The 114,646-nt window shown below is 69.2% G+C and carries 99 protein-coding genes and 1 pseudogene (2 of these 100 running past the window's edge); 48 read left to right on the forward strand and 52 right to left on the reverse strand.

The window, feature by feature from the left end:
* Together U9J39_RS15760 and U9J39_RS15765 are read left to right on the forward strand one after the other, a co-directional pair.
* Positions 1–775, forward strand: partial view of an adenylate/guanylate cyclase domain-containing protein gene (locus U9J39_RS15760; RefSeq protein WP_326347481.1) — the 3' end only. The gene continues 2,699 nt to the left of window position 1, outside the view; the window shows 775 of its 3,474 coding nt (coding positions 2,700–3,474); its start codon lies beyond the left edge, outside the window; it ends in the stop codon at positions 773–775.
* Positions 772–1,413, forward strand: coding sequence for an HD domain-containing protein (locus tag U9J39_RS15765; RefSeq protein WP_115700794.1), 642 nt, complete (start codon positions 772–774; stop codon positions 1,411–1,413). Before U9J39_RS15760 ends, U9J39_RS15765 begins: the two co-directional genes overlap by 4 nt.
* Here the strand turns inward: U9J39_RS15765 and U9J39_RS15770 are convergent.
* The 3 genes from U9J39_RS15770 to U9J39_RS15780 all read right to left on the reverse strand — a co-directional run bounded on the left by U9J39_RS15770 (position 1,394) and on the right by U9J39_RS15780 (position 5,212).
* The gene (locus tag U9J39_RS15770) at positions 1,394–2,425 is read right to left on the reverse strand and encodes a patatin-like phospholipase family protein (protein WP_115713185.1); all 1,032 of its coding nucleotides are present in this window, start codon (positions 2,423–2,425) and stop codon (positions 1,394–1,396) included. The genes U9J39_RS15765 and U9J39_RS15770 overlap by 20 nt on opposite strands.
* A gap of 160 nt (positions 2,426–2,585) precedes the next feature.
* Positions 2,586–4,730, reverse strand: coding sequence for a xanthine dehydrogenase family protein molybdopterin-binding subunit (locus U9J39_RS15775; protein WP_116314478.1), 2,145 nt, complete (start codon positions 4,728–4,730; stop codon positions 2,586–2,588).
* A complete protein-coding gene (locus tag U9J39_RS15780; protein ID WP_116314479.1) occupies positions 4,727–5,212 on the reverse strand; it encodes a (2Fe-2S)-binding protein in 486 nt (161 codons plus the stop codon). Before U9J39_RS15780 ends, U9J39_RS15775 begins: the two co-directional genes overlap by 4 nt.
* A 143-nt stretch (positions 5,213–5,355) precedes the next feature.
* On the opposite strand from U9J39_RS15780, the gene U9J39_RS15785 reads away from it, so the two are divergent.
* Positions 5,356–6,222, forward strand: a complete 867-nt coding sequence (locus U9J39_RS15785; RefSeq protein WP_240987835.1) for a LysR substrate-binding domain-containing protein — start codon at positions 5,356–5,358, stop codon at positions 6,220–6,222.
* 481 nt (positions 6,223–6,703) lie between these two features.
* Here the strand turns inward: U9J39_RS15785 and U9J39_RS15790 are convergent, their stop codons facing one another.
* From U9J39_RS15790 to U9J39_RS15820, 7 genes are all read right to left on the reverse strand, one after another.
* Entirely contained in the window at positions 6,704–8,194 is a 1,491-nt protein-coding gene (locus tag U9J39_RS15790) for a M81 family metallopeptidase (RefSeq protein WP_326347482.1), read from the reverse strand.
* A 19-nt stretch (positions 8,195–8,213) separates the two neighbouring features.
* The gene (locus U9J39_RS15795; protein ID WP_326347483.1) at positions 8,214–9,497 is read right to left on the reverse strand and encodes a Zn-dependent hydrolase; all 1,284 of its coding nucleotides are present in this window, start codon (positions 9,495–9,497) and stop codon (positions 8,214–8,216) included.
* 49 nt (positions 9,498–9,546) lie between these two features.
* On the reverse strand, positions 9,547–10,251 hold the full coding sequence (locus U9J39_RS15800; RefSeq protein ID WP_062803034.1) for an ABC transporter ATP-binding protein: 705 nt from the start codon (positions 10,249–10,251) through the stop codon (positions 9,547–9,549).
* The gene (locus tag U9J39_RS15805; protein WP_115713178.1) at positions 10,248–11,024 is read right to left on the reverse strand and encodes an ABC transporter ATP-binding protein; all 777 of its coding nucleotides are present in this window, start codon (positions 11,022–11,024) and stop codon (positions 10,248–10,250) included. Before U9J39_RS15805 ends, U9J39_RS15800 begins: the two co-directional genes overlap by 4 nt.
* The gene (locus tag U9J39_RS15810) at positions 11,021–12,016 is read right to left on the reverse strand and encodes a branched-chain amino acid ABC transporter permease (protein ID WP_116314483.1); all 996 of its coding nucleotides are present in this window, start codon (positions 12,014–12,016) and stop codon (positions 11,021–11,023) included. Before U9J39_RS15810 ends, U9J39_RS15805 begins: the two co-directional genes overlap by 4 nt.
* Complete coding sequence (locus tag U9J39_RS15815) at positions 12,016–12,873, reverse strand: branched-chain amino acid ABC transporter permease (protein ID WP_112776597.1); 858 nt, start codon at positions 12,871–12,873, stop codon at positions 12,016–12,018. The genes U9J39_RS15810 and U9J39_RS15815 overlap by 1 nt, the downstream gene beginning before the upstream one ends.
* Before the next feature lie 112 nt (positions 12,874–12,985).
* Complete coding sequence (locus U9J39_RS15820) at positions 12,986–14,188, reverse strand: ABC transporter substrate-binding protein (protein WP_326347484.1); 1,203 nt, start codon at positions 14,186–14,188, stop codon at positions 12,986–12,988.
* A gap of 428 nt (positions 14,189–14,616) precedes the next feature.
* On the opposite strand from U9J39_RS15820, the gene U9J39_RS15825 reads away from it, so the two are divergent.
* Positions 14,617–15,441 carry a FadR/GntR family transcriptional regulator gene (locus U9J39_RS15825; protein WP_025585039.1) on the forward strand — a complete coding sequence of 275 codons (825 nt, stop codon included), beginning with the start codon at positions 14,617–14,619 and terminating at the stop codon, positions 15,439–15,441.
* Between the two features lie 28 nt (positions 15,442–15,469).
* On the opposite strand, the gene U9J39_RS15830 is transcribed toward U9J39_RS15825, so the two are convergent.
* Genes U9J39_RS15830 through U9J39_RS15840 form a run of 3 tightly spaced genes read right to left on the reverse strand, consistent with a single transcriptional unit; the run spans position 15,470 to position 18,766 of the window.
* Entirely contained in the window at positions 15,470–16,684 is a 1,215-nt protein-coding gene (locus tag U9J39_RS15830) for an aminotransferase-like domain-containing protein (protein WP_326347485.1), read from the reverse strand.
* Between the two features lie 13 nt (positions 16,685–16,697).
* A complete protein-coding gene (locus tag U9J39_RS15835) occupies positions 16,698–17,720 on the reverse strand; it encodes a DUF1338 domain-containing protein (protein ID WP_326347486.1) in 1,023 nt (340 codons plus the stop codon).
* A gap of 53 nt (positions 17,721–17,773) precedes the next feature.
* Positions 17,774–18,766, reverse strand: coding sequence for a Bug family tripartite tricarboxylate transporter substrate binding protein (locus tag U9J39_RS15840; protein ID WP_326347487.1), 993 nt, complete (start codon positions 18,764–18,766; stop codon positions 17,774–17,776).
* Between the two features lie 162 nt (positions 18,767–18,928).
* On the opposite strand from U9J39_RS15840, the gene U9J39_RS15845 reads away from it, so the two are divergent.
* Positions 18,929–19,870: a LysR substrate-binding domain-containing protein gene (locus U9J39_RS15845; RefSeq protein ID WP_326347488.1), complete on the forward strand. Its 942-nt coding sequence runs from the start codon at positions 18,929–18,931 to the stop codon at positions 19,868–19,870.
* A gap of 20 nt (positions 19,871–19,890) precedes the next feature.
* On the opposite strand, the gene U9J39_RS15850 is transcribed toward U9J39_RS15845, so the two are convergent.
* A complete protein-coding gene (locus U9J39_RS15850) occupies positions 19,891–20,442 on the reverse strand; it encodes a MarR family winged helix-turn-helix transcriptional regulator (RefSeq protein ID WP_116314488.1) in 552 nt (183 codons plus the stop codon).
* A gap of 96 nt (positions 20,443–20,538) precedes the next feature.
* On the opposite strand from U9J39_RS15850, the gene U9J39_RS15855 reads away from it, so the two are divergent.
* The 4 genes from U9J39_RS15855 to U9J39_RS15870 all read left to right on the forward strand — a co-directional run bounded on the left by U9J39_RS15855 (position 20,539) and on the right by U9J39_RS15870 (position 24,265).
* A complete protein-coding gene (locus U9J39_RS15855) occupies positions 20,539–21,516 on the forward strand; it encodes a Bug family tripartite tricarboxylate transporter substrate binding protein (protein WP_326347489.1) in 978 nt (325 codons plus the stop codon).
* Between the two features lie 34 nt (positions 21,517–21,550).
* On the forward strand, positions 21,551–23,119 hold the full coding sequence (locus U9J39_RS15860; RefSeq protein ID WP_326347490.1) for a sulfatase-like hydrolase/transferase: 1,569 nt from the start codon (positions 21,551–21,553) through the stop codon (positions 23,117–23,119).
* A gap of 215 nt (positions 23,120–23,334) precedes the next feature.
* On the forward strand, positions 23,335–23,859 hold the full coding sequence (locus U9J39_RS15865) for a host attachment protein (protein WP_116314491.1): 525 nt from the start codon (positions 23,335–23,337) through the stop codon (positions 23,857–23,859).
* A gap of 64 nt (positions 23,860–23,923) precedes the next feature.
* On the forward strand, positions 23,924–24,265 hold the full coding sequence (locus tag U9J39_RS15870; RefSeq protein ID WP_326347491.1) for a hypothetical protein: 342 nt from the start codon (positions 23,924–23,926) through the stop codon (positions 24,263–24,265).
* A gap of 182 nt (positions 24,266–24,447) precedes the next feature.
* On the opposite strand, the gene U9J39_RS15875 is transcribed toward U9J39_RS15870, so the two are convergent.
* On the reverse strand, positions 24,448–25,158 hold the full coding sequence (locus U9J39_RS15875; RefSeq protein WP_115713168.1) for a GntR family transcriptional regulator: 711 nt from the start codon (positions 25,156–25,158) through the stop codon (positions 24,448–24,450).
* A 199-nt stretch (positions 25,159–25,357) separates the two neighbouring features.
* Here U9J39_RS15875 and U9J39_RS15880 point away from each other — a divergent pair, with 199 nt between their 5' ends.
* The 7 genes from U9J39_RS15880 to gabD all read left to right on the forward strand — a co-directional run bounded on the left by U9J39_RS15880 (position 25,358) and on the right by gabD (position 32,989).
* Positions 25,358–27,028 carry a GMC family oxidoreductase gene (locus U9J39_RS15880; RefSeq protein WP_326347492.1) on the forward strand — a complete coding sequence of 557 codons (1,671 nt, stop codon included), beginning with the start codon at positions 25,358–25,360 and terminating at the stop codon, positions 27,026–27,028.
* A 42-nt stretch (positions 27,029–27,070) separates the two neighbouring features.
* Positions 27,071–27,982, forward strand: a complete 912-nt coding sequence (locus tag U9J39_RS15885) for a TauD/TfdA dioxygenase family protein (protein WP_115713166.1) — start codon at positions 27,071–27,073, stop codon at positions 27,980–27,982.
* Between the two features lie 29 nt (positions 27,983–28,011).
* Positions 28,012–29,433 carry an aldehyde dehydrogenase family protein gene (locus tag U9J39_RS15890; protein WP_326347493.1) on the forward strand — a complete coding sequence of 474 codons (1,422 nt, stop codon included), beginning with the start codon at positions 28,012–28,014 and terminating at the stop codon, positions 29,431–29,433.
* A gap of 192 nt (positions 29,434–29,625) precedes the next feature.
* Positions 29,626–30,843 (forward strand): AI-2E family transporter, encoded by a 1,218-nt coding sequence (locus U9J39_RS15895; protein ID WP_326347494.1) that lies wholly within the window; start codon positions 29,626–29,628, stop codon positions 30,841–30,843.
* A 105-nt stretch (positions 30,844–30,948) separates the two neighbouring features.
* Entirely contained in the window at positions 30,949–31,164 is a 216-nt protein-coding gene (locus U9J39_RS15900) for a hypothetical protein (RefSeq protein ID WP_115682571.1), read from the forward strand.
* Positions 31,165–31,255: 91 nt separating this feature from the next.
* The gene (locus tag U9J39_RS15905) at positions 31,256–31,468 is read left to right on the forward strand and encodes a DUF3079 domain-containing protein (protein ID WP_115682572.1); all 213 of its coding nucleotides are present in this window, start codon (positions 31,256–31,258) and stop codon (positions 31,466–31,468) included.
* Between the two features lie 72 nt (positions 31,469–31,540).
* Positions 31,541–32,989: an NADP-dependent succinate-semialdehyde dehydrogenase gene (gabD, locus tag U9J39_RS15910; protein ID WP_326347495.1), complete on the forward strand. Its 1,449-nt coding sequence runs from the start codon at positions 31,541–31,543 to the stop codon at positions 32,987–32,989.
* A 13-nt stretch (positions 32,990–33,002) separates the two neighbouring features.
* On the opposite strand, the gene U9J39_RS15915 is transcribed toward gabD, so the two are convergent.
* Genes U9J39_RS15915 through U9J39_RS15925 form a run of 3 tightly spaced genes read right to left on the reverse strand, consistent with a single transcriptional unit; the run spans position 33,003 to position 35,013 of the window.
* Entirely contained in the window at positions 33,003–33,827 is an 825-nt protein-coding gene (locus U9J39_RS15915; RefSeq protein WP_326347496.1) for a hypothetical protein, read from the reverse strand.
* A gap of 27 nt (positions 33,828–33,854) precedes the next feature.
* Complete coding sequence (gene flhD / locus U9J39_RS15920; RefSeq protein WP_326347498.1) at positions 33,855–34,169, reverse strand: flagellar transcriptional regulator FlhD; 315 nt, start codon at positions 34,167–34,169, stop codon at positions 33,855–33,857.
* A gap of 40 nt (positions 34,170–34,209) precedes the next feature.
* Positions 34,210–35,013 (reverse strand): Crp/Fnr family transcriptional regulator, encoded by an 804-nt coding sequence (locus U9J39_RS15925; protein ID WP_240987836.1) that lies wholly within the window; start codon positions 35,011–35,013, stop codon positions 34,210–34,212.
* A 249-nt stretch (positions 35,014–35,262) separates the two neighbouring features.
* Here U9J39_RS15925 and U9J39_RS15930 point away from each other — a divergent pair, with 249 nt between their 5' ends.
* Both U9J39_RS15930 and U9J39_RS15935 read left to right on the forward strand, forming a co-directional pair.
* Positions 35,263–37,236, forward strand: a complete 1,974-nt coding sequence (locus U9J39_RS15930; RefSeq protein WP_115713161.1) for a PAS domain-containing hybrid sensor histidine kinase/response regulator — start codon at positions 35,263–35,265, stop codon at positions 37,234–37,236.
* Positions 37,237–37,349: 113 nt separating this feature from the next.
* Positions 37,350–38,330, forward strand: a complete 981-nt coding sequence (locus U9J39_RS15935; RefSeq protein ID WP_116314498.1) for a Bug family tripartite tricarboxylate transporter substrate binding protein — start codon at positions 37,350–37,352, stop codon at positions 38,328–38,330.
* Positions 38,331–38,340: 10 nt separating this feature from the next.
* On the opposite strand, the gene U9J39_RS15940 is transcribed toward U9J39_RS15935, so the two are convergent.
* Both U9J39_RS15940 and U9J39_RS15945 read right to left on the reverse strand, forming a co-directional pair.
* Complete coding sequence (locus tag U9J39_RS15940) at positions 38,341–39,171, reverse strand: IclR family transcriptional regulator (protein ID WP_116314499.1); 831 nt, start codon at positions 39,169–39,171, stop codon at positions 38,341–38,343.
* Positions 39,168–39,995: an IclR family transcriptional regulator gene (locus U9J39_RS15945; RefSeq protein WP_116380103.1), complete on the reverse strand. Its 828-nt coding sequence runs from the start codon at positions 39,993–39,995 to the stop codon at positions 39,168–39,170. The genes U9J39_RS15940 and U9J39_RS15945 overlap by 4 nt, the downstream gene beginning before the upstream one ends.
* A 311-nt stretch (positions 39,996–40,306) precedes the next feature.
* Here U9J39_RS15945 and U9J39_RS15950 point away from each other — a divergent pair, with 311 nt between their 5' ends.
* From U9J39_RS15950 to U9J39_RS15965, 4 genes are all read left to right on the forward strand, one after another.
* Positions 40,307–41,266, forward strand: coding sequence for an MBL fold metallo-hydrolase (locus U9J39_RS15950; protein WP_115700894.1), 960 nt, complete (start codon positions 40,307–40,309; stop codon positions 41,264–41,266).
* Positions 41,267–41,325: 59 nt separating this feature from the next.
* A complete protein-coding gene (locus U9J39_RS15955) occupies positions 41,326–43,068 on the forward strand; it encodes an FAD-dependent oxidoreductase (protein WP_326347499.1) in 1,743 nt (580 codons plus the stop codon).
* A gap of 36 nt (positions 43,069–43,104) precedes the next feature.
* Entirely contained in the window at positions 43,105–43,329 is a 225-nt protein-coding gene (locus tag U9J39_RS15960) for a DUF2783 domain-containing protein (protein WP_326347500.1), read from the forward strand.
* A 152-nt stretch (positions 43,330–43,481) separates the two neighbouring features.
* The gene (locus tag U9J39_RS15965; protein ID WP_326347501.1) at positions 43,482–44,849 is read left to right on the forward strand and encodes an MFS transporter; all 1,368 of its coding nucleotides are present in this window, start codon (positions 43,482–43,484) and stop codon (positions 44,847–44,849) included.
* 56 nt (positions 44,850–44,905) lie between these two features.
* On the opposite strand, the gene U9J39_RS15970 is transcribed toward U9J39_RS15965, so the two are convergent.
* Positions 44,906–45,214 carry a hypothetical protein gene (locus U9J39_RS15970; protein WP_010814535.1) on the reverse strand — a complete coding sequence of 103 codons (309 nt, stop codon included), beginning with the start codon at positions 45,212–45,214 and terminating at the stop codon, positions 44,906–44,908.
* A gap of 174 nt (positions 45,215–45,388) precedes the next feature.
* Here U9J39_RS15970 and U9J39_RS15975 point away from each other — a divergent pair, with 174 nt between their 5' ends.
* Complete coding sequence (locus U9J39_RS15975) at positions 45,389–45,610, forward strand: DUF2188 domain-containing protein (protein ID WP_018007233.1); 222 nt, start codon at positions 45,389–45,391, stop codon at positions 45,608–45,610.
* Between the two features lie 59 nt (positions 45,611–45,669).
* A complete protein-coding gene (locus tag U9J39_RS15980; protein ID WP_326347503.1) occupies positions 45,670–47,067 on the forward strand; it encodes an erythromycin esterase family protein in 1,398 nt (465 codons plus the stop codon).
* A gap of 34 nt (positions 47,068–47,101) precedes the next feature.
* On the opposite strand, the gene U9J39_RS15985 is transcribed toward U9J39_RS15980, so the two are convergent.
* The 4 genes from U9J39_RS15985 to U9J39_RS16000 form a co-directional block, all read right to left on the reverse strand.
* Positions 47,102–47,419 carry a hypothetical protein gene (locus U9J39_RS15985; RefSeq protein WP_115713154.1) on the reverse strand — a complete coding sequence of 106 codons (318 nt, stop codon included), beginning with the start codon at positions 47,417–47,419 and terminating at the stop codon, positions 47,102–47,104.
* 98 nt (positions 47,420–47,517) lie between these two features.
* Entirely contained in the window at positions 47,518–47,790 is a 273-nt protein-coding gene (locus U9J39_RS15990) for a BON domain-containing protein (RefSeq protein ID WP_115713153.1), read from the reverse strand.
* A 25-nt stretch (positions 47,791–47,815) separates the two neighbouring features.
* Positions 47,816–48,382 (reverse strand): BON domain-containing protein, encoded by a 567-nt coding sequence (locus U9J39_RS15995; protein ID WP_116314506.1) that lies wholly within the window; start codon positions 48,380–48,382, stop codon positions 47,816–47,818.
* 44 nt (positions 48,383–48,426) lie between these two features.
* Positions 48,427–49,590 carry a flavodoxin family protein gene (locus U9J39_RS16000; RefSeq protein ID WP_326347504.1) on the reverse strand — a complete coding sequence of 388 codons (1,164 nt, stop codon included), beginning with the start codon at positions 49,588–49,590 and terminating at the stop codon, positions 48,427–48,429.
* 314 nt (positions 49,591–49,904) lie between these two features.
* On the opposite strand from U9J39_RS16000, the gene U9J39_RS16005 reads away from it, so the two are divergent.
* Together U9J39_RS16005 and U9J39_RS16010 are read left to right on the forward strand one after the other, a co-directional pair.
* A complete protein-coding gene (locus U9J39_RS16005) occupies positions 49,905–50,471 on the forward strand; it encodes a CinA family protein (protein ID WP_115683694.1) in 567 nt (188 codons plus the stop codon).
* An 81-nt stretch (positions 50,472–50,552) separates the two neighbouring features.
* Complete coding sequence (locus U9J39_RS16010; RefSeq protein ID WP_115713151.1) at positions 50,553–50,897, forward strand: hypothetical protein; 345 nt, start codon at positions 50,553–50,555, stop codon at positions 50,895–50,897.
* Between the two features lie 103 nt (positions 50,898–51,000).
* On the opposite strand, the gene U9J39_RS16015 is transcribed toward U9J39_RS16010, so the two are convergent.
* From U9J39_RS16015 to U9J39_RS16025, 3 genes are read right to left on the reverse strand one after another with little or no spacing between them, the layout of a single operon-like run.
* Positions 51,001–51,618 (reverse strand): diguanylate cyclase, encoded by a 618-nt coding sequence (locus tag U9J39_RS16015; RefSeq protein WP_116314508.1) that lies wholly within the window; start codon positions 51,616–51,618, stop codon positions 51,001–51,003.
* 28 nt (positions 51,619–51,646) lie between these two features.
* Positions 51,647–52,081 carry a PA2169 family four-helix-bundle protein gene (locus U9J39_RS16020; RefSeq protein ID WP_116314509.1) on the reverse strand — a complete coding sequence of 145 codons (435 nt, stop codon included), beginning with the start codon at positions 52,079–52,081 and terminating at the stop codon, positions 51,647–51,649.
* A gap of 36 nt (positions 52,082–52,117) precedes the next feature.
* Positions 52,118–52,489 (reverse strand): hypothetical protein, encoded by a 372-nt coding sequence (locus U9J39_RS16025; protein ID WP_115713148.1) that lies wholly within the window; start codon positions 52,487–52,489, stop codon positions 52,118–52,120.
* A 338-nt stretch (positions 52,490–52,827) separates the two neighbouring features.
* Between U9J39_RS16025 and U9J39_RS16030 the strand changes: the two genes are divergently transcribed.
* The 8 genes from U9J39_RS16030 to treY all read left to right on the forward strand — a co-directional run bounded on the left by U9J39_RS16030 (position 52,828) and on the right by treY (position 73,931).
* Positions 52,828–56,271, forward strand: coding sequence for an alpha-1,4-glucan--maltose-1-phosphate maltosyltransferase (locus U9J39_RS16030; protein WP_326347505.1), 3,444 nt, complete (start codon positions 52,828–52,830; stop codon positions 56,269–56,271).
* A 21-nt stretch (positions 56,272–56,292) separates the two neighbouring features.
* Entirely contained in the window at positions 56,293–59,646 is a 3,354-nt protein-coding gene (treS, locus tag U9J39_RS16035; protein ID WP_115713146.1) for a maltose alpha-D-glucosyltransferase, read from the forward strand.
* Positions 59,643–61,952, forward strand: a complete 2,310-nt coding sequence (gene glgB, locus U9J39_RS16040) for a 1,4-alpha-glucan branching protein GlgB (protein ID WP_326347506.1) — start codon at positions 59,643–59,645, stop codon at positions 61,950–61,952. Before treS ends, glgB begins: the two co-directional genes overlap by 4 nt.
* Positions 61,949–64,144, forward strand: coding sequence for a glycogen debranching protein GlgX (gene glgX, locus U9J39_RS16045; RefSeq protein ID WP_116314511.1), 2,196 nt, complete (start codon positions 61,949–61,951; stop codon positions 64,142–64,144). The genes glgB and glgX overlap by 4 nt, the downstream gene beginning before the upstream one ends.
* On the forward strand, positions 64,141–66,399 hold the full coding sequence (gene malQ / locus U9J39_RS16050) for a 4-alpha-glucanotransferase (RefSeq protein WP_326347507.1): 2,259 nt from the start codon (positions 64,141–64,143) through the stop codon (positions 66,397–66,399). The genes glgX and malQ overlap by 4 nt, the downstream gene beginning before the upstream one ends.
* Positions 66,400–66,519: 120 nt before the next feature.
* The gene (locus U9J39_RS16055) at positions 66,520–69,063 is read left to right on the forward strand and encodes a glycogen/starch/alpha-glucan phosphorylase (protein ID WP_115713143.1); all 2,544 of its coding nucleotides are present in this window, start codon (positions 66,520–66,522) and stop codon (positions 69,061–69,063) included.
* A gap of 189 nt (positions 69,064–69,252) precedes the next feature.
* Entirely contained in the window at positions 69,253–71,265 is a 2,013-nt protein-coding gene (locus tag U9J39_RS16060; RefSeq protein WP_326347508.1) for an alpha-amylase family glycosyl hydrolase, read from the forward strand.
* Positions 71,262–73,931 (forward strand): malto-oligosyltrehalose synthase, encoded by a 2,670-nt coding sequence (treY, locus tag U9J39_RS16065; protein WP_326347509.1) that lies wholly within the window; start codon positions 71,262–71,264, stop codon positions 73,929–73,931. Before U9J39_RS16060 ends, treY begins: the two co-directional genes overlap by 4 nt.
* Before the next feature lie 10 nt (positions 73,932–73,941).
* On the opposite strand, the gene U9J39_RS16070 is transcribed toward treY, so the two are convergent.
* Complete coding sequence (locus U9J39_RS16070) at positions 73,942–74,508, reverse strand: malto-oligosyltrehalose synthase (RefSeq protein ID WP_115713140.1); 567 nt, start codon at positions 74,506–74,508, stop codon at positions 73,942–73,944.
* Between the two features lie 468 nt (positions 74,509–74,976).
* On the opposite strand from U9J39_RS16070, the gene U9J39_RS16075 reads away from it, so the two are divergent.
* Genes U9J39_RS16075 through U9J39_RS16085 form a run of 3 tightly spaced genes read left to right on the forward strand, consistent with a single transcriptional unit; the run spans position 74,977 to position 76,072 of the window.
* Positions 74,977–75,348 carry a BON domain-containing protein gene (locus U9J39_RS16075; RefSeq protein ID WP_115713139.1) on the forward strand — a complete coding sequence of 124 codons (372 nt, stop codon included), beginning with the start codon at positions 74,977–74,979 and terminating at the stop codon, positions 75,346–75,348.
* 49 nt (positions 75,349–75,397) lie between these two features.
* Positions 75,398–75,628: a hypothetical protein gene (locus tag U9J39_RS16080; protein WP_092315677.1), complete on the forward strand. Its 231-nt coding sequence runs from the start codon at positions 75,398–75,400 to the stop codon at positions 75,626–75,628.
* Between the two features lie 42 nt (positions 75,629–75,670).
* Positions 75,671–76,072, forward strand: a complete 402-nt coding sequence (locus tag U9J39_RS16085; protein WP_326347510.1) for a hypothetical protein — start codon at positions 75,671–75,673, stop codon at positions 76,070–76,072.
* Between the two features lie 58 nt (positions 76,073–76,130).
* On the opposite strand, the gene U9J39_RS16090 is transcribed toward U9J39_RS16085, so the two are convergent.
* The 7 genes from U9J39_RS16090 to U9J39_RS16120 form a co-directional block, all read right to left on the reverse strand.
* The gene (locus U9J39_RS16090) at positions 76,131–76,799 is read right to left on the reverse strand and encodes a BON domain-containing protein (protein ID WP_326347511.1); all 669 of its coding nucleotides are present in this window, start codon (positions 76,797–76,799) and stop codon (positions 76,131–76,133) included.
* The gene (locus U9J39_RS16095; RefSeq protein WP_326347512.1) at positions 76,786–77,673 is read right to left on the reverse strand and encodes an endonuclease/exonuclease/phosphatase family protein; all 888 of its coding nucleotides are present in this window, start codon (positions 77,671–77,673) and stop codon (positions 76,786–76,788) included. Before U9J39_RS16095 ends, U9J39_RS16090 begins: the two co-directional genes overlap by 14 nt.
* Positions 77,674–77,708: 35 nt before the next feature.
* Complete coding sequence (locus tag U9J39_RS16100; protein WP_115713135.1) at positions 77,709–78,077, reverse strand: endonuclease; 369 nt, start codon at positions 78,075–78,077, stop codon at positions 77,709–77,711.
* A gap of 102 nt (positions 78,078–78,179) precedes the next feature.
* Complete coding sequence (gene uvrA / locus U9J39_RS16105) at positions 78,180–84,041, reverse strand: excinuclease ABC subunit UvrA (RefSeq protein WP_326347513.1); 5,862 nt, start codon at positions 84,039–84,041, stop codon at positions 78,180–78,182.
* A gap of 625 nt (positions 84,042–84,666) precedes the next feature.
* Positions 84,667–85,164, reverse strand: a complete 498-nt coding sequence (locus tag U9J39_RS16110; protein ID WP_116314518.1) for a hypothetical protein — start codon at positions 85,162–85,164, stop codon at positions 84,667–84,669.
* A gap of 77 nt (positions 85,165–85,241) precedes the next feature.
* Entirely contained in the window at positions 85,242–86,066 is an 825-nt protein-coding gene (locus tag U9J39_RS16115) for an alpha/beta fold hydrolase (protein WP_326347514.1), read from the reverse strand.
* A gap of 84 nt (positions 86,067–86,150) precedes the next feature.
* On the reverse strand, positions 86,151–86,804 hold the full coding sequence (locus U9J39_RS16120) for a cysteine hydrolase family protein (protein ID WP_326347515.1): 654 nt from the start codon (positions 86,802–86,804) through the stop codon (positions 86,151–86,153).
* 129 nt (positions 86,805–86,933) lie between these two features.
* On the opposite strand from U9J39_RS16120, the gene U9J39_RS16125 reads away from it, so the two are divergent.
* The gene (locus U9J39_RS16125) at positions 86,934–87,875 is read left to right on the forward strand and encodes an AraC family transcriptional regulator (protein ID WP_115713130.1); all 942 of its coding nucleotides are present in this window, start codon (positions 86,934–86,936) and stop codon (positions 87,873–87,875) included.
* A gap of 26 nt (positions 87,876–87,901) precedes the next feature.
* Here U9J39_RS16125 and U9J39_RS16130 read toward each other — a convergent pair whose 3' ends face one another.
* From U9J39_RS16130 to U9J39_RS16150, 5 genes are all read right to left on the reverse strand, one after another.
* A complete protein-coding gene (locus U9J39_RS16130) occupies positions 87,902–89,644 on the reverse strand; it encodes an ABC transporter ATP-binding protein (RefSeq protein WP_326347547.1) in 1,743 nt (580 codons plus the stop codon).
* 16 nt (positions 89,645–89,660) lie between these two features.
* Positions 89,661–90,209, reverse strand: coding sequence for a carboxymuconolactone decarboxylase family protein (locus tag U9J39_RS16135; protein WP_116348298.1), 549 nt, complete (start codon positions 90,207–90,209; stop codon positions 89,661–89,663).
* Positions 90,210–90,258: 49 nt separating this feature from the next.
* Complete coding sequence (locus U9J39_RS16140) at positions 90,259–91,119, reverse strand: ABC transporter permease (RefSeq protein WP_326347548.1); 861 nt, start codon at positions 91,117–91,119, stop codon at positions 90,259–90,261.
* A gap of 105 nt (positions 91,120–91,224) precedes the next feature.
* Positions 91,225–92,256 (reverse strand): ABC transporter permease, encoded by a 1,032-nt coding sequence (locus U9J39_RS16145; protein WP_326347516.1) that lies wholly within the window; start codon positions 92,254–92,256, stop codon positions 91,225–91,227.
* 9 nt (positions 92,257–92,265) lie between these two features.
* On the reverse strand, positions 92,266–93,981 hold the full coding sequence (locus U9J39_RS16150) for an ABC transporter substrate-binding protein (protein WP_326347517.1): 1,716 nt from the start codon (positions 93,979–93,981) through the stop codon (positions 92,266–92,268).
* A 252-nt stretch (positions 93,982–94,233) separates the two neighbouring features.
* On the opposite strand from U9J39_RS16150, the gene msuE reads away from it, so the two are divergent.
* From msuE to U9J39_RS16190, 8 genes are all read left to right on the forward strand, one after another.
* Positions 94,234–94,797 carry an FMN reductase gene (msuE, locus tag U9J39_RS16155; RefSeq protein WP_115713122.1) on the forward strand — a complete coding sequence of 188 codons (564 nt, stop codon included), beginning with the start codon at positions 94,234–94,236 and terminating at the stop codon, positions 94,795–94,797.
* A 19-nt stretch (positions 94,798–94,816) separates the two neighbouring features.
* A complete protein-coding gene (locus U9J39_RS16160; protein ID WP_326347518.1) occupies positions 94,817–96,055 on the forward strand; it encodes an acyl-CoA dehydrogenase family protein in 1,239 nt (412 codons plus the stop codon).
* 227 nt (positions 96,056–96,282) lie between these two features.
* Positions 96,283–97,551, forward strand: a complete 1,269-nt coding sequence (locus U9J39_RS16165; RefSeq protein ID WP_326347519.1) for an SfnB family sulfur acquisition oxidoreductase — start codon at positions 96,283–96,285, stop codon at positions 97,549–97,551.
* Position 97,552: 1 nt separating this feature from the next.
* Positions 97,553–98,803 carry an SfnB family sulfur acquisition oxidoreductase gene (locus U9J39_RS16170; RefSeq protein ID WP_326347520.1) on the forward strand — a complete coding sequence of 417 codons (1,251 nt, stop codon included), beginning with the start codon at positions 97,553–97,555 and terminating at the stop codon, positions 98,801–98,803.
* Positions 98,803–100,170, forward strand: a complete 1,368-nt coding sequence (locus U9J39_RS16175; protein WP_326347521.1) for an LLM class flavin-dependent oxidoreductase — start codon at positions 98,803–98,805, stop codon at positions 100,168–100,170. The genes U9J39_RS16170 and U9J39_RS16175 overlap by 1 nt, the downstream gene beginning before the upstream one ends.
* Before the next feature lie 37 nt (positions 100,171–100,207).
* Positions 100,208–101,035, forward strand: a complete 828-nt coding sequence (locus U9J39_RS16180) for a MetQ/NlpA family ABC transporter substrate-binding protein (RefSeq protein ID WP_326347522.1) — start codon at positions 100,208–100,210, stop codon at positions 101,033–101,035.
* Positions 101,036–101,051: 16 nt separating this feature from the next.
* On the forward strand, positions 101,052–102,188 hold the full coding sequence (locus tag U9J39_RS16185) for a methionine ABC transporter ATP-binding protein (protein WP_326347523.1): 1,137 nt from the start codon (positions 101,052–101,054) through the stop codon (positions 102,186–102,188).
* Positions 102,169–102,822 (forward strand): methionine ABC transporter permease, encoded by a 654-nt coding sequence (locus U9J39_RS16190; protein ID WP_115682615.1) that lies wholly within the window; start codon positions 102,169–102,171, stop codon positions 102,820–102,822. The genes U9J39_RS16185 and U9J39_RS16190 overlap by 20 nt, the downstream gene beginning before the upstream one ends.
* Positions 102,823–102,897: 75 nt before the next feature.
* On the opposite strand, the pseudogene U9J39_RS16195 reads toward U9J39_RS16190, so the two are convergent.
* From U9J39_RS16195 to U9J39_RS16245, 11 genes and pseudogenes are all read right to left on the reverse strand, one after another.
* Positions 102,898–103,040: pseudogene (locus tag U9J39_RS16195) on the reverse strand (NAD(P)-dependent oxidoreductase); the annotation flags it as partial.
* A 99-nt stretch (positions 103,041–103,139) separates the two neighbouring features.
* Entirely contained in the window at positions 103,140–104,138 is a 999-nt protein-coding gene (locus U9J39_RS16200) for an alpha/beta fold hydrolase (RefSeq protein WP_326347524.1), read from the reverse strand.
* Between the two features lie 625 nt (positions 104,139–104,763).
* A complete protein-coding gene (locus tag U9J39_RS16205) occupies positions 104,764–105,795 on the reverse strand; it encodes a LacI family DNA-binding transcriptional regulator (protein WP_115713110.1) in 1,032 nt (343 codons plus the stop codon).
* Between the two features lie 84 nt (positions 105,796–105,879).
* A complete protein-coding gene (locus U9J39_RS16210; RefSeq protein ID WP_115713109.1) occupies positions 105,880–106,863 on the reverse strand; it encodes a tripartite tricarboxylate transporter substrate binding protein in 984 nt (327 codons plus the stop codon).
* 42 nt (positions 106,864–106,905) lie between these two features.
* Entirely contained in the window at positions 106,906–108,000 is a 1,095-nt protein-coding gene (locus tag U9J39_RS16215; protein WP_115713108.1) for a porin, read from the reverse strand.
* Positions 108,001–108,100: 100 nt separating this feature from the next.
* The gene (locus tag U9J39_RS16220) at positions 108,101–108,442 is read right to left on the reverse strand and encodes a cupin domain-containing protein (protein WP_115682623.1); all 342 of its coding nucleotides are present in this window, start codon (positions 108,440–108,442) and stop codon (positions 108,101–108,103) included.
* Positions 108,439–109,416 (reverse strand): quinone oxidoreductase family protein, encoded by a 978-nt coding sequence (locus tag U9J39_RS16225; protein ID WP_115713107.1) that lies wholly within the window; start codon positions 109,414–109,416, stop codon positions 108,439–108,441. The genes U9J39_RS16220 and U9J39_RS16225 overlap by 4 nt, the downstream gene beginning before the upstream one ends.
* A gap of 39 nt (positions 109,417–109,455) precedes the next feature.
* Positions 109,456–110,340 (reverse strand): 3-keto-5-aminohexanoate cleavage protein, encoded by an 885-nt coding sequence (locus tag U9J39_RS16230; protein WP_115713106.1) that lies wholly within the window; start codon positions 110,338–110,340, stop codon positions 109,456–109,458.
* A gap of 37 nt (positions 110,341–110,377) precedes the next feature.
* On the reverse strand, positions 110,378–111,127 hold the full coding sequence (locus U9J39_RS16235) for an SDR family NAD(P)-dependent oxidoreductase (protein WP_115713105.1): 750 nt from the start codon (positions 111,125–111,127) through the stop codon (positions 110,378–110,380).
* Positions 111,128–111,169: 42 nt separating this feature from the next.
* Complete coding sequence (locus U9J39_RS16240; protein ID WP_442784899.1) at positions 111,170–112,108, reverse strand: dioxygenase family protein; 939 nt, start codon at positions 112,106–112,108, stop codon at positions 111,170–111,172.
* Between the two features lie 214 nt (positions 112,109–112,322).
* Positions 112,323–113,246, reverse strand: a complete 924-nt coding sequence (locus tag U9J39_RS16245) for a LysR family transcriptional regulator (RefSeq protein WP_116314532.1) — start codon at positions 113,244–113,246, stop codon at positions 112,323–112,325.
* Positions 113,247–113,348: 102 nt separating this feature from the next.
* On the opposite strand from U9J39_RS16245, the gene U9J39_RS16250 reads away from it, so the two are divergent.
* Together U9J39_RS16250 and U9J39_RS16255 are read left to right on the forward strand one after the other, a co-directional pair.
* A complete protein-coding gene (locus tag U9J39_RS16250) occupies positions 113,349–114,287 on the forward strand; it encodes a 2-hydroxyacid dehydrogenase (RefSeq protein ID WP_326347525.1) in 939 nt (312 codons plus the stop codon).
* A gap of 81 nt (positions 114,288–114,368) precedes the next feature.
* Positions 114,369–114,646: the beginning of a Bug family tripartite tricarboxylate transporter substrate binding protein gene (locus U9J39_RS16255; RefSeq protein ID WP_116314534.1), read on the forward strand. It continues 727 nt past the right edge of the window; only the first 278 of its 1,005 coding nucleotides appear in the window; it begins with the start codon at positions 114,369–114,371; the stop codon falls past the right edge of the window.

Genomic DNA, 114,646 nt, shown 5'->3' on the forward strand with positions numbered 1-114,646 from the left:
GGGCTTAGCCGACCAGGCCCTGGCGCGCAGCCGCGAGGCGCTGGCACTGGCGCGCGCGCGCCCGGATGCCTACAACCTGGCGCTGTGCCTGGTGTTCGCGGCGGAACAGTACCGCTGGCGCCGCGATCCCGCGCAGGCCAGGGAATATGCCGAAGCCGCCATTGCCATTTCGTGCGAACAGGGCTTCCCGATCTACCTGGCCTGGGGCACCGTGCTGCAGGGCTGGGCGCTGTCCGAGCAGGGCAGCCACGAGGAAGGCATAGCGCAGATGCGACGCGGCCTGGCCGCCTACGAGGCCACCGGCGGCGAACTTGGCATGCCGAACCTGCTGGCGATGCTGGCCGAGGCCTGCGGCCGGGCGGGCCAGCCCGCCGCCGCGCTGGACGTGCTGACGCGCGCGCAGGCCATGATCGAAGAGACCGGCGAACGGCTCGATGAAGCCGCCGTCTATCGGCTGCGCGGCGACATGCTGCTGCAGCTGGCCGCGCCCGATGCCGGCGCCGCCGCCAGCCATGAAGCCGAGGCCTGCTTCCAGCGCGCGCTTGCGGTCGCGCACGGCCAGGGCGCCAGGCCGCTGGAACTGCAGGCCGCGCTCAGCCTGGCCCGGTTGTGGCAGCGCCAGGGCAAGGGCGACGCCGCGCGTGAAGCGCTGGCGCGCATCCACGGCAGCTTCAGCGAGGGCACCGATGGCGCCGACTGGCAGGAGGCGCGGGCCTTGCTGGCCGAGCTTGCCAACAACGAGGCGGCCCGCAAACCGGGTCCGGCGCGCGCATGAGCACCGCCGCCGCCAACCCGCTGCAAGAGCGCTTTGTCGCGCTCTGGACCCTGGCGGGCGGTACCCGCGCGGCGGACGCGTATGCCGACCTGGCGCGCTGCTACGGCGAGCCGACCCGGCATTACCACACCCTGGACCATGTGCGGCGCTGCCTGCGCGACCTCGACTGGGCGCGCAGCGCGATCCCGGATGCCGCCGACGTCGAACTGGCGCTGTGGTGCCATGACGTCATCTACGTGCCCGGCGCCGCCGACAACGAAGCGCGCAGCGCTGCGTGGCTGCAGCACTGGTCGGCCGGCACGGTGGGCACCGCCGCACGCGTGGCCGCCCTGATCCTGGAGACCACGCACGCCGACGTGCCCGCCAGCCTGGCCGGGCGCTTCACCGCCGACATCGACCTGGCCGCGCTGGGATACAGCCGCGCGCGCTTCGAAGACAACGGCGCGCGCCTGCGCGCCGAGCGCACCGACCTGGACGATGGCGCCTATGACGCCGCCGAACGCGCCTTCCTGCAGCGCCTGCTGGCCAGTCCCCGCATCTATGCCACCGACCTGTTCCGGTCGCGCTACGAGGCGCAGGCGCGAGCCAATCTGGCCTGGCGGCTGGCCCAGCCCGCGCCTACAGGAATTCGCCGGTGATATCGACGCTGGAGCGCTGGCCCACGCAGTCATAGTTGCGATCGAGCCAGAGCGTGGCGGCCTGCCGGCCCTGGTCGCGCAGCGTGCACAAGAAGGCCCAGTCGGCGTTGTACTTGGTCGAGACCCCGAGCGTGGCCATGGTCTCGTCCGAGCGGATCGAATGAATCCACATCTCCTTCATCTCGTTGCGGTCGATCTTGCCCTGCTGGATCAGCGTGGTGACGAAGCCGATCGCGCGCATCTCGCGCATCAATGACGAATTGAAGCTGACCTCGTTGACCCGGTTCAGGATTTCCGCCGCCGTGGTCGGCACGCCGCGGCGCACGATCGGGTTGATGTGGACGATCACGACATCGTGGGTCTCGCAGTGATAGATCAGCGGAAAGATCGCCGGGTTGCCGACATAGCCGCCGTCCCAGTAATGCTGGCCGTCAATGCTGACCGCCTGGAACAGCGTGGGCACGCAGGCCGAGGCCAGCACCGCGTCGACGCTCAGTTCTTCCTGCGCAAAGATGCGGATGCGGCTGGTCTCGATATTGGTCGCGCACAGGTACAGCCGGATCGGGCAATGCGCGCGCAGCGCCGCGAAATCCACCTGGCCGAGCAGCACGTCGCGCAGCGGATTGGCATTGCCCGGGTTGAACTGGTACGGCGACAGCAGCCGCAGCGTGATGTCGGCCATGGCGTACAGCGGCGAATGGTTCAGCCCCAGCGTATGGCTGCCCTTGAACCACGGCAGCCAGCGCAACGGGTTGAAGCGCTGCGCCGAATGCGCGATGGCCTGCCAGAAGTCGTGCAGGGCCTGGCGCGCGCCGTCGCTGCCGCCCTGCATCAGGCCATAGGCCAGCACCGTGCCGTTCATCGCCCCGGCGCTGGTGGCGCTGACGCCCTCGATCACCAGCCGCCCATCTTCCAGCAGGCGGTCCAGCACGCCCCAGGTAAATGCGCCGTGCATGCCGCCGCCCTGCAAGGCCAGCGCCACGGGCTTGGCTTGGACAGGCTCGGGCGGCATAGGTGTGCTCCCCTGGGCGGCGACAAGGCGCCATGCTCAAGTGTAGGGAAGAACCGCGGCGGCCGCGTAGGGCGCCGTGCGTGGTATGACACACAGCGTGGCGCCGCTACGTCATGATGGGCCCCGCGATCGTGGCAGCGGAGGACGTGCCCGCGCCCCGCTACGCCAGCTCGAACCCGTGCCGCGCCAGCGGCAGCGAGCGCAGGCGCTGCCCGGTCGCGGCGAACAGCGCATTGGCCAGCGCCGGTGCCAGCGTCGGCACCGCCGATTCCCCCACGCCGCCGATGCGCTCGCCACTGGGCGCCAGCACCGCCTCGAAGCGCGGCGTCTGCGCCAGCCGCAACAGTGGATAGTCGTGGAAGTTGGCTTGCTGCACGCGCCCGTCGGCAATGGTGATGGCGCCCGTCATGGCCGCGCTCAGGCCCCAGATGCTGGCGCCCTCCAGCTGGCGCTCGACCGTCGCCGGGTTGATCACGGTGCCGCAGTCGATGGCATTGACGATGCGGTGCAGCGTGACGCGCTGGCCCTGCACCGACAGCTCCACCACCGTCGCGCACAGCGAGCCCCACGCCTGCGACAGCGCCACGCCGTGGAAGCGCCCTGCCGGCGCGATGCCCCAGCCGACGTGCTGCGCCAGGCGCTGCAGCAAGCGCGCCGGGCGCGGGCGGTCGGCCAGCAGGTTCAGCCGGAACTGCAGCGGATCGGCTTTGGCGTGATGGGCCAGCTCGTCGATAAAGCTCTCGGCGAAGAAGGTGTTCTGCGTATAGCCCACGCCGCGCCAGAAGCCCACCGGCACGGCGGTATTGACCATGGCATGGCGCACGGCGACGTGGGGCAGCGCGTAAGGCAGATCCACCACCCCTTCGACCGATTTGGGGTCGACCCCGCCCTTGACCCGGTCCGGGAAATTGCGGACATAGATCGACGAGCAGGCCAGGCGCGCATCCAGCGCGCGGATGCCGGCCGCGTCGGGGGCCAGCACCGCGCTGAAGCGCGCCGCCGCCGCGGGGCGGTAGAAGTCGTGCTGGATGTCTTCCTCGCGCGACCAGATCAGCTTGACCGGCTGCCCCGCAGCCTTCGACGCCAGCGCGGCCTGGACGAAGACATCGAACTCCTCGCGCCGGCCGAAGCCGCCCCCGACGAAGGTTCCATGTACGACGATGCGGTCGGCGGGCAGCCCCAGCACGCCCGAGAGCCGCTGCGCGATCTCGCCGCAGACCTGGGTCGGGCCCCAGATCTCGGCCCGGTCGGCGCGCACATCGGCGGTGGCGTTCATCGGTTCCATGGTGGCGTGGGCGAGGTATGGCACTTCGTATTCGGCGGTGTAGGCCTGTGCGCCCTGCATCTGCGTGTCAGGATCGCCGTGGCGCAGCGCCATCGCCGAGGCGCTGCGTGCGGCCTCGCGGTAGCCGGCCATCAGCGCCGCGTCGCTGGCCGGCTCGCCTTGCGGCAACTGCCAGTCAGGCTGCAGCACGGCCAGGCCCTTGCGCGCGGTCCAGTAGCTGTCGGCCAGCACTACCACGGCATCGTCCAGCGGCACCACGCGCCGCACGCCGCGCAGCGCCAGCGCCGGCCGCGCATCGACCCGGCGCAGCGTGCCGCCGAAGACCGGGCATGCCATCACCGAGCCCACCAGCATGCGCGGCACCTTGACGTCGACGCCGAACACCGCGGCCCCGCGCGTCTTCAGCGGAATGTCGAGCCGGTCCGTCGGGCGGCCCAGCAGCTTCCAGTCGCGTGGGTCCTTCAGCGCCACGTTGGCCGGGCGCGGCAGCGTGGCGGCGCGCGCGGCTAGCGCACCGTAGCCGAGCGTGCGCCCGCTGGGCTCATGCAGCACCACGCCCTGCACCGCGCGGCACTGCGCCACCGGCACGCTCCAGCCCTGCGCGGCGGCCTCGCGCAGCATCTCGCGCGCGGTGGCCCCGATGCGGCGCAGCGGCTCGAACGACCAGCGTGCCGAGGTGCTGCTGGCGGTCGCCTGCACCTTGAACATGCGGTTGTTGTAGACCGGGTCGGTGGGTGCGAGCTCGGCACGCACCTGGCGCCAGTCGCACTCGAGCTCTTCGGCGATCAGCATGGGGGCGGAGGTCATCACGCCCTGCCCCAGTTCGGCCGACGGCACCATGATGGTCACGCTGCCGTCGGCATCGATGCGCAGCCAGGCATTGACGTCGTCCGGGTCGCGCGCGGGCGCGGCGGCGTCGGCCGCCTTCGCCAGTGGCAGGTGGAAGCCCAGCACCAGTGCGGCGGGGACGGCGCCGGCGGCTTGCAGGAAACGGCGGCGGCTTGCGTGGAGATGGCTCACGATGACGCCCTCCCCTTCGGGTCGCCGGCGTTCAGTGCCGTGGCGGCGCGCAGGATGGCGCGTTCCACGCGCGGATAGGTGCCGCAGCGGCACAGGTTGGTGATGCCGGCGCGGATCTCCTCCGGCCGCGGCGACGGGTTGTCCTGCAGCCACGCGCAGGCGGCCATGATCATGCCCGACTGGCAATAGCCGCACTGCGGCACCTGCTCGGCAATCCACGCGCGCTGGACCGGGTGCGAATTGTCGGCCGACAATCCTTCGATGGTGGTAATGTCGGCGCGCGCGACGGTGCCCACAGGCGTGATGCAGGCGCGCACCGCCTTGCCATCGACATGCACGGTGCAGGCCCCGCACAGGCCGGCACCGCAGCCGAACTTGGTGCCGGTATAGCCCAGGTAATCGCGCAGCACCCACAGCAGGGGCATGTCGCGTTCGGCCTCGACGGCGTGGCGCTTGCCGTTGATCTTCAGTTGCAGCTTCATGGGGGTCTCCTCGTTGCGCACCGGCTTCGCAGCGGCCGGTTCGGTGCGGCCCAGTATCGGCCGCGCGGCATGGCGGGACAATCGACTTGTTTTGCCATCACCTGTGAGGCAAGATCACAGCCATGATTCGCCGGCTCCCTTCGATGCAAGTGCTCCAGGCCTTTGCCGCCACCGCGCGCACGGGCAGCATGACGCGCGCCGCCGATGCGCTGTGCGTGACGCACGGCGCCGTCAGCCGGCATATCCGTGCACTGGAGTCACAGCTTGGCTGCACCTTGTTCCTGCGCGCCGGCCGGCAGCTGGAGCTGACCGCCACCGGGCGCGAACTGGCCGACGACCTCGAGCGCGCCCTGCGCGCGGTGGAACTATCGCTGGCCGGCGCGGCCGCTCGGCGCGCGCGCGAACGGCAGTCGCTGCATGTCAATGTCAGCCCCGAACTGGCCGGCGCGTGGCTGGTGCCCAAGCTGCCGCAACTGCGCGAGGCGCTGCCCGGCCTGGACCTGTCCATCGCCGCCAGCACCGAGGACCCCGACTTTGCCCGTTCCGACCTGGACGTCAGCCTGCGCTACGGCCCCGCGCCCTTCACCGGCTACCAGTGCCTGAAGCTGCTCGACGACGACATCATCGTGGTATGCAGTCCCGGCTTCGCCCAGCGGCATGCCGGCATGACCGCGGCTGACGCCGCGCACCTGCCACGGCTGCGGCACGCGCGCTTCCGCTGGTCGCAGTGGGGCGCCGCCGCGGGCGTGGTACTGGACGAGCCCGAAGACGGCATCGTCTTTGACTGCCGCGCGCTGCTGATCGAGGCTGCGGCCAGCGGCATGGGGCTGGCGCTTACGCGGGCCTTGCTGGCACGCGAGGCTATCGCTGCGGGGCGGTTGGTGCGGCCGTTGGTGGATAGTTTTCCGGCTAGTCATAACTGCTACATCGTGTGGCGTGGGGATAATCCTAAGCAGGGGTTGATTCGGGGGTTCGCGGAGTGGTTGCGGGAGGTGGCGCTGCGGGGGTGAGCGGTGATCACGTGGCGTTATCGTGCTTGGCGGGCGCGGCTGTTTCGCCGGCGTAGCCGGCGACCTACTTCTTGGCCGAGCGCCAAGAAGTAGGCAAGAAACGCGTCGCCTAAGCGGCTGGCTAAGGCGGTGTTGCTGGTTCCAGCGGCGGTGACTTGCGGCCCTGCGGTTGGTGGTCCGGCCCTGCTGACGCTACCTGGATGTGCCTGGCGTTCGAGGTCGGATGGACGAACCCGACTTTAGGTCGGTGGCCGCCCGCTAACGGCGTTGTTGGTGGGACGCCTTCGGCTGCGCTGCGCGCGCTCCCTATCTCAGGTCTACTGCCCGGGCACGGAGTGCGTCGCTGCGCTCGCACGCGTTGTCGCTGGGGATCTCTCTGGCTTTTATTGCCGGCTTGTTTGCTCCCCTCTCCCGCGTGCGGGAGAGGGGCGGGGGTGAGGGCCGGCGCATCAACGAAGTCAACCGCATCAGTCCGCGCAGACTATCCCGCCCAGTCAGCAGCAGCATCCAGCGGATAAACCGGCCTCTCAACCCGCCGGAACGGAAACCGCTCATAGCGCGAACTGGTAACCCCCTCCCCGTCGCACTCGACCACCGCCTTGGCAATCGGCACGAACACCGGCCGGCAGTACATGCGCGACTTCAGCAGCAGGAACCTGGCCCGGTGCGGATCGATGCCGATATGCGTGAAGATCCCCAGGTCCCAGTGCTCTTGCGGGGTCTCGGTCACGATCACCTGCGCCGCGCCGATGTCGAGCAGGGCGGTGCGCCCCATGCGGATGCGCTGCCCGGTGTAGGTCGGCCCGGTGATGGTGTACTCGCCGTCGCTGATCGCCGCGACCGTGCCGGTCAGCGGCCGGCTTTGGGGATAGACCTCCAGTTGGGGTAGCGCCACCTTGTCGCCGACCGGCAGCGTGATGCTGGCCCCGAGGCCGGCGTCGACCAGCGCGGCAACCGCCTCCGGGTCGCACACGGGTCCGACCGCGATGCCGGTCAGGCCCTGCGCCAGGGCCTCGTGCAGTACCGCCATGTTGTCGCAGGTGCCGCCGGACATGCAGTTGTCGCCATGGTCGAGCAGCAGCACCGGCCTTGCATCGGCACGGTCCGCGCTGTCGGCAAGCTGCGCGGCGCGCGCGATGGAGCTGGCGAGCGGCTCGGCCTGGTAGGCGAAGGCGTCGCGCTCGGCCCAGGCCTGCGCCGCGATCCGGCTCGCAACCTCGTCGGCCCTGGCCGGGTCGCCGTCGCCGACGACAATCACGCTCAGGCAGGGCGCGGCGATGTCGGACAGGCCGAAGCCGGCCAGCACCGACACCGCCAGCATGCCGTCCCGCTCGGCCTGGCGCGCCAGCGCGACGGCGCGCTGCATGGCGCCTTCGTCGGTGCGGCTGCGCAGGGTGTGGGTGATCAGCGGCGGGCGCCGCCACGCCATCACCGGGCGCACGCGCCCGGCAATCATGTCGAGGAGCAGCCGGCCGGCATGGGCGCCGGCTTCATACATGTCCACGTGCGGATAGGTCTTGAAGCTGACCGCGATGTCGGCGTGGTCGACCAGCGCCTGCGTAATGTTGCCGTGCAGGTCCAGCGCGACCGCGACCGGCGCATGCGGCAGCACGGCACGCAGGCGGCGCAGCAGGTCGCCTTCGCCGTCGTCGCTGTTTTCCGCCACCATCGCGCCGTGCAGGTCCAGCATGACCGCATCGCAGCCGTCGGCGGCGGCGATGATGGTGTCGCACAGATGGGTGTAGGCCTCGGCGGCGACGCGGCCGCTCGGGTTGGCGCCGGCGATCACGGGCACCACGATTTGCGCACCGGCGGCCTCGGCCAGGTCGATGAAGGCGGCGGCCGCGGTGCGGGTGCCTTTGGCGACGCGATAGGCGGCGTCGCCATAGGCCGGCGAGAAAGCAGCCAGCGGCGTCGGCACCGGCGAAAAGGTATTGGTCTCGTGATTGAGTCGGGCAATCAGGATTTTCATCGGGCAGTCCGTTCCGGGTTCAGGGCCGCGTGGCGGCATCGAGCATGGCGTGCAGCAGCACGTTGCAGCCGGCCTCCAGGTGCTCGGGCCGGGCATCTTCGATTTCGTTGTGGCTGATGCCGTCCTTGCACGGCACGAAGATCATCGCGGCCGGGGCGACGCGGGCCAGGTAGACCGCGTCATGGCCGGCGCCGCTGATCACGTCCATGGCGGAATGGCCGAGCCGTTGCGCGCCGTTGCGCACCGCCTCGACCAGCCGCGCATCGAACGGCTGCGGCGGAAAGTACACCACCTGCCGCAGATCGATGGCGATGCCGCTGCGCGCCGCCAGTGCGACAACCTGCCCGCGCAGCGCCGCGTCCATCGCCGACAGCACCGTGTCGTCGCCGGCGCGCAGGTCCACTGTCATCGTGACCTTGCCGGGGATGACGTTGCGCGAATCGGGATGCACGCCGAGGCAACCCACCGTGCCGCGGCCATGCGGGGGATGATCGAGCGCGATGCGGTTGACGATGCCGACCAGCTCCGACGCCGCCAGCAGCGCGTCCTTGCGCAGCGCCATCGGCGTGGGGCCGGCATGCGCTTCCATCCCGGTCAGCACCACGTCGTACCAGCGCTGGCCGAGCGCGCCCGTAACCACGCCGATGGTGGTGTCGTTGGCCTCCAGCACCGGGCCTTGTTCGATATGCGCTTCAAAGTAGGCGCCGACCGGTCGCGCACCAACCGGTTCCGGCCCGGCATAGCCGATGGCCTGCAGCGCGTGGCCGACGCTGATGCCGTCGCGGTCGCGCTGCTGCAGCATGTCCGCCAGCGCGAACTCGCCGATAAACGCGCCCGAGCCCATCATCACCGGCACGAAGCGCGAGCCTTCCTCGTTGGTCCAGACCGCGACCTCCAGCGGGGCGTCGGTGACGATGCCGGCGTCGGCCAGCGTGCGCAGCACTTCGATGCCGGCGAACACGCCGTAGTTGCCGTCGAACTTGCCGCCGGTCGGCTGGGTGTCGATATGGCTGCCGGTCATCACCGGCGGCAGGGTGTCGTCGCGCCCGGCTCGCCGCGCGAAGATATTGCCGATGGCATCGACGCGAATCGTGCATCCGGCCGCCTGGGCCTCGGCGACGAAGAAGTCGCGGCCCTGGCGGTCCAGGTCGGTCAGCGCCAGCCGGCACACGCCGCCCCTGGGCGTGGCGCCGATGGTGGCCAGGCGCATCAGGGTGTCCCACAGGCGCTGGCCGTCGATGCGCAGGTCGGCGCGCGCGCCGGCGCTCGCCGCGGCCGCGCGCGCTGCTTGCAATGTCGTCATGTCATTCCTCGTATCGGTCGGCCGGCGTTGCGGCCTCCATCATCGGGGTTCAAGCCGCCAGGCCGACGCCGAGATAGCGGTCCTTGACCGCCTCGTCGGCGCGGAACGCGTCGTTGCTGCCGGTGTAGACCACCCTGCCCTGCTCGATGATCACGTGGCGGTCGGCCAGCTGCGTGCAGACCTCCAGATTCTGCTCCACCAGCAGGATCGGCACGCCCGCGGCCTTGATGACCTTGAGCTGCGCCACGATCTCTTCCACGATCACCGGGGCCAGCCCTTCGACCGGCTCGTCGAGCATCAGCAGGCGCGGATGGTTCATCATGGCGCGCCCGATCGCGAGCATCTGCTGTTCGCCGCCGGACAGCTGCGCGCCGCCGTTGCCGCGCCGCTCGCGCAGGCGCGGGAAGATGCGGTAGATGTCCTGCAGCTGCCACGGCGAGTCGCGGCGCGCGGCCAGCTTGAGGTTCTCTTCCACCGTCAGCAGCTTGAAGATGCCGCGGTGCTCGGGCACCAGGCACAGGCCTTCGGCGGCAATACGGTGCGGCGGCATGCCGGCGACGTCCTTGCCGCGGAAAATGACGCGCCCGCCGCGCGGCTGGACCACGCCGGCGATGGCCTTGAGCGTGGTCGACTTGCCGGCGCCGTTGCGCCCCAGCAGCGTGACCAACTCGCCTTCGCCGACCGCCAGCGACACGCCCTGCAGCACATGGCTCTTGCCGTAGTAGCCATGGATCTCCTGAACATCGAGCATCATCCCTTGCCTCCGGTAATCATGTTGCCCAGATAGGCGGCGCGCACGCGCGGGTCGCCCCGCACGGCCGCGGGCGGCCCTTCCATCAGCACCTTGCCTTGCTGCATCACCGTGACGGTGTCCGAGATATCCATGACGATGTCCATGTTGTGTTCGATCAGCACGACGGTGTGGTCCTGCGCCAGCCCACGGATCAGCCGCTTCATCGCGCCGAGGTCGTCGACGCCCATGCCCGAGGTGGGCTCGTCCAGGAAGATCGCGCGCGGCCGCGCGGCCAGCGCCATGCCGACCTCCAGCCGCCGCTGCTGGCCGTGCGACAGCACGCCCGCAGCGCTGTCCGCAACGCGCGCCAGTTCCAGCCGTTCGAGCACCTGGTCGACCACCGCGCCACAGGCCAGCTCACCGACCGGCAGGCGCCATCCGCTCATGGCCTTGCGCGGCGACGTGCCCAGCGCGGCCAGGCGCAGGTTCTCGCGCACCGGCAGGCTCGGGAACAGGCTGGTGACCTGGAACGAACGCGCGATGCCGCGCTGCACGCGCTGGTAGTCGGCCTCGGCGGTGACGTCCTTGCCGTCGAAGACGATGCGGCCGGCGCTGACTTCCTTGGTGCCGGTCAGCATGTGGAACAGCGTGGTCTTGCCGGCGCCGTTGGGGCCGATCACCGAATGGATCGTGCCCGGCATCACGCGCAGGTCGACCCCGCCGAGCGCCATGAACTTGCCGTACTGCTTGACGATGCCGGTGGCTTCGAGGATGGGGGTGGTGTTGGTGGTCATGCGCGTTCCTCCTGCGTGACAGGCGCGCGGCGTGCGCCGCGCAGGCGATCCCATGCCGCGGCGCCCAGCCCCCACAGCCCGCGCTGCATGAACAGGCTGACCGCGATCAGCAGGAAGCCGAGCAGCATCAGCCAGCGCGGCCACAGCGTCGACAGCCAGTCCGCCAGCAGCACGTAGAAGGCGGCGCCCAGCACCGAGGCAAAGATATTGCCGGTGCCGCCGATCACGGTCATCACCAGGATCATCTCGCTGGCGTGGTAGTCGATATTGGTCAGCGGCGCGATGCCGGTCAGCATCGCGTGCAGCGCGCCGGCCAGCCCGGTGACCGCGCCGGAGACCATGAAGGCCAGCAGCTTGAACCTCTTGACGTTGTAGCCGACCGCCAGGGCGCGCTCTTCGTTGTCGCGGATCGCCAGCAGCGTGCGCCCCAGCACCGACTCGGTCACGCGCAGCACCGCAAGGAAGACCGCCAGGAACAGCACCGCGACGAAACCATAGAACTGCCACGGCGATGCCAGCGACACCAGCGCATTACCGGCGACGGACAAGGGCGGACGCGGGATGTCCAGCAGGCCGTTGTCGCCGCCGGTGATGCCGGGCGCCGTATAGGCGAGGAAGTAGAACATCTGCGCGAACGCGAGCGTCAGCATCACGAAGTAGGTACCGCGCTGGCGGATTGCGAACCAGCCGACCAGCGCCGCCGCGGCCGCGCCGATCACGATCGCCAGCAGCAGCGCCAGCGGCACCGGCAGGCTGGCGCGCGTCAATGCCAGCCCCACCGCATAGCTGCCCAGCCCGAAGAAGATGCCCTGGCCGAACGACAGCAGGCCGGTGTAGCCGAGCAGCAGGTTGCACGCCATCGCGGCCATCGCGTAGATCAGCACTTCGGTGGCGAGCGTGCCGGAGCGCATCGTCAGCGGCAGCAGCAGCGTGACGCCAAGTGCCAGCCACCAGAAGCGGTAGCGCAGGAGCCATTGTCTTTGCATCGCCATCATCCTCTCCCCAGCAAGCCATGCGGACGCAGCAGCAGCACCGCGGCCATGGCGACATAGATCATCAGCCGCGCGCCCTCGGGCCACAGCGTGCTCATCAGGCTCTGCACCACCCCCACCAGCAAGCCGCCCACCAGCGCGCCGGTGAAGCTGCCCATGCCGCCCACCACGACCACGATAAAGGCCACGCCCAGCGCCTCGACGCCCATGAACGGCTCGGCGCCGCGGATCGGCGCGGCCAGCACGCCGGCGATCGCCGCGGTGGCGGCACCCAGCGCGAACATCAGGCTGAACAGGCGGAACACGTTGATGCCGAGCAGCGACACCATTTCGGTCGATTCGCTGCCCGCGCGCACCGCGCTGCCCAGACGCGTGCCTTCCAGCAGCCACCACAGGCCGATGGCCAGCAGGCCGGTGAAGCCGATCACGAACAGGCGGTACTTGGGATAGACGAAGTCGCCCCACATCACCACGCCCTGCAGCGCATCCGGCGGCGGCACGTCGACGCCGAGCGGCCCCCAGCCGACGATGATGAGTTCCTGGATGGCCAGCGCCAGGCCCACCGTGACCAGGATGTGGAACTCGTGCGGCTGCGCATAGACGTGGCGCAGCATGACCTTTTCGGTCAGCCAGGCCAGCGCGCCGATGATGATCGGAGCGAATACCAGCGCCACCCAGAAGTTCATCCCGATCTGCAGCGCCTGGAAGCAGAGGTAGGCACCCAGCGCATAGAAAGCGCCATGCGCGAAATTGACGAAGCGCAACAGGCCGAACACGATCGACAGCCCTACCGCCAGCAGGAAGTAGAGCATGCCTATCCCAACGCCGTTGATCACCTGCAACAGATAGACGTTCATGAGTCGTACGGATGTAGGAAGCCTCCATGCCGCGCGGGACTGCGCGGCACGGTGCTTCGGTGTGCTTCGGTTGTGCGAATCGGCGGGGCGGCCGCCCCGCAGTGTCAGGGCATCAGGCCATCTTGCACTGGGTCTGCTCGACCGGCAGGAAGGCCTTGCCGACGCTGACGATCTCGGCGTAGTCGTCTTTATCCTTCATGCGCGACTTGGCCTTGCCCTTGAGCAGGTAGTAGTTCTTCAGCACCTGGTGGTCGGCGGCGCGGATTTCCTCCGGCCCGGTCAGGCCCTCGTACTTCATGCCCTCGAGCGCGGCGACCACCGCCTTCGGATCGGCGCTGCCGGCCTTGATCATGCCGTCCACCATGATCTTGGTGCAGATGTACGAGCCCGCCAGGCTGTAGTTGGGATTGGACTTGAACTTGGCCTGGGTGCGCTTGACCAGGTCGCGGTTCAGCGGTGTATCGACGCCGTGCCAGTACTGCGCGCCGAAGTAAACGCCCTCGCACAGGTCAGCACCGAGCGACTCGAATTGCTCCAGCCCCGAGGCCCACGCCAGCAGGATGGTGGTGTTCTTCTTCATGCCGAAGCTGATTGCCTGGCGCAGCGTGTCGGCGGACTGCGAGCCGAAGTTCAGGATCAGCAGCACGTCCGGCTTGGCGGCCAGCGCATTGGTCAGGTAGCCGCTGAACTCTTTCTCGGTCAGGGCGTGGTAGCTGTTGCCCACGTGCTCGATGCCCTTCTCCTTGAAGATCGCCTTCGCCGCCGAAAGCAACCCGTCGCCAAACACGTATTGCGGCGTGATGGTGTACCAGCGCTTCGCCTTGGGCATCGATTCGATCAGCGGCCGCACGGTGCGCTCGATCGCGCCGAAGGTCGGCACCGACCAGCGGAAAGTGGCGCGGTTGCAGTCCTTGCCGGTGATCTCGTCGGCCCCCGCGGTGGTCACGAACACGCCGCCGAACTTCTCCGCCTCCTTGCCCATGGCCAGCGATTCGGACGACAGGATGCCGCCCGCGAAATAGCGCGCCGCCTTCTGCTGCGCCAGCTCCTGCACCTTGCGCACCGCGGTGGCGGGCTTGCCTTCGGTATCGAGCACGCTGTAGCGCAGCGGCCGGCCCAGCACCTGGCCGTACTGGTCGATGGCGAGCCGCATGCCCAGGTCGGCGAATTTGCCGTTGGCGGCGAAGGCGCCCGACATCGGCACCGGGCAGCCGAATTCCAGTGCTTCGCCGGCGGCAAGGGCGCTGCGGCCATGGATCAGGGAGGTGGGAACGGCGGACAACGCCGCCAGTTTCAGCAGGTCACGACGATTCAAGGCTCACTCCTCGTTATGTGGGGATCGGGCTGCACGGGGGCGAAAGTCTGGCCAACGCCATGGCCTGGCGCTGCGCCGTCTCCCCGACATGCTGGTGACTTTCGCCCGGCGCGGAGACTGCCCGAGCAAGAATCGAACCTGTTTATTCTATTTATACGTATAAATAGAATAGAATCATCTTAGGAGTCGGCCGGAATCGTTGTCAACAAAGGAAAGGTCAGGGTTTACGCACCCTCGGCGCATGGCGCTGCGTGCGCCGCGCATGAGGCGACGGGACGACAGACAGGTGCGTGCGGAGCCCCGGCCATGCCAGTGAATCGGGCAGCATGCACGCGCCTGGGGCAAGCCGCGGCCCTGCGCCGGCGCGCTTGGCTAGAATGCAAGCGCCCGGGCCTCCATGGCTTGCGGCGCATGACAAGGAAAGAGCAATGGCGATGTTTCGGGAGGGCAAGACCGGCGCCATCGAGATCCGCAAGCAGAAGCGCGCGGACCTGGTGGCGGAAGAGCTCAAGCGGCTGATTACCCAGCGCAACCTGCGCCCGGGCGACAAGCTGCCGCACGAGGTCAAGCTGCAGCAGATGTTCTCGGTCAGCAAGAGCACCATCCGCGAGGCACTGAAGTCGCTGGAGGTACAGGGCCTGATCCGGGTCAGCACCGGGCCGGCGGGCGGCGGCACGATCGTCGAAGTGCCGCTGGACCGCACCTTCCAGCTGATGCAGAACTACCTGTTCTTCAAGGACGTCGGCATTGCCGACATCTACACCGTGCGCCGGCTGCTGGAGCCGGAGCTGGCCGCCGGCGCGGTGCCGCATCTGACCGATGACGATTTCAAGGCGCTGGAGCGCACCATCGACCTGTGCGACCCGGCCTCGGCCGCGGCGGCGACCCCATTGCTGGACCAGCGCCAGGAAGACCTGACCTTCCACGACATCCTGGCCGCCGCCAATCCCAACCCGATGCTGCGGTTCTCATGCGAGCTGATCAACGAGATGATTCGCCAGCTGGTGGTATTCGGCAACGACACCCCTGCGTGCGAGCACGAGAAATTCGGCGCGGCCAACGTCAAGTTCCACAAGCGCATTGTCGAGGCGGCACGCCAGCGCGACGCCGAGACGGTGCGCGCGCTGATGTCGGCGCATATGGAAGAGTGCACGCATTACGTCACGCGCATGAACGGGCGGGTCCACGGCCGCCTGGTGCTGGACTCCGAGATGCCGCGGCGCGGCCGGATGCTGCCGGCGGACGACGAATGAACCCCGGACCGGCGCACCCGCGCTCGCGTCAGCCAGCCGCGTCCAGGCGCGCCGCCGCACGCTTCAGCCGCGCCACGCCTTCGGCGATCTGCTCCGGCGCCGCGCCGGCGAACGACAGCCGGAACGCGGGCCGTGCGCGGCGCTGCGCGTAGAAGCCGGCCCCGGGTACGAACAACACCTTTTCGGCGATCGCATGCGGCAGCAGCGCGGCGGCATCGTCGACGCCCTCCAGCGCAGCCCACAGGAACATGCCGCCAGCCGGCAAGGCAAAGCGGATCCGCTCGCCGAAGGCCTGCCACAGCGCCTGGGCCAGCCGGTCGCGCTTGTCGCGGTAGAACGCGATCTCGCGCTCCACCTGCGCCGGCAGCCGCCCGTCCGCCAGGTATTGCGCGACCGCCAGCTGGATCCACGGCGGCGTGCAGAGATCCGACACCTGCTTGGCAATCACCGCGCGGCGGATGATTTCCGGCGCGGCCACCATCCAGCCGATGCGCAGGCCGGGCGCCAGCGTCTTCGACAGGCTGGCCAGGTGCACCAGCCACGGACGGGCGCAGGGCACCTGGTCGCACAGCGCCAGCAGCGACGGCGGCGCGGCGCCGTCGAAGCTCAGCGCGCCATAGGGATCGTCTTCGACCAGTACCACCTGGTGCCGCGCCGCCAGCTCCAGCAGCCGCAGCCGGCGCGCGGGCGACAGCGTGGCGCCGGTCGGGTTGGCGAAGGTCGGCACGGTGTAGATCAGCCGCGGGCGCGCCGCGCCGTCGGCCAGCATCGCCGCGAGCGCGTCGACGTCCATGCCGTGCTGGTCGGACGGCACGCCGCGCACGTCGGCGCCCGCCAGCCGCAGCGCCTGCAATGTCGCCGAATAGGTCGGCTCCTCGACCAGCACCACGCTGCCCGGCTCGACCAGCGCTCGTACCAGGAAATCGAAGCCCTGCTGCGAGCCGCTGGTGACCAGCAGCTGGTCCCGCGTCACGGCGGCACCGCGCCCGGCCATCAGCGTCACGAGGGCGTCGCGCAGCACGGGCGCGCCTTCGGTAGCGCCGTACTGCAGGCATTCGGCGGGCCGCTCGCGCAGCACCTGCGCGGATGCGGCGCCGATGCCGTCGGCATCGAACAGCGCGGCGGACGGATAGCCGCCCGCGAAGGAGATCATCTCCGGATCCGACAGGTACTTGAACAGCTCGCGGATCGGCGAGCCTTCCGGCTCGCGCAGCGCGGGAACGAACGGGTAGGCGACGGTCATGGTCGGCTCGGCGTCAGCATGCCGCGGCGGTCATCTTGAAGATGCCCTGCGCATTGCCCGCATCGAAGCCCAGGTCGGTGCGCGTGACCGCCTGCGCGTCATCGACGTAGCGGTCGCGGCTGATGAACTCGTAGAACGAGCCCGGCACCTCGCGCACCACCTCGGCGCCGTCCGCGCCGACAAAGGCGCGGCGCACCGGGTCGGCGCGGAACGCGGTCTGGCGCACGCGGCCGCTACGCGACACTTCGACCTTGTCCTTGATCGGCCGGCCCAGGCGCTTCTGCGCCTCGGCCAGGGCGAACACGTCTTCGACGCGGTCGGTGGCGTGGTTGAAGGCATTGCCCTCGGTGGCGATCCACGCCATCTCGGCCGATTCAGCCAGCAGGGCCTCGTAATCGGCCAGCCGCGGCGCTGCGTGATGGCGTTCGAAGCAGCGCGCCAGCGCACCGATCAGCTCGCCGGCATCCGCCAGCGGCAACGACCCTTCGCGCTCGAGCTCCCACAGCAGTGCCTGCGCGCGCGGCGTCAGCGGATCGACCGAAGTTTCCAGGACGCGGCTGACGGCCTGCTGGAAGCCTTCACTGAAACGCTCCGGGTGCAGTTCGCTGACAAAGAACTGCGCGATCTCTTCCGGCGCGTCTTCATGCGCGTACGAGCGCCCGGTCATGCCGATGCGGTCGAGCGGATAGGTGCCGTTGAGGCGGTAGCCCAGCGGCCGCAGGATACGCGTGAAGGCGGCCTCGCCGGCTGGCAGCGCGCCGTGGTCGGGCCAGCGCACGGTGCGCAGCGCGCCATGGTCGAAGTGGACCTTGCCGCCCGCTGCGGCCACGTCTTCGGTGTAGGCCTTGCCGGTCGGCACGCGCTCCAGGATGCCGGCGAACAGCACCAGGTTCAGCGCATGGGCAATCTCCGCGCGCGACGGGCGCCCGGCTGCGCCGGCCGGCAGCTGCGTGGGCGCGCTCACCAGCGCGGACAGGCGCTCGGCGCCGGCGGCGCCAAGGTGCAGGGAAACGAGTTGGTTGATGTTATTGCTCATGATGCAGGTAGGGCTCATCGGCCGGATAACGAGATGGAAATCAATGACGGCTTTCAGTCCACCGAAGCGCCGGACAGGCGCACGACCTCGCCCCACTTCTGGCGGTCCTTCTTCAGCACCTCGGCGAAGGCTTCGGGAGTGCTCGGCGCGGGTTCCGCGCCGAGGTCGCGCATGCGGGACTGCACGGCGGGATCGCCGAGCGCGCGCGCCAGGTCCTGGCTGATCTTCTGCGCCACCGCGCTGGATACGCCGCGCGGCGCCAGCAGGCCGAACCACGGGCTGGCGTCGAAGCCCGCCACCGGACCGGCGGCGGCCACGGTCGGCACGTTGGGCAGCGCGGACGAGCGCGCCGGCGTGGTCACCGCCAGCGCCTTGAGCTTGCCGGAGCGCACGAACGGCAGCGATGCCGGCAGGTTGTCGAACATCACGTCGACGCTGCCGCCCATCAGGTCGGCAATCGCCGGGCTGCTGCCCTTGTAGGCGACGTGGCTCATCTCGGTGCCGGTCATGCGCTGGAACAGCTCGCCGGCCAGGTGCGTCGAGGTGCCGTTGCCCGCCGACGCCATGTTGACGCGCTTCGGATTGGCCTTCAGGTAGGTAATGAACTCGGCCAGCGTCTGCACGTGCGCGCGCTCGGCAAAGGCGGGCGACAGCACCACCACGTTGGGCACGCGCGCCACCATCGTCACCGGCGCGAAATCGGCCACGGCGTCATAGGGCAGCTTCTTGTACAGGGTGGGATTGATGCCGAACTCGCCCACCGACCCCATCAGCAGCGTATAGCCGTCGGCGGTGGACTTGGCGGCGACGCCGGTGCCCACGATGCCGCCCGCACCGGGCCGGTTCTCCACCAGCACCGGTTGCTTCCATTGCAGCGCGAGCCGTTCGCCGACCAGCCGCGCCACCATGTCGGTGGTGCCGCCCGGCGGGTACGGCACGATGATGCGGACGGGCTTGGCGGGAAAATCCTCGGCGGCGACGATGCCGGATAGGGTCATGCCAAAGGCGAAAGTGCCGGCGGCCAGCGCGCTGAACAAGCGTTTCATTGTTGTTTTCCTGTCTACCTGATGGTTGTCGTTATGGCGGTGCCGCGATGGTGGGGGCCGCGGCACCAGGGCTGAATCATTTCTCATCAAGTCCGCCGGTTCAAGCGAGATTTCGGTATAGGATGATGACTTTATGTCATCAACTACCCTTCCCTTCCCGCGATGCGGCAACGCCTTCCCAGCCTTTCCAGCCTGCGCGCCTTCGAAGCCGCCGCGCTGCACCTCAACCTGCGCCGCGCCGCCGCCGACCTGTTCATCACGGAAAGCGCGGTATCGCGCCAGATTGCCGCGCTGGAAAGCCTGCTCGGCGTGCAACTCTTCCACCGCGCCAACCAGCGCATCACGCTGACCGCGGCCGGCGCGCTCTACAGCGTCCAGGTGCGCGAGATGCTGCGCAAGCTGCAGCGCGACACGCTGGAGGTGATGGCGCATGAAGGCGCAGGCGGCACCGTCGAGCTGGCGTGCGTGCCGACCCTGGCGGTCGAATGGCTGATCCCGCGGCTGCCCGATTTCTACGCGCGCCATCCCCGGGTGGTGGTCAATATCAGCGCCCAGTCCGACGTGTTCCTGTTCGACGGCACGCCCTACGATGCGGCGATCCACTTCGGCGAAGCGGTCTATCCCGGCGCGCGGGCGGATCTGTTGTTCGGCGAGGAATCCGTGGCGGTGTGCCACCCGCAGCTGTTCGGCCGCAAGAAGCGCCTTGACGCGAACGACATCGCGCATGCGCCGCTGCTGCACCTGGCCACGCGCAGTTTCGGCTGGAAGCAATGGATGGAGGCAGCCGGCATCGATGACGTCAACGCCATGCGCGGGGCCCGCTTCGACCACCACAGCATGGTGATCGCCGCGGCGCGGGCCGGCCTGGGCATCGGCCTGGTGCCGCATTTCCTGGTGGAAGAGTATCTGGCGAGCGGGCAACTGGTGAGCCCCGTGCACCGCTCGCTGCGCTCCACCAGCGCGTATTACCTGGTACAGCCCGATACGCGCCCGATGAGCCATGCCATGCAGCATCTGCGCGCGTGGCTGCTCGAGGCGGCCTCGGCATTTGCCGAGGGCCAGGGCGTGGGATCTGCCGGCCCCAAGTCAGCCGCGCGGGATTGAAGGCTGCAGGCGTGCGCGGCCTACCCCTTCTCCCCGCGCCATACCCGCTGCAGCTCCCACGCCGGCGCCTCGCCCGCCGGCTGCGGCAACGCCTGGGCCTCGGCCAGCATGGCGCCGGCCTGCGCCTGCAGCTTGTCGAGGCAGCGCGACAGCACCCGCGCCTCTTCGGCCGTCAGGCAGGCGGCCAATTGCGTATTGAAGTCGCGCGCCTGCGCAAAGGCGGCGCGGTAGACCGCCTCGCCCTCCTCCGTCAGCGTGAACGCGGCCGCACGCCGGTCCTGCGCGCGCGTTTCCCGGCGCACCAGGCCGCGTTCCACGAGCGCGTGCACGGCGCGGCTGGCCAGCACCTTGTCGAGGCCGGCGCTCTGCGCCAGTTCGGTCAGCCGCGTGCCGGGCTGCTCCCCCAGGAAGGAAATCATGCGCCATTCGCGCCGCGTCACGCCCGCCCGCGCGCGCAGGTGCAGCGCGGCCGCGCCCAGCGCGACCCGGTTCAGATGGTAGACCCGGTAGTTGATGAAATCGGCCAGCCGGCGGGGCCGCTGCAGGCGGTTGCCGTCGTTGTCGCGCGCCATGCCACACCTTCGATTTAGTTGACTTTGTCAATTATATCGACGGGTGTTAGCTTCCTCTGCAAGCCGGCCGCCGGCGCATAACAGACAGGAGACACCGTGAGCCCCAGCAACTTCGTTCCCCGCCTCGTCGCATGCCTGCTGGCAGTCGCCGCGGCCTGGTCCGCGCCGGCCAGCGCGCAGTCGGACCGGCCGCTGCGCATCCTGGTGGGCTACCCCGCCGGCGGCACCGCCGACCTGGCCGCGCGCCTGGTCGGCGACAAGCTGCGCGAGACCCTGAACCAGACCGTGGTGATCGAGAACAAGCCCGGCGCCGGCGGGCGGCTGGTGATGGACTACGCGCGCACGCAGCCCGCCGACGGCAATACGCTGGTGGTGGCCAACTCGGCGGTGATGACCATCGCGCCGCTGGTCTACCGCAAGCTCAACTACGATATCCAGCGCGATTTCACCCCGGTAGCGCAGGCCGCCAACTTCCAGCTGGCGCTGGCCACCGGGCCGGGCAGCCCCGCGCGCACGCTGAAGGATTACGTGGCGTGGCTCAGGGCCGGAGCGCAGAACAACTCGTACGCCTCGCCCGCGCTCGGCAGCATTCCGCATTTCTTCGGGCTGATGATCGGCAAGCAGGTGGGCGTCGACATGCTGCACGTGCCGTTCAACGGCTCGGCGCCGCTGATGAGCGCACTGGTCGGCGGGCAGGTGCCGGCCTCGGTCGACACCCTCGCCGACCTGACCGAGATGCACCGCGCCGGCAAGATCCGCGTGCTGGCGACTTCCGGCACGCACCGTTCGGTGGCGCTGCCGGAGGTTCCCACCTTCACCGAACTTGGCTACCAGGGCATCGAGGGCGAAGGCCGCTATGGCGTGCTGGCGCCGGCAGGCACGCCGCGCGCGGCGCTGGCGCGGCTCAATGCCGCCATCGTCAAGGCGTTGCAGTCGCCCGACGTGCGCGACAAATTCCTGAAGCTCGGGCTCGAACCCGCCACCGGGCCCGCCGAGGCCTTCGCCGGGGTGCTGAAGGCCGACGCCGCCAAATGGGCGCCGGTGGTCAAGGCCTCGGGCTATACCGGCGACTGACACCGCCAGCCGGCTTCCCGCAACCTTACCGACCATGACGATCCGCAATACCCTCTTCATCATGTGCGACCAGCTGCGGCGCGACCATCTCGGTTGCTACGGGCACCCGACGCTGCGCACGCGCAATATCGATGCCCTGGCCGCGCGCGGCGTGCGCTTCGACCGCGCCTATGTCACCTCCGGCGTCTGCGGCCCCAGCCGCATGAGCTTCTACACCGGCCGCTACGTCAGCAGCCACGGCGCCACCTGGAACCGAGTGCCGCTGTCGGTCGGAGAAGTCACGCTGGGCGAATACCTGAAGCACAGCGGCCGCGCGCTGGCGCTGGCGGGCAAGACCCATGTGATGCCCGACCACGCGAACCTGACGCGGCTGCACCTGGACGGCGGCACCGAGCTGGAGACGCTGCTGCGCAGCGGCCACTTCACCGAAGTCGACCGCCACGACGGCCACCATGCCGAGCCGCGCAGCGCCTATGCCGACTGGCTGCGCCGGCAAGGCTACGACAGCGCCGACCCGTGGACCGACTATGTGATCAGCGCCGAGAACGCGCACGGCGAGATCGTCTCGGGCTGGCACATGCGTAATGCCGGGCTGCCCGCGCGGGTGGCCGAGCCGCATTCCGAGACCGCCTACACCGTCGGCCAGGCGATGCAGTACATCGCCGCGCGCGGCGACGATCCGTGGGTGCTGCACCTGTCGCTGGTCAAGCCGCACTGGCCCTACCTCGCGCCCGCGCCGTACCACGCCGCCTATTCGCTTGATGACTGCCTGCCACTGCAGCGCCACCACGCCGAACTGGAAGACCCGCATCCGGTGCTGTCGGCCTATCGTACGCAGGAGGAATGCGCCAACTTCATGCGCGCCGAGGTCTCGGACACCGTGCGCCCCGCCTACCAGGGCCTGATCCAGCAGATCGACGACCGGCTGGGGCTGCTGTGGGAACAGCTGGACCGGCTGGGCCGCTGGGACGACACGCTGATCGTCTTCACCGCCGACCATGGCGACTTCCTCGGCGACCACTGGCTGGGCGAGAAGGAGCAGTTCTACGACACCGTGCAGAACATCCCGCTGATCGTCTACGACCCTTCTCCGCAGGCCGATGCCACCCGCGGCACCGCGCAGGACAGCCTGGTCAGCGCGGTCGACGTGGTGCCGACGGTGCTCGATGCACTGGGGCTGCCGCCGGCCGACCACCGCGTCGAAGGCCGCTCGCTGCTGGACCTGACGCGCGCCAGCGAGCGCGACGGTGCGGGTGCGTGGCGCGATGCCGTGGTCTCCGAGCTGGACTATGCCTATCGCGGCGCGCGCGTCGCGCTGGGCCGCCATCCCGGCGAATGCCGCGCCTGGATGGTGCGCGATGCGCGCTGGAAATACGTGCACTGGCAGGGCTTCCGGCCGCAGCTGTTCGACCTGCACAACGATCCGGAAGAGTACTTTGACCTGGGCTCCGACCCCGGGCATGAAGCCGTGCGCAGCGCCATGCGGCTGCGCCTGCTGGACTGGTTCTGCACGCTCAAGCCGCGCGTGACGGTGACCAACGAAGAGGTCGCGGCCAAGACCAACGTGTACAAGCAGGCCGGGGTGTTCTTCGGCGTCTGGTAATCCGATCGCTACCGCCCTGGCGCCTGAGCGCCCAGTGCCGGTTGCCTGAAAAAGTTGCACGGTTTGCCTGTCGATACTGCAACCGTGTGCCGCGACCGGCATCTCAGGCCGCGTCTGGCGCCGCCTGCAGCCAAAACGTGGCGCCAGTCCGGATGGCGTATCCCTTGCAACGGTTGCCGGAGGGCCCTGTGTTCGGGCCGGCAACCGGAGCGATCATGAAGAACATCTGGATCCTGGTGGCGGATGAATCCGTCGCCCGCATCTTTGCCTCGCACGGCGACAGCGCGCCGCTGGAAGTCGTCGAGGAAATCACCGACGCGGCCGCGCATGCCGACCGCGCCGACCTGCGCCGCGACGCCTACGGCCGCCGCGGACAGGCCGCCGCCCAGGGCGATGCGGGACACCCCGGCGCTCACCAGGTCGGACCGTCGACGGTCACGTCTTCGGCGGGCGAGGACGAGTTGCATCAGGAAGCGCAGCTGTTTGCCCGGCGCGTGGCCGATTACCTCGACGACGCGCGCAACAAGCAGCGCTTCGATGAACTGGCGCTGATCGCGGCGCCGCGCTTCCTGGGGCTGTTGCGCAAGACCCTGCCGTCCAGCGTCACTGATGTGATCACCAGGGAAATCGACAAGGACTTCAAGTACGTGGCCAACAACGACCTGCAGCAGCGGCTGGCCGATGAAGGCATCGTGCCGGCGCGGCGCGACGAACGCGTCAATACCGGGCGCGACCGATAGCGGGAAGGCATGACAACGCAGCCGCCCGTGCTGGCGCAGGCGGCTGCGCCGTCGTCAGCGGGCGGTGCCGGAACCGCTGGCGGCGCCACTGCCGCCGCTCGAGGTACCGCTCGGGCTGGTGGTGCTGGTCGCGCCGGAGGTGCCGGTGGATGTGCCGGCCCCAGGCGTGCTGCGGCTGCGGTTCTGTTCCGTCACCGAACCCGATCCGGATAGCGAGCCGGAACCGCTGGTGCTGCCGGTGGCGGTGCAACCCGCCAGGATGCCAAGTGCGAGCAAGGCTGTGCCGATGCGCAAGGGTGTTTTCATGTTGTCCTCCATCTGGCAGGTTGGCGGCAAGCCTTGCTGCATGGCGCAGCCTGCCGGCGAGGCGCCGATGGCGCCGCTGCGCTGGAGAAGACGCAACTGACGTACCAGATTGGGTGGGTGAGTGCAGCGCTGCGGCGCCGCGGGCACGGCGCCGCCGCGGGTCCTGCGCCGCAGTAAGAAGTACGTGCGGCCGGTAAAAGTTACCGTGCGGGTACCTGATGACTGCGGGCTCGGCGCGCCGTTGCGGCGCTTGCTGCAACCGCCGGCCTTGGACTCGGCACTTTAGCGCGTCAGCGTCCACTTGTAGGCATAGCGGTCCGGCCGGAACAGCAAGTCCGCGCAGAACAGCGGCGTGCCGTCGATGTCGTACGGCGTGCAGCGCAGGCGCAACAACGGCAGCCCTTCGGCGACGCCGAGCTTGCGGGCCACGTCGGCCGGCGCCGGGATCGCGCTGGCTTCCATCGCCACGTCGCGAAAGCGATACCCCAGCCGGCTTTCGAACAGCGCCATGGCGTCGTTGGTCTCGACATCTTCCTGCACCATGCGGCGCATCAGCGGCTCGGGCCCCATCAGGTTGAAATACGCGACCGCCACGTCGTCCCAGTAGCGCACCGTGGCCACGCTCAGCACCTTCTCGCCCGGCTGCAGGCTCAGCGCCGCCGCCACATGAGGCGGCGCCCGCAACAGCCGCACCGATGCCAGCTTGCCGTAGGCCAACTGGCCCCGCGCCCGGCCGGTCTCGTAGAAACCGGTCAGCGCGCCCAGGCTGGGGGTATCGGCCGGCCGCGTCACGAAACTGCCCTTGCCGTTCACTTTCTCGATCAGGCCGGCGTTGTGCAGGCCGGACAGGGCCTGCCGCACGGTGATACGGCTGACGCCGAACTCGGCCATCAGTTCGGCCTCGGACGGCAGCTTCGCCCCGGGGGCGAAGGTGTTGCTGGCGATTCGCTGGCGAATCTCGCTTTCGATCTCTTTGAACCTGGGCAGCGCCACGTGTGTCCCGCCCCGCGGGCGGCTCCGAACTGAGTGATGCGGATTAGTGAGGCGGATTAGTGTGAGGCGGATTATACCTATCATGACAGGTACCGTCATAACCTATTGACCTGTTATAACAGGTAATGGCAGTATCCGTCGTCACCAGCGCTCTGCGCCCCACCATCACCGCGTGCTGGCAACACAGGAGACAACTCAATTGGAAACCAGGGCAAAAGACACCGCCGGCGCGCCGGCGGAGTTCGACTACATCGTCATCGGCGCGGGATCGGCGGGCTGTGCCGTGGCCGGGCGCCTGGCCGAGGACGCCAGCGTCACGGTGGCGCTGCTCGAGGCGGGACCGCATGACCATCACTACGCGATCTGGGCGCCGGTCGGCATCGCCGCCGTGGTGCCCAGGGCCGGGCCGCGCAACTATGCCTACTACACCGAGCCCCAGGCGGGGCTGAACGGCCGCCGCTCCTATCAGCCGCGCGGGCGCGGCCTGGGCGGCAGCTCCTCGATCAACGGCATGGTCTATATCCGCGGCCACCGGCGCGACTATGACGACTGGGCTGCGCTGGGCTGCCGCGGCTGGGGCTTCGACGACGTGCTGCCCTACTTCCGCCGCAGCGAGCGCAATCCCCGCCTTGGCGCGAAGCAGGATCCGCTGCACGGCGACGACGGTCCGCTGCACGTCAGCGACCTGCGCTCGCCCAACCCGTTCGCCCAGCGCTTCGTCGAGGCCGCGATGCAGGCCGGGCTGCCGCGCAACGACGACTTCAACGGCGCCACCCAGGAGGGCGCTGGCCTGTACCAGGTGACGCAGCACAACGGCGAGCGCTGGAACGCGGCGCGCGCCTACCTGCACAGCGGCAACGCAGCCGACGCCGCGCTGAACGGTGGCCGCCGCGGGCTGGCGGTGATGACCGATACGCAGGCACTGCGCATCCTGTTCGACGGCAAGCGCGCCACCGGCGTGGAGGTAGTCCGTGGCGGCACGGTGCAGGTGCTGCGCGCGCGGCGCGAGATCGTGCTCAGCGGCGGCGCCTTCAACTCGCCGCAGCTGCTGCTGGCCTCGGGCATCGGCCCGGCCGCGCACCTGCGCGAGATTGGCATCGACGTGGTCCACGAACTGCCGGGCGTGGGCGAGAACCTGCAGGATCATCTCGACATCATCGTCAACAAGCAACTGCAGACCACCGAGCTGTTCGGCAAGACCGGCCGCGGCATGCTGCGGCTCGCGCGCGAGGTGATGCGCTACCGGCGCACGCGCACCGGCATGGTGACCTCGAATATCGCCGAGGCCGGCGCGTTCCTGCGCACCCGCCCCGAACTCGAGATTCCCGACTTGCAACTGCACTTCGCGGTGGCGCTGCTAGGCAACCGCAACCTGGGCAATCTCGGTCATGGCTACTCCTGCCATGCCTGCGTGCTGCGCCCCAAGAGCCGCGGCCACGTGCGCCTGCGCAGCGCCGACACGCGCGAAGCGCCGCTGATCGATCCGCGCTTCCTGTCGGCCGAGGAAGACATGGCCGGCATGGTCGAAGGGGTGCGCGCGATTCGCCGCATCTTCGCCCAGCCCGCACTGGCGCAGCACGGCGGGCGCGAGGTGCTGACCGATGCGTTCGGCCCCGACAGCGGCAACGAGGCGGCGATCCAGGACTTCGTGCGCAACCACGCCGATACGGTCTACCACCCGGTCGGCACCTGCAAGATGGGCGTCGACGACATGGCCGTGGTCGACCCGGAACTGCGCGTGCGCGGCGTGCAGGGCCTGCGCGTCGCCGATGCCTCGATCATGCCGAACCTGGTCGGCGGCAACACCAACGCGCCGGCCATCATGATCGGCGAAAAGGCCGCGGACCTGCTCAGGGCCGCGCTCCGCTGAGTCCCATCTGCATTGGCACAAACACTACCAAGGAGACCCACCATGCAAGCCACCGCACCCGCCACCATCAGCCCGCATGACTACCGGGCGCTCGAGCCGGAGCCGTTTCCCTTCACCGTGCGCCGCTGCACGCCGACCATCGGCGCCGAGGTCGAGGGCATCGATTTCCGCGAGACCCTCGACCACGACACCTATCTCTCGCTGCGCCGCGCGCTGCTGAAGTACAAGGTGCTGTTCTTCCGCAAGCAGGCCATCACGCCGGCCCAGCACGTAGCGGTGGCGCGGCGCTTCGGCGAGCTCGAAGTCCACCCGATGTTCACCAACCATCCGGAGCATCCTGAACTGGTGGTGTTCGGCCGCAACGACAAGACCCGCGGCCGCGAGAACCTGTACCACTCCGACGTGTCGTGGCGCGAGATCCCGTCGATGGGCTCGATGCTGCGCTGCCTGGAGTGCCCCGAGGTCGGCGGCGACACCATCTGGATCAACATGGCCGCGGCCTACGACAACCTGCCGCAGGAGATGAAGGACCGCATTGCCAACCTGAAGGCGGTGCACGATGCCATGCCCGCGTTCGGCACCGCGCTGAGCGAGGAGAAGTATGCGGAGATGCGCGCCAAGTATCCGCCCATGGTGCACCCGGTGGTACGCACCCATCCGGAGACCGGCGAAAAGATCCTGTTCGTCAACGAGGCCTTCACCACGCACTTCGCCAACTTCGCCAAGGAACAGCCGTATCGCTTCGGCTCCGACTTCCGGCCGGCGGAACTGGACCTGATGCAGTACCTGTACCGCCAGGCCGCCGCACCCGAGTACCAGGTGCGGCTGCGCTGGCAGCCGGACACGATCGCGCTGTGGGACAACCGCTCCACGCAGCATTACGCCGTGCAGGACTACTTCCCCGCGGTGCGCCACATGAACCGCGCCACCATCATCGGCGACCGTCCGGCCTGAGCGGACGCCAATCCATCGAGGCAACCGGCATGCATATCGTCGACAAGTTCTATATCCACGGCAAATGGGTGCAGCCCGCCGAGGGCGCCACCCAGGCCGACATCATCGACCCGGCCACCGAAGCGGTGGCAGGCAGGCTCGCCATGGGCACCGCCGCGGACGTGGACCGCGCCGTCGCCGCCGCGCGCGAGGCCTTCCCGGCGTGGTCGCTATCCACCCGCGAAACCCGCATTGCGCTGCTCGAGCGCATCATCGCCGCCTACCAGGCGCGCATGCCCGACCTGGCGCAGGCGGTGCGCCAGGAGATCGGCGCACCGATCACGCTGGCCACCAACCTGCAGGCAGCGATCGGGCTGGGGCAATTGCAGGCGACATTGCAGGCGCTGCGCGACTTTGCTTTCGAAAGCCCGCGCGGCAAGAGCCTGGTGCTGCGCGAGGCCATCGGCGTGGCCGCGCTGATCACGCCGTGGAACTGGCCGCTGAACCAGATCGCGGCCAAGGTGGCGCCGGCGCTGGCGGCGGGGTGCACCGTGGTGCTCAAGCCCTCGGAGATCGCGCCGCTGGACGCACAGATCTTCGCCGAGATCATGGATGCCGCCGGCACGCCGCCGGGCGTGTTCAACATGCTCTATGGCGAAGGTCGCGTGGTCGGCGCCGCGCTGTCGTCGCATCCTCAGGTCGACATGGTATCGATCACCGGCTCGACCCGCGCCGGTGTGGAAGTGGCTATCAGCGCCGCCCCCACCGTCAAGCGCGTGGCGCAGGAACTGGGCGGCAAGTCGCCGCTGATCGTGCTGGACGACGCCGACCTGCAGGCCGCGGTGACCAGCGGCGTGGCCCAGTGCATGGTCAATTCGGGCCAGACCTGCGTGGCTCCCACGCGCGTGCTGGTACCGCGCGCACGCTACGAGGAAGCCGTGCAGATCGCGGCGGCGGTGGCCAATGCGGTCAAGGTCGGCGATCCGTCCGATCCCCACACCAAGATGGGCCCGATATCCAACCGCGGCCAGTACGACAAGGTGCAGCGCCTGATCGGCGTCGGCATCGAGGAAGGCGCACGGCTGGCCGCCGGCGGCCCGGGCCGCCCCGACGGCCTCGAGCGCGGCTTCTATGCCCGCCCGACCATCTTCGCCGACGTGCGCAACGACATGGCCATCGCCCGCGAGGAGATCTTCGGGCCGGTGCTGTGCCTGTTGCCGTACGACAGCGAAGAGGAAGCCGTGGCCATCGCCAACGACACCGACTTCGGCCTCGCCGCCTATGTCGCCTCGTCCGATCCGGCGCGCGCACGCAGGCTGGCGGCGCGCCTGCGCGCCGGCAATGTGCGCATCAATGGCGCGGTGATGGATATCACCGCGCCCTTCGGCGGCTACAAGACTTCCGGCAACGGTCGCGAGTACGGCCCCGAAGGCATCGCCGAGTTCCTCGAGACCAAGACCGTGACGGGCTGAAGTCGCCCGGTCCGCTACCCGCCGCCCGGCCGCCAGCGCCATGCTGGCCGCCGGGCGGTGTCGTTTGCGCGGCGCATGCATGCGCACTGCCGCGCTTGTCTGACACCGGCAGGCGGCGGCGTCCGACAGCCATCGCCTGCCAGCAAGCTATCTTCGAGGGTAGCGCCAGGCCTTTTGCCGAAGCGCCCGGCTATGTCGACTGTTCCCGATCCCACCGCCCCGGGGCTGCCGCCAGCGCAGCCCGTCCCGCAACTGACCGACGCTGGCCGCCCCGCCGACGCCGCCGCCGCCGATCTGTCCACGCCAGCGCCCGCGCTGCTGACCGATGCCGCCGTCGCCGGCGCGCTGCATCGCGCCAGCACCGCGCTGATGGTGCTGGCGGTGCTGTTCTCGCTGTACGCCGTGCACGTGGCGCGCGACTTCCTGGTGCCGGTGGTAATCGCGGTGGTGATGGCCTACCTGCTCGACCCGCTGGTGTGCGCGCTGCAGCGGCTGGGACTGGCGCGCTCGCTGGCCAGCACCATCGTGCTGCTGGCACTGCTCGCCGCCCTGCTCAGCGGCGCCTACCTGCTGCAGGGCCAGGTCGAGTCGATGATCAACAGCCTGCCGGAGATGGCGAGCAAGCTGTCGCGATCCGTCGGCGCGCTGCTCAGCGGCGACGACTCGATGTGGCAGAAGATACGCCGCGCCGCCACCGTGCTCAGCGGCACCGGCCAGCCGCCGCCGGCGCGCGGCACCCACGTTGTAGTGGAGCAGTCGGCGGGCCAGATCAACAACATGCTGCTGGCCGGCTCGGTCAGCATCTTCACCATGGCGGCGCAGGCGGTGGTGGTGGTGTTCCTGCTGTATTTCCTGATGCTTGCCGGCGATACCTTCAAGCGCAAGTTCATCAAGATGGTGGGCACCACCATCTCGGAAAAGAAGATCAGCGTGCACATGCTGGACGAGGTCAACCGCTCGATCCGCCGCTACATGGGGATGCTGCTGGTGACCAACGCCGGCCTGGGCGTGTGCACCTGGCTGCTGCTCAAATGGCTTGGAGTCGACAATGCCGGCAGCTGGTCGATCGCGGCGGCGGCGCTGCACCTGGTGCCCTACTTCGGCGCGCTGGCGATCGCGCTGTGCCTGGGCATGGTCACGTTCATGCAGTTCGGCACGCTGGGGATGGCCGCCGCGGCGGCGGGCGGCTCGCTGTTGATCGCGACGCTGATCGGTTCGGTCATCACCACGTGGATGACCGGCCGCATGGCGCGCATGAACGCGGTGGCGGTGTTCGTGGCGCTGCTGTTGTTCACGTGGCTGTGGGGCGTGTGGGGAATGTTGCTCGCGATACCGCTGATTACCATCGCCAAGGTGGTGGCAGATCACATTGAAGGCATGGAAGTGGTGGCCGAGTTCCTTGGCGAGTAGCGTGCGTTCGCGCACCTGTCGTATCGGAGCTGCACCGCTATACTGAAACAGCGAATGCTGCACCACAGCATTACAGGCGCAGCCATTCGCGCGGAGGAAACCACCATGTCTCTATGCGACCTGTGCGAGTCGCAACTGGACCGCCCCGGCCATGTGCCGCCGCATCCGCAACTGGCGATCTCGGCGACGCTGCGCATGGCGAGCGGACAGAATGCGTTCGTGTACCGCTGCGGCCACTGCGGCCAGACACTGCTGCTTGCGTCCGACGACGGCGAAGCGCCCGACCGCTGGACGCGCCTCGACGCCGACGGCTGGCGTTGATCTTGACCCTGACCTGGCGTCACGGCGCCGTTGATGCCGCCTTGATCCCGCACAAGTCCGGGATCCGGAAGCGTCGACATAATCGGCCATCATGGCCAAGAAATTTCCCATCCATCCCAGCCATCCCGAGCGCATCTGCTGGGGCTGCGACCAATACTGCCCGGTCGACTCGATGCGCTGCGGCAACGGCTCCAGCCGCACCCAGCATCCCGTCGAACTGCTCGGCGACGACTGGCTCGAATGCGGCGACTGGGGCATCGAGGCGCCGTCCGCCAAGGCACCGTCCGGAACCACCCCCGGGTAGCGGGATTACAATCGTTGTCTCCGGCCCAACGACAAAGACCCGGCGCCACTGCCGGCATACACCGAGACAACCATGCTGAACCTCCAGGATTCCTCGCTGCTGCGGCAGCAGTGCTTGATCGACGGCCGCTGGATCGATGGCGAGCGCCGCATCGACGTGACCAATCCCGCCACCGGCGAGCGCGTCGGCCAGGTGCCGCAGCTGGGCGCCGAACAGACCCGCCAGGCCATCGAGGCCGCCAACCGCGCGCTGCCGGCATGGCGCGCCCGCACCGCCAAGGAACGCTCGGCGCTGCTGCGCAAATGGTTCGAGCTGATCATGGCGAACCAGGAAGACCTGGCCCGCATCATGACCGCGGAGCAAGGCAAGCCGATCGCCGAGGCGCGCGGCGAGATCGCCTACGCGGCCTCGTTCATCGAATGGTTTGCCGAGGAAGGCAAGCGCGTCTATGGCGATACCATTCCCGCCCCGGTCAGCAACCAGCGCATCGTGGTGACCAAGGAACCGGTCGGGGTCTGTGCCGCGATCACGCCGTGGAACTTCCCCGCCGCCATGATCACCCGCAAGGCCGGCCCGGCGCTGGCGGTCGGCTGCACCATGGTGGTCAAACCCGCCTCGCAGACGCCGCTGACGGCGCTGGCGCTGGTGGCCCTGGCCGAGCGTGCCGGCATCCCCGCCGGCGTGCTGTCGGTAGTGACCGGCTCGGCCAGCGCGATCGGCGGCGAGATGAGCAGCAATGCGCTGGTGCGCAAGCTGACCTTCACCGGCTCGACCGAAGTCGGACGCGTGCTGATGGCGCAGACCGCCGCCACCATCAAGAAGGTGTCGATGGAATTGGGCGGCAACGCGCCCTTTATCGTGTTCGACGATGCCGACCTCGACGCCGCCGTCGAAGGCGCGATCGTTTCCAAGTACCGCAATGCCGGTCAGACCTGCGTCTGCGCCAACCGCATCTACGTGCAGTCCGGCGTGTACGAGGCATTTGCGCAGAAGCTGGTCGCCGCAGTGGCGGCGCTGAAGGTGGGCAACGGCATGGACGACGGCGTGCGCATCGGCCCGCTGATCGACGACAAGGCCGTGGCCAAGGTCGAGGAGCATATCGCCGATGCGCTTGGCAAGGGTGCCCGCCTGCTGCAAGGCGGCCAGCGCCACGCGCTCGGGCACTCCTTCTTCCAGCCGACGGTGCTGGCCGACGTCGCGCCCGGCATGCTGGTGGCGCGCGAGGAAACCTTCGGCCCGCTCGCGCCGCTGTTCCGCTTCGACACCGAGGACGACGTGGTCGCCATGGCCAACGACACCGAGTTCGGCCTGGCCAGCTACTTCTATGCGCGCGACCTGGGCCGGGTCTGGCGCGTCTCGGAGCGGCTGGAATACGGCATGGTCGGCGTCAATACGGGCCTGATCTCGAACGAGGTGGCGCCGTTCGGCGGCGTCAAGCAATCCGGCGTGGGCCGCGAGGGCTCGCATTACGGCATCGACGACTACCTGGTGATCAAGTACACCTGCATGGCCGGCATCTGACCCCAGCGCGCCCTCAGCCCGCGGCGTGCCGGGGACCGGACTGCGGCTGCGCCAGCCGGCAGCTGTCCCGAAAGCGCGCGATCTGGTCATGCACCTGCTGCATCTGTTCGACCTGGTAGCTGGCCCGCTCCCGGCTGTAGCGGGTGCCGGACTCATACAGCGCGCCGTCCGCGGCGCGGGCCAGCCCCTCCAGCGCCTGCGCCAGCGAGCGTCCCTCGACGCTGCGGTGCCGCCGCAGGCGCCAGGACAGCGCCTCCTGGCCCTGGTCGAGCAGGTTCTGCTGCAGGTAGCCAAGCCGCTCGGCAAGGCTTTGCGCGTCCTGCAATACCGACAGATAGGCGCATACCACCGCCAGCCGCTGCTGCATCTCGCCGCCGGACAGCAGCTCGCGCGCGCACTCGCCCCAGGCCGGCGCCTCGGGCCCCTGGTCCTGCCCGCCGCATTCGCGCACATAGATGTCCAGCGGCAGCACCGATACCGCCAGACCGGGCGGCAGCACGCTGGTGAAGCGGCTGGCGATGGCTTGCTGCAGGGTGCGGTCGAGCGCGACGCAGGTCTTGATGTCCGCATCGACATGGAACTCCAGCGCCGGCTGCCGGCCATGGCCCACCGAGGCCACCGCCCGCACCGGCGGGTGCCCCGCCATGGCCAGCGTTTCCAGGCCGGCTTCGATGCAGCGCTGCTCGGCGGCCTCGGCGCCAAGGGCCTGGACGATGTCCTGCATCTGCAGCGTGCCGGCGATTTCGGTGCGGTCGGCCGCGGGCGGCCACCCGCCGCGGCGGTCGGCGGCCATGGTCATCCGCTTCAGATCGACATGCGTGATCGCATTGCCCGTCATATACCCTCCGATTCCAGAAGTCGTGTCTCAATCCCGCCGCGATGCCATCACGATCGCGGCATGCATGCCGTGCAAGGCGTGCGGCGGCGCGGCCCCGGTCAGTGCGGCCACCAGCAGGCTGTCATCCAGCCGGAAGCGGTACAGCATCAGGCTGGACCGCGCCAGCGCGATGACCTGCGTCGGCGTCAGCGATGCCAGCAGGCGGCCCATCTCGCGACCCAGGCCGAGCCGGAACAACGCCTCGGCCTCGTTCTCGCGCATCAGCCGCTGTACCAGCAGCAGGTAGGACAGGTTCAGCGTCTCGATCTGGCGCAGGCGGTCGGCATCCGCTTCCCGATGCATGTCGGGATCGCTTGCTGCGGGTGTCCTGGCCGGTTCCATGTCAGCCTCGCGCGGGTGCGGTTGCGTCGCCGGCCCTGCGCAAGCGCGGCGCGGGCGGATGGGCGAGGATCATCGGGCGCGCGGCAATGGCCCGCAGCGCGGCCTTGTCGAGCAGCGTGATGGTGCGGTGCCGTACCGTGATCAGGCCGCCTTCGGCCAGCCGCGAGAACTGCCGGCTCACCGTTTCCAGCGTCAGGCCGATATAACTGCCGATTTCCTCGCGGCTCATGCGCAGCACAAAGGCCGACGATGAATAGCCGCGCAGCGCCAGGCCGTCCGCCAGCCACAGCAGGAACGTCACCAGGCGCTCTTCGGCGGTCATCAGCGCCAGCATGGTCTGCACCGCCCGCGCGCGCTGCAGCTGGCCGTCCAGTGCCAGCAGCAGCTGCCGGCCGAACGGCGCCAGCGTGGCCGCGGCCAGGCGCAGCGCGTCCACGGTGAACAGGCACAGCTTGGTGTCTTCCAGCGCGGTGGCGTACGACGCATAGTGCGGCCGCACCAGGCTGTCCAGCCCGACCATGTCGCCGGGAAAGTGAAAGGCGACCACCTGGGTGCGCCCGTCCTCGGTGGTGACATGGGTCTTGATGGTGCCGACGCGAATGGCATAGACCGATGTCACCGGGTCTCCCATCAGGTACAGGAATTCGCCCTTGCGCAGGCGCACCATGCGTTGCGCCGCTTCGATGCCCGGCGCGCCACATGCCTGGCCGGCCGGTGCGCAGTCAGGGCAGGCGCCGGCCATCTGGCAACACGTGCTGCACGGCATGGCTTCGCGCTGCGGCTGGCGATCGTCGGACTGTGTCATCGGCGCTGTGGGCAGTGAGACCTTGAGAACCTCGTGCGTCCATTCTATTGAGCCGCCCTGGCCAGACAATCCGTACATTCCGATTCCCGGCACGGAAGCGTCCGACGTTGCCGTGCGCCGGCCTGCCGGGACGTCCGTGCTGCACTTGGCCGTGCGGGCGGGTGCCAGCGCAGCGCAAGCAGGCGTATCCTTACCGCACCATCAGGATCGGATGCGCCGGCAGCGCCGGCACGTCGCCCCACCCATCCCATGACAAGACGCCCCGACGATCCACAACCCCTTGCCGGCAACGCCAGCAGCCTCGAGGCCAATGGCCCGGACCATCCGAACGCCGCCGACACCCCCTACCGGACGCTGGTGGAAGCCGTGCAGGACTACGCCATCTTCACGCTCGACGTGGGTGGCCATGTCTCAAGCTGGAACAAGGGCGCAGCCCGCATCAAGGGGTACCGGCGCGAGGAGATCCTGGGCAAGCATTTCTCGCAGTTCTATACGCCCGACGCGGTGGCCCGGCGCTGGCCCGACGCCGAGCTCAAGGCGGCCGCCGAACTGGGCCGCTTCGAGGACGAGGGCTGGCGCGTGCGCAAGGACGGCAGCCGCTTCTGGGCCAACGTCGTCATCACCGCCCTGCGCGACCCCGAGGGCCGGCTGATCGGCTTCGGCAAGGTCACGCGCGACCTGACCGAGCAGCGCCGCGCCGCCGAGGCGCTGCGCCAGAGCGAGGAATCGCTGCGCCTGCTGGTGGAGGGGGTCAAGGACTACGCGATCTTCATGCTCGACCCCGGCGGTCATATCGTCAGCTGGAATTCCGGCGCGTCCTATATCAAGGGCTACCGCCGCGACGAGATCATCGGCCGCCATTTTTCGCTGTTCTATCCGCAGGAGGACATCGCCGCCGGCAAGCCGGCGCGGCACCTCGACCTGGCCCGGCGCGCCGGGCGCGTCGAGGACGAGGGCTGGCGCGTGCGCAAGGACGGCTCGCTGTTCTGGGCCAATGTCACGCTGACCGCCGTCTACGACGATTCACGCGCGCTGCGCGGCTTTGCCAAGGTGACGCGCGACATGAGCGAACGCCGCCGCCGCGAGGAGCTGGAACGGTCCAGCCAGCGCCTGAACGAGTTCCTGGCCACGCTGTCGCATGAGCTGCGCAATCCGCTGGCGCCGGTGCGCAGCGCGCTGACCGCGATGCGGCTCGCCCCGGGCGACGGCACGCTGGCCAACCAGAGCCTGGCCTTGATCGAGCGCCAGGTGACGCACCTGAGCCGGCTCGTCGACGACCTGCTCGATATCGGGCGCATCACCTCCGGCCGGATCGAGCTGCGCACCGCGCCAGTGGAACTCGACGAGATCATTGCGCTGGCGATCGAGGGCGCGCGCCCGGCGCTCGATGCCAAGTCGCAGCGCGTCGACGTGCAGGGCGCGCCAGGCGCGATCCGTATGGATGCCGACAAGACCCGGCTGGTGCAGGTGCTGCAGAACCTGGTGCTCAATGCGTCGAAGTTTTCACCGTCCGGCGCGGTGGTGACGATTGCCGCGGCGGTGCAGAACCGTACCCTTGAGCTGCGGGTGACCGACCAGGGCCGCGGCATCTCGCCCCATGCGCTCGAGGACATCTTCCAGCTGTTCGTGCAGGAAAGCCGGCCGGGCACCGATGTGCAGGGCGGGCTGGGCATCGGCCTGTCGCTGTGCCGTTCGCTGGTGGAGCTGCACGGCGGCACTATCGCGGCCACCAGCGCCGGGCCGGGGCTGGGCAGCACCTTCACGGTACGGCTGCCGCTACCGGCCGCGCGCCCGTCCGACGATGCGCACCGCACCGCCCTGCCCGCCACCGGCCACGACCGGGCCGAGCTGCAGGTGCAGCGCATCCTGCTGGTCGACGACAACCGCGACGCCGCCGACAGCCTGGCGATGCTGCTCGAGATGTGCGGCCACGAGGTGACCATCGCCTACGACGGCTCCGAAGCGCTGCACGTGGCGCCGCGCTGCCGTCCGCATATCGCGTTGATCGACCTGGCCATGCCGGGCATGGACGGTTTCGAGGTGGTGCGGGCCATGCGCGGCGTGGCGGGCACCGAATCGACCCGTTACGTCGCGCTGACCGGCTTCGGCCAGCCGGCGGACCGGCAGCATACCGAGGCCGCCGGCTTCGATGCGCACCTGGTCAAGCCGGTGGAGCTGGAAACCCTGTTCGGCACCATCGCGCGGCTGCGCCGGCCTGACTGAGCGGCACGGCATCGGGCCGAACCCGACCTTCGCCAATCCCGAACCCGCGCGCGCCGCGGCTGCGACACACTGACGCCCGTTCCATCGCAACAGATCAAGGAAAGGAGACAGCGATGCAGGGTTGGATCAGGCGTGCGGCCATGGGGCTGCTGTTTGCATGCGCGGCCACCGCCGCCGGCACCGCGCTGGCGGACTACCCCGACAAGCCGGTGCGGCTGGTGGTGCCGTTCCCGCCGGGCGGCGCCACCGACCTGCTGGCGCGCGAGATCGGCAACGCGCTGTCGGCGCGGCTGCAGCAGCCGGTGGTGATCGACAACCGCCCCGGTGCCGGCGGCAACCTGGCGGCGATCGCCGTGGCGCGCGCCCCGGCCGACGGCTACACGCTGCTGTTCGGCACCTTCGGCTCGCTCGCGGTGAACAAGAGCCTCTATGACAAGCCCGGCTACGACCCGCTCAGGGACTTCGCGCCGGTGGCGTCGGTGGCCTACCTGCCCAACGTGCTGGTGGTGCATCCGAGCGTGCCGGCGCGCACCGTGCCGGAACTGCTGGCGCTGGCGCGCAAGGAGCCGGGCAGGCTGACCTACGGCTCGTTCGGCAACGGCTCGTCGTCGCACCTGGCGGGCGAGCTGTTCACGCACCTGGCCGGTGTCGAGATCACGCACATTCCGTACAAGGGCAGCGCCGCGTCGATGACCGACCTGATCGGCGGGCGCATCACCATGATGTTCGACAGTGTCTCCACGGCGCTGCCGTATATCCGCGACAAGCGCGTGCGCGCGCTGGCGGTGACCACGCAGAAGCCGTCCGAGCAACTGCCCGGCGTGCCGACGCTGGCCACTGCCGGCGTGCCCGGCTATGAGCTGACCGCATGGTTCGGCGTGGCGGCCCCGGCGGGCACGCCCAAGGCCGTGATCGACCGCCTCAACGGCGAGATCGTGGCGGCGCTGAAGCAGCCGGACCTGGCTGCCAGGCTGGCCAGCCAGGGCACAGTGCCCTTCCCCGCCACGCCGGCGCAGTTCGGCAGCTATATCCGCGCGCAATACGAGAAGTGGGACGGCCTGATCAAGTCCGCCAACATCAAGCTGGACAACTGACTGCCTGGCCTCAGGTTGCGTCCGGCGCGCCGAAGCGCCACGACAGCCGCGCCGCCGCCTGCCGCACCAGCGCGGCGGTGGCGCCTTCGGTGTCGCTGTCGAAGCTGCCGCTCGAACCCATCACCGCGATTACAAGCGCCAGGCTGCCGGTGTGGTCGAACACCGGTGCCGCCAGCGTGTCGATGCCCGGCACCGGATGGCTCTGCGCATTGTCGATGCGCGCCGCGCGCACCTGCGCCAGACGCCCGGCGTAGGCCGGCGCCAGCTTGCCGCCGGGTTCGAGCACCTTGTCGGCGGCGGCGCCTGCCATGCGCAGCGCATCGTTGCGCAGCAGGCCCGGCAGCACATTGGCCGGCAGGTGCGCCGCGACGGTGCGGCCGATGGCGGTATGGACCAGCGACAGCACCGTGCCCACGCGCAGGCTGACATGCTGCGGCCGCGCCGATTCTTCCAGCCGCACCACGGTGGGCCCGAGCGGCCCCAGCACCGCCATGGCCACGCTCAGGCCCGTGGCCCCGGCCAGCTCGATCACCTCCGGTTCGGCCTCGCGCGTCGGCGACAGCCGCTGCAGCGCGATCAGCCCCAGTTCCAGCGCCAGCGGTCCGCACAGGTAGTTGCCGGCGGCATCGCGCGCCAGCAGTCCGGTCTTCTGCAGGCTGACCAGGTGCGGAAAGGCCTTGGCCGCCGGCATGCCCGCGGCCAGCGCCAGGTCGCGCAGCGGCAGCGGCCGCCCCGCGGCCACCAGCGCGCCGAGCAACTGGCCGGTGCTGTCGAGCGACTGGATGCCGCGCTGTGGCTTGCCGCCGTCGGGGTCTTGCGTGGTTTCGGTCGCGCCGCTCATGCCTGTTCACCGTTCGGTTCGCGCAGCGCCGCGCCGATCTCCGCGCCCGCGGCGAGCAAGGCCCGCGCCGCCGCGCCGTGCCAGTCGACGTCGATGGCACCGGTCGATCCCACCAGCGTCAGCACCAGCCGCAGCGCGCCGGCGCCGTCGAGCACCGGCACGCTGAGGCTGCTGACGGCCGGGCTGGGCGCATCGATGCTGCGCTCGATGCCGCGCGCACGGATTTCCGCAAGCCTGTCGCCGAACGCGGCCAGGTCGGCTTCGCTGGCATCCGGCTGCTGCGCCTGCCACAACGGCTGCCACTGCGCCGGCGGCTGGAAGGCGCAGAACACCCGGCCGGTGGCAGTGGCCGCCAGCGCCATCACCGTGCCCACGTGCAGGTTGACGTGCAGCGGCGCGGTGGCCGGCACATAGCGCACGATGGTCGGTCCCTGCGGCCCGGCCAGGCAGATTGCCACGCTGCAGCCCAGCGCTTGCGCCAGCGCGTCCGCGCGTGGCAGCGCGGCGCGCCAGGCGGCGTCCTGCTCCAGGTGCAGCAGGCCCAGGCGCAGCGCCAGCGGTCCGGGCTCGTAGCGGCCGGACAGGTGGTCGCGCTTGATCAGGCCCAGCCGCGCCAGGCTGACCAGATAGGCATGCGCCTGCGCCGGCGCCAGCTGCGCGGCGTCGGCCAGCGCCGCCAGCGGCATCGGCACGCGCGCCGAGGCCAGCGCCGCGAGCAGACGCGCGCCCACCTCCACGCTCTGGATGCCGCGCTGCGCCTTGTCGGCACGCGCCGCCGGCGCGCCCGCCGGCGCCACCGCTGTCCCCGCCCTGGGTCTGGCCATCAGCGTCCTGTGTGTTCGGAAAAACCGGATATTAATCGAACGCCTCCCGGATCCCGCCGCACGCGGGTTTACCCCCATGTCGACCCGGTCGAAGTTCGTCGCTCCAATTATTTGTCATAGGCTAATCATTTCGCTATTGATTAATTCGACGACCTTTCCTAAGATGGCATTACCCCGTCGCGACACGGCAGACCCAGCCGTGCGAGATCCGGAAATCCATACGAACGGGGGCGAGACAGCCAGTGCCACGCCGCATGCGCTTGCGGCCATTCCCGCGCCGTCCCGCCCTGCCCACAAAAGGAAAAGACGCCATGTCCAAGGCATTCGCATCGCAGGCCGACCTGGAAGCCAAGCAGATCACCTTCACCCAGCTGTCCGAGAACGCGTGGGCCTATACCGCCGAGGGCGATCCCAACTCCGGCGTGGTGATTGGGGATGACGGCGTGCTGATCGTCGACACCACGGCCACGCCGGCGATGGCGCAGGACCTGATCGCGCGCATCCGCACCATCACCGACAAGCCGATCAAGTACGTGGTGCTGTCGCACTACCACGCCGTGCGCGTGCTGGGCGCGTCGGCCTACTTTGCCGAGGGCGCGCAGCAGATCATCGCCAGCCGCGGCACCTACGAGATGATCGTCGAGCGCGGCGAGGCCGACATGAAGTCCGAGATCGAACGCTTCCCGCGCCTGTTCGCCGGCGTGGAAACGGTGCCCGGCCTGACCTGGCCGACGCTGGTGTTCGACAAGGAAATCACCCTGTTCCTGGGCCAGCTGGAAGTGCGCATTGCCCACCTGGGCTCGGGCCATACCAAGGGCGACACCGTGGTGTGGCTGCCGCAGCAGAAGGTGTTGTTCTCCGGCGACCTGGTCGAATACGACGCCGCCTGCTACTGCGGCGACGCGCAGCTGGCCGAATGGCCGGCCACGCTCGATGCGCTGCAGGCGCTGAACCCCGAGAAGCTGGTGCCGGGCCGCGGCCCCGCGCTGACCACGCCCGATGAAGTGAAAAAGGGCATCGCCTACACCAAGGACTTCGTCACCACGCTGTTCAGGTCCGGCCAGGAAGCGGTGGCGGAAAAGCTCGACCTGAAGGCCGCGATGGCGCACACGCGCCGCGCCATGGACCCGAAGTTCGGGCACGTCTTCATTTACGAGCACTGCCTGCCCTTCGATGTCTCGCGCGCCTACGACGAGGCCAGCGGCATGCGCCATCCGCGCATCTGGACCGCCCAGCGCGACCAGGATATGTGGGCCGCGCTGCAGGACTGACGACGGCACATCAGCAAGCCATCGCACAACAGAGTTTTTCAGGTGGAGGAGACACAAGCATGAGCAGCATCGACTACCAGCGGCTGACGTTCGCCTACCAGCCCTGCGCGGAACAGCAGCGCGCCGGGCAATCCGCTGATGCCGCGCCCGCGGCGGTGCATCCGGTGGTCGTGGTCGGGGCCGGCCCGGTGGGGCTGGCCACCGCCATCGACCTGGCGCAACGCGGCGTGCCCGTGGTGCTGGTGGACGACGACTGCACGCTGTCCACCGGTTCGCGCGCGATCTGCTTTTCCAAGCGCACGCTCGATATTTTCGACCGCCTCGGCTGCGGCGAGCGCATGGTCGACAAGGGCGTGCGCTGGCATGTCGGCAGGGTGTTCCTGCGCGACGAGCAGGTCTACAGCTTCGACCTGCTGCCCGACAGCGGCCACCGCCGTCCGGCCTTCATCAACCTGCAGCAGTACTACCTCGAAGGCTACCTGCTGGAGCGCGCGCAAGCGCTGCCCAATATCGAGATCCGCTGGCGCAACAAGGTGGTCGGCGTGGAAAGCCGCCGCGCGCCTGACGCCGGCGTGGTGCTGACAGTCGAGACCCCCGACGGCTGCTACCCGCTGGCCGCGCGCTATGTGGTCGCCGCCGACGGCTCGCGCAGTCCGATGCGCAAGCTGCTGGGGCTGGACAGCAAGGGCCGCACCTTCCGCGACCGCTTCCTGATCGCCGACGTGAAGATGGAGGCCGATTTCCCGGCCGAGCGCTGGTTCTGGTTCGACCCGCCCTTCCATCCGCACCAGTCGGTGCTGCTGCACCGCCAGCCGGACAATGTCTGGCGCATCGACTTCCAGCTGGGCTGGGACGCCGACCCGGTGCTGGAGAAGTCGCCCGAGCGCGTGATCCCGCGGGTGCAGGCGCTGCTGGGCAAGGACGTGAAGTTCGAGCTGGAGTGGGTCAGCGTCTACACCTTCTCCTGCCAGCGCATGGACAGCTTCCGCCACGGCAATATCCTGTTCGCCGGCGATGCCGCGCACGGCGTCTCGCCGTTTGGCGCGCGCGGTGCCAACAGCGGTGTCCAGGACGCCGAGAATCTGGCGTGGAAGCTGGCCTACGTGCTGCAGGGCCATGCCTGCGACCGGCTGCTCGACACCTACGCCAGCGAGCGCGAGTTCGCCGCCGACGAGAACATCCTCAACTCCACCCGCTCGACCGACTTCATCACGCCCAAGAGCGCCGCCAGCCGCGTATTCCGCGACGCGGTGCTGGCGCTGTCGAGGCGCCATGCGTTCGCGCGCGCGCTGGTGAACAGCGGCAGGCTGTCGGTGCCGGCGGTGCTGCATGGCTCGCCGCTGAACACCGAGGACGCCGCCCCGGATGCTGCCGGCAAGCTGGTGCCGGGTGCGGTCTGCTGCGATGCGCCGGTGTCCGGCGTGGACGGCGCCGGCTGGCTGCTGTCGTATCTTGGTGGCGATTTCACCTTGCTGGTGTTTGGCAATCCGGAGGCCATCGATGGCGGCACCCTGGCCGACCTGGCCGCTCTGAAGCAAGCAGGCACACCGCTGCAGCTGGTCTATGTGACCGACGCCGCGCAGCTGCCCATGACCTGCACCCACGCCACCGTGCTGCGCGACGACCAGGGCCTGGCGGCGGCGCGCTACGGCGCCAGGCCCGGCACCTGCTACCTGGTCCGTCCTGACCAGCATGTGTGCGCGCGCTGGCACCGTCCCGACCCTGCCGCAATCCGCGCGGCGCTGGCGCGCGCCACCGGCGCCGACCTGCGCGCGCCGCAGCCGGGCCGCATGGCCGCCTGATGGCCCGGACGCCAGCCCTGCCCAACGGAGATAGCCATGCCCAATTTGCTCAACACCCAGCCCAACCTGGCGCGCCCCGACGACTTCTACGAAGCGCTGATCGAGATGCACCGCGACCTCGACGAGGCCCAGAGCCAGGCCGCCAACGCGCAGCTGATCCTGCTGCTCGCCAACCATATCGGCGACCACGACGTGCTGCTGGCGGCCTTGGCCGAGGCGCGCGCCGGCGTAATCGCCAGCGCCGACACCACGCCGGCATGACCGGATAACCAGGCGCAGGCGCGGCCGGTCCGGGCCTGCGCCCGGCGCAGTCATTCCACCCATCCCGGGCCAACGCGCACCAGACGCGGCCCACTGGCGGCAACCGCCCGGCTGCCCGCCGCCGCAGCCACCACCGCACGGAGACAACATCGATGAGCCATCCGGTCTCAGGGGAGCTTTCGTCCCTATCCAGCCTGGCGCCTTCCGCCCCGGCCGCCCCAACCACCGCAGCACTCGCCGCGCGCGACGAGGAAGCGCTCTACCGCAAGGTCTGGCTGCGCATCATTCCCTTCCTGTTCGTCTGCTACGTGGTGTCGTTCCTCGACCGCATCAACATCGGCTTCGCGCAGCTGCAGATGAAGCAGGACCTGGGCTTCAGCGATGCCATGTACGGCCTTGGCGCGGCGGTGTTCTACGTCGGCTACGTGCTGTGCGAGGTGCCGAGCAACATGCTGCTGGCGCGCTTCGGCGCGCGCCGCACCTTCACCCGCATCATGGTGCTGTGGGGCACCGTGTCGGTGGCGATGATGGCGGTGTCGACGCCGGCGCAGTTCTACGCGCTGCGCTTCCTGCTGGGCGTGTTCGAGGCCGGCTTCTTCCCCGGCATCGTGCTGTACCTGACCTACTGGTTTCCCGCGCGCCGGCGCGCCGCGGTGATGGCGATCTTCTTTGCCGGCGTGGCGGTGGCGGGCGTGCTGGGCGGGCTGGTGTCCGGCTGGATCATGCGCGACATGGCCGGCGTGCTGGGGCTGCAGGGCTGGAAATGGATGTTCGCGATCGAAGGCGCGCCGGCGGTGCTGCTGGGGCTGGCGGCCGCGCGCCTGCTGGTCGACGGGCCGCAGCAGGCCAGCTGGCTGAGCGAGCGCGAACGCGCCCACCTGCTGCGCGACACCGCCGCGCATACCCAGGGCGGCGGCCACTCGCTGCATGCGCTGCGCCAGGTGCTGCGCAACCCGCGCGTGTACCTGTTCGCCTTTATCTATTTTTCGCTGACCTGCGGCTCGCTCGCGCTCAGCTTCTGGATGCCGCTGATGATCCGCGATTTCGGCGTGACCGACGTGATGTCGGTAAGCCTGTATTCGGTGGTGCCCAATGCGGTGGGCGCGGTCGGCCTGATCCTGATTGCGCGGCATTCGGACCGCACCGGCGAGCGTCATCGGCATTTCCTGCTGTGCACCACGGGCGGCGCGCTGGCGCTGGCGGCCTTGACCTTGCCGCTGCCGGGACTGGGCGCGATGCTGGCCATCCTGTCGGTGGCGGCGGTGCTGATCTTTGCCGCGCTGCCGGTGTTCTGGGCGCTGCCCCCGGGCTACCTGCCCGGCGCCGGCACCGCCGCCGGAATCGCCTTCATCAGCAGCATCGGCATCACCAGCGGCATCGTCAGCCCGTGGGTGATCGGCCAGATCAAGACCCGCACCGGCAGCCTCGACCATGCGCTCTACCTGCTGGCGGTGCTGCTGCTGGCGAGCGGCCTGGCGATGTGGCTGGGCGTGCCGAAACAGCCCGCGCGGCCGGCGTGAGCCAGGCCTCGGGAAACCTCAATTCCGGATAGTCCGCACCCGCATGGGTGCGGCGTTCAGTGGGATCGGCCGCAGGGAATCACGGAGGCGATTTCCTCCCGCATCACCTCGACCACATCGTCTATTTCCAGCCCTTCCGCGGTGACCAGCACGTCCTGTCCGCGCCCGATGGCGTAGACCACGCCGCGCCAGCGGCCGGGCTCGACGGCCTCGCACAGGCGGATATTGAATTCGGTGTCCTGGTCCTGGCTATACACCGTCACCAGGTCGCCCACCTGGGGAGTGCGCACCGCTTCTCCGTCGAACGCCCGGGCCACCACGGTCACCGGCGACTGCGTCAGCCCCCTGGCAAATCTTGCACGCATGGTCCGCTCCTCTTATTGCGATCCAAGTCCAGCTTACAAGAGGCCGGACAAATAACCAGGGATTTCCATCCGAAAGTGGAACCAGAAGCGCTTCGCGCCTGTCAGACGCCGCCGGATAGACAGCGCGCGCAGATCGACCACAATAAAAGGACCGATATCCGAGGGAGACCTGACATGGGCAGCAACATACACGTCGTTCCGCACGACGAAGGCTGGGACGTCATCCACGAAGGCGCACGCTACGCCGAATCGCACCACGCCACGCAGGAAGAGGCGGTTGCCGCCGGCACCTCGCAGGCCCAGCGCGAGCACGTCGAATTGCTGATCCATGGCCGCGACGGCCAGATCCGCTCGCGCAACAGCTTCGGCCACGATCCCCGCACCATTCACGGCTGACCCGCGCTGCTTGCCGCAACGCCGATGACGCCGGCACGCTGCCGGCAGTCCGCGACACCATGCCACAACACCGGGCCGACCCGCACGCCGTGGCCGCGCTTGTGTCCGCCCTTGCGGCCGCGACCGTGCCGTGGCCGGCGATCGACCACGCGGCCGAGAATCCGTTCACCGGCCCCTTCGCCAACGCTGCCGCGGCGCTGGCCGATCGGCTCGGCAGCCACCGCGTGGTGTTGCTGGGCGAAAGCACGCACGGCACCGCCGAGTTCTATCACGCCCGCGCCGCGCTGACCGCGCAGCTGGTGGCCCGGCACGGCTTCGGCATCATCGCGGTGGAGGCGGACTGGCCAGACGCCGCGGCGGTGGACCGCCATGTGCGCGGGCGCCCGCCGCGGCCCGCCGAATCCCCTGGCGCCGCCTTTACGCGCTTCCCGGTCTGGATGTGGCGCAACCTCGAGGTGGCGCGCTTTATCCGCTGGCTGCACGCGCACAATGCCGCGCTGGCGCCGGCCCGGCGCGCCGGTTTCTTCGGCCTCGATATCTACAGCCTGGGCGCCTCGATGGCGGCGGTGCTGGCTTACCTGGAAGGCGTCGATCCCCGCGCCGCGCAGGCTGCGCGCGAACGCTATGGCTGCCTGGAACCATGGCGGCGCGACCCCGCGCGCTACGGCCGCGCCGTGCTGCACGGCACCCATGCCAACTGCGAGGACGCTGTGGTCGAACAACTGCAGGCGTTGCTCGACAAGCGCCTCGCCTACGCGCGCGACGGGCACGAGGACTTCCTCGATGCCGCGCAGAATGCGCGCCTGGTGGCTTCGGCCGAGCGCTACTACCGCGTCATGTACCACGGCAGCGACGACAGCTGGAACCTGCGCGACACGCATATGTTCGAGACCCTGGCGCAGTTGCTGCACGCCCATGGGCCGGCATCGCGCGCGGTGGTGTGGGCGCACAACTCGCATATCGGCGATGCGTCGCAAACCGAGATGGGCACCAGCCAGGGCCAGCTGAATATCGGCCAGCTATGCCGCGAGGCCTTTGGCGACGCGGCCGCGCTGGTCGGCTTCAGCACCTACGACGGCACCGTCGCGGCGGCAACCTCGTGGGACGGTCCCATGGAAATCAAGCAGGTGCGCCCCGCCCGAACAGACAGCTACGAGCACCTGTTCCACGCAGCAGGCCATGCGCAGGGCTGGACGGATTTACGCGGGGACGGTGTTGACCACGGTAAGGGCAGCGCCGTGCACGCCGAACTGCGCGAACTGCTGATGCCGGCGCGGCAGGAGCGCTTCATCGGCGTGATCTACCGCCCGGAGACTGAACTGCAGAGTCACTACGCACGCGCCATCCTGCCGCGGCAGTTCGATGTGCTGGCGTGGTTCGACCGCAGCAGCGCGGTACCGGCGCTACCCGCGGCGCCGGCACCGGGCGCGCCCGAGACCTGGCCTTCGGGTCTCTGAGACGCTGGCGCGGCCCGCCAGTTGCTTGCCTCAGTTACTTGCGGCTCTTAGGCGCCTTCGGTTCCGAAGCCGGATAGTCATACCGTTGCGGCGATTGCGGCCCCTCGTTGACGGCGGGGCTGGCCGGCGTGGCAGGCGTTGCCGGGGTGGCGCGGGTGCTCGGGCCGCCCGGGGTCGCGGGTGTGGCCGGCGTGGCGGGAGTGGCGCGGCGCGTGTCGCCCTGGCCCGGCATGACATCGGAGGCCGACGTGCCCGGCGCGCGCGTGTCGGCGCCAGGGCGAGTGGTGGTGGTCTGGGCCCACGCGGGGGCGCTGAGCAGCGCGGCCAGCGCAAGGATCGCGGTGTATCTCATGACAGTCTCCTTCCTCGTTAATCCATCGCTGATGGCCAGCCGCGTTCGGCAGTGGCCGGAACCGGCTCCATTGCGAAAGCCGTGCCAGCGCGGGCAGTTCAGCCGCCGGTGCGGTCGGGCGCGACCTCGATGTGATTGACGACGTCGCACCCGCCGGCATGCGTGCGCACGCAGGCCTCGACCGCGGCGCGATCGGCGGCGCTGCCGATCGCACCGCGCAGCGTGATGCGGCCCTGCGCCACGTCCAGCGCAATCTCGCTGACGTCGAGGCCGCTCTCCCACAAGCGCTCGCACAGCGAGGCCTGCAGCGCGGTGTCGGCCGCGCCGACGGCGTTGCCGCGCGGGTTGGTGTCTGCCTTCGAACCGGGCATGGGCATGGTCTGCGCGCCGCCGCCCTCAATACATGCGCATGCCGTGGCCGGGATGGCCCTCGGCGCCGGCCGGCCTTGCCACGCGCAGGTGGTTGACCAGGTCCCTGACGCCGAAGACCTCGTCGGCGATATCCTCGATGCGGTACTTCTGGTGCCGGTCCGGCACGCTGCCCTCCAGCGTCACCACGCCCTGCTCGACCCGCACCTCGACCTCGTTCAGGTCAAGCCGGCCACTGCGCGTCAGTTGCTCGCACAGGTCTTCCAGGATGCGCTCGTCGCTGCGCTGGTAGTTGCGCGGCCCGACCGGCCGCCATGGCTGCGTCCCGCCTCGGTAGAGGTCCATGCGCTCGTTGTAGCCGGTGAACTGGCGGTAGGGATCGGCCCTGCCCCGGGCTTGCGGGGCCTGGACCTCGTGCGGCCGCCATTCCCCGCTACCGCGTCCGGCAACGCGGCCCCCGCCAAATTCGCCGGGGTCGACTGGCTGGTCATAGTCGTACACGCCATAGGCTCCCACGTAGTGGCTGCGCATATCGGCCTCGGGCACGGCACTTTCGTGCCATGGCGGGCCGCGCCAGTTGTCTCTGCGATCCATCGTTGCCTCCGTTGTTGCCTCCGTTCTTGCCCCGGCTCGTTGCGCTACTTCTGCCGCGGCGGCACCAGGCCGTGGTCCGCGGTGCGCAGTTGGCCATGGCGCAGCTGCTCGACCGCGCAAGCGAGCGCACGCGCCACGTTGTCGACTTCGCCCTGCACGCTGGTGTCGTGGTCCAGCGCGACGTGGCTGGTGGCATAAGGCTCGTAGTAGCCGATATACCGGTCCAGCCGCGCCTGCGCGCCGGCATCGACCAGTCCCATCCAGTCCAGCCAGTCCGACAGCGCGCGGCGCACGCCTTCGATGCCGGCGACGTCGCCATGCACCACCAGCCCGTAGGCGCGCCCGGCCAGGTGCTTGGGATAGTCCCAGCCCGACAGCTCGATCGCCTTGGCCCTTGCCACGTCCTTGCCGCGCGTGGTGGTGGGATCCGGGTTGCCGCCATCGGCGCAGACCAGCCGGTCCATCATCAGCTTGAGCGGGCTGGTGGCCTGGTACCAGTACACCGGCGTGACGATCAGCACGCCGTGGCAGGCGGCCCAGCGCGGGTAAATCTCGTTCATCCAGTCATTGACCTGGCCCAGCGCATGGTTGGGATAGCAGCTGCACGGCCAGTGGCACAGCGGCATCGCGGTCGATACGCAGCCCTTGCATGGATGAATATGCAGTTGCGCGTCGGAAGTCAGGTGGCTCAGGTCGAGCAGGTCGACCTCGATGCCCTGCGCTTCGAGTCGCTCGCGCGCGCGCCCGGCCAGGCGCCAGGATTTCGACATCTCGCCCGGGCAGGTGTAGTCGTTGCGCGAGGCCGCGCACACCAGCAGCACGCGCGAGCGCGTGGCGGGATCGGACTGGCGCTGCTGGGCCACGCGCACCGCCTCGCTGGCGGCGCGCCATTCGTCGGAGAGATCGTAATCCGGGTCGGCATAGCCCGCGCCCGCCTTGTGCGTGAGCGGCGCCTTGCGGCTTTGCGCATAGGCATCCCAGGCAATGCGCTCGAGCCGGTCCAGCGCTTCGTCCTCCTGCCGATAGGCGGGGTCGGTAAAGCGCGCCAGGAAGCGCTGGCGAAAGACTTCGCGCGGCAGCGGACCGGTGACCTGGCCCTTGCGCACATCCTCGGGGTTGCCGGCGTGGCGCGGCGCGCGCGGCGCATCGTGCGCGGGTCGGTCTGGGGGCGCGAATGGCATGGGCGGCTTCGGCGGCTGCTCGGGCATGTCGGTCTCCGTAATGCGTAATGACCTCGGTACGGGTCTCCATACGGTCTCCGTACAGGTCGTTGCGCACCGGACATGCAAGATGAGCGCCACCGCCGCGCATGGTGTGCGTCGCGCGCGGCGCGCAGCTTTTACAGGCGCGCTCCGGCGCTGCATGTACATTTTTCCCCGCATTTGGACCCGGCCGTGGCGCCAGCGCGCGCGCGCTGTCCCTGCAGCGCCGCGCGTGCGCTATCCACTTGCTGGCACGGAACCTGCCGCCCTGCGGGAAATCGACTGCGGATACCGCAATGGAGAACATGCGAGTGATTGCGATGAGCCACGGCGCCGCAGGCGGCGGCAACAACGTCGGCATTGCGCGCTATCTGCTGCGCCATGGGCTGCGCGTGGTCACGGCGGAATCCTGCACCGCCGGCCTGATCGCCTCGCGCATCGCCGAGGTGCCGGGATGCGGCGACGTGTTGCGCTGCGCGATCGTGGCCTACTCGCCGTCCGCCAAGGAACAGCTGCTGCATGTCCCGGCCGAGACCATCCGGCGCCATGGCCTGACCAGCGAGGCGGTTTCGCTGGCAATGGCGCGTGGCGCCATGCAGCTGACCGGCGCGGACCTTGCGATCGCCAACACCGGCGTGGCCGATGGTGGCGGCGACGGCGATATCCCCGCCGGCACCCAGTGCTTTGCCTGGGTATTCCGCCGCCACGGCCATGCCGCGCACGACGTGGTGTCGCACGCGGAGGGCATCGCAGCCTTTACCGAGACACGCCGCTTTGCCGGTGCGCGCAACGCCGTGCGCGAAGCCGCCGCCGACTGGGCCCTGGCACGCATCTGCCACTACCACGAACTGGCGCGCAGCGGGCAAGGCCGCGACGCGCGCCCATGAATCGCCGGCGCGCCGAGACGGCATGCCGGCAATCCCGAGGGCCCTGGGCCCGACCGACGTAGTCTTGCAATGGAGACCATCATGAAACGCACTCTCGCTACCACGGCACTGGTCGTCGGCACCGCGCTCTGCCTGCCGGCCTTTGCCCAACAAGCCCCGGCGTCGCCGAATGTGCCGAACCCCAGCGTGCCGCCGATCGAAGGTTCGCCTCCGGCGTCGCGCAACCAGCCGGCCGCTACCGACATGGGCTCCGCTTCCGCTCCGGGCGCCAAGGACACCATGAAGAAGTCCAAGTCCAAGTCGGACAAGGCCTCGACCACCGCCCGCAGCAAGAAGCCGCGCGAGCAGGGCGCGCCCGCCGCACCGACCGCCGACGCGCCAAGCGGACCGAAGGGCGATTCGCCGGATCCGGCGCCCAAGCAGTAAGCGCCTGACTGATCCTGGACACGCGGCGCGCCGTGCGCGCCGGCTGCTCGCCTGCAGCGCCCGCACCGGAACGGACTATCGCGTGAGCGGGCGCCGCGGCAGGTCAGCCGCCGCCGCGCATGGCCCGCGTCGCCTGCGCCAGCAGGGCCTCGCGTTCACGCCGGCGCCAGCGCACGCAGCGCCATAGCTCCTCCAGGTAAGGGAGCCCCGCCAGCAGCACCACCGCTACCAGCAGGCTGGCCAGATACGCCGGCGGCAGCGGCTCGGCCTTCAGCGCCAGCGCCATCCGCGCCGGCTCGGGGCCGCGCCCGAACAAGGCCAGAAACTGGTCCCAGTGCAGCACCACCACATACGACGCCGCGGCCAGCGGCAGCACTTCCAGCAGGCTGTGCATGTGCTGCTCGGCCGGTGCGATATGGCGGCGCTTGCTGGCGTAATGCACATCCCACCATGCGGTGATCTCGTGGATCACCAACGCCGCCAGCACCACCGCGATCAGCAGCGCGTTGACCTCCAGGAACAGCACCAGCAGCAGCGGCAGGCCCACCTCGGCCAGCATCAGCATGTGCAGCAGCGATTCGGTGACGCCGGCGTTGCGTTCGATCTGCGTGGCCCGGTGGCAGAGCCAGTCGCCCACGCCCGCCAGCAGCCACAGCGGTACCAGCCCGTACATCAGCACGAGGCGGGCGGCATGTTCGAAGGCAGTGAGGTCGGCCGGCATGGCAGTGGTATGGCCCGATGCGCGCCTGCTACAGCCGCTCTTGCGGCGCGCGGTACTGCTGGCGCAGCACCCGGAACAGCTCGTGGTTCAACTGCACGCCGCGATACTGCCGGCGCACCACGGCGCGCAGGCGCGAGCCCAGCACATGCGTGCGCAGCGCACGCGCATAGCGCCGCTGCACCGCGTGTTCGCGCTTGCTGATGGCCTGCACGATGGAACGGTCGGAACTGTGCTTGCCAATCGCGTGGGCCGAGGAGGCCGGCAAGGCCTCCGGCACCTCGCCCAGGTCGAGCAGGCACGCCTGCAGTTCATGCGCGGCCTGCGCGAACGCATTCGCGCGGCTGGTCAGCACCGACTTGAGATGGGGGTTGGCCGCGGCGGTGGCGGCACGGCGGCAGCCCAGTTCGCCCTCGCGCGAGGCCGCGATCAGCGCGTTGAGCAACAGGATTTTTTTCTTCGCCATGGCACACCTGCCCTGGTCCGCGGGCGGACCGTGAAGTCACCGATCGGAGCCGGCGGCTGCCGGCGGTTGCGCGTTGGCGCCGGGCATGCGGTGCATGCCGGACTGGTCCAAGGATAGCGGCTGGCCCTGCGTGGCGCCAGTTGCAGCGAAGGCGTGCTGCGATGCGGCCCGCCACGCCTTGCGCGCCTCGCGCATGCCGCGCAGGTTCATGGCGATCAGCGCCAGCTGCAGCACGATCAGCGCATGGGCGTCACCGTGCCAGCCCCATGCAATCCACAGCACGTTGCTGGCCAGGAACACCCAGAAGCCGGCGCGCCGCCGTGCGATCGAGCGCGAGCCGACCAGCCACGTCGCCACTACCGTCACCACCATTGCCGGCCATTGCGCCGCCTCCAGCCACTGATCCATGGGTCCCCTTAGATGGTTGCCACCGTGCCGGCGATGGCACGCATTGGCTCAGAGGGGCAAGAACCATACCGGGGAATGCAGCTGTCGGCAGCGCCCGCGCGGCCTTGCGCGATATTTCCATCAACGCGGCGGCCACCAGTACTTTTTACAAGCCGTTGCCGAATCGGCACATGCGCCGGCGCGCCGCACGCCCTTGCGGTGCCTCGGCAAACCGGCCCGTCGCCGCGCGCGGGCGCGCTGGCACGCACTTCGCATGGCAGAGCCATCCCGGCGGCTGGCCGCAAGGCGCCGCTCCGGGATTTTTGTTGCTCCGACGGAGCGAAACACCGGGAGGACATGTGCGGATCTGCCAGATCGACCTGACCGGAACGCCCGAAGCCGATCAGCATGCGCTGCAGCGCGTGGCGGCACTGGGGTTCGACCACGTATTGATCGGCGGCTGGCCGCACCTGCCCGAGGACGACACGCTCGCGGCGTGCGCCCGGCATGGCCTGGCCCCACTGCTCGATATTTCTCTGGACCGCTATATGGCGGACGGCGCCGCCGGGACCGACGACCTTCCCGATGCCGCCTGGATCGACACCGCGGCGCCCGCGTTCGCGCCGCATGAAACCGACAACCATATCCCCGGCACGCGCCTGCGCTGGCATGACCGGCACATCGCCGAGGCGCTGGTGCAATGGTGGGCGGCGCGGCTGCGCCTGGCGTGGGCCGCCGGCGCCGCCGGCTTTTGCTGCCGCGCCCCGGCACGCGTTCCCGGTGAGTGCTGGGCGGCCCTGCTGGCAACCCTGCGCGGCGATGCGGTGCCGGAAACGGCGCGCGGCACACCGCGCTTCCTGGCCTGGACCCCGGGGCTGACGCCGGCACAGCTGGACGAACTCGCGCCCGCCGGCTTCGACGGCGCCTTCTGCTCGCTGCCGTGGTGGGACTACCGCAGCGCCTGGCTGACCGAGGAAATGGCGCGGCTGCGCCGCCTAGGCCGGGTGCTGGCGGCGCCGGCGCTGGCGCCGGCGCGCCATGACGCGCTCAGCGCGCGGCGCGCGCTGTGGACCGCCGCGGCGATCGGCGACGGCATCCTGGTGCCGGCGGGGTTCGAGACCGGCGGCGCGCAGGCGCGCGATCCGCTGGCGCCGGACGGCCACGTGCATGACGGCGTGCCCTACGACATCACCCATGAAGTGCTCGAGGCCAATACCTGGCTTGCCGCGCGCGACCCCGCACCGGCCCTGGCCGTGCGCCTGCTGAGCGGCCCCGACGCGCCGCTGACCGTGCTGGCGCGCCTGCCCACCCCCAACGGCCATGGCAACGGGCCCGATGCCGCGCCGCGCCGCGATGACCCGGCCGTGCCCGACGCGGGCCCCGCACTGGCGGTGGTGCTCAACCCCGATGCGATGGAACCGGCCAGCCTGGGCGCCGACCGCGTGCTCAGTGCCATGCCGCATGCCAGCGCCCGCCTGGAGCCGGCCGCGGGCGGACCGGGCGGCACCCTCGACGGCACCAGCCGACTCGATGCGCTGTCCAGCATCACGCTGGCGCCGGCCGATATCCGTCTCTACGAAGTGCCACCGGTGCCGCTGAGCCGGCCCGGCATGCCGCGGCCCGACGCGACCGCGCCGCACGGCCACGAAACCCTGGCGGTCACCGGTTTGGGCAGCGTGGTGGCCGCCATGGAGGCGCCGCGCATCGCCATCGAACGGGTCGAGCCCGCCTGCGACGCCGGCCGCTTCGCCGTGCGCCGCGTGGTGGGCGAGCGCGTTGACGTCAGCGCCGATATCTGGATGGATGGCCACGACAAGCTTGCCGCCGCGGTGTTGTGGCGCGCGCCGGGCGAGACCGACTGGCGCGAGACGCCGATGCAGCCGGGCGTCAACGACCGCTGGGAAGGCAGCTTCCCGCTGGTGGCGCTGGGCCGGCATGAATTCACCGTCGAGGCCTGGCGCGACACCTATGCCAGCTGGCTCGACGAGATCGGCAAGAAGCGCGCGGCGGGCCTCAACGTCGCGCTGGAAATCGAGGAAGGCGCGCGACTGGTGGCCGATGCGCTGCTGCGGCCGGCGGCAAATGGAAAAGCGGGCAACGGCAAGGCCGGCAATGGCCGCAAGTCCGGCAAGAAGGGCAGCCAGCAGCCCGCCACAAACGACGAACTCTCCGCCATCGTCGATGAGCTGACCGCGGCCGCCGGCGACGACGAACGGCGCCTGCAACTGCTGCTGTCCGAGCGCACCGCCGCGGCCATGCAGGCCGTGATGCAGACCCCGGCCGGACGCCCGTTCGCGTCGCGCCATCCGGTGGCGATGCCGGTCGAGGCCGACCGGCTGGCCGCGCGCTTCGCCAGCTGGTATGAACTTTTTCCGCGCTCGCAAAGCAACGACGCGCAGCGCCATGGCACCTTCGACGACGTCATCGCGCGCCTGCCCGCGATCCGCGCGATGGGCTTCGACGTGCTGTACTTCCCGCCGATCCACCCGATCGGCCGCACCCATCGCAAGGGCCGCAACAACAGCCTGCGCAGCGAGCCGGACGATCCCGGCAGCCCCTATGCCATCGGCAGCGCCGAAGGCGGCCACGATGCGCTGCATCCGGAGCTGGGCACCTTCGAAGATTTCAGCCGGCTGATCGACGCCGCCGCCGCGCAGGGCCTGGAACTGGCGCTGGACTTCGCGATCCAGTGCTCGCCCGACCATCCGTGGCTGCGGGACCATCCGGAGTGGTTCGCGCACCGGCCCGACGGCTCGCTGCGCTACGCCGAGAACCCGCCCAAGAAGTACGAGGACATCGTCAACGTCGACTTCTACGCCGCGCCGCCGGCCGGTGCCGCGCTGTGGCAGGCACTGCGCGACGTGGTGATGTTCTGGGCCGACCACGGCATCCGCATCTTCCGCGTCGACAACCCGCACACCAAGCCGCTGCCGTTCTGGGAATGGATGATCGCGGACGTGCGCGCGCGCCACCCTGACACCATCTTCCTGGCCGAGGCCTTCACCCGGCCCAAGATGATGGCGCGCCTGGCCAAGCTGGGCTTCAGCCAGTCGTACACCTACTTCACCTGGCGCAACACCAAGTGGGAGCTGGCCGAGTACCTGACCGAGCTGACGCAGAGCCCCCTGCGCGATTTCTTCCGGCCGCACTTCTTCGTCAACACGCCGGACATCAACCCTTACTTCCTGCATCACGGCGGCCGCCCCGCGTTCCTGATCCGCGCGGCGCTGGCGACGCTGCTGTCCGGGCTGTGGGGCATGTACAGCGGCTTCGAACTGTGCGAGAGCGCGCCCTTCGTGCTCGATGGCAAGGTGCGCGAGGAATACCTGGACTCCGAGAAATACCAGCTGCGCGTGCGCGACTGGCAGCAGCCCGGCAATATCGTCGCCGAGATCTCGCGCCTCAACGAGATCCGTGCCGGCCACCCCGCGCTGCAGAACCACCTGGGGCTGCGCTTCTACCATGCCGGCAGCGACGCGGTGCTGTGGTTCGCGCGCTTCGTGCCGGGCACCGATTACCTGTTCGGCGACGACGTGCTGCTGGTGGCGATCAACCTCGACCCGCGCACCGCGCACGATGCCGATATCGAAATCCCGCTGTGGGAATGGGGCCTGCCCGACCAGGCCGGCCTGGCGGTGCAGGACCTGATGCGCGGCCAGCGCTTCGAGCTGCGCGGCAAGCACCAGCGCATCCGGCTCGACCCGGCGCAGCTGCCGTTCGCGGTCTGGCACGTGCAGCCGCTGGAACGTCCCGCCCCCCGCCCACCTGCTGCGCCGGTCTCGACCGACCCGCACGGCGCCTGACAGGCATACGTGGAGACACGGATGAAACGCCTTACCGAAACCGCCAGCGCCGCCCTGCTCAACGCCGACCCGCTCTGGTACAAGGATGCCGTCATCTACCAGCTGCACATCAAGTCCTTCTTCGACGCCAATGGCGATGGCGTGGGCGACTTCGCCGGGCTGCTCGGCAAGCTGGACTACCTGGTCAACCTGGGCGTCGACACGGTATGGCTGCTGCCGTTCTATCCGTCGCCGCGCCGCGACGACGGCTACGATATCGCCGACTACCGCAACGTCCACCCCGACTACGGCACGCTGGCCGATGCGCGGCGCTTTATCGCCGCGGCGCACGCGCGCGGCCTGCGCGTGATCACCGAACTGGTCATCAACCATACCTCGGACCAGCATCCGTGGTTCCAGCGCGCGCGCAAGGCCAAGCCCGGCTCGGCGGCGCGCCGCTACTACGTGTGGTCGGACCATGACCAGGCCTACGCCGGCACGCGCATCATCTTCTGCGATACCGAAAAATCCAACTGGAGCTGGGATCCGGTGGCGGGCGCGTATTTCTGGCACCGCTTCTACTCGCACCAGCCGGACCTGAACTTCGACAACCCGCAGGTGCTCAACGAAGTGCTGTCGGTGATGCGCTTCTGGCTCGACATGGGGGTCGACGGCCTGCGCCTGGACGCGGTGCCCTACCTGGTCGAGCGCGAAGGCACCAGCAACGAGAACCTGCCCGAGACCCACGCCGTCATCCGCAGCATCCGCTCGCACCTGGACCAGCACTTCCCCGGCCGCATGCTGCTGGCCGAAGCCAACATGTGGCCGGAGGACGCGCAGCAGTACTTCGGCCTGACCGGGCCCGACCCGGAAGGCGACGAATGCCACATGGCGTTCCACTTCCCGCTGATGCCGCGCATGTACATGGCCATCGCGCGCGAGGACCGCTTCCCGATCACGGACATCATGCGCCAGACGCCGGAGGTGCCGCCCAACTGCCAGTGGGCGATCTTCCTGCGCAACCATGACGAGCTGACGCTGGAGATGGTGACCAGCAGCGAGCGCGACTACCTGTGGGAGGTCTACGCCACCGACCGGCGCGCGCGCATCAACCTGGGCATCCGCCGCCGGCTGGCGCCGCTGATGGAACGCGACCGCCGCCGCATCGAGCTGATGAACAGCCTGCTGTTCTCGATGCCGGGCACGCCGGTGATCTACTACGGCGACGAGATCGGCATGGGCGACAACATCCACCTGGGCGACCGCGACGGCGTGCGCACGCCGATGCAGTGGTCGCCCGACCGCAACGGCGGCTTCTCGCATGCCGATCCCGAGCGCCTGGTGCTGCCGCCGCTGCAGGGTCCGCTGTACGGCTACGAGGCGGTCAATGTCGAAGCCCAGGCGCGCGATCCGCATTCGCTGCTGAACTGGATGCGGCGCATGCTGGCGCTGCGGCGCAAGCACCGCGCCTTCGGCCGCGGCACGCTGCGCTTCCTGTTTCCCGGCAACCGCAAGATCCTGGCGTACCTGCGCGAGTTCGAGGGCGAGCACATCCTGTGCGTGGCCAACCTGTCGCGCGCGCCGCAGGCGGTGGAGCTCGACCTGTCCGCGTTCAACGGCCGCGTGCCGGTGGAGATGATGGGCGCGACGCCGTTCCCGGCGATCGGCACGCTGACCTACCTGCTGACGCTGCCGCCCTATGGCTTCTACTGGTTCGTGCTCAGCGACGAGGCGCAGCCGCCGTCGTGGCACGTGGAGGCGCCCGAACAAATGCCAGACCAGATCACCCTTGTGATGCAGAACACGGGCCGGCCCGAGCTGACCGAGGCCTCGCGCCGGCTGATGGCGAGCGAGGTGCTGCCGCACTACATCGGCCGGCGCCGCTGGTTCGGCGCCAAGCACGAGCGCATCGAGCGCGTCGCGCTGGCCTACCTACTGCCGTTTGCGCGCGGCAGCGGCGGCGAGGACATCTACCTGGGCGAGGTCGAGGTGAGCCTGCCCGGGCGCACCGAGCGCTACCAGCTGCCGGTGGGCATCCTGTGGGACCGCGAAAGCGCCGACGGGGTCTCGCAGCTGGCGCACGGGCTGTCGATGGCGCGCGTGCGCCAGGGCAGCCGCGTCGGGCTGGCCACCGACGGCTTCGTGGTCGAGCCGTTCGCGCGCGAGGTGGTGCGCGCGCTGCGCAACGGCCTGCAGGTGCACGCCGGGCACGACCTGATCCAGTTCCGCGCCGAGCCCGGGCTGGCCGCGCTGGAACTGGAGCGCGACCCGATCGAGTACATGTCGGCCGAGCAGTCCAACAGCTCGCTGTCGTACAACAACACCGCCGTGCTCAAGCTGGTGCGCCGGCTCTCGGGCGGCATCCATCCCGAAGCCGAGATGACGCGCTACCTGACCGCGCAGGGCTATGCGCATGCCGCGGCGCTGCTCGGCGAGGTGGTGCGCACCGGGGCGGACGGCGTGCCACACACGATGATGCTGCTGCAGGGCTATATCCTGAACCAGGGCAACGGCTGGGACTGGACCCTCGATTACCTGGGCCGCGCCATCGACGATGCGCTGCCGTCGCAGGACAGCGAGGACGAGTTCGCCGAGGCCATGAACGGCTACGCCGCGCTGGCCGGCACGCTGGGGCGCCGGCTGGCCGAACTGCACGCGGTGCTGGCGCGCCCCACCGACGACGACGCCTTCGCGCCGCTGCCCGCCACCGACGACGATGCGCGCGCCTGGGCCGGACAGGCGATGGAGGCGTTGCAGCGCGCCCTGAGCCGCCTTCAGGCGCGGCCCGCCGCAGAGGCCGCAACCCCGGCCTTCGAGGCCGATGTGCAAACCCTGATGGCGGTGCGCGATGCGCTGCCCGGCCTGGTCGAACAGCTCGCCACCGCGGCGCCCGGCAGCCTGCAGACCCGCATCCACGGCGACTTCCACCTGGGCCAGGTGCTGATCGCACAGAACGACACCTACCTGGTCGACTTCGAAGGCGAGCCCGGCCTGCCGCTTGACTGGCGCCGGCGCAAGACCTCGCCGCTGCGCGACGTGGCGGGGCTGCTGCGCTCGCTGGACTATGCCGCGGCCACGGTCGGCACCGACCGCCGTGAACGCACCCACAGCGAGCTGCCGCCGCAGCTGGCCGAACGGCGCGCGGTGCTGCTGGAACGCTTCCGCACCACCGCCAATGAAGCCTTCCTGAACTGCTACCGCCAGCACATGGAGGCCGCGCCCGTGCCATGGGTGGCGCCCGACCAGCTGCAGCCCCTGCTCGACCTGTTCCTGCTGGAACGCGCGGCGTATGAAGTCGAATACGAAGCCGCCAACCGGGTCGCGTGGATCGACCTTCCGGCCAGCGGGCTGGCGCGCCTGCTGCGCAAGCTGGCGCCGCAGGGAGACCAGCCATGAGCCCCCCCGCCAGCACCGGCAGCACCGGCGCCACCACGCGCGCCGGCAAGCAGGCGGCACTGCTGCCCGGCCATGAACTCGACGCCCTGCTGGGCGGCCGCCATCCCGATCCGTTCGGCGTGCTGGGACCGCATCCGGATGGCGACGGCACCCTGGTGCGCGCCTGCCTGCCCGGGGCGGCGTCGGTGCAGCTGGCCGATGCCGGCGGCGCGCCGCTGGCGGAAATGGAGCGGCTGCATGGCGGCGGCGTGTTCGCCGCCCGGCTGCCGGGCGGCACCGGCAGCGGCAACGGCGCCGCGGCTTACCGCCTGCGCGTGCAATGGTCCGACGGCACCGAGCAGTGCAGCGCCGACCCCTACGCCTTCGGCCTGCTGCTGGGCGAACTGGACCTGCACCTGATCGCCGAGGGCCGGCACTTCGAGCTGGGCGCCTGCCTGGGCGCGCAATGCCAGCGCGTGGACGGCATCGACGGCGTGCGCTTCGCGGTGTGGGCGCCCAATGCGCGGCGGGTCTCGGTGATCGCCGACTTCAACGGCTGGCACCCGGCGCGGCATCCGATGCGGCTGCGCCATCCCAGCGGCATCTGGGAGCTGTTCGTCCCCGCCGCGCTGGGGGCGCAGCCAGGCAGCCGCTACAAGTACGACCTGCTCGACCCGCATGGCACCGAGCTGCCCGACAAGGCCGACCCGCTGGCGCTGGCCGCCGAGCCGCCGCCCGCCACCGCCTCGGTCGTGACCGGCCCCGGCCAGGGCGCGCCGCCGTTCACCTGGCACGATGACGACTGGATGGCCCGCCGCCGGGAACGCGACCCGTACCGCACGCCGATGTCGGTCTACGAGGTCCACGTGCTGTCGTGGCTGCGCGCGGCCAACGACGCGCAGCACGGCTGGAACATCCTCGCCGACCGGCTGGTGCCCTACGTGCAGGAACTGGGCTTCACCCATATCGAGCTGCTGCCGATCACCGAGCACCCGTTCGGCGGCTCGTGGGGCTACCAGCCGCTGTCGCTGTACGCGCCCACCGCGCGGCTGGGACCGCCGCAGGCCTTTGCCGCCTTCATCGACCGCTGCCACCAGGCCGGCATCGGCGTGATCCTGGACTGGGTGCCGGCGCACTTCCCCACCGATCCGCACGGGCTGGCGCAGTTCGACGGCACCGCGCTGTACGAGCACCAGGACCCGCGCGAAGGCTTCCACCAGGACTGGAACACGCTGATCTACAACCTGGGCCGCAACGAAGTGCGCGGCTTCCTGCTGGCCGGCGCGCTGCACTGGCTCGAGCACTTCCACGCCGACGGCCTGCGCGTCGATGCGGTGGCCTCCATGCTTTACCGGGACTACAGCCGCGAGCCCGGCCAGTGGGTGCCGAACCGTTTCGGCGGCCGCGAGAACCTCGAAGCGGTGGACTTCCTGCGCGAACTCAATGCGGTGGTCCATGAACGCTGCCCGGGCGCGCTGACCATCGCCGAAGAGTCCACCGCGTGGCCCGGCGTGACCGCCAGCGTGGCCAGCGGCGGGCTCGGCTTCGACTTCAAATGGAATATGGGCTGGATGCACGACACCCTGCACTACCTGGCCCATGAGCCGATCCACCGCGCCTGGCACCACCAGAACATGACCTTCGGCCTGGTCTATGCCTGGTCCGAAGCCTTCGTGCTGCCGCTGTCGCACGACGAGGTGGTGCACGGCAAAGGCTCGATGATCGGCAAGGTGCCGGGCGACGAGTGGCAGCGCTTTGCCGGCCTGCGCGCCTATTACGGCTTCATGTGGGCGCATCCCGGCAAGAAGCTGCTGTTCATGGGCGGCGAGCTGGCGCAGTGGCAGGAATGGAACCACGACGCCGAACTCGACTGGCCGCTGCTGGACCAGCCCCTGCACCGCGGCATGCACACGCTGGTGCGCGACCTGAACCGGCTCTATCGCGAACTGCCCGCGCTGCACGCGCTTGACCACAGTCCCGAAGGCTTCCAGTGGGTGGTCGGCGACGACAACCACAACAGCGTGTTCGCATGGCTGCGCCGCGCGGGGGCGGACAGTCGCGAGGTGGTGCTGGCGGTGGTCAACATGACGCCGGTGCCGCGCCAGGGCTACCGTGTCGGCGTGCCCTGTGCCGGCACGTGGCGGGAATGCCTGAATACCGATGCCGCGATCTATGGCGGCAGCAACCTCGGCAACGGCGGCGCCGTGATGGCCATCGACGTGCCTTCGCACGGGCAGCCGGCTTCGCTGGCGCTGACGCTGCCGCCGCTGGCCACGCTGGTGCTGCGCTTCGACCAGGGTGACGGCAGCGAAGGCGCCGCGACATGACGCGCCAGTTCGCCGACCGGCTGCTGCCCGGCAAGCCGTTTCCGCTGGGGGCCCACTGGGACGGGCTGGGAGTCAATTTCGCGGTGTTCTCGGCGCACGCCTGGCGCATCGACCTGTGCCTGTTCTCCGACAACGGCCGCAAGGAACTGGCCCGGCTGCCGTTGCCGGAATGCACCGACGAGATCTGGCATGGCTACCTGCCCAACGCGGCGCTGGGCACGCTGTACGGCTATCGCGCGCACGGCCCTTACGATCCCGCCCACGGGCACCGCTTCAACCCGCACAAGCTGCTGCTGGACCCGTATGCGCGCCAGCTGAGCGGCCCGGTGCGCTGGTCCGACGCGCTGTTCGGCTACCGGCTGCAGAGCGCGCGCGGCGACCTCACGCCGGACCGCCGCGACAGCGCGCCGACCATGCCCAAGGCGGTGGTGGTGGACGAGAGCTTCCACTGGGGCGACGACCGGCCGCCGGCCGTGCCCTGGCCAGCCACCGTGATCTACGAGGCCCACCTGCGCGGCCTGTCGATGCTGCGCGACGACCTGCTGCCCAACCTGCGCGGCACCTTTGCCGCGCTGTGCGACCCGCGCTTTGTCGACCACCTGGTGCAACTGGGCGTGACCACCATCGAACTGCTGCCGGTGCATGCCATCCTGCAGGACCGCTTCCTGCTGGAGCGCGGCCTGCGCAACTACTGGGGCTACAACACGCTGTCGTACTTCGCCCCCGAGCCGGCCTACCTCGGCACCGGGCAACTGCAGGAATGCAAGGTGGCGATGCGGCGCCTGCATGCCGCCGGCATCGAAGTGATCCTGGACGTGGTCTACAACCACACCTGCGAAGGCAACGAGCTGGGGCCGACGGTGTCCTGGCGCGGACTCGACAACGCCAGCTACTACCGGTTGATGCCCGGCGACGAGCGCCACTACATCAACGACACCGGCTGCGGCAACACGCTCAACCTGTCGCACCCGCGCGTGCTGCAGATGGTGCTGGATTCGCTGCGCTACTGGGTGCATTGCTATCACGTCGACGGCTTTCGCTTCGACCTGGGCAGCACGCTCGGGCGCGAAGGCAACGGCTTCGACGCGGGCTCCGGCTTCTTCGACGCGCTGATGCAGGATCCGGTGCTGAGCCGGGTCAAGCTCATCTCCGAGCCCTGGGACCTGGGCCCGGGCGGCTATCAGCTGGGCAACCATCCGCCCGGCTTTGCCGAGTGGAACGACAAGTTTCGCGACGTCAGCCGCCGCTTCTGGCGCGGCGACGCCGGGCACCGCGGCGAGATGGCGGCGCGGCTGGCGGCCTCGGCCGACCTGTTCGACCGCCGCCGCCGGCGCCCGTGGGCCAGCATCAACTTCATCACCGCGCACGATGGCTTCACCCTGGCCGACCTGGTCAGCTACAGCGCCAAGCACAACGAGGCCAACGGCGAAGACAACCGCGACGGCACCGACGACAACGCCAGCGCCAACTGGAGCCCGGACGGCAGCGTCGAAGGGCCCACCGACGACCCCGACATCCTGCAGCGCCGCAGCCGCGTGGCGCAGGCGCTGATGGCCACGCTGCTGCTGGCGCAAGGCACGCCGATGCTGACCGCCGGCGACGAATGGGGCCGCAGCCAGGGCGGCAACAACAACGCCTACTGCCAGGACAACGAGCTGTCGTGGCTGGACTGGAAGCAGGCCCAGGCACCCGGCGCGCAGCCGATGCAGCAGATGGTGCGCCGGCTGCTGGCACTGCGGCGCAGGCTCCATGCGCTGAGCGGCGACCGCTTTGCCCACGGGCGCGAAGAACCGGCGCCGGGCATTGCCGACATCGCCTGGTTCGACACCGACGGCAAGCCGCCGACGCCCGAGGAATGGGCCGATCCGGAAATCCGCACGCTGGCGCTGCGGCGCGCGGCCACCCCGCCGCAGCCCGAACGCCCGATGCTGGGTACGCTCGCGGAAGCGGCGCCCGGCGATGCGCGCGCGGTGCAGGTGACCCTGCTGCTGCTCAACGCCGCCGACAGCGATGCCACCTTCCAGTTGCCCGAGCCTGCGCTGCCATGGGCCGTGCTGTTCGACAGCAGCCGGCCCGACGCCAGCGACGCCGAGCTGGCTGGCGCACAGGTGCACGCGTCCCAGGCGGTCGCCGCCCACTCGCTGGTGCTGCTGGCCGCGCGGGCCCCCACGCCGCGGGAGGACCACGCATGAGCCGCGCTGGCGCGCCCTCGCCCCTGCAGGCGCTGGCGCTGCGCGCCGGCCTGCAGCCGCACTGGACCGATGCCTGGGACCAGCCGCGCGAGGTCGGCGACGCAGCCTTGCGGCGCGTGCTGGAAGGACTGGGCCTGCCGTGCGGCAGCCCCGGCCAGTGCGCCGCCTCGCATGCGTGGCTGGCCGCCGACGACGCCGCGCATGCGCTGCCGTCGCTGCTGACCGCGGAGCGCGGCCAGCCGGTCGCGGTGCCGTGGCCGCATACCGCGCCGCACCGGGCCTACCGGGTGACGCTGGAAGACGGCGCGATCATCGCCGGCACCGCAGTGCGCGGCGCGGGTGCCGGCGCCACCCTGATGCAATTGCCCGCCATCGACGTCTGCGGCTACCACCGGCTGGACCTCGGCGATGCCCATGCCACGCTGGCGGTGGCGCCGCGGCGCTGCTACGGCGTCGCCGACGCGCTGCGGCATGCCGGCCGGGCCAAGGAGAGCAACGGCGAAGGCGCGCGCACGCCACCATGGGGCCTGGCGGTGCAGCTCTACAGCCTGCGCCGCGGCGCGCCCTGCGGCATGGGCGACCTGACCGCGCTGGCCGAAGGCTGCGCCAGCGCCGCGCGCGCCGGCGCGGACGCCATCGCCATCAACCCGCTGCATGCGCCCTTCGCCGCGCTGCCCGAGCGCTACAGCCCGTATGCGCCGTCCAGCCGGCTGTTCCTGAACCCGCTCTATGCCGACCCTGCCACGGTGTTCGGCCAGGCCGCGGTGGACGCCGCCATCGCCGGACTGGGCGCGGGCGACACGCTGCAGGCGCTCGACGCCCGCGGCGAGATCGACTGGATCGCGCTGGCGCCGCTGCGCTACGCCATCCTGCGCTGGCTTTGGCAGCGGCGCGAGACCCTGCTGCCGCGGGCGGCGCTGGACGGCTATGCAGCCTTCCGCGCGCGCGGCGGCACCGCGCTGCATGCACATGCCTGCTATGAGGCGATCCAGGCCTGCCGGCGCGGCGACAGCGCCAACGGCAACAACCAGCAGGCCGCGCCGGACTGGCGCTGCTGGCCGGTCACGCTGCGCTCCCCGGCCGCTGCAGCGGTGGCCGCCTTCGCGCAGGCTAACGCAGACGAGGTGGCCTTCCACGCCTTCCTGCAATGGCTGGCCGACGATGGCCTGGCGCGGGCGCAGCGCGCGGCGCGGGACGCCGGCATGGCCATCGGCATCATCCGCGACCTTGCCGTCGGCGCCGACCCCGGCGGCAGCCAGGCCTGGACGCGACAGCCCGAAACCCTGGCCGGCTTCCATGCCGGCGCGCCGCCGGACCTGTACAACCCGCTCGGGCAGGACTGGGGCGTGGCGGTGTTCTCGCCGCGCGGGCTGCGCCGGCACGGCTACGCTGCGTTCCTGGAGATGCTGCGCGCCAACCTGTCGCACGCCGGCGGACTGCGCATCGACCACGTGCTGGGCCTGGCGCGCATGTGGCTGGTGCCGGCCGGCGCGCCCGCCAGCGACGGCGCCTACCTGCGCTATCCGCTGCAGGACTTGCTGCGGCTGGTGGCGCTGGAGTCGTGGCGGCATCGCGCCATCATCATCGGCGAAAACCTCGGCACGGTGCCGCCTGAGCTGAATGCGGCACTGTCGGCGCGCGGCGTGCTGGGCATCGACGTGCTGTGGTTCCAGCGCGAGGCGCAGGCGCAGGCGCAGGACCAGGCTCAGGATGAGGCCACCGAAGCAGCCGGCGACCCGGCCGGCCAGGAAGCGGAGCCAGCGGCCTTCCTGCCACCGCAAGACTGGCCGGCCGATGCCGTCGCCACCACCACCACGCACGACCTGCCCACCGTCGCCGGCTGGTGGGCCGGCCAGGACCTGGCGTGGCGCGACCGGCTGCAGCTGCTGGCGCCCGGCGAAACCCTGGCGCAGGCCCAGGCCGGCCGCGCGCGCGAGCGCAGAGCGCTCTGGCAGGCCTTGTGCGATGCCGGGCTATGCAGGGGCACCGTGCCCGCGCCCGACCACGCCCCGCTGGACGCGGTGCTGGCCTGGCTGGGCACGGCGCGCACCGCGATGCGGCTGCTGCCGGTGGAAGACCTGCTCGGCCTGGCCGAGCAGCCCAACCTGCCCGGCACCACCAGCGGCCATCCCAACTGGCAGCGCCGGCTCGATACCGAGGTGCGTGCGTGGTTCGGCACCCCGGCGCTGCGCGCGCGCGCCGACGCATGGCGTGGCATCCGCCCCGGCGCACGCCATCCGCCGGAGCAGCCATGAGGGCTACCAGCCCCACCGCACCCACCAGTGTGCTGTGTCCGAAACCGCAGTCCGCATCGATCGTGCAATCGCCTTTCGATCCGCTAAGCTTGACCCACCCCCACGCGCAGGAGCCCCGCCATGAACGAAGCCATCCGGCCCGAGCATGCCGATGACACCCGCACCGCCCTGTCCGGCGCCAGCCTGCGCCAGGCCTTTCTCGACCACCTGTTCCATACCCAGGGCAAGCTGCCCGGCCACGCCAGCGAGAACGACCTTTACCAGGCCGCCGCGCATACCGTGCGCGACCGCCTGGTGCAGCGCTGGATCAGCACCGCCGAAGCCTACCTGGGCCAGCCCTCGCGCACGGTGGCCTACCTGTCCGCCGAATTCCTGATGGGCCCGCACCTGGGCAACAACCTGATCAACCTGGGCATCTTCGAAGAGGTCTGCGAGGCCATGGAGGCGGCCGGCCTCGACCTCGCCCGCATCCTCGACCAGGAAGTCGAGCCGGGGCTGGGCAACGGCGGCCTGGGCCGGCTGGCGGCGTGCTTCATGGATTCGCTGGCGACGATGGAGATTCCCGCGCTGGGCTACGGCATCCGCTACGAGTACGGCATCTTCCAGCAGACCATCATGGACGGCATGCAGGTGGAGAAGACCGATACCTGGCTGCGCAACGGCAACCCGTGGGAAATCCAGCGCTCGGAATGGGCGGTACAGGTGCGCCTGGGCGGGCACACCGAGCACTACACCGACGACCGCGGCCACTACCGCGTGCGCTGGGTGCCGGCCAAGACCGTGGTCGGCGTGCCGTTCGATTCGCCGATCCTGGGTTACCGCGTCAACACCGTGAACACGCTGCGACTGTGGCGCGCGGACGCAACCGAGGCCTTCGACTTCCACACCTTCAACCGCGGCGACTACCTTGGCGCGGTCAGCAAGAAGGTGACCTCCGAGAACCTGACCAAGGTGCTCTATCCCAACGACGAAACCACGCAGGGCAAGGAACTGCGGCTCGAGCAGCAGTATTTCTTCGTTGCCTGCTCGCTGCAGGACATGCTGCGGCTGCTCGCGGTCGACGGCATCCCGGTGACGCGCTTCCACGAGAAGTTCGCGGTGCAGCTCAATGACACCCACCCCGCCGTGGGCATTGCCGAACTGATGCGGCTGCTGGTCGACGAGCACGACCTGCCCTGGAACGAGGCCTGGCACATCACCCAGAACGCCTTCGCCTACACCAACCACACGCTGCTGCCCGAGGCGCTGGAGCAGTGGCCGCTGCCGCTGTTCGGGCGGGTGCTGCCGCGCCACCTCGAGATCATCCTGGAGATCAACGCGCGCTTCCTGGACGAGGTGCGGATCCGCTTCTACGGCGACGAATCGCGGCTGGCGCGGCTGTCGCTGATCGACGAGCATGGCCAGCGGCATGTGCGCATGGCCAACCTGGCGTGCGTCGGCAGCCATGCCGTCAATGGCGTGGCCGAGCTGCACTCGCGCCTGATGCGCGAGGATGTGCTCAAGGACTTCTACGAGATGTGGCCCGAGAAGTTCACCAGCATCACCAACGGCGTGACGCCGCGGCGCTGGCTGGCGCTGTCCAACCCGCGCCTGACGCGGCTGGTATCGGACGCGATCGGCGATGGCTGGATCTCGGACCTCGAGCAGCTGCGCGCGCTGGAGCCGTATGCCGACGACGCCGGCTTCCGCGACTCGTGGCAGTCCGCGCGGCTGGCCAACAAGACCGACCTGGCGCAACTGGTGCGCGACACCACCGGCGTGGTGATCGACCCGTCGTCAATGTTCGACGTGATGGTCAAGCGCATCCACGAATACAAGCGCCAGCACCTGGCGGTGCTGCATGTGATTGCGCTGTACCACCGCATCAAGTCCGACCCGGGCGCGCAGGTCCAGCCGCGCACCTTCCTGTTCGGCGGCAAGGCCGCGCCCGGCTACGCCTATGCCAAGCTGATGATCCGCTTCATCACCTCGGTGGCCGACGTGGTCAACCGCGACCCGCAGGTGCGCGACCGGCTCAAGGTGGTGTTCCTGCCCAACTTCAACGTCACCTACGGCCAGCGCATCTACCCGGCAGCGGACCTGGCCGAGCAGATCTCGCTGGCCGGCAAGGAAGCCTCGGGCACCGGCAACATGAAGTTCGCGATGAATGGCGCGCTGAATATCGGCACCATGGACGGCGCCAATATCGAACTGCGCGAAGCGGTGGGCCATGACAACTTCTTCCCGTTCGGCCTGACCGCGCCCGAGGTCTATGCGCTGCGCGACAGCGGCTACGACCCGGCGGCGTATTACCACAGCAACCCGCAGCTGCGCGCGGTGATCGACCTGGTGCAGCAGGGCTTCTTCTCGCGCGGCGAGCCCGGCCTGTTCCGCCCGTTGTTCGAGCCGCAGCAAGGGCACGACCCCTACCTGCTGATGGCGGATTTCGCCGCCTATATCGATTGCCAGCAGCAGGTGTCGGCCGCGTATGCCGACCAGGCCCGCTGGCAGCGCATGTCGGTGCTGTCGTGCGCGCGCTCGGGGCGCTTCTCGTCGGACCGGGCCATCCGCGAATACTGCGAGCGCGTCTGGCATGTCGCGCCGGTGCCGGTGCGGCTGCTTCACCGCGCCAGCGGCGCGCCCTGGCAGGTGGAAGCGGGCGCGAGCGGGCCGCGCGCGGCCTGAGGCGCGCAACAGTTGCCTGCGCCGATGGCATGTGCGAAGGCGCAGGGTAGTTTCTACAATGCCACAGGTAACAAAGCCCGCGCCGCGCTGCGCCGCGGGCTTGCCGGTGGCGCCGCGAATGCGCCCTTCTGCTGGCATGGAGTTCGCATTGCGCAAGGGTCCCATTCCCCCAGAAGGCAGGAGCCGAATTTGAACGCCGACCCCTTTCTACTCGCCCCCGGCACCCGCTCTGCCGTGCCGCCGCTGGCGCCGTTCGACTGCTTTGCCGCGCCTTCGGCATCCCCCTTCTGCACCCACGACGAACCCACGCAGGACTACCTGTTCGGGCCGGCCTGGCTGCCGGACGGACGGGTACGCTTCCGGCTGTGGGCGCCCGACGCCGCCGAGCAGGGCCACGCGGTGCGCGTGGAGATCGCCGGGCTGGGCCCGGTGCCGATGGCATGCGGACCCAACGGCTGGTTCGAGGCGATCGTGCCGGGCTGCGCGGGCGCGCGCTACTGGTTCCGGCTCGACGACGGCACCACCGTGCCCGACCCGGCCTCGCGCTGGCAGGCCGACGATGTCCACGGCCCCAGCATCGTGCCGGCAGGCGACGCCGCGAGCGCGTTTGCATGGACCTGCCCGGACTGGCGCGGCCGTCCCTGGCACGAAGCCATCGTCTATGAAATGCACGTCGGCCTGTGCGGCGGCTACGCGGGCGCCGCGCAGCAACTGCCGCGGCTGGCGGCGCTGGGCTTCACCGCGGTCGAGCTGATGCCGGTCGCCGAGTTTCCCGGAACGCGCAACTGGGGCTATGACGGCGTGCTGCCGTTTGCGCCGGAGTCCGGCTACGGCACGCCGGACGAACTGCGGGCACTGGTCGACCGCGCCCACCAGCTCGGCATGATGGTGCTGCTGGACGTGGTCTACAACCATTTCGGGCCCGAAGGCAACTACCTGCACCGCTACGCCAGCGCCTTTTTCCGCGCGGACCGCCAGACCCCGTGGGGGCCCGCCATCGATTTCCGCCGGCCGCAGGTGCGGCGCTTCTTTACCGAGAACGCGCGCTACTGGCTCGAGCAGTTCCGCTTCGACGGCCTGCGCCTGGACGCCGTGCATGCCATCGAGGACGAAGGCTGGCTGGCGGCACTGCCAGGCGAACTGCGCACCGCGCTGGCCGATGGCGACGGCCCGCGCCGGCATGTCCACCTGGTGCTGGAGAACGACGACAACGACGCCGCGCTGCTGGCCGCGGGCTACGACGCGCAGTGGAACGACGACGCGCACCACGCGCTGCACGTGCTGCTGACCGGCGAGGACGATGGCTACTACCGCGACTACAGCGCGGCGCCGGATACGGGCAATGGCGGCAGTGGTGGCAATGGCGACAGCGCCGCCGCCGGGCGCGGCGTGCCTGCGCTGCGCCACCTCGCGCGCGTGCTGGGCGAAGGCTTTGCCTACCAGGGCGAACGCTCGGCGTTCCGCTCCGCCGCGCTGCCCGCGGTAGCGGATGGCGTGCGGCGCGGCCAGCCCAGCGCGCACCTGCCGCCCACGGCCTTCGTCTGCTTCCTGCAGAACCACGACCAGACCGGCAACCGCGCCCTCGGCGAACGGCTGGCGCAACTGGCCGACCGCGAGGCACTGCGCGCGGCCATCGCCCTGCAGCTGCTGTGTCCGCAGGTGCCGCTGGTGTTCATGGGCGAGGAAACCGGCAGCGCGCAGCCGTTTCTGTATTTCACCAGCCATCCGCCCGAGCTGGCCCGGGCCGTGCGCGACGGACGCCGGCGCGAGTTCGCCGCGACCGCCGCGTTTCGCGACGACGCCCGCGCGGCGGCCATCCCCGACCCCAACGACCCGGCCACGTTCGAAGCCTCGCGCCCGGGCTTCGACGATGACGGCGACTGGACGCCCTACTACCGCGAACTGCTCGCCGTGCGGCGGCGCGAACTGCTGCACCGGCTGGCCGGCTGCCAGAGCGCCGGCGTCGACGTGCTGGGGCCGGCGGCGCTGTGCGCGCGCTGGCGGCTGATGGACGGGGTCGAACTGAGCCTGTGGCTCAACCTGGGCAACGAAGCGGTGCCGTGCACGCGGCCGTGCCACGACCGCAGCACCGCGCTGCATGAAAGCAGCGCCGGCGCGGCCGCGGCCTTGTCGGCCGGGCTGCTGCCGCAGCGCGCGTGCGTGGCCACCGTGTGCGAGCCCGCCGCGGCCCGTGCGCGATGATGCCTGACGGCGCGCCGCAAGCGCTGCCACGCGCAACCGCCCGGCTGCAGCTGCACCCGGGCTTCACCTTTGCCGATGCCGCCGCCGTGGTCGGCTACTACGCCGCGCTGGGCGTCAGCCATCTTTACCTGTCGCCCATATGCGGCGCGCGGCCCGGCTCCACCCATGGCTATGACGTCACCGATTTCACCGCGGTGCGCGACGAGCTGGGCGGCGAGCCCGGCCTGAAAGCGCTGGCCGCGCGCGCCCGCGACGCGGGCCTCGGCCTGATCGTCGACATCGTGCCCAACCACATGGCGGCCGACCCGACCCACAACGGCTGGTGGCGCGACGTGCTGGCGCATGGCCGCGGCAGCCCTTGCGCGGCCAGCTTCGACATCGACTGGACCCCGCGCGACCCGGCGCTGCACGACAAGGTGCTGCTGCCGATGCTGGGGCAGTCGTACTGGGACACCGTGGTGGCCGGCGAACTGCACTGGGTTCCGGCCAGCGACGATGCCCCCGCCCATCTGCGCTATTTCGACCACACCCTGCCGCTGGCGCCGGGCAGCGTCGACGCCGAAGCCGAGCGCGACGGCCCGGCCTGGTACGACGCCACGCATGCCGAGGGCCGCAGCCGGCTCCATGCCCTGCTGGAACGCCAGCACTACCGGCTGGCCTGGTGGCGCACCGCGGCCGCCGCGCAGAACTGGCGCCGCTTCTTCGAGATCAGCGACCTGGTCGGCGTGCGCGAGGAAGACGAGCGGGTGTTCGATGCGGTCCATGCGCTGGTGCTGCGACTGCTGCGCGAAGGCTGGATCGACGGCGTGCGCGTCGACCACGTCGACGGCCTGGCCGATCCCGCCGGCTATTGCCGCAGGCTGCGCGCCGCACTGGACCGCCATGCCGCGGCGCGCCCGCCCACGCTGCGGCTGGAGCGTCCGTGGCTGGTGGTCGAGAAGATCCTGGGACCGCGCGAGCGCCTGGCGCCGGACTGGCAGGTGCATGGCACCACCGGCTATGACTTCATGGACGAGGTCGCCGCGGTGCTGCATGACGGCGACGGCGAAGCCTCGCTGGACGCAATGTGGACGACGGTCAGCGGCGATGCGCGCGGCTTTCCCGAGCATGTCGAGGCCGCGCGGCGCCAGGTGCTGGAGCGGCACCTGGTGACGGAGTTCGAAGGCGCCGCCGCGTGCCTGCGCGACTGCGCCGAGCAGGAGCCCGGCACGCGCGACCTGACCCGGGCGGCGCTGCGGCGCGCGCTGGCCGCGCTGATGGCGGCGGTGCCGGTGTATCGCAGCTACTTCGATGCGCATCCGGCCGAACGCGACGCGGCCGCGGCGCTTGCCGATGACGCCATGCTCGAACAAGCCATGCGCGCCGCGCGCGCCGGCCTGGCGCCCGACGAAGCGGTGGCGCTGGCCTTTATCGGCGGCTGCCTGCGCACCGCCGCGCCGGCCGACAGCGAAACCGGCGCGCTGCGCCGCCGGCTGCAGCAGCTGATGCCGGCGCTGGCGGCCAAGGCCGGCGAGGACACCGCGTTCTACCGCTACGGCCGGCTGCTGTCGCGCAACGAAGTCGGCAGCGATCCGGCCCGGCTGGCGATGCCGCCGGCGCAGTTCCACGCCCGCATGGCGGCGCGGCGGCTGGCCTGCCCCTACGCCATGCTCGCCACCGCGACCCACGACCACAAGCGCGGCGAAGACGCGCGCATGCGCCTGGCAGTGCTGAGCGAGGTCCCGGGCGCGTGGGCCGATGCCGTGGCCGCGTGGGAGGCCGCGTCGGCACCGCTGCTGGCGACCTTGCCGCAAGCGCCCGACCCCGGCGACCGGCTGATGCTGTACCAGACCCTGGTCGGCGCCTGGCCGATGGCAGACCTGAACCTTGCCGACGACGCCGGTGCCGCGCAGCCCTTGCTGGAGCGCGTGGGCGCGTGGCAGCGCAAGGCCATCCGCGAAGCCAAGCGCCATGGCAACTGGACCTGCCCCGACACCGATTACGAAGCCGCATGCGAGGCCTTCCTGCACGGCCTCTGCGCACCCGGTCCAGCGGGCGGAGCCGGCAGTGTGCTGGCGCAGATCGGCCAGTTCGCGCAGCGCATTGCCGCGGCCGGGGCTCTGAACAGCCTGGCGCAGGTGCTGGTGCAACTGACCGCGCCCGGCATTCCCGACCGCTACCAGGGCTGCGAAGGCTGGGACCTGAGCCTGGTCGATCCCGACAACCGGCGCCCGCCCGACTACGCCCGGCTGCAGGCACGGCTGGGTTGCAGCGCGGGCTGGGCCCACTGGCTGGCGCACTGGCGCGACGGCCGCATCAAGCAGCAACTGGTGCGCCAGGTGCTGGCGGCGCGCCGCACGCATGCGGCGCTGTTCGCCGATGGTCAATACAGCATGCTGGCCGCGCAGGGGGCGCTGGTGCCGCAGGTGCTGGCGTTTGCGCGCAGCGCCGACGGGCGCCAGGCCATCACTGTGGTCACCCGGCTTGCCGCCGCGCGCGTCGACCCCGCCCTGCCGCGCATTCCGCAAGCGGCCTGGGGCGATACCACCCTCAACGTCGGCGCGCCGCAACCGAGCCGCTGGACCGATGCCCTGACCGGCCATGTCATCGACGCGCCCATGGGCCGCCTGCGGCTGCGCGAAGTGCTGGGCGGCCTGCCGGTCGCGCTGCTGCTGCGCGAGCCCTGATGCGTCGGGCTCAGGAGTGCGGCGGCGCCGTCGACTGCCATACGACCGGCGCGAACGGCCCGCGCGAGGCCTGGGTGGGCGAGGCGCTGCGTTCCTGCGGCAGGTAGGGCCGGATCACCACGGCCACGTAGTCGTCTTCCTTGGGCGTTACCACGATGTACGCGAGCCCCGACATCACCAGGCCGACCTCGCCGAGCTCGGTGGCAATGCGCGCCACGATAAAGCGCTGCAGCAGCATCGGGTTGACGCTGTCGTCGATGGCAAGCGCGGCGGTGCAGATGGTCAGGAAGCAGCGCTCGACCTCGCGGCACACCACCACCACTTCATCGATGGCGTAGCCGGCGCGGCTGGCGCGCACCAGCACCGACACCCCCGAGCTGGGCGCGGCCCGGTGCCATCCGGGCTTGACCTTGAAGCTGGGCAGGGCCAGGCCGGAACCGGTGTCCTGCGCGACGGTGTTGAAACGCTGGGCGAAGTCCGAAGGCGTGATCGCAAGCAGCTGGCGCTCGACCGGTGCCGACGACACCGACACCGACGAGGCCAGGACCACGGTGGACAGAATGCTGGCTAGGTTCATGGCTTCCTCGCAACGGCTATACGCTCCCCCGCGCTGTCTGGCCCGGCAGCACACGGCCGCAAGCTGCGCCGCGGCGGGAAGGCCGGCGTTGCGGGTGCTCGCCGGCACTTGCCGCACGCCAGTTGTTGCCAGCATTTCCTTCACTATAGACAGGACCGCACGCCAGCACAGGACGGAACGCAAGCGGCACGCCAGGCGCCGCGGGCCGCCGATCGCAGCGCCGCCAGCGCACTGCGGCGCGTCGGCCACGCGCGCCATGCAGTTTCTGCAGCGCCTGTAAAAACTACGGCGCATGCGGCACCGCGCCGCGCCGGCGGCGGCGCCGCATGGCGCACAGTCCGCGCCGTGGCGCAGCATCGGCCGGGTGGTGGCGGTGCCTGCGCCCGGGACCATGCGGGAACGGAGCTTGCAGGCAAAGTGCAGGTGCGGGCTGAACCGCAGGCCCGCCAGCATGTACAGGAGGGCTCTATGACCGCACGCTACCGCATTCGCATCGCCGCGCTGGCGTTGCCGCTTGCCGTGCTGGCCATGGCGGCCTCCGCGCCGGGCATCGCAGCACCGACCGATGCACCCGCGGCGCCGTCATCCACCGGCCGCACCGCGGCGCCACGCGACACCGCTGCCACCAGCGACCGCGCCATCACGGCCGAGGTCCAGGCACGCCTGGCCAATGCACGCACGCTCGATCCGAGCAAGATCCGGGTATCGACCACCGACGGCGTGGTCAAGCTCGAAGGCACCGTGCGCGACGACAAACAGCGTACGATGGCCATGGAGCTGGCGCGTTCGGTGCGCGGCGTCAGCGCGGTTTCGGATGAACTGCGCGCCGGCACCGATTGACGACTTGTCGCCTGTCCGGCAGCGCCATGCCAACCTTGATGGAGACGTGATGAGCACCCATCGCCAGCCCGACCACGACACCACCCGCCGCCGCAGCGAGCCCCGCGACCCGCACAAGGGCGGCCCGGACACCGAGCACGAGCGCGGCAAGCCGGGGCGCGACCGGCGCCACGATGTCGAGCGCGAGCACGACATTCCCGACGAGAACGGCGAGCCGCCCTCGGTGAAACGCCCCGGCGGCAAGCCCGAAGAAAGCGAGCCGCCGGTCGAGAACTACTGAACCCGGCGGCCACCCCTTGCACCCGCCCCAACAGGAGGCATGATGAGCAAGACCGTACGTACCGGCCCCACGCGGCATGCCGGCACCCGCACCGACCGCGTGGGCAGTCCGCTAACGAGTGCCCGGCGCGAAGGCGCGCAAGCCGCCTCGGGCCGCGGCCGTTCGCGCCAGAACACGGCCACTGGTGCGGCGCGCGCCGAAGCCGGCAATATCCCCAGCACGCTGGACCCGGACCTCGCGCAGGAAACCGACGATATCGAGAACGAGCTCGCGCAGCGCGATGAAGACGCGCACAGCCCCGACGAAGAGGAAACGCCCGAGGAAGAGATCGCCGATGAAGTGGTGCGCGCGGCCGAGGCACTGCCGGCCGACATGCCCGTCGACAAGGCCGACCGCACCGACGAGCGCGAAGAGAACCCGCCGCGCCCGCCGCGGGTGGATTAGCGGGTGGATTAGCGGGTGGATTAAGAGGGCGGCTCCGGATGCTGCGGAGCCGCCCTGGTCATTCGGACGCCAGGATGCCGTAGGGCCGCACGCGGATGTGGTTGATCACGTCCTGCACGCCGAATACGCGCTCGGCAATCTCTTCGATGTCGTACTTGCTGCGGCGATCGCCGACGTGGCCCTCCAGCGTCACCAGGCCGTCCTGCACCCGCACCGTGACTTCGCTGACATCCAGCTCCTGCGCATGCGCGAGCCGGTCGCAGACTTCATCATGGATGCGGTCGTCCCCGCGGCGGTAGTTCTTCGGGCCGCCGCGGCGGTCGCCGCGGTACGCCGGCACGTCCCAGTCATCGGTGCCGTAAGGCGCGCCGGCTGGCCCGCCATACCAGTCGCGCCGGCCTTCCCAGCGCTGCGCGCCATACGGTACGCGACGGCGCGACCATTCGTCTTCATAGCGCGCCTCGTCCCAGGGTTCGCTCAAGGGTTCGGCGGGGCGCCCCCGGCGCCATGATTCAGGCTCCCGGCCATGCCAGCCTTCCTCTTCGGCCTCGAACGGGCGGGTGTCGTCGCGCGGCAGCCGCTCGGCGGTATTGCCATAGCGGCCCGCGGTCAGGTTACGCTGCCGGCGGTTGCGCGCCTGCGCGGGAATGCCGCTATAACCCTGGTCGTTGCTGCCGTACTGGTGATCGGGGCGCCTGCGCAGGTATTCATCGTCACGGTGTTTCATTGAAATCCTCCTTCGCGTGCGCAGTGGTACGCCGCGCATTCCATCCGCCTTCCGGCACCTCGAAACAGGCCACCAGCGGCAGGTGGTCCGATGCCACGCGCGCCAGCGGCGAGCGGTGGCTGGCCACCGACACCAGGTGCGCGCGCGGCGACACCCAGATGCGATCCAGCGCAAACACCGGCAGCCGCGATGGAAAGGTCGCCGTGTGCGGAGTGTGTTCGAAATACGCGTGCAGCCAGCGCAGCGGCCGGCCCCACAAGAACCACTCGTTGACGTCGCCCAGCAGGATGGTCGGCAACGGCGGCGCCGCGGCGACGTAGTTCAGCAACTGCTGCACCTGGTGGCGACGCTCGCCCGGGCGCAGGCCCAGATGGGTCGCGATCACGCGCAGCGGATTGGCGCAGCCGGAGGCGGTGCAGGCGACGGTGGCGTCGATGGCACCGCGCGGCTCGCAGCCCTTGACGGTCAGGTCGATCTGGTTCACTGCCTCGGGGGCGAAGCGCGTCAGCAGCGCATTGCCGTAGTCCGCGCTGCCGCGCACCCGCGTAAAGCCCGACACCACGTGCATGCCTGTGTGTCCGGCCAGGTATTCCAGCGTATGGTCGTTGCTGCTGCCCGATTCCACCTCCTGCAGCGCAACGATATCGGCGTCGAGTTCCGCCAGCACGGCTGCGATCCGATCGGGGCGATAGCGGCGATCGGTGCCGACGGCGCGGTGGATGTTGTAGCTGACCACCGTCATCTGGGCCAGGCCGGCTGCGCGCGTCGGCGGACAATGCAACGCCGCCGGGGCCCCGGCCTGCGCCGGGGTATCGCCGGGCTCACGCGCGTGGGCAGGATTTACAAGGGACGGTAAGTCCGGTTGCATTCGCATGGCCGGTCTCGGTGAGCGGTTGCAAGGCGCGATCCTCAGGCCCCGTCGAGGAACTGGTTAGGCCTGCCGATGCGGCGGCCCAGGTCAGGGCTTTCCCAGCGAGCCCCTTCCATATACGGGTCCGGCGTGCGTTGCATGGTGGTGCCAGGCATGCCAGGCTGCGCCGGCATGGTCGACGGCTGCGCCTCCGGCGCGGTGGCCGCAGGTGCCGTCGGGGCCAGGTCAGTACGCGTCGGCGCGTTGGCCCCCTGCGTATATGGGTCGAACTTGTCGGTGCTGCGCGCGCCCTGCGAATATGGGTCGTAGGAGCCGCGCGGCGTGCCCGGCGTCTGTGCCATGGCGGGGATGGCGGCCGCCGCCACGGCGAGGGCGGCAAGGAGTCGGCTGGTGCGGAAATGCTTCATGGTTACCTCCGTTAGGGCGCGATGTGCGCGCCAGTAACCATGGGCAAGCGAAAGGCGTGCCCGTACCGCCTTTCGCTTCGCCGCGCGCCTGGCCCCGCGGCCTCAGGCGATGCCCACCTTGCCTGCGGCGGCGTTGCCCCGCGCCAGCACCGGCACCAGTGCCGCACCCGTATGGCTGGCGCGGTTGCGCGACAGCGCTTCGGGATCGGCCGCGCCGACGATGGTGCCGCCGCCCGCGCCGCCCTCGGGGCCGAGATCGATGATCCAGTCGGCCTCTGCAATCACGTCGAGATCGTGCTCGATCACCACCACGCTGTGGCCGCCGTCGGCGAGCCGGTGCAGCACGCGGATCAGGCGCGCCACGTCGGCCATGTGCAGGCCCACGGTGGGTTCGTCGAGCACATACAGCGTGTGCGGTGGCTTCTGCCCGCGCCGCGTGATGTCGTCGCGCACCTTGCTCAGTTCGGTCACCAGCTTGATGCGCTGGGCCTCGCCGCCTGACAGCGTCGGCGACGGCTGGCCCAGCGTCAGGTAGCCCAGGCCCACATCCTTCATCAGCTGCAGCGGATGGGCGATGTTCGACATGGCCGAGAAGAACTCCACCGCCTCGTCGATCTCCATGGTCAGCACTTCGCCGATATTCTTGCCGCGCCAGGTCACGGCCAGGGTCTCGGGGTTGAAGCGCTGGCCGTGGCAGACATCGCACGGCACCTTCACGTCCGGCAGGAAGCTCATGCCGATGGTGCGCACGCCCTGCCCTTCGCACGCCGGGCAGCGCCCGTCGCCGGTGTTGAACGAGAAGCGCGAGGCGGTGTAGCCGCGTGCGCGCGCTTCCAGCGTATCGGCGAACAGCCGGCGGATGGTGTCCCACACGCCGATATAGGTCGCCGGGCAGGAGCGCGGGGTCTTGCCGATCGGAGTCTGGTCCACTTCCAGCACGCGGTCGATGGTTTCCCAGCCGGTAATCGCTTCGCAGCCGTGCCAGTTGTGCTGGACGTCGAGCGGCTTCCTGGCACTGCCCTTGCCCGCGCCGTTCTCATCCTTGGCCGCGTTGCGCGCGCGCCGCGTCGCCGGCGACGACAGCACCGAGCGGCCCACCGCATCGAGCAGGTTGGTCATCAGCACATCGCGCGCCAGCGTCGACTTGCCCGAGCCGGACACGCCCGTGATCGCCACCAGCCGCGACAGCGGCAGGCGCGCGGTCACATTGCGCAGGTTGTGCAGCGACGCGCCGTGCACCGTCAGCCATTGCGGCGGATCCGCGGGCTTGCCTGCTGCGCCGGGCCTGACCGTGCGCCGCGGCTGCAGCGGATGGACGATCGGGTTGGCCAGGAACTGGCCGGTGGTGGACGCCGTTGCCGCGGCCAGCTCGGCCACGCCGCCCTGCGCCACCAGCGTGCCGCCGCGCTTGCCCGCGCCCGGGCCGATGTCGATGATATGGTCGGCGCGACGGATGGTGTCTTCGTCATGCTCCACCACCACCAGCGTGTTGCCCTTGTCGCCCAGCTTGCGCAGCGCGTCCAGCAGGATCTGGTTGTCGCGCGGATGCAGGCCGATGGTCGGCTCGTCCAGCACGTAGCACACGCCCTGCAGGTTGCTGCCGAGTTGCGCCGCCAGGCGGATGCGCTGCGCCTCGCCGCCGGACAGGCTGGGCGCGGCACGGTCCAGGCTCAGGTAGCCCAGCCCCACTTCTTCCAGGAACTGCAGGCGGCTGCCGATCTCGCTGACCACGTCGCGCGCGATCTCGGCATCGCGTCCGGACAGGCGCAGCCCGTCGACCCAGCGGCGGGTCTCCGACACGGTCCACTGCGCCACCTCGACAATCGCGTTGTCGTCGAAGGTCACCGCGCGCGCCACCGGGTTCAGGCGGGTGCCGTGGCAGTCCGGGCACGGCGTGTCGACCACGCCTTCGGGTTCCTGCTCTTCCGACGGCAGGCTCTGCTCGCGGCCGCGGTTGTCGTCTGCCAGCACGGTGTCGTCGAAGGCCGCGCGCTGCTCGCGCGTCAGCGCCAGCCCGGTGCCGACGCAGGTGCCGCACCAGCCGTGCTTGCTGTTGTACGAGAACATGCGCGGGTCCAGTTCCGGATAGCTGGTGCCGCATTGCGGGCAGGCACGCTTGGTCGAGAACACCTTGACCTCGCCGACATGCGCGGTACCGCCGTTGTGCATGGCATGGTCCAGTCCGTCCAGCGGCGCCAGCAGGTGCATCACGCCCTTGCCGGCCTCCAGCGCCTGCGCCAGCAGCGCGCGCAGCCCGGCCTCGTTGTCGGCGGACACCACCAGGTCGCCGACGGGCAGCTCGATGGTGTGCTCGCGGAAGCGGTCCAGCCGCGGCCACGGGTCCACCGGCAGGAATTCGCCGTCGACGCGCAGGTGCGTGTTGCCGCGCGCCTTGGCCCATTTGGCCAGGTCCGTGTAGACCCCCTTGCGGTTCACCACCAGCGGCGCCAGCAGCCCCACGTGCTGGCCGCGATGGTCGCGCAGCAGTTGTGCGGCGATCGATTCCGGGCTCTGCGAGGTTACCGGCGCGCCGTCGTGCACGCAGTGCTGGATGCCCAGCTTGACGTACAGCAGGCGCAGGAAGTGCCAGACCTCGGAGGTGGTCGCCACCGTGCTCTTGCGGCCGCCGCGCGACAGCCGCTGCTCGATCGCCACCGTCGGCGGGATGCCGTAGACCGCATCCACTTCGGGCCGGCCCGCGGGCTGCACGATCGAACGGGCATAGGCGTTGAGCGATTCCAGGTAGCGGCGCTGGCCCTCGTGGAACAGGATGTCGAACGCCAGCGTCGACTTGCCGGAACCCGACACGCCGGTGACCACGTTGAACTTGCCGTGCGGGATGTCGACGTTCAGCGCCTTCAGGTTGTGCTCGTGCGCATTGACGATGCGCACCACGTCCTCGCCCTCCACCTCGCGGCGCGCGCGCCGCGCCTGCAGCGCGGCCTGCAGCGGCACGCCTTCCGCCTCGGCGCGTTCGGCCGCCAGCGTGCCGGCTTCACCGAGGGCCGCGTCATAGTGGATCAGCGCCTGGCCGGTATGCGACCCGGCGCAGCGCTTCACGTCTTCGGGCGTGCCGGTGCAGACCACGCGCCCGCCCGCGTCGCCCCCCTCGGGGCCGAGGTCGATCAGCCAGTCCGCGGCACGGATCACGTCCAGGTTGTGCTCGATCACGATCAGCGAATGACCGCCGTCGAGCAGCTTGCCGAAGGCCTGCATCAGCTTGGCAATGTCGTCGAAATGCAGGCCCGTGGTGGGCTCGTCGAACATGAACAGCCGGCGCGGCAGGTTGCTGGCCCGCGTGCGCGACGGCGTCGACTGCGCGGCTTCCGCAAGGAAGCCGGCCAGCTTCAGACGCTGCGCCTCGCCGCCCGACAGCGTCGGCACCGGCTGGCCCAGCTTCATGTATTCCAGCCCGACATCGACGATGGGCTGCAGCACGCGCAGCACCGCCGCGTCGCCGGCAAAGCAGGCCGCGGCCTCGCTGACGGTCAGTTCCAGCACATCCGCGATGCTGAGCAGGCGTGGCGGCTGGCCGGGCGCGGCGCGCTCGATCTTTACTTCGAGCACTTCGGCACGGTAGCGGGTGCCGTCGCAGTCCGGGCAGCGCAGGTAGACGTCGCTGAGGAACTGCATCTCGACGTGCTCGAAGCCGGAGCCGCCGCAGGTCGGGCAGCGCCCGTCGCCGGAGTTGAAGCTGAAGGTACCCGCGGTATAGCTGCGCTGCAGGGCCAGCGGCGCCCTGGCGAAGAGCTTGCGGATCTCGTCGAAAGCGCCGACATAGCTGGCCGGGTTGGAGCGTGCGGTCTTGCCGATCGGCGACTGGTCGACGAAGACCACGTCGTCGACCAGGTCGGCGCCGGTCAGCTGGCGGAACGCGCCCGGCGACTCGGTGGCCTTGCCGAAGTGCCGCGCCATGGCGGGATACAGCACATCCTGCAGCAGCGTGGACTTGCCCGAGCCGGACACGCCGGTCACGCATACCAGCCGCTGCAGCGGGATTTCCACCGTGACATCCTGCAGGTTGTGCTCGGTCGCGCCCTCCAGCACGATGCGCGGCAGCTTGCCGTCGACCGGCCGGCGCTGCCAGTGCGAGGCATCGGCCACGCGCCGGCGCCCGCCCAGGTAATCGCCGGTCAGCGTGCCGGCCTGGCGGATATCCGCCGGGGTGCCGTCGAAGATGATGTTGCCGCCGCGCTCGCCAGGGCCGGGGCCCATGTCGATCAGGCGGTCGGCGGCCAGCATCACCGACGGATCATGCTCGACCACCACCAGCGTATTGCCCGCGTCGCGCAGCCGGTGCATGGCCTCGACGATGCGGTTCAGGTCGCGCGGGTGCAGGCCGATGCTGGGTTCGTCCAGCACGAACAGCGTGTTGACCAGCGACGTGCCCAGCGCCGTGGTCAGGTTGATGCGCTGCACCTCGCCGCCGGACAGCGTGCGGCTCTGGCGGTCCAGCGTCAGGTAGCCCAGGCCCACGTCGCACAGGTACTTCAGGCGCGTGCGCACCTCGGCCAGCAGCAACTTGAGCGCATCGTCCAGCATCGCGCTGGGCAGCGACAGCTCGTCGAAGAAGCGGCGGATCCGCTCGATCGGCAGCAGCATCAGGTCATGCACGGTCAGGCCCGGCAGCGCCTCGAGCCGGGTGCGGTCCCAGTCCACGCCGCGCGGCAGGAAGCGGCGCTGCGGCGCCAGCACGGCGTCGGCATTGTCCTTCGAGCCCAGGCGCCACAGCAGCGACTCGGTCTTCAGGCGCGCGCCGCCGCAGGTCTCGCACGGCGTGTAGCTGCGGTACTTCGACAGCAGCACGCGGATGTGCATCTTGTAGGCCTTCGACTCGAGGTAGTTGAAGAACCGCATCACGCCGTACCACTGCTTGTTCCACTGCCCGTTCCAGTCCGGCGAGCCGTGGACGACCCAATCGCGCTCGGCCTCGGTCAGCTCCGCCCAGGGCGTGTCGCGCGGGATGCCTGCCTTGCCGGCATAGCGCATCAGGTCGTCCTGGCATTCCTTCCAGGCCGGCGTCTGCATCGGCTTGATCGCGCCGCCACGCAGCGTCTTGCGCGCATCGGGAATCACCAGGCCCAGGTCGACCCCGATCACGCGGCCGAAGCCGCGGCAGGTTTCGCAGGCGCCGTAGGCCGAGTTGAAGGAAAACAGCGCGGGCTGCGGGTCGGCATAGCGCAGGTCGCTGTCGGGGCTGTGCAGGCCGGTGGAATAGCGCCACACCGGGCCGTCGTCGCCGTCGGCCAGCACGTAGATGTTGACGCGCCCGCCGCCCCGCCGGAGCGAGGCCTCGATGGCCTCGACCACGCGCACTTTCTCGGCATTGCCGATGCGGAAGCGGTCCGCGACCACGTCGAGCAGCTTGCGCGCGCCGGTGGGCGACGGCACCACGCGCTGCGCCTGCACCCGGGTATAGCCGCTGACCGACAGCCACTGCTGGACTTCCTCGTCGGTGGCCGATTCCGGCAGTTCCACCGGGAAGGTCACCACCAGCCGTGCGTCGTGGTGCGGCTGGCCCGCGGCCGTGCGCGCGACCAGATCGGCATAGATGGTTTCTGGCGAGTCATGGCGCACCGGCTGCGCGGTCTGCTTGTCGAACAGCTCGGCCGCGCGCGCGTACAGCAGCTTCAGGTGGTCGTTCAGCTCGGTCATCGTGCCGACCGTAGACCGCGAGCTGCGCACCGGGTTGGTCTGGTCGATGGCGATGGCCGGCGGCACGCCGTCGACGCGTTCGACCTGGGGCCGGTCCATCCGGTCCAGGAACTGGCGGGCGTAGGCGCTGAAGGTCTCGACGTAGCGGCGCTGGCCTTCGGCATAGAGCGTGTCGAACACCAGGCTGGACTTGCCGGAGCCCGACGGCCCCGTCACCACGGTCATCTCGCCAGGACGCAGGTCGAGATCGACATCCTTGAGGTTGTGCTGGCGGGCGCCGCGAATGCGGATTAGCTGCTTGCTCGACACGATTTCTCTTTCGGATCAGGATGTTAAGGGAATGGCGGGAGTCACCCGGACCACTGTACATCCATACAGTCTATCAGGTTGGAAAGGAATTCGTATCGATTGCCCACATCGGCGGGTGCAGGCAACGGAATTAGCCGGACTACGCGCGCTTTGGCTGGACTGGATAACCGGAATTTGCTGGACTGGAGTGGACGCAGGGGTCCATGCGTCGGGTAGGCGGCTGTCGGCGATTGCACCTCAACGGACGGCAAGGTGTTGCACTTCCGCCGCGCGAGCGGCTTCGTCCGATCGGCCGCTACGGCCGACCTGACACAGACAGTTGACCTCTGGTCAGCCATGGTCGACGACCGTTGCGGAAGAAGGTCGCCCGGCGCAGCGTTCATCTGTCGCCGTCGCGAAAGGTCCTGGCGAGAAAATCGTGGATGTAGTCGGAAATAAGTTCGGGGTGTTGGTGCTGTGCGTGCCCCGTTTCGGAGAAGAAGATGAATTGTGCTTGTCGCATCTTCCCGATCAAAGGAAACCAGCTCTGCCCGGCGGTGCATCTCCTGGAAAGTTGGTGGCTATCTCACCACCGGATCATTGGGAGTGGCCTGAGCGGGTGCAGGACGGCGTGCCGGCAAGGGATTCAGGGGGTGACCGTCAGTCGTTGGGAGCGGCGGATACGCATCGCCTGGACCGTCGCGCCACTCAGGTAGACGAGGAAGCCGATGCCAACCAGCGCCTTCAGTGTCGGATCTTCCGGACCGCTGAAGGCCGGATTGCCGATCGGGATGCGCGTGCCGGTCTCCGTCAATCCTGGGATCAGATGGAAGAACAGCGTAAGCGAGTAGCCCAGTACGGCCAGGTAGCGTGCTACACCCGCTTCCCTATGTCGCTCGCAGGCACCGGCAATGGCGAGCACTGCCAACGTCAGGATTGCCAGTGCATGGGGCGGCCCGAATCCGCCATGGCGGAAAATAAAGAGCCCGGTGAATGCCGTCGCTGCCGTCAGCCATATATAGAGCCGGCCGGATCGCGTCCGCATCCCGATCTCGCCGTGCTTGAACAACGCCACCAGACCACACGCCACTGCCACCAGGGCAATCGCGGTGTGGAAGACGCCGAACGGACTGAGGTTGAGCATGATGGCACTCCGGGTTCGCCTGCTTAAACGCCGTGGAGGATCCGTATCGGCAGCACGTCTGCGCGAGCGGGGAATGATCAGGAGCGAACGAAAGCCAGCAGGTCCGCGTTAATCGTCTCGGCATGCGTGGTAGGCATGCCATGTGGGAACCCCTTGTAGGTCTTCAGGATGCCATTGCGCAACAGCTTTGCCGAAAGGGGTGCGGAATCGGCATAGGGCACAATCTGGTCGTCGTCGCCATGCATTACCAGCGTCGGCACGGTGATCTTCTTCAGGTCCTCCGTGAAATCGGTCTGTGAAAAGGCGACGATGCCGTCGTAGTGCGCCTTGGCGCTACCCTGCATGCCCTGGCGCCACCAGTTTCCAACCACCCCTTCGTCTGCCTTGATGCCGGGCCGGTTGAAGCCATAGAAGGGACCAGCAGGGATATCGCGGTAGAACTGTGCCCGGTTGTTTGCAACCTGCGCCTGGAACCCGTCGAAGACTTCCTTTGGCAATCCGCCCGGATTGGCCTGCGTCTTCACCATCAACGGCGGCACAGCGGCGATCAGGACTGCCTTCGCCACGCGGCTCTCGCCGTGTCGCGCCAGATAGCGCACGACTTCACCGCCGCCGGTGGAATGGCCAATGTGGATGGCGTTTTTCAGCTCCAGATGGGCAGTCAGCACTGCCAGATCGTCGGCATAGTGATCCATGTCGTGGCCGCTGGCGATCTGCGTGGACCGGCCGTGGCCACGCCGGTCATGCGCAATGACACGGAATCCATGGTTCAGGAAAAACATCATCTGCGCGTCCCAGTCGTCCGCGCTCAGCGGCCATCCGTGGGAAAAGACGATGGGCTGGCCACTGCCCCAGTCCTTGTAAAAAATGTCGACACCATCCTTCGTCCTGACGGTTTGCATGGTATTCCCTCCTGGTTGGTTGCCCCTGCTCGCCGGGGCGGTCGCGTTGGTGGCGGCGTCTGCAAGCCGCGATTTCAGGATTGCTTACCGTTGCCCACCGCCCGCGTCGCCCAGCGCCGAACACAACTCCGCGGTCGTGAGGATGGCGTGGGCGAACGTTGGTCCGTTGATCTCATGCGCGGCATGCATGGCCTCCGCCGAGAACGCTGCGGTGGCATCGCGCACCAGCGTCACGTGATAGCCGAGTTCCGCCGCAAAGCGTCCCGTCGTCTCGATGCAGGTATTGGCCAGCATCCCGACCAGAATGACCTTCTGGATACCGTGCTGCTTAAGTTGCAGGTCAAGGTCGGTGTTGGCAAAGCCGCTGCCGCCCCAATGTTCGTGAACGATGATGTCTCCGGGAAGCGGCTCGAAATCCGGATGCCACTGGCCTCCCCAGCTGCCCTCGGCAAAAACCTGCGCACGGCTGGCGCCCAACTGGTACGGGCTGGGATGCCTCCACGTTGAGAAGTCACCAGGCCTCGCGCGATGATGTGGCACGTAGAACACCTGAAGGCCCGCTGCGCGTACGCCGGCTAGCGTCCTTTTCAGGTTGGCCAGGGTACCGACCTGGTCGGCGACCGGCTTTGCCCGGCCGTTGAGCTTGCCGCCCTCACTGAGGAAATCGTTGTAGGGATCCACAAGCAGCAATCCTGTGGAAGCCGCGGGATACGTCCCTGGTTGGCTTGATTCCGTCATGGCCTCCCCTTCGCTTCCATTTGCCGCTAATCATTTCTTGAAACCCTGGTCTCCGGCTACGTAAAATCGGCAAATGTCGCCTGGACTTGCATGGCAACCCGCTGTGAACGGCCGCCCGAGGAGCGATCCATGACGAAGCTGGTCTGCCCGGAGTTCGACGAATTCGAGGCGGCGCTTTACGGCGTCCAGGGAAGGTATGTCTTGCGGTCCCGGCCGCAGCGCGACTGGCAGCTCAAGGTGATCGACCTCGATGGCGTGGCGATCATGATGGGCCGGGAGGGCGCCTCCACGGCCTATTCGGGTGTCGGCATGCCCGACTACTTCAATATCTTCGTGCCGTTGAGTGCACAGCAATGCACCATCGTCGATGGCCGTGCCTTCGACGCGCGCACGGTCGGCTGGATGGCGCCCGACCAGATGTTCCACATCGTTGCGGAGCGGGCGGCAAGCTGGCTGACGGTGGCAATATCGGCGCCATTGGTCCTGCACTGGGTCCACACGCACGTCGACGAGTTCAACGCCACGCTGCTCTCCAGCAATCTGGTGTGCACCGGTCGAAACGGCGTGCCGCAACTGCTGGCAACGATTTGGCGCGTCTTGCGCGTCGAGCGCGACGACCCCGACCAATTGCGCCATCCGGCCGCCACGCTCACGGCTCGCGCCGAGCTGGTCAACCTCGTGTTTCGCGCCGTGCTGACGGTCGACGATGGCGCGACCCATCTCCGGCTCAAGCCCCGTCATCGGCAGATCCTGAGCAGGGCGCTGGGCTACCTCAAGTGCGTGGGGGAAACCACGGTCCTTGTGGAAGACCTCTGCGCGGCTGCCGATGCATCCGAACGCACGGTTCGCAACGTGTTTCATCGATACCTGGGCATGGGACCGCATCGCTACCTGGCGCTCTACCGCATGCATGCGATTCGCGCAGCCCTATGCAATGCGATGCCGGGCGATACGGTATCCGCGATCTGCGGACGATTTGGTGTCTGGGACTTTGGCCGGTTCGCCGCGCTCTATCGCGCCCACTTTGGAGTTCTCCCGTCGCAGACGCTTCGACAGCGCCTGCGTGGATGAGGAGAAAACCAAACCAATAAGACCGGCTATCCAAATACGCCGGACGCATGCGTTTCTGCATGCTGCGAAAGTGGCGCACGGCCCTGCGCAGGCAGTGCCCGTGGCACGGCAGCCAGGAGTTGCCGCGTGTATGGATGCGCGGGCCGGTTCCAGATTTCGTCACGGTCGCCGCTCTCGACCAGCCGGCCTTCGCGCATGACCAGGATGCGGTCGGCGATATAGCGCACGACGCCAAGGTCATGCGAAATGAACAGGCATGACAGCCCGTACTCCGCCTGCAGGTCGGCGAGCAGGTTCAGCACTTGCGCCTGCACCGAAACGTCGAGCGCCGACACCGGTTCATCGCAGACGAGCAGGCGCGGCCTGACGATCAGTGCGCGGGCGATGCCGATGCGCTGGCGCTGGCCGCCGGAAAACTCGTGCGGATAGCGGTGCAGCGCCGCGGCGGGCAAGCCCACGCGGTCTATCATCGCCGCCGCGCGTGCGCGCCGTTCCTGCCGGTCGCGCACGCCGTGTATCCGCAGCGCGCCTTCCAGCACCTCGGCGACGGTCTTGCGCGGGTTGAGCGAGCTGTACGGGTCCTGGAACACCAGTTGCATGGCGCCGCGCCACGGGCGCATCCGCCGGCGGTTGACGGGCGCGATGTCCGTGCCATCAAAGACGATGCGCCCCGCGTCATGGTCCGCGAGGCGCAGCACGGCCCGCGCGAGCGTGGATTTGCCGCAGCCGGATTCGCCAACCAGGCCCACGGTCTCCCCCGCAGCTATGGAAAACGAAACGCCCTGCACGGCAACCGTAGCGTGCGCGCCGGACCGGTGGGTCACGTGGAGATCCTCGACCTCAAGCAGGGTCGGTGCCGACGCCGTGGCGTGGCCGCCAGCCGGACGCAGCGCCGGACGTTCGAGCCGGAATGCCGCCGGCGTGCCGTCGGCGCGACGATCCACGCGGATCTCGGGCAGGCGGACCTGCCGATAGTGCGGCACCACGCCGTCCGCGGCGCTCAGCGACGCGCCGAGCAGCCCGCGCGTGTAAGCATGTGCAGGCTCGCGGAACAGGGCGCGGGCAGGCTGCTCCTCCACCTTGATGCCGTCGTGCATGACCGCGACGCGATCGGCCCAGCGCGCCACCACGCCAAGGTCGTGCGTGATCAGAAGCATCGCCATGCGCAGCTCGCGCCGCAGCGTGTCCAGCAACTCCAGTATCTGGGCTTGCACGGTGACATCGAGCGCGGTAGTCGGCTCATCGGCCACCAGCAGCTTCGGTGTGCACGCGATCGCCATGGCGATCATCACGCGCTGGCGCTGTCCGCCTGACAACTGGTGCGGATAGGCATGGAAGCGCCGCTGCGGTTCGGGAATGCGTACCTGGTCAAGCAATTCGACTGCCCGCGCATGGGCCGCCTGCACGGACAGCGCCGTATGCAGCCGCAGCGTTTCGACTACCTGTGCCCCGACGCTCAGCACCGGGTTGAGCGAGGTCATGGGCTCCTGGAAGATCATCGACACGGCGTTGCCACGCAGCGCGGTCATGTCGCGCTCGCGCAGCGTCAGCAGGTCGCGCCCTTCCAGCAGCACGCGCCCGCTCACCTGCGCGGTCGCCGGCAGCAGCCGCAGCAACCCCAGCGCGGTCGTGGATTTGCCGCAGCCCGATTCGCCCACGAGCGCGACGGTCTCGCCGGCGCCGACATCGAGGCTCAGGCCCGAGACCGCGGGCCGCGCGCCGCCGGGATAGCGGATGGAAAGATCCTGCAGGGAAAGCAACGGCGTCATGATGCCTCTGGGCCAATCAGGTGGCGTGGATTTCGGCGGCCAGCAGTTCGGGCTCGACCTGGATCTCCAGCGCTTCATTGAAGCGCGCGAAGAATGCGCACAGCGCCGCACGCAGTGTCAGCTCCACGACCTGCGCTTCGGTGAAATGCTCGCGCAGCCGCGCAACCACCGTGTCGGTGACGCGCTGCGTCGTGACTTGCACGGTGTAGTCGCGCACCAGGCGCTCCACGGCGTCCAGCCCGGGCACGTCGGGCTCCAGGATCCGCTCTACCGTTTCGGGCGCCACGCCCAGCGCTTCCAGCCTCGGCACGTGATGGCTGATGCAGTAGTGGCACGCGTTCAGCCGCGATGCCGTGACCAGCACGATCTCCAGATGCCGGCGCGTAATCAGGGCGTCGCGCGCGGAATCCAGCAGCAGGCCGAACAGGTGCGCTACCGCGGGCGGCCGGTGGCCGAGCACGCGCAGCATGTTGCCGAACGCGCCATACTCGCGCTCCACGCGTTCGAAGGTGGTGCGGGCCTCGCCCTGCAGGGCGCCGGGATCGATGTCGTGAATGCGTGCCAAGACGCTCTCCTGTGATGAAGTCGGTTGGTAACGGGGACAGTGAAGGCGTTCAGCGGCCTTCGCGCGGATCGAAGGCGGTGGCCAGCCCGTCGCCGAGCAGGTTCAGCGCGAGCACGGTCAGCACGATTGCCAGGCCGGGCAATGCGCATACGTACCAGTCCGTACGCAGCACCTCGCGGCCCGCGCCGACCATGTTTCCCCAGCTCGCGACGTTGGGATCGGCCAGGCCGAGGAACGCCAGGCTCGATTCGGTCAGGATGGCCGTGGCCACCATCAGCGACGCCGACACCAGCACGGGCGTGAGCGTGTTGGGCAGGATGTCCTCGATGATGATGCGCGCGTGGCTGGCGCCCACCGCTTCGCTCGCCAGCACCATGTCGCCGTGGCGCAGGCGCAGCACCTCGGCGCGCACCAGCCGCCCGAGCGCGGGCCACGAGGTGATGCCGATCGCGAGCGCGATCTTCCACACCGAAGGCTGCACCACCGCCACGATGGCCAGCGCGAACAGGAACGACGGGATCGTCAGGAAAAATGTCGTCAGCGTGCCGAACAAGCGGTCGGCGCGGCCACCGTAGTAGCCGGCCGTCACGCCGCCCGCGACGCCAAGCACCACGGCCAGCGCCGTCGAGACACCCGCGATCAGCAGCGAGGCGCGCGCGCCATGAAACAGGCCCGCGAGGATGTCGCGGCCCAGCATGTCGGAGCCGAGCGGGAACGCGGCATCGCGCCCCGGCCACAGCAGCGGTTCTGCCGCCATTTCGAGCGGGTCGCCGGGGAATACCCAGCCTGCCGACAGCGCGGCAGCCAGGACCACGGCCAGCAGCGCCAGGCCCGCCACGGCGCTGGGCGACGACAGCAACCGGCGCAGCCGCCGCCGGCGGTCCGTGGGTGGCAGCACGGGCACCGTGATGTCGGCCGCAGCGCCGTGCGCATCGGAATGAGCCGGCTGCAGCGGCGCCGGAAGGGAGGAAGAAGGCAAAGACAAGCGAATACTCCTGCAAACGCCGGGGCCGCGTCAGGCCAGCCGGATGCGCGGGTCCACCCGCGCGTAGACAGCGTCGACGACCCAGTTGACCAGCACCACCACCACGGCGCTGCACAGCAGGATGCCGAGCAGCAGGTTGTAGTCGCGCTGGTACAGCGCCTCGAACGCCATCCGGCCGAGTCCGGGCCACGAGAACACCGTCTCCACGAGCACCGCGCCGCCGATCACGGAACTGGCCTGCACGCCGACCATGGTCACCAGCGGCAGCAGCGCATTGCGCAGGACATGAAGCGTCAGCACGCGGCCGGCGGGCGCGCCCTTGGCCACGGCCGTGCGCACGAAATCCTGCCGCCGCACCTCGATCATGCTGGCGCGCATCAGCCGCACATACACGGCCATATAGAACAGGCCCAGTGTGGCGGCCGGCAACACCAGGTGCCGCGCCACGTCAGCCGCATACGCCCGGCCCGTGAGCCCGGCTTCCACGGTGAACATGCCGCCCACCGGCAGCCAGTCGAGGCGGACCGAGAACACCAGAACCAGCATCAGGCCGACCCAGAACAGCGGGGTGGCAAAGCACAGCAGCGCCACGGAGGAGACCAGCGTGTCGAGCGCGCGTCCGGCGCGCGCCGCCGCCAGCACGCCCAGGCCCGCGCCGATCACCACCGCGAACGCAATGCTTGCGCCCATCAGCAGCAGCGTGGCGGGCAGGCGCTGCAGGATCAGGTCCAGCACCGGCATGCCCTGCCGGAACGAAAAGCCGAGATCGAGCTGCGCCAGGTGCCACAGATACTTGCCGAGCTGCACCCACAAGGGCTGGTCAAGTCCGAACTGCGCGCGCAGCGCCGCCAGGTACTCTGGCGTGGCCGCACCCGCCTCCCCCGCCAGCACCTGCGCGGCGTCGCCGGGCGCGAGCCGCAGCAGGAAGAAATTGACCACGGCCATGCCGGCGACGATGCCGGCTAGCTGCAGCAGCCTGCGCCAGGCCGTCCGCCATGGCACGCGTGCCAGCCATGCCGGCTTGCGTCCGGGCGTGCCGCGCTGGGTCGTGGGCATGGTCATCGCCCGTCGTCAGCGCGCGGCCTGCGCCGCAGCGGCAGCGGGCGTGGTGGCCGTGGCCACGGCCGTGCCCGCCGGCGCCAGCCAGGCGCGCTTGAGCGAGGCATAGACCTGGTCCACGCCGCTGACCGTATCGCGCAGGTTCGACGACTGCACCGTGAAGAAGCGCAGCTCGAGCAGCGGGATCGACGGCAGGTCGGTCTGCACCACGGACTGGAACTTGCGGAACAGCTCGACGCGCTCGGCCTGGCTTGGCGAGCCCTGCGCCTGGTCGATCAGCCGGTTCGCTTCGTCGCCGCGATAGCCCGAGCCGTTCGACCACGGGATATTCTTGCCGACCGTGTCGCTACGATAGGCGCGCGTCACGCCAACCAGCGGATCGGCAAAGCCCGCGAACCAGACCACCGCGAGGTCGAAGTCGCGATCGCCGTAGACACGCCTGGTATAGGTGGGTGTGTCCTGCGTGCGCACGGTCACGTCGACACCCACGCGCTTGAGCGCCTGCTTGATGTACTCCGCGCTGCGCTTGTAGTCGTCGCCATACGGCAGGTAGTCGATCTGGATCTTCAGGCGGTTGCCGTCAGCACCGCGCTTCAGGCCGGCAGCGTCGAGCAGGGCTTCGGCCCTGGCCGGGTCATACGGATACTTCGGCACGTTGGGGTTGAAGAACTGCCCCAGCGTCGAGACCACCGGGCTCACCGCGGGCTTGCCAAAGCCGAACCACACCACCTTGTTCAGCGTGTTCAGGTCGATCGCATGGGCCAGTGCCTGGCGCACGCGCACGTCCTTGAAGTACGGACGGTCAATGTTGACATCCATGAACAGCCACGGCGACAGCCATTCGTAGCCGCGCGTCTCCAGTTTCAGCGAAGGCAGTTGCGACAGGCGCTGCGCATCCTTCAGCGGCACCGGGTTGAACGGCGCGTACTGGACTTCGCCCTTCTCCAGCGCCGCGGCGCGCGCGCTGGCATCGGGGATCACCTTGAAGACGATCTTGTCGAGGTACGGCTTGCCCTTGTCCCAGTAGTCGGGATTGCGCTCCAGCACGATGTAGTTGCCCTTGCTCCATTCCTTGAAGACAAAAGGCCCCGTTCCCACCGGCTTGTTGTTGTACGGGTTGTTGAGGATGTCCGTGCCTTCGTACAGGTGCTTGGGCAGCACCTGCGCGCCGTTGCTGTTCAGCGAGCTGAGCACCGCCAGCGACGGCTCGGAGAAATGCAGTACGACGGTCAGCGCATCGGGCGTATCGACGCGCGTGACCTTGCCGAACAGGATCTGGTTGCGCGGATGCAGCTTCTTCCACACGTTCTCGAGCGTCCACTTCACGTCGGCCGACGTGAACGGCTTGCCGTCATGCCACTTCACGTTCGGCCGCAGGTGGAACGTGAGCGTCTTCGAATCCTTCGAGATGTCCCAGCGCTGCGCCAGCGCCGGCTTGAGCTTGAAGTCGTTGTCATACTCGATCAGGCCATCGAAGACGTTCGCGCTGAAGAAGCCGGTCGGCGCGGCTGAATTGAGCGCCGAGGTCAGGATCACCGGCTCGGGCTGGATGATGGTCGTGAGCGTGCCGCCCGCCCGCGGCGCTTCCGCGGCCTGTGCTGGCGCAGCGGCCTTGGCCGGTGCCGCCAGCAGGCCGCCCAGCAGCGGCAGCGACAGCACGACGGGCGCCAGGAACGCGAACGGCCGGAATAGTTGCGAGGGCCGCGATGGCCGGAACGGGTTCTTCATGATGGTGTTGGCCGGCAAGATGGGCCGATGTCTGCAAGGGTGACCAACTATAGAGACACCCCTGTCCGCCCGGAACGAACGATTGCGCATGCCCTTATGCGCACGGATCGCCTATGGATAGAACGAACGCGTCGTTCGCACGGCGGCCGCGCAGCAGTATCGTCTTGGCACCCTCCAGGCTGCGCAGCAGGAAGACCATACCGTTGCAGCCCTCGACAACACCAACGCCATCACGCTCTCCGAAAGCCAAACATGTCCAAGCCCCTGAAGATCGTTGCCGTCAACGGCAGTACCCAGCAACCCTCGCGCACGCTTGCGCTGGTCGAGGCACTGATTGCCGAGCTCGACGCGCGACTGCATGTCGACGCTCATGTCATCAACCTGGCGGATATTGCGCGCCCGCTCGGCGGCGCGCTGTGGCGCACCGAACTGCCGACCGCGATCGAAGCGCAACTGCAGGCAATCGAATCGGCCGACCTCGTCATCGCCGCGTCGCCGGTCTATCGCGGCGCGTATCCGGGCCACTTCAAGCACCTGTTCGACCTGATCGGCCAGGAAGCGCTCGCCGACAAGCCCGTGCTGCTCGCCGCCACTGGCGGCAGCGACCGCCATGCACTGGTGCTCGAGCACCAGTTACGGCCGCTGTTCGGCTTCCTGCAGGCACTGACGCTGCCTATTGGCGTTTATGCAACGCCTTCGGATTTCGAGAACTACACGGTGCAAAGCCCCGCGCTGCGCGAGCGTATCCGGCTCGCGGCCGACCGCGCAGCGCCGTTGTTCGCGGCGCACCGTCGGGTTGCATTGAAGGCCGCGTAAGCGCTGAATCATTCGCCCCATGCCACACCCTCTTCCTGCTTCACCTTCCGCCCACGCGGCACCGGCGTTCTCATCGCTCGCCGAGCGCTTTCGGCCGGTGTTCGCACAGATCGCGGCCGGCGCACTCGAACGCGAACGCACGCGCACACTGGCCCACGACGCGGTTGCACTGCTGCGCGACGCCGGCTTCGGTGCATTGCGCGTGCCGCGCGAGCATGGCGGCCTGGGTGCTTCCGCGTCGCAGCTGTATGCGCTGCTGATCGAGCTGGGCGCGGCCGACTCCAACCTGCCGCAGATCCTGCGCGCGCACTTCGGCTTTATCGAACGGCTGCATGCCGAAATCGCGCCGTCACGGCGCGCGCCGTGGCTCCGGCTCGCGGCGCAGGGCGCCATCTTCGGCAACGCCGCGATGGAGCGCGGCGAAGGCCAGCTGGGCCGGTACCGCACCACGCTCGCGCCGGACGGCACCGGAGGCTGGCGCCTCGACGGAGAGAAGTACTACAGCACCGGCACGTTGTATGCGGACTGGATCGCCGTGTCGGCCACCCGCACCGATGACGGCAGCCCGGCCTATGTGCTGGTACGGGCCGATGCGGCAGGCGTCGACCGGCTCGACGACTGGCATGGCTTCGGCCAACGCCTGAGCGCATCGGGCACGACGCGTTTCCTGGACGTTGCCGTATCCGACGAGCACGTGCTGTCGTTCTCGCGCACGGACCCGACCACGGTCACCGCGTGCTTCCAGCTCGTACACCTGGCCACGCTTGCCGGCATCGCGCGCGCCATCGAACGCGACGCTGCCGCGTTCGTGCGGCGGCGCAAACGCGTGTACAGCAATGGCAGCGCGCCGACGGCGGCGGAGGATCCGCTCGTGCAGCAGGTGGTCGGCCAGTTGTCGGGCGTCGCCTTCGTGACCCAGGCAACGGTCGGTGCCGTTGCCGCGAAACTCGACCAGGTGGATGCGCTGCGCCAGCGCGGCGAAGCGGTGCCGGATGCCCTGCTGCAGGACGTCGAACTCGATGCGTCGCGCGCCCAGGTCGGCATGCTCGACCTGGTCCTCGGCGCGGCCGGCCGGCTGTTCGACGTCGGCGGAGCCTCCGCGCTCGACGCCGCGCACCAGCTCGACCGCCACTGGCGCAACGCACGCACACTGGCCTCGCACAACCCGGCCATCTACAAGGCAAGAATCGTCGGCGACCATGCGATCAACGGCACGGCGCCGACGTATTACTGGTCGGTCGGTACGCGGGCTGCCTGACAAAGCGCGCGCCCAATGTTTGCTCCCTCCCGCTTGGCGCAGAGGGGGGCAAACATTGGTGGGTTCTACGCCATCAACCACCTCACCGTCACCGCAGCCACGCTTCTAAGCATCCTCGGAAATATTCGTGGGAAAGCCGTGGACGCGCATGCTCCAATCAATCGTCAGCCCTTTTCGATGCGAGACACCACCGCCATGCCCGGTGCGACGCATCCTCACGACCTGTCATGACCGATCTCTCCGATATCTACGCAGCCAGGCAGCCCGCCGCTGCCGGGCGTGAACCCGCCCTGCCCGATCCCGCAAGCGTGCGGCGCATCCGCGACGACGCAGAAGCCATCGACGCGGCACGCGCGCTCGCCGAGACATTCCGTGCAGGCGCTTCGGTGCGCGATCGTGAACGCATCCTGCCGTGGGATGAACTCGAGCGCTGGTCCGAAAGCGGACTGGGAGCCATCACCGTGCCCAAAGCCTACGGCGGCGCCGGCGTCTCCCATGCAACGCTGGCCGAGGTATTTGCGATCCTGAGCGCCGCCGATGCATCGCTGGGCCAGATTCCGCAGAACCATTTCGGCCTGCTTGGCGTGCTGCGCGAAGCGGGAACCGAGGCCCAGAAGCGCCGCTTCTACGCCGAGGTGCTGGCTGGGCAACGCCTCGGCAACGCCGGGCCCGAGCGGCGCTCCGCTGATAGCCAGACCATCCTCGACGGCACCACGCGCCTGCGTCGCACGGCGCATGGGCTGCGCCTGAGCGGCACACGCTTTTACTCCACCGGCGCGCTGTTCGCGCACCGCGTGCCAACGCGTGCCCTTGACGATGAGGGCCGCGCGGTCCAGGTCTGGGTGCCGCGCCATGCCGCCGGCCTGACCGTGGTCGACGACTGGTCGTCGTTCGGCCAGCGCACGACGGCGAGCGGCACGGTGGTGTTCGACCACGTCGCAGTCGCCGGGGACGACGTGATCCCCGTGTGGCAACTGGCTGACCGGCCCGGCCTCTACGGCGCGAACTCGCAACTGATCCAGGCCGCGATCGATCTCGGCATCGCACAGGCCGCGTTCGACGATGCCATCGGGTTCGTGCGCCAGCACGCGCGTCCGTGGATCGATGCAGGCGTCGCGCGAGCGAGCGAGGATCCGCACCTGATCGGCGACGTTGGCCGCCTGGCGATCGAACTCGACGCCGCGCGCGAAGTGCTGCGCGAAGCCGCGCTGACGCTCGATGCCATCGCGGAGCAGCCGGTCACCGAGGCAGGCAGCGCACAGGCTTCGGTCGCCGTGGCCGAGGCCAAGGTGCTGACCACCGAAGCAGCGCTGCAGGCCAGCGAGAAGCTGTTCGAACTGGCCGGCTCTTCCGCCACCCGCGCCGGGCACAACCTCGACCGCCACTGGCGCAATGCGCGCACGCACACGCTGCACGATCCGGTGCGCTGGAAGCTGCATCTGATCGGCAACTACTACCTGAACAACGCGCTGCCCAAGCGGCACTCCTGGAACTGATATGTCGTTGCTCTTCAATCCGCCGCCCCCCGATGGACGGGCGCAGCCAGCGCCCGCGCCTGCCGTGGTTCCGCATCTTGTCCGCGACGACGCCGAAGCGATCGCCATCGCGCGGCGGCTCGCCGCCCACTTTGCGCCCGGAGCGGCCCGGCGCGACCGCGAACGGCGCCTGCCCTGGGATGAACTGGAAACCTTCAGCGCCAGCGGCCTGTGGGGCATCACCGTGCCGCACGAATACGGTGGCGCGGGCGTGTCCAACACCACGCTGGCGGAGGTCATCGCCATCATCGCCGCAGCGGATGGCTCGCTCGGGCAGATTCCGCAGAACCACTTCTATGCGCTGGAGGTGCTGCGTGTTGGCGGCACGCCGGCGCAGCAGGCATTCTTCTATGCGCGCGCACTGGCCGGCGAGCGCTTCGGCAATGCGCTGGCGGAGATCGGCCACAAGGACTTCCGCCGCCGCACGCGGCTGACGCCAGACGGCGACGGCTTCCGCATCGACGGCAAGAAGTTCTATTGCACCGGCGCGCTGTACGCGCACTGGATTCCCACGCTCGTGGTGGCTGAGGAAGCCGGACGCGAAGTCACGTGGCTCGCGTTCGTGCCGCGCACGGCCGACGGTGTCGGCATCACGGATGACTGGGACGGCTTTGGCCAGCGCGTCACCGGCAGCGGCTCGGTGACGTTCGAGAACGTCCGCGTCGAGGCCGACTGGGTGGTGCCGTTCCTCGCCTCGTTCGAGCGGCCCACGACCATCGGTCCCTTTGCCCAGTTGCTGCATGCGGCGATCGACCTCGGCATCGGCCGCGGCGCGCTGGCAGCCACGCTGCCGTTCCTGCGCGAGCACGCACGGCCGTGGATCGATGCCGGCGTGGCACGCGCGGCGGACGACCCGCTGACGCTGCACCAGCTTGGCGAGGTCCAGGTACGGCTGCGCGCCGCCGAAGCACTCGTGCGCCGCGCCGGCCGTGCCACCGATGCCGCGCAGCGGCTGCCCGGCGAGCAAACCGTCGCGCAGGCGTCGCTGGCCGTTGCTGCGGCGCGTGCGCTGACGACGACCGCCTCGCTGCTTGCCGGCACGCGGCTGTTCGAGCTGGGCGGCACCTCCGCCACGCTCGACAACCAGGGTCTGGACCGCTTCTGGCGCAACGCGCGCACGCATACGTTGCACGATCCGGTTCGCTGGAAATACCACGCGGTCGGCAACTTCCATCTCAATGACAAGCTGCCGCCGCGGCATGGAGCGATCTGATGGCGAACCATGGACCGCGCAAGCAGATCCTGCTCAACGCGTTCAACATGAACTGCGTGGGGCATATCAACCACGGGCTGTGGACGCACCCGCGCGACCGCTCGGCCGAGTACAACACGCTGGAATACTGGGTGGACCAGGCGCGCACGCTCGAGCGCGGCCTGTTCGACGGATTGTTCATCGCCGACATCGTCGGCGTCTATGACGTGTACCGTGGCAACGTCGATGTCACGCTGCAGGAATCGATCCAGCTTCCGGTCAACGACCCGCTGCTCCTCGTCCCCGCCATGGCCGCGGCCACCAGGCACCTCGGCTTCGGGGTCACGGTGAACCTGAGCTATGAGCAGCCGTACCTGCTGGCGCGCCGGTTTTCCACGCTGGACCATCTGACGCGGGGACGTGTCGGCTGGAACATCGTGACCGGCTACCTCGACAGCGCGGCGCGCGCCATGGGCCTCGAAGGACAGCTCGCCCACGACGAGCGCTACGACCGCGCCGACGAGTTTCTCGACGTGCTCTACAAGCTCTGGGAAGGCAGCTGGCAGAACGACGCCGTGCTGCGCGACAAGGCCGCGCGCGTGTTCGCCGATCCATCGAAGGTGCGCAAGGTCAGCCACAGCGGGCGCTACTACAAGGTGGACGGCTATCACCTGTCGGAACCCTCGCCGCAGCGCACGCCTGTGCTGTTCCAGGCCGGCAGCTCGGGCCGTGGCCAGCGCTTTGCCGCGCGGCACGCCGAATGCGTATTCATTTCCCCGCCGAGCAAGGAAGCGGCGCGCAAGACGGTGTCCGCGCTGCGCGAGCAGCTGGTGGCAGCCGGGCGCCGTCCGGACGACGTCAAGGTCTTCATGGGCGCAGCCGTGGTCACGGGCCGCACCGAGGCCGAGGCGCGCGCCAGGCATGCCGAGTATCGCGACTATGCGAGCCGCGAGGCCGGACTCGCCCATTTCGCGGCCAGCACCGGCGTGGACTTCGCGCGCTACGGGCTCGACGACCCCGTGAACTATGAAGGCGGCAACGCCATCGAATCGGCAACGAAGACCGCCGCCCAGCATGGCTGGACGCGCCGCAAGCTGCTGGACCTGTTCGAGCTGGGCGGGCGCTACCCGGCCATCGTCGGCGACCCTTCGCAGGTGGCCGACACGCTCGCCGAATGGGTCGACGAGACCGGCATCGATGGCTTCAACCTGAGCCGCACCGTGGTACCGGAGAGCTACGAGGATTTCGTCGACCTCGTCGTCCCCGCACTGCAGGAGCGCGGCCGCTACAAGACCGCGTATGCCGACGGCACGCTGCGGCACAAGCTGTTCGCCGAAGGCGACCGGCTGCCGGCGCGCCACGCGGCCGACGCATTCCGTCACGCATGACGCATCCCTACCTTGTCCGCATTTCACCACTGACATCATGAAGATCTCCCGCCTCCTGCCGGCCGCCGTTGCCGCCCTGTTTGCTTCGCTGGCGCTGCTGCCGGCCGTCCATGCCGCGCCGTTGCGCATCGGCGTCACACCTGGCGCACTCGCCGACTCCGTCGAAGTAGCGGCCGCCGAAGCGCGCAAGCAGGGCCTCGACGTGAAGGTCGTCGAGTTCACGGACTGGACCACGCCCAATGTCGCGCTGTCGTCCGGCGATCTCGACGTGAACTACTTCCAGCACCAGGCTTTCCTCGACAACGCCGTCAAGGAACGCGGCTACAAGTTCCGCAGCGTGGCGCTCGGCGTGCTGCCGAACATCGGCCTGTATTCGAGCCACGTGAAGCGCTTCGACGAGCTGAAGGAAGGCGCACGCGTCGGCGTGGCAAGCGATCCGGTCAACCAGGGCCGCGGCCTGCTGCTGCTGCAGAAGGCTGGCCTCGTCAAGCTGCGCGACGGCGTGGGCGCGAAAGGCAGCGTCAACGACATCGTCGCCAATCCGAAGAAGCTCAAGCTGATCGAGATCGAGGGACCGCAACTGGTACGCGCGCTGGACGACGTAGACCTGGCGCAGGGCTACCCCGCGCACTTCGTCAACGCCGGCAAGGCCCAGGTGGCCGGTGCCGGGTTGCTGTACTCGGGCATCGACGATACGTATTTCGCGATCCGCTTCGTCACGCGCGAGGACAATGCCGCCGATCCGCGCGTGGCGCGCTTCGTGAAGATCTACCAGGACTCGCCGGCGGTGCGCAAGCAGCTGGGCACGTCCTATGCCAACAACGACAAGCTGTACAGCCTGCCGTGGCTCAAGGCGCAGCCGTGACACACAGGGAACGGCCATGAGCATGACCACTGCATTGCTGCGCCGCGGGTTCCTGCCCGCGGCGACACGCTCCGACGCCGCCGCCACGCGTGGCGGCCATGCGCGGACTGCGACCGGCGCGGTTCGCTTCGAACGCGTGAGCAAGCGTTATGCGAGCGGTGCCGGTATCGTCCAGGCCCTCAGCGACATCGATCTCGACATACCGCCCGGCGGCATCTTCGGCATCATCGGGCGCAGCGGCGCCGGAAAATCCACGCTGCTGCGCACGATCAACCGGCTCGAGGCGCCGACGGATGGACGCGTGCTGGTCGACGGGCAGGATATTGCGACGCTCGACGAAAACGGCCTCGTGGCACTGCGCCGCCGTATCGGCATGATCTTCCAGCATTTCAACCTGCTTTCGGCGAAGACGGTACGCGAAAACGTGGCGCTGCCGCTGAAGGTAGCCGGCGTGCCGCGCGACGCCATTGGGCGGCGCGTGGACGAGGTGCTCGCCCTGGTTGGCCTCGAAGGCAAGCACGATACCTATCCCGGCCGCCTGTCGGGCGGACAGAAGCAGCGTGTCGGCATCGCGCGCGCGCTCGTACACCACCCCGAGATCCTGCTGTGCGACGAAGCCACGTCCGCGCTGGATCCTGAAACCACGCAATCGATCCTGCAGTTGCTGCGCGACATCAACCAGCGCCTCGGGCTCACCATCGTGCTGATCACGCACGAGATGCGCGTGATCCGCGAAATCTGCGACCAGGTGCTGGTCCTGGAGCACGGCGCCATTGCCGAAGCCGGGCCCGTATGGCAGGTATTCGGCCAGCCGCGGCACGCGGCGACGCAGGCGCTGCTGGCACCGCTGACACCGGGACTGCCGCAAGACATCGCCGCGCAGCTGCTGCCCGAGCCGCCGGCGGGGCCGCACCGGCGCATCGCCGAACTGCACTATGCAGGCAGCGGCGAGCACGCGCCGGACCTCGCCAGCCTGGCCGCCGGACTCGGCACGGACGCACAGCTGCTGCACGGCAGCCTGGACCGCATCCAGGGCCACACGCAAGGCCGCCTGCTGTGGTCGCTGGCAGGCACCGGCACGGATCCGGATTCGCTGCGCTCTCCCCTTTCCCCATACGTGAAAACACTGGGCTATGTCGCCGATTCTTATTGAACGCCTCTGGCAAGGATTCCTCGATACGCTGACGATGGTCGGCGCATCGGCCGCCATTGCGGTGCTGGCGGGTGTGCCGCTCGCGCTGGTGCTCGTGGTCACCGCGCCCGGTGGCATGCGGCCCGCGCCGCGCCTGCATCGCGTGCTCGGCAGCGTGGTCAACAGCTTCCGCGCCACGCCGTTCATCGTGCTGCTGGTGGCGCTGCTGCCGTTCACGCGGCTGGTCGTGGGTGCGACCATCGGCGTCTGGGCCGCGGTGGTGCCGCTGGCGGTCAGCGCCACCCCGTTCTTTGCACGCATTGCCGAAATCAGCCTGCGCCAGGTCGATGCTGGCCTGGTCGAGGCCGCACAGGCCATGGGCTGCCGGCGCCGGCATATCCTGCTGCACGTGCTGCTGCCGGAAGCGCTGCCCGGCATCGTCGGCGGCTTTACCATCACCGTGGTTTCGCTGATTGGCGCCTCAGCCATGGCCGGCGCGGTCGGCGCGGGCGGGCTTGGCGACCTGGCGATCCGGTACGGCTACCAACGTTTCGATACCACGGTGATGGCGGTCGTCATCGTGATCCTGATTGCGCTGGTCACGGTCGTGCAGGCAAGTGGCGACCGCCTGGTGCATCGCCTGCGAGAGCGCTAGATGCTGACGGCGCTGCCGCGAACGGACGAGGCTATTGGCAAGCCCATGGGCAAAGATCCGGAACGAATTGGCTCAACCGAACCCGACCATGATTTTCGCAAACACGCGCCCGATCTTGCCGGTGCCGATCACGGCCACGGTCTTGCCGCACAGGTCGAAGCCCATCAGGCCTCAAGCGGAAAATTGAAGCCCCGCGTACGGTTGTAGGCCCGGTGGAGCCACTGCGGCGTGCCGTTCTGTGGCAGATTTTGCTCTGCGGCGTTCGATGGCCGTTATGCCATCGCCCGTGGGACGGCGATAGCTCCCTTGCCCTCACTTCATTGAACAGATTGGATGAACGGTGCACCTGACGCGCCCGTCATTCGTTCCACTGTCCGCGCGATATCCTCCGTCGCCGCATAGTGGACCATGTGGCCCACGCCGGGAACGAGCACCAGCGTACTATTTGGCAATTCACGATGCAGTGCGGTCGAATGCGAGGCTGCGTCGACGATTTTATCCCCCGCTCCCGCCACCAGCGTCACGGGAACTTGCAGTCCGGCATACAGTTCGCGGAATTCTGAAACGGCTGGGATCATGAATGCCGCATCCTCCGCCGCAGCATTGATCTGCGACGGTCGCAGCAGCATCTCGCGGGAAATCAAGTCAAAAAAGATCGGGGGGGTCTGCGCCGGGGCGAACATTTGCCGCAACGCGCGCTTCAGAAGCAGTCGTCCGGCCAGGGGCGCCACGGTATAGCGGAGCGCGTCACCTACCACAGGGATGGCTGCAGGCGAAGTCAGCAGGACGTCCACCCTTGCGGATGGATAGTAGTAGCCGGAAATCAGCACTAGGCCGCGCACGTCCACTGTGGATTCAAGCGCCATGCCAAGCGCCACCAGTGTGCCCAGTGAATGCCCTACTACCAGGGGACGCTCGACCCCCAGCTGTGCCAAGGCCTTTCGCAACAAAGCCGCCTGCGCCCGGGGTGTCCACCGACGGTCCGGCGGGCGTTGGCTATGCCCAAAGCCGGGGCGGTCGAACAGGATGACCCGGTGCCGCTTGGATAAAGATCTTAGCAATCCACTGGCGACATAGTCCTGAAGCAGCACTGCATTGCCGTGAAGGAGCACCACAGCTGGACCTTCGCCTTCGTCGATGTAATGCAATTGCACCCCGTCGACCGTGAGCAAGCTTCCCTGCGGTGGATGGTCACGCTCTGCCTGGCGCGCGCGGTGATGCACCCACGCGGCGGTGCCAGCCGCTGCAGCGACGCTGGCCAAAGTAGCGAACACACCCGTTGACGATGCACGGGACTTGCTGTTGGACGTGGACATAGGATTCTCGGTTGGAAGAGAAGGCGTTGTGGCTTCGCTTGACACCAAAAAACGTCTGGAGAGATGACGTCATCGCGAAGGCAAACCGAATGATGGGGCTCGGGAACGCAATTCTCGTGCCGTCACGCGACAACAATTTCCTCGAGCCCCGTACTGGGTCCAAAAGGGGGCCACCCGCGGCTTTACCAGAGGCAGCGTGATCAGGCTTTCACCCGGCGCGCAGCAAACTGAAATCACCCCGTGGCGAGGAGCAATTTAGGCGTGGAGTATTGTAGAAAGCAGCGTGCGAGCCATGGCTGACCGGTCGCGTACATAGCCCCGAGAGGTGTAGTCAGTGCCGCCCCACGCGAAAAACGGTTCGTGACTGCAGACGCGCCTTGTCGCAACCAGTCCTGCTTCACTCGGGGACGGCGCGTGTCGGCTAGGAGCAGAGTCGCAGCGATGGTCTACCATGCTGAAAACGACGCTTACCCAGATTGGCTCAATACGATTGCTCGGTCGTTGCGTGGATGACTGCTTCGTGGCGCTGGCGTGGGGAATCAGGTGTCTGCTCAGGGTCGGCAAGAGCCACTGAGCAGCCGTTGAGAAGTTGTGCAATGAGAAGTGCCCAAAATGGGGCGACGCTTCACGCCTTGCGCGGCGCCGCCGTGGAACCCCGCACGATGAGGTGGGGCTGCAATTGCACGGTGACCGGATCGGAGGCCGGCTTGCTGATCTTCCTGAGCAGAAGGCGCGCCGCCTCCTCGCCCATCTCGTGCACGGCGATCCGGATCGTCGTCAGCGGCGGCGTCAGTGCATCGACGAAGGGCATGTCGTTGTGGCCGATGACCGAGATGTCGTCGGGGCAACGCAGGCCCTGCTCGCGCAGGTAGTCGTAGCAGCCCATCGCGACCAGGTCATTGGCCGCCGCAATCGCGGTCAGCGCGGGAAACACGGTCATCAGCTGCGCGCAGGCGACCCGGCCCGCATTGCGGGAATAGCTGGATGCCTCGACCACGTGCCAGTCCGCACGACGCAGGCGATGGCGCCTGACGGCCTGGATAAAGCCCTCGCGGCGCAGGTAGCCGGTTGACAGCGATGCCGGCCCGGCGATATGCCCGATGCGGCGATGACCGAGCTCCATCAGGTGATCGACGGTCAGCTGCATGGCCCGCACGCTGTCGCTCACGACCGAGGACACGCTGCCCGACCCTTCGCCGCGGTTGACCGTCACCACGGGGACGTGCCGTGCCAGGCAATACTCGAGCAACGGATCCTCGCGTTCCGCGGTGGCCAGCACCAGCCCTTCGACCTGCCGCCCGAGCAGCTGGTCGATCACGAACCGCTGCCGGCGCTTGTCGCTGCCCGCGTTGACCACGATCGGCACATAGCCCTGCTGCGCCAGCACCACCTCGATCCCGGCCAGGATCGGCGGAAACACGGGGTTGGCAATATCGGGCAGCACCACGCCGATCAGCCCGGAGCGCTGGGTGCGCAGGCCGGCGGCAATGCGGTTGGGGGAAAAGCCGCGCGCCTCGGCAACGGCCAGCACGCGCGCCGCCACGTCTTCTGCCACGAGATGCCGCGTCGCCGGGTTCATCACCCGCGACACGGTCGAATAATGCACGTCGATCTCGGCAGCCAGGTCTTTGAGGGTGAGGCGCTTGCGCTCGGGCATGTAGGGTGAGGGCCGGGAAGGATGGAAGTACGCCATTTTAAGCCAGCGCGCAATCCGTCTCCCGACGCCCCGCTCCGCGCGGCGCTACTGCCCCGCAAGCGCCCCGGATTGGCGGATGACCGGCGCAAGCTTGCCGATCTCTGCCTGGATATACGAGGCGAATTCCTGCGGTGACGATCGCTTCGGCTCTGCGCCCTGCGCCGCCAGCCGATCGCGCACGTCGGGCGCCGCCAGCGCCCTGCCGATCTCGGCGTTGAGGGTATCGATGATCTCCTTCGGCGTGCCGGCCGGCGCCAGGATGCCAAACCACGAGTCGAAGGCGTAGCCCGGCAAGCCGGACTCTGCCACGGTCGGAATATCGGGCAGCGAACTGCTGCGCCTGGCCGTGGTGACCGCCAGCGCGCGCAGCTTGCCCTGCCGCACGAACGGCATGGCCGACACCGTCGGGGCGAACATCATGTCGCCGCGGCCGGCCATGACGTCGGTCAGCGCCTCGCCCGTGCCCTTGTACGGGATATGGACGATGTCGATGCCGGCCTGCATCCTGAACATCTCGCCGCTGAGATGCGTGGAGCTGCCGGAGCCGGCCGAATCGAAATTCAGCTTCCCCGGCGCCGCCCTGGCAGCCGTCACCAGGTCGTGCACCGATTTGTATTTGCTGCCGGCGCTGACCACCAGCACGTTGGGCACCGTCGCCACCAGCGACACCGGCGCGAAGTCCTTGACCGTGTCGTAAGCCAGTTTGGGATACAGCGTGGCGTTGATCGCATGGCCCACCGACACCAGGATCAGCGTGTAGCCATCCGGCGCCGCCTTGGCGACGCCGGTCGCGCCGAGCGTGCCGCCGGCGCCCGGGCGGTTGTCGACGATCACCTGGTAGGTACCGCCTTCGCTCATCTTGGTGCCGATGATGCGCGCCAGGATGTCGGTGGCGCTGCCCGCCGAAAACGGCACCACCAGGCGGATCGGCTTGGCGGGGTACGGCGCCTGGGCCAACGCGGCGGGCGCGGCGGCAAGCATCAAGGACGAGCTCAGCGCCACCACGGCGCCTCGGATGGATCGAATCATGGTCTGTCTCCTCACTACCGGATCGGGTCGAAGCGGCACGCCTCAGAAGAAATGGCGCATGCCCAGGGCAAAGGTCTGTGGGTCGGCGCCGGCGCTGACACCCAGTTCATTGATGGCAAAGTCGTAGATCGCATTGCGCTTGTTATGGATGCGGCTGTAGTAGGCGTACAGCGCGGTGCGTTTGGACAGCGGATAGTCGTAGCCCACCGTCACCTGCGTGGCGCCTGTCTCCGCGCCGCTGCGGAAAAAGCCCACCGTCTCCGTGGCGCTGCCTGCGCCATTGCCGGCCAGCGCCACGCCCACGCGCACGCTGCCCGGGCCCAGCTTCTGCACCAGCGACGCGTAGTAGCCGTTACGCGTCAGGTCGCCGGTGGCGGTGCGGTAGTGCAGCCGTTCATAGAGCAGCGCGACGGTCGTGCTGGGAAACTTGTAGGACACACCCGCCTTGATCGCATCGTCATTGCGGCCGGCGGTCTGGTAGTGCTGGTGGAGTTCGTATGCCAGCACCACGTTGAGCGGACCGTTGTCATAGGCCGCGGAAAAGGAGTACAGCGCCGGATTGCGCGGCACGCTGATCTTCTCCTCGTTGACACCCCAGGCCGCGGCACCGCTGAACCCCGCCAGCGAGGGGGTCTTATAGACAATGATGTTCTTCTGGCGGCGGTCGAAGGCGCTGGTGTCCTGCACGTTGTCGGTGCTCGACGCCGACCCGTTGCCGATCAGCGCCATGTAACCGGCGGTGGTGGGGTAATACGGGTCATAGCCCGCGGTCGCCTCGGTATAGGGCGTCTGCCAGTGGCCCATGAACAGGGTGCCGGCCTTGCCCTGCAGCCCGATGCGCGAATTGCGGCCGGCGATCTGGCCCTGGCCGTTATCCAGCGACAGATTGCTCTCGATCTGCCAGATGGCCTTCAGGCTGCCGCCCAGTCCTTCTTCTCCGCGCATGCCGAACACAGAGCGGTTATTGGTCAGGCGGCCAGTGCCGCCGAGATGCGTCCCGTCGGTGGCCGTGCTGGCCCGGGCATATTCCAGTGCCGTGTTAAGACGCCCGTACAGGGTCACGGTGGACTGGGCGCCGGCCTGCCCGGCCCAGCCGGCCGCGGCGCTGGCGGCCAGCAGCCAGGCCCTTCCGCGCATGGGGGCGATTGTCATGGGTGTCTCCCTTTGCTTGTTGTGGTTGTCGTCTGGCAAGCGATCGCCGAGGTTTTGCAATCGTTTGCAAAACAGCGTCAAAAAATCAGGTGGCCGGGAACGGCATCGCCAGCAGCAGCATTGCGGGCCGATTGCCCGGATTCGATACCTGGCGCGCTTCCCCGGGTGCAAGCCGGACCGAATCGAACTGTCCCAGCAGCGCCGCTTGTTCCGACGTGCGGATGCAGACCTCGCCTTCCAGCACGACGTAGTGCTTTTCCACCGCCGAGGCATCCAGCGCGGTATGCCCGCCCGGCAGCAGCACCGAGACGCCGAGCCACAGGGACGCCGCGGGCCCCGCTTCATGGCCTTGCAGGCGCAGGCAATGCATGCCCTCATGATTCGCCGGAAAGTACGCCGGCGCCTGGGCGAACCGGGTAACGTTCATGGCTGGAGCACCACGCGTTCCGCCGCGCCCTCCAGCACGGCACGGTAGGCCTCCCTGGCCTGCGCCAGCGAATAGGTGTAATCGGGCAGTACCGGGAACGGCCGCAGCTTGCCGCTGGCGAACATCGGCGCCAGCTGGTCCAGGATGCGCGCGCAGGCGTTGCTGTCGAGCGCCAGCGTGTCCACGCCCACATAGGTGTGCTGGCCGCGATAGAAGGCGAAGATGTCGAACGGCACCGGCTTCTCGATGGTCGAGATGAAGATCTGCGTGGCGCCGATTGCCATGCTGCGGTTGGCCTGCTCGAAGTACGGACTGCCGACGGTGTTGTAGACGATGTCCGCGCCGTGCCCGCCGGTCTCTTCGCGCACGACCTCGGCAATCGGCTCGCGGCTGGCATCGATCATGCGGACCGTGCCGCTCGCATGGCCGCGGTAAGGCTGGGCCGTCCGCTCCACGGCAAAGACACGCGCGCCCAGTGCCGTGGCGATCTGGATGGTGGCCTGCCCGACCTTGCCATTGCCGCCGCACACCAGCACGGTGCTGCCGGCCTGCGGCATGCCCGCGCGGCGCAGTCCTTCATAGGCCGTGATGAACGGCACGCCCACCGCGCCCGCTTCCAGCAGCGATACCGATTCCGGCTTGGCGCGCACCGAGGCCGCGTCGATGCGCAGGTACTTGCCATGGGTGCCGTCGCGGCGAATGCCCAGCTCGCCGCCGCTGCCCCACACCTGCAGCCCCAGCAGTTGCGACGGGCCATCGACCACCAGGCCGGCATAGTCGCGGCCAGGCGTGCGCGGCCAGACCGCGTGCGGCATCAGGCCCAGCGTGGCTTTGACGTCGCTGGGGTTGACCCCCGCACTGACGACTTCGATGATGCACTGGTCAGCCGCGGCTTGCGGACGCGGCATGCCTTGCAGTTCGAGCTGCAGGGTCTCGATATCGTTGGCTTTCTGGTTGACTCGAATGACGTTCATGATGGTTTCGGTTTGGTTGAAATCCAGTGCGGCGTTGCCTCAGGCCTCGCGCAGGCCCAGCGTGCGGCGCGCCTGCGCCGGCGAGGCCAGCTCGCCGCCGAGCGACCGCACAATATCGCGCGCCTTGGCGACCAGCGCGGCGTTATCGGGCGCGAGCACGCCCTTCTCCAGGTAGATGTTGTCTTCCAGGCCGACGCGCACATGGCCGCCGGCGAGCCACGCCTGCGCGACAATCGGAAATTCCGCGCGGCCGATGCCAAAGGCGGACCAGTGCGCGCCCGCGGGCAGCATGTTGCGGGCGTAGAAGATCGTCTCCGGCGTCGGTGCAAAGCCATACTTGACGCCCAGCACGAAGGTCCAGAGCCCGGGGCCGTCCAGCACCCCTTCGCGGATGAAGTCGAGGGCCATGTTGAGGTCGCCCGAATCGAAGATCTCCAGCTCCGGCATCACGCCGGCGCCGCGGATGATGTCCGCCATCTTGCGCACGTTGGCGGGCGTGTTGATGACCACGTCGGCGCCGGAATTCATGGTGTTCAGGTCGAGCGAGCATACGTCCGGCCGCAACGCGGCAATGTGCTCGACACGCTTGGACGGGTGCAGCAGCGTGGTCCCGGGCGCGGCCACGCGCGGCTCGTCCTCGCTCGGCACGAAGCGTCCGCCCGGCCCGGTGGTGAGATTGATGATCAGCTCGCGGTTGCGCTTGCGGATGCGGTCGATGACGTCGGCGTAATAGTCGAGCGACATCGACGGGCGTCCGGTCTCCGGGTCGCGCACGTGGATATGGGCGGCGGCGGCGCCCGCTTCGGCGGCCTCCAGCGCGGCATCGGCAATCTGTGCCGGCGTGACGGGCAGGCCGGGATGCTGTTCGGGGGTAACGATGTTGCCGGTCACCGCGCAGGTGATGATGGTCTTGCGTGCATGCATGGCGTGGTCAGTAGTTGCGTGATTGGCTCGGCTCGGCCTAGCCCAGCTGGCGGCCGCCATCGACGACGATGGTGGTGCCGGTGGCGAAGCGAAGTGAAGTGGCACAGGCGGCGATGGCATCGGCCACGTCTTGCGCCTGGCCGATGCGGCGCAGCGGCGTGGTCCGGGCGGCGCGCTCGTTGAAGCTGTCATCGCGCCCCGGCACGAAGCCGGTGTCGACCACGCCCGGAGAGACATTGAGCACGCGGATCGCCGGCGCCAGCGCGCGTCCCAGCGACATCGCCATGGCGTCCAGGCCGGCCTTGGCCGCGCAGTAGGCCACGTTGCTGCCCTGCCCGGTGCGGCCCGCGATGGAGCCGACATTGACCACCAGCCCGTCGCCGTTGGCGCGCAGCAACGGCGCGAAGGCGCGGATCGCGGCGAACTGGCCGCGCCAGTTGATGGCGAACAGCGCGTCGATCAGGGCGTCGTCCAGCGCGTCGAGGTCGGCATGCGGAATGGCGCGTGTAAAGCCCGCGCTGTTCACCAGGATATCGACGCGACCGTAGTGATGACTGGTTTCGTCGGCCAGCTTGCGCAGCGATGCGCTGTCACCGATCTCGGCCACCGCGGCCAGGTGGTTGCCGGCCGGCAGCGCGGCCGCGGCGCTGGCCGCCTTGTCGGCATCGCGGCCGGCCAGCACGATGCTGGCGCCCAGGCGCGCCAGCGTCTCGCCGGCCGCCAGGCCAATGCCACCGCTGCCGCCGAGGATCACGGCTACCTTGCCGGAAAGAGAAGAGGCGCTCATTGGTTTCGATGTGATTAGTCAGGGATGGGGCGAAAGCCCCGCTCAGTCGATGGGCGGCTTGGGAAAGGTCTGCTCGCCCGGCTCGAGGGTGAAATCGAACGCGAGCGTAAAGAATGGCGCCGGCACGCTGCCCCACGGGCTGTACCCGTGGTCGTGCCGCTGCAGCTGGCCGACGAGTTGCCGGTGCACGCCAAAGGTGACATCGGATTCCAGCTGGGCCGGTTCGTCGGCAAATACCTGCGTCACCAGCGTGCGGTAGCCCGGTGCCGCGACGATGAAATGGATATGCGCCGGCCGGTACGGATGGCGTCGCTGCGCGGCCAGCAGGGTGCCCACTGGGCCGTCGGTCGGCACCGGATAGCCTGCCGGGCGCACGGAGCGGAAATGGTAGTGACCGCCTTCATCGGCATGGAAGCAGCCGCGCAGGTTGCGGTCGGGCTGGGCCGGATCCTGGTTGTCGTACAGCCCCACCGGCGAAGCCTGCCAGACTTCGACCAGTGCGCCCGGCAGCGGCGTGCCGTCGGTAGCGCGCACCGTGCCGCTGACGAACAGCGGCAGGCCGGGCGCGTTGTCCTGCACCACGCAGTCGCCGCACGCATAGCGCGGCGCGTTGGCGCGGTAGAACGGACCCAGCAGCGCCCCGGGCGTGCGTCCGTGCCGCGTGCCGTTGTTCATCACGGTCACCAGGGTCGACAGCCCGAGCACGTCCGCGGCCAGCACGACTTCGTTGTGCGTGGCATGCGTGGCCTGACCCAGCCGGGCCACGAACTCGAGCGCCAACTCGAATTCCGCATCGGTCAGGCGCGCCTCCCGCAAGAAGGCATGCAGGTGCCTGACCAGCGCACCCATGACAAAGCGCAGGCGCGGATCGGGCGTATCCGCCATCGCGGCCTCGACGATGCGGGTCACCGACTGCTCGTCGTCGACCAGTGAAAGCGCGCCGTCCAGGGAGCGCTGCTCGTGTTCCAGGTATGTATCCACCTGCCCTCCTTTGCAAACGTTTGCAGTGGCTTGCATTATCGTCGCCGGCGAAATCCGGTCAAGCCGATTTCGCTGCGCAGCGCGCGCCGGATGGCGCGACAGCGTCGATTAGCTCAATAAATTCAAGGCGCTACGGAGCGAGGCTGGGACAAACCCGTAGGCGTGGCAAAGTGCGGAGATAGCAATCGGTTTGCGACCCGCTGCCAGCGGTTTGTCAAAGAGCAGCGGGAACAGGCTGTTGCGCCTGCCGTTCCAGGTATGCGGCCGCAAAGTCCGCGAAAACACGACACGCCGGGTTATGTGTCGCCTCTCGCCAGATCAGATGCAATTCGGCCCGCACGTCGTCGCGCCAGATCGGGCGAAACAGCACATGCGGAAAGTGAAGGTGGCGCGCAGACGCTGGCACCAGCGCCACGCCAAGGCCTGCGCGGACCAGTGCGATCACGCTGTGGGTCTGGCTCATCTGCTGGACGACACGCGGCGGCCGGGACGTGCCCGCCAGCACCGAGCCGATGAGGTCGTGAAAATACTTGCCCTCGGTAGCGGAGTACTGGATGAACGGCAAGCCCGCCAGATCTTTGCTTCCGATTTGCTCGCGCTGCGCCAGCGCGTGCCCCGCCGGCATTGCCAGTTGCAGCGGCTCGCTGACGGCCAGGCGCCATTGCAGTTCGGCGTCCATGTCAGCGATTGGCCGCATAAAGCCGAGGTCGATGGCGCCGGCTTGCAGCGCACTGACCTGCGCGACCGTGACCATTTCGTGCAGTGTCGCCTCGATTTCCGGCAGCGCCTCGCCTGCCTTGGCGATGAGGTTGGGCACGAGATCGTAGCCCGCCACCGCGGTAAAACCTATCCGCACCTTGCCGCTGACGCCTTTGTCGATCCGGCGCGCCGTGTCGACCGCGTGTCCCGCCAGCGCGAGCAGGCGCCGGGCGTCATCGAGCAGCGCCGCGCCGGCTGCGGTAAGCCGCACCGCGCGGCTATTGCGGTCGAACAGCCGCACGCCGAGCGTCTCCTCCAGCAGCCGGATCTGCCGGCTCAGCGGCGATTGGGTCATGAACAGCCTGGCGGCTGCACGGCCGAAATGCAGTTCTTCGCCCACGGCGATGAAGCAGCGCAACTGGTTGAGATCGGGAACCATGAATCATGCCAATTCTTGGATTGATCGTTGCAAATTATAGCTTAGACATGCATTGATCGCGTTCCTATACTCGGCCCATTCCAACCCGACCTCAGCTCGCCAGTGAAACGCGCCATTCTCCTGACCCAGCCGGTCGTGCCCAGCCTGGAAACCCGGCTGCAGGCCGACTACGAGATTCACCGCCTGTATGGCACCACCCCGCCAGACGCGTTGCTCGACGAGATCGGCCCGCGCATCGAGGCGGTCGTCACCGGCGGCTCGCTCGGCCTCAAGGAAGGCCAGATGCGCCGCCTGCCGGCCCTGAAGATCGTCGCGGTATCCGGCGTCGGCACCGATGCGGTGGACCTGCCTTATGCACGCGAGCGCGGCATCCACGTGACCACCACGCCCAACGTGCTGACCGCCGACGTTGCCGACCAGGCGCTCGGCTTGCTGATCGCCGTGTACCGCCGCCTGACGGAGGCCGAGCGCTATGTGCGCGCCGGCCAGTGGGGCAAGGCTCCGCTACCGCTGGCTCACCGCTTCAGCGGCAAACGTGTCGGCATCGTCGGCCTCGGCCGTGTGGGCCGGGCCATTGCCGCGCGCGCGGCGGCCTTCGACTGCCCGGTGTCGTACACCGACCTGCGCGCCTTCACCGACGTGCCTTACGCCTTTATGCCGGACATCGCCACGCTGGCGGCCAACTGCGACGCCCTGGTCCTGGCCGCGTCCGCCGATGGTGCAAAGCCGGTGGTGGACGCCGCCGTGCTCGAGGCGCTCGGCAAGCACGGCGTACTTGTCAATGTGGCGCGCGGCAGGCTGGTGGACGAACCGGAACTGGTGCGCGCGCTGGCATCCGGTCGTATCGCCGGCGCCGGGCTGGATGTGTTTGCCGATGAACCCGCCGTGCCCGCCGCCCTCCTGCAGATGGACAACGTCGTCGTCCAGCCCCATCGCGCCAGCGCCACGTGGGAAACCCGCGACGCGATGGGCGAGATCGTGCTGGCCAATCTCCGCGCCGGCCTGTCCGGTCAGCGCCCGCCGGACACAGTGCTGGCATAGGCCCGCCCGTCCTCGCCGACGGCCATCGCTTCATCGAACGGCGCCAGTCAAGAGCGCCACAGAAATTTCCCGGAGACACTCATGCCATACCGCGTTCCGTTCGCTCACTCCCTTTCACTGCTTGCACCAGGCTGGCTGGCCGTGGCGGCTGTCGTTGCCATCGCCCCCCAGCCAGCGCACGCCGGCGCTTATCCCGAGCGGCCCGTCACTATTGTCGTCCCCTTCCCCCCGGGCGGCGGCACCGACACCGGCGCACGGCTGATCGCGCAACGCCTGGCCGAGCTGTGGGGCCACGCCGTCATCGTCGAGAACAAGCCAGGCGCTGCGGGCCAGATCGGCAGCGCTTACGTGGCGCGGGC

The organism is Cupriavidus sp. SS-3 (assembly GCF_035818815.1).
Taxonomy (GTDB): Bacteria; Pseudomonadota; Gammaproteobacteria; order Burkholderiales; family Burkholderiaceae; genus Cupriavidus; species Cupriavidus taiwanensis_C.

Bases quoted from the DNA above. Each gene is read 5' to 3' on its own strand.
- U9J39_RS15765 (WP_115700794.1), top strand. From the start codon at position 772: ATGAGCACCGCCGCCGCCAACCCGCTGCAAGAGCGCTTTGTCGCGCTC.
- U9J39_RS15770 (WP_115713185.1), bottom strand. From the start codon at position 2,425: ATGCCGCCCGAGCCTGTCCAAGCCAAGCCCGTGGCGCTGGCCTTGCAG.
- U9J39_RS15780 (WP_116314479.1), bottom strand. From the start codon at position 5,212: ATGAAGCTGCAACTGAAGATCAACGGCAAGCGCCACGCCGTCGAGGCC.
- U9J39_RS15785 (WP_240987835.1), top strand. From the start codon at position 5,356: ATGCAAGTGCTCCAGGCCTTTGCCGCCACCGCGCGCACGGGCAGCATG.
- U9J39_RS15790 (WP_326347482.1), bottom strand. From the start codon at position 8,194: ATGAAAATCCTGATTGCCCGACTCAATCACGAGACCAATACCTTTTCG.
- U9J39_RS15795 (WP_326347483.1), bottom strand. From the start codon at position 9,497: ATGACGACATTGCAAGCAGCGCGCGCGGCCGCGGCGAGCGCCGGCGCG.
- U9J39_RS15800 (WP_062803034.1), bottom strand. From the start codon at position 10,251: ATGATGCTCGATGTTCAGGAGATCCATGGCTACTACGGCAAGAGCCAT.
- U9J39_RS15805 (WP_115713178.1), bottom strand. From the start codon at position 11,024: ATGACCACCAACACCACCCCCATCCTCGAAGCCACCGGCATCGTCAAG.
- U9J39_RS15810 (WP_116314483.1), bottom strand. From the start codon at position 12,016: ATGGCGATGCAAAGACAATGGCTCCTGCGCTACCGCTTCTGGTGGCTG.
- U9J39_RS15815 (WP_112776597.1), bottom strand. From the start codon at position 12,873: ATGAACGTCTATCTGTTGCAGGTGATCAACGGCGTTGGGATAGGCATG.
- U9J39_RS15825 (WP_025585039.1), top strand. From the start codon at position 14,617: ATGGCGATGTTTCGGGAGGGCAAGACCGGCGCCATCGAGATCCGCAAG.
- U9J39_RS15830 (WP_326347485.1), bottom strand. From the start codon at position 16,684: ATGACCGTCGCCTACCCGTTCGTTCCCGCGCTGCGCGAGCCGGAAGGC.
- U9J39_RS15835 (WP_326347486.1), bottom strand. From the start codon at position 17,720: ATGAGCAATAACATCAACCAACTCGTTTCCCTGCACCTTGGCGCCGCC.
- U9J39_RS15840 (WP_326347487.1), bottom strand. From the start codon at position 18,766: ATGAAACGCTTGTTCAGCGCGCTGGCCGCCGGCACTTTCGCCTTTGGC.
- U9J39_RS15845 (WP_326347488.1), top strand. From the start codon at position 18,929: ATGCGGCAACGCCTTCCCAGCCTTTCCAGCCTGCGCGCCTTCGAAGCC.
- U9J39_RS15850 (WP_116314488.1), bottom strand. From the start codon at position 20,442: ATGGCGCGCGACAACGACGGCAACCGCCTGCAGCGGCCCCGCCGGCTG.
- U9J39_RS15860 (WP_326347490.1), top strand. From the start codon at position 21,551: ATGACGATCCGCAATACCCTCTTCATCATGTGCGACCAGCTGCGGCGC.
- U9J39_RS15865 (WP_116314491.1), top strand. From the start codon at position 23,335: ATGAAGAACATCTGGATCCTGGTGGCGGATGAATCCGTCGCCCGCATC.
- U9J39_RS15885 (WP_115713166.1), top strand. From the start codon at position 27,071: ATGCAAGCCACCGCACCCGCCACCATCAGCCCGCATGACTACCGGGCG.
- U9J39_RS15890 (WP_326347493.1), top strand. From the start codon at position 28,012: ATGCATATCGTCGACAAGTTCTATATCCACGGCAAATGGGTGCAGCCC.
- U9J39_RS15895 (WP_326347494.1), top strand. From the start codon at position 29,626: ATGTCGACTGTTCCCGATCCCACCGCCCCGGGGCTGCCGCCAGCGCAG.
- U9J39_RS15900 (WP_115682571.1), top strand. From the start codon at position 30,949: ATGTCTCTATGCGACCTGTGCGAGTCGCAACTGGACCGCCCCGGCCAT.
- U9J39_RS15905 (WP_115682572.1), top strand. From the start codon at position 31,256: ATGGCCAAGAAATTTCCCATCCATCCCAGCCATCCCGAGCGCATCTGC.
- gabD (WP_326347495.1), top strand. From the start codon at position 31,541: ATGCTGAACCTCCAGGATTCCTCGCTGCTGCGGCAGCAGTGCTTGATC.
- U9J39_RS15915 (WP_326347496.1), bottom strand. From the start codon at position 33,827: ATGACGGGCAATGCGATCACGCATGTCGATCTGAAGCGGATGACCATG.
- flhD (WP_326347498.1), bottom strand. From the start codon at position 34,169: ATGCATCGGGAAGCGGATGCCGACCGCCTGCGCCAGATCGAGACGCTG.
- U9J39_RS15925 (WP_240987836.1), bottom strand. From the start codon at position 35,013: ATGACACAGTCCGACGATCGCCAGCCGCAGCGCGAAGCCATGCCGTGC.
- U9J39_RS15930 (WP_115713161.1), top strand. From the start codon at position 35,263: ATGACAAGACGCCCCGACGATCCACAACCCCTTGCCGGCAACGCCAGC.
- U9J39_RS15935 (WP_116314498.1), top strand. From the start codon at position 37,350: ATGCAGGGTTGGATCAGGCGTGCGGCCATGGGGCTGCTGTTTGCATGC.
- U9J39_RS15940 (WP_116314499.1), bottom strand. From the start codon at position 39,171: ATGAGCGGCGCGACCGAAACCACGCAAGACCCCGACGGCGGCAAGCCA.
- U9J39_RS15945 (WP_116380103.1), bottom strand. From the start codon at position 39,995: ATGGCCAGACCCAGGGCGGGGACAGCGGTGGCGCCGGCGGGCGCGCCG.
- U9J39_RS15950 (WP_115700894.1), top strand. From the start codon at position 40,307: ATGTCCAAGGCATTCGCATCGCAGGCCGACCTGGAAGCCAAGCAGATC.
- U9J39_RS15955 (WP_326347499.1), top strand. From the start codon at position 41,326: ATGAGCAGCATCGACTACCAGCGGCTGACGTTCGCCTACCAGCCCTGC.
- U9J39_RS15960 (WP_326347500.1), top strand. From the start codon at position 43,105: ATGCCCAATTTGCTCAACACCCAGCCCAACCTGGCGCGCCCCGACGAC.
- U9J39_RS15965 (WP_326347501.1), top strand. From the start codon at position 43,482: ATGAGCCATCCGGTCTCAGGGGAGCTTTCGTCCCTATCCAGCCTGGCG.
- U9J39_RS15970 (WP_010814535.1), bottom strand. From the start codon at position 45,214: ATGCGTGCAAGATTTGCCAGGGGGCTGACGCAGTCGCCGGTGACCGTG.
- U9J39_RS15975 (WP_018007233.1), top strand. From the start codon at position 45,389: ATGGGCAGCAACATACACGTCGTTCCGCACGACGAAGGCTGGGACGTC.
- U9J39_RS15980 (WP_326347503.1), top strand. From the start codon at position 45,670: ATGCCACAACACCGGGCCGACCCGCACGCCGTGGCCGCGCTTGTGTCC.
- U9J39_RS15985 (WP_115713154.1), bottom strand. From the start codon at position 47,419: ATGAGATACACCGCGATCCTTGCGCTGGCCGCGCTGCTCAGCGCCCCC.
- U9J39_RS15990 (WP_115713153.1), bottom strand. From the start codon at position 47,790: ATGCCCGGTTCGAAGGCAGACACCAACCCGCGCGGCAACGCCGTCGGC.
- U9J39_RS15995 (WP_116314506.1), bottom strand. From the start codon at position 48,382: ATGGATCGCAGAGACAACTGGCGCGGCCCGCCATGGCACGAAAGTGCC.
- U9J39_RS16000 (WP_326347504.1), bottom strand. From the start codon at position 49,590: ATGCCCGAGCAGCCGCCGAAGCCGCCCATGCCATTCGCGCCCCCAGAC.
- U9J39_RS16005 (WP_115683694.1), top strand. From the start codon at position 49,905: ATGAGCCACGGCGCCGCAGGCGGCGGCAACAACGTCGGCATTGCGCGC.
- U9J39_RS16010 (WP_115713151.1), top strand. From the start codon at position 50,553: ATGAAACGCACTCTCGCTACCACGGCACTGGTCGTCGGCACCGCGCTC.
- U9J39_RS16015 (WP_116314508.1), bottom strand. From the start codon at position 51,618: ATGCCGGCCGACCTCACTGCCTTCGAACATGCCGCCCGCCTCGTGCTG.
- U9J39_RS16020 (WP_116314509.1), bottom strand. From the start codon at position 52,081: ATGGCGAAGAAAAAAATCCTGTTGCTCAACGCGCTGATCGCGGCCTCG.
- U9J39_RS16025 (WP_115713148.1), bottom strand. From the start codon at position 52,489: ATGGATCAGTGGCTGGAGGCGGCGCAATGGCCGGCAATGGTGGTGACG.
- treS (WP_115713146.1), top strand. From the start codon at position 56,293: ATGAAACGCCTTACCGAAACCGCCAGCGCCGCCCTGCTCAACGCCGAC.
- glgB (WP_326347506.1), top strand. From the start codon at position 59,643: ATGAGCCCCCCCGCCAGCACCGGCAGCACCGGCGCCACCACGCGCGCC.
- glgX (WP_116314511.1), top strand. From the start codon at position 61,949: ATGACGCGCCAGTTCGCCGACCGGCTGCTGCCCGGCAAGCCGTTTCCG.
- malQ (WP_326347507.1), top strand. From the start codon at position 64,141: ATGAGCCGCGCTGGCGCGCCCTCGCCCCTGCAGGCGCTGGCGCTGCGC.
- U9J39_RS16055 (WP_115713143.1), top strand. From the start codon at position 66,520: ATGAACGAAGCCATCCGGCCCGAGCATGCCGATGACACCCGCACCGCC.
- treY (WP_326347509.1), top strand. From the start codon at position 71,262: ATGATGCCTGACGGCGCGCCGCAAGCGCTGCCACGCGCAACCGCCCGG.
- U9J39_RS16070 (WP_115713140.1), bottom strand. From the start codon at position 74,508: ATGAACCTAGCCAGCATTCTGTCCACCGTGGTCCTGGCCTCGTCGGTG.
- U9J39_RS16075 (WP_115713139.1), top strand. From the start codon at position 74,977: ATGACCGCACGCTACCGCATTCGCATCGCCGCGCTGGCGTTGCCGCTT.
- U9J39_RS16080 (WP_092315677.1), top strand. From the start codon at position 75,398: ATGAGCACCCATCGCCAGCCCGACCACGACACCACCCGCCGCCGCAGC.
- U9J39_RS16085 (WP_326347510.1), top strand. From the start codon at position 75,671: ATGAGCAAGACCGTACGTACCGGCCCCACGCGGCATGCCGGCACCCGC.
- U9J39_RS16090 (WP_326347511.1), bottom strand. From the start codon at position 76,799: ATGAAACACCGTGACGATGAATACCTGCGCAGGCGCCCCGATCACCAG.
- U9J39_RS16095 (WP_326347512.1), bottom strand. From the start codon at position 77,673: ATGCGAATGCAACCGGACTTACCGTCCCTTGTAAATCCTGCCCACGCG.
- U9J39_RS16100 (WP_115713135.1), bottom strand. From the start codon at position 78,077: ATGAAGCATTTCCGCACCAGCCGACTCCTTGCCGCCCTCGCCGTGGCG.
- U9J39_RS16110 (WP_116314518.1), bottom strand. From the start codon at position 85,164: ATGCTCAACCTCAGTCCGTTCGGCGTCTTCCACACCGCGATTGCCCTG.
- U9J39_RS16115 (WP_326347514.1), bottom strand. From the start codon at position 86,066: ATGCAAACCGTCAGGACGAAGGATGGTGTCGACATTTTTTACAAGGAC.
- U9J39_RS16120 (WP_326347515.1), bottom strand. From the start codon at position 86,804: ATGACGGAATCAAGCCAACCAGGGACGTATCCCGCGGCTTCCACAGGA.
- U9J39_RS16125 (WP_115713130.1), top strand. From the start codon at position 86,934: ATGACGAAGCTGGTCTGCCCGGAGTTCGACGAATTCGAGGCGGCGCTT.
- U9J39_RS16130 (WP_326347547.1), bottom strand. From the start codon at position 89,644: ATGACGCCGTTGCTTTCCCTGCAGGATCTTTCCATCCGCTATCCCGGC.
- U9J39_RS16145 (WP_326347516.1), bottom strand. From the start codon at position 92,256: ATGACCATGCCCACGACCCAGCGCGGCACGCCCGGACGCAAGCCGGCA.
- U9J39_RS16150 (WP_326347517.1), bottom strand. From the start codon at position 93,981: ATGAAGAACCCGTTCCGGCCATCGCGGCCCTCGCAACTATTCCGGCCG.
- msuE (WP_115713122.1), top strand. From the start codon at position 94,234: ATGTCCAAGCCCCTGAAGATCGTTGCCGTCAACGGCAGTACCCAGCAA.
- U9J39_RS16160 (WP_326347518.1), top strand. From the start codon at position 94,817: ATGCCACACCCTCTTCCTGCTTCACCTTCCGCCCACGCGGCACCGGCG.
- U9J39_RS16165 (WP_326347519.1), top strand. From the start codon at position 96,283: ATGACCGATCTCTCCGATATCTACGCAGCCAGGCAGCCCGCCGCTGCC.
- U9J39_RS16170 (WP_326347520.1), top strand. From the start codon at position 97,553: ATGTCGTTGCTCTTCAATCCGCCGCCCCCCGATGGACGGGCGCAGCCA.
- U9J39_RS16175 (WP_326347521.1), top strand. From the start codon at position 98,803: ATGGCGAACCATGGACCGCGCAAGCAGATCCTGCTCAACGCGTTCAAC.
- U9J39_RS16180 (WP_326347522.1), top strand. From the start codon at position 100,208: ATGAAGATCTCCCGCCTCCTGCCGGCCGCCGTTGCCGCCCTGTTTGCT.
- U9J39_RS16185 (WP_326347523.1), top strand. From the start codon at position 101,052: ATGAGCATGACCACTGCATTGCTGCGCCGCGGGTTCCTGCCCGCGGCG.
- U9J39_RS16190 (WP_115682615.1), top strand. From the start codon at position 102,169: ATGTCGCCGATTCTTATTGAACGCCTCTGGCAAGGATTCCTCGATACG.
- U9J39_RS16200 (WP_326347524.1), bottom strand. From the start codon at position 104,138: ATGTCCACGTCCAACAGCAAGTCCCGTGCATCGTCAACGGGTGTGTTC.
- U9J39_RS16205 (WP_115713110.1), bottom strand. From the start codon at position 105,795: ATGCCCGAGCGCAAGCGCCTCACCCTCAAAGACCTGGCTGCCGAGATC.
- U9J39_RS16210 (WP_115713109.1), bottom strand. From the start codon at position 106,863: ATGATTCGATCCATCCGAGGCGCCGTGGTGGCGCTGAGCTCGTCCTTG.
- U9J39_RS16215 (WP_115713108.1), bottom strand. From the start codon at position 108,000: ATGCGCGGAAGGGCCTGGCTGCTGGCCGCCAGCGCCGCGGCCGGCTGG.
- U9J39_RS16220 (WP_115682623.1), bottom strand. From the start codon at position 108,442: ATGAACGTTACCCGGTTCGCCCAGGCGCCGGCGTACTTTCCGGCGAAT.
- U9J39_RS16225 (WP_115713107.1), bottom strand. From the start codon at position 109,416: ATGAACGTCATTCGAGTCAACCAGAAAGCCAACGATATCGAGACCCTG.
- U9J39_RS16230 (WP_115713106.1), bottom strand. From the start codon at position 110,340: ATGCATGCACGCAAGACCATCATCACCTGCGCGGTGACCGGCAACATC.
- U9J39_RS16235 (WP_115713105.1), bottom strand. From the start codon at position 111,127: ATGAGCGCCTCTTCTCTTTCCGGCAAGGTAGCCGTGATCCTCGGCGGC.
- U9J39_RS16245 (WP_116314532.1), bottom strand. From the start codon at position 113,246: ATGGTTCCCGATCTCAACCAGTTGCGCTGCTTCATCGCCGTGGGCGAA.